General features: G+C 25.5%; 75 protein-coding genes, 9 tRNA genes and 2 rRNA genes. 51 read left to right on the top strand and 35 right to left on the bottom strand.

The annotated features are described in order from the left end of the window. Positions 1-361: 361 nt before the first annotated feature. The 11 genes from JXZ93_RS03460 to JXZ93_RS03410 all read left to right on the top strand — a co-directional run bounded on the left by JXZ93_RS03460 (position 362) and on the right by JXZ93_RS03410 (position 12460). On the top strand, positions 362-2095 hold the full coding sequence (locus JXZ93_RS03460; protein WP_205852737.1) for an ABC transporter permease: 1734 nt from the start codon (positions 362-364) through the stop codon (positions 2093-2095). Then, entirely contained in the window at positions 2095-2811 is a 717-nt protein-coding gene (locus JXZ93_RS03455; RefSeq protein ID WP_205852197.1) for an ABC transporter ATP-binding protein, read from the top strand. Before JXZ93_RS03460 ends, JXZ93_RS03455 begins: the two co-directional genes overlap by 1 nt. Beyond that, positions 2789-3802, top strand: a complete 1014-nt coding sequence (locus JXZ93_RS03450; RefSeq protein ID WP_205852736.1) for an aromatic motif membrane protein — start codon at positions 2789-2791, stop codon at positions 3800-3802. The genes JXZ93_RS03455 and JXZ93_RS03450 overlap by 23 nt, the downstream gene beginning before the upstream one ends. Next, positions 3789-4655, top strand: a complete 867-nt coding sequence (locus tag JXZ93_RS03445; RefSeq protein WP_205852199.1) for an aromatic motif membrane protein — start codon at positions 3789-3791, stop codon at positions 4653-4655. The genes JXZ93_RS03450 and JXZ93_RS03445 overlap by 14 nt, the downstream gene beginning before the upstream one ends. Continuing rightward, entirely contained in the window at positions 4642-5637 is a 996-nt protein-coding gene (locus JXZ93_RS03440) for an aromatic motif membrane protein (RefSeq protein ID WP_205852200.1), read from the top strand. The genes JXZ93_RS03445 and JXZ93_RS03440 overlap by 14 nt, the downstream gene beginning before the upstream one ends. Positions 5638-5785: 148 nt before the next feature. Continuing rightward, a complete protein-coding gene (locus tag JXZ93_RS03435; RefSeq protein WP_205852735.1) occupies positions 5786-6820 on the top strand; it encodes a hypothetical protein in 1035 nt (344 codons plus the stop codon). A 92-nt stretch (positions 6821-6912) separates the two neighbouring features. Beyond that, complete coding sequence (gene trpS / locus JXZ93_RS03430) at positions 6913-7929, top strand: tryptophan--tRNA ligase (protein ID WP_205852734.1); 1017 nt, start codon at positions 6913-6915, stop codon at positions 7927-7929. After that, positions 7916-9661 carry a threonine--tRNA ligase gene (thrS, locus tag JXZ93_RS03425; protein ID WP_205852733.1) on the top strand — a complete coding sequence of 582 codons (1746 nt, stop codon included), beginning with the start codon at positions 7916-7918 and terminating at the stop codon, positions 9659-9661. Before trpS ends, thrS begins: the two co-directional genes overlap by 14 nt. Continuing rightward, the gene (locus JXZ93_RS03420; RefSeq protein WP_205852732.1) at positions 9654-10091 is read left to right on the top strand and encodes a hypothetical protein; all 438 of its coding nucleotides are present in this window, start codon (positions 9654-9656) and stop codon (positions 10089-10091) included. The genes thrS and JXZ93_RS03420 overlap by 8 nt, the downstream gene beginning before the upstream one ends. Before the next feature lie 114 nt (positions 10092-10205). Further along, positions 10206-12026 carry a tRNA uridine-5-carboxymethylaminomethyl(34) synthesis enzyme MnmG gene (mnmG, locus tag JXZ93_RS03415; protein WP_374962898.1) on the top strand — a complete coding sequence of 607 codons (1821 nt, stop codon included), beginning with the start codon at positions 10206-10208 and terminating at the stop codon, positions 12024-12026. Beyond that, entirely contained in the window at positions 12026-12460 is a 435-nt protein-coding gene (locus JXZ93_RS03410) for a 23S rRNA (pseudouridine(1915)-N(3))-methyltransferase RlmH (RefSeq protein ID WP_205852731.1), read from the top strand. Before mnmG ends, JXZ93_RS03410 begins: the two co-directional genes overlap by 1 nt. Positions 12461-12637: 177 nt before the next feature. On the opposite strand, the gene JXZ93_RS03405 is transcribed toward JXZ93_RS03410, so the two are convergent. From JXZ93_RS03405 to JXZ93_RS03395, 3 genes are all read right to left on the bottom strand, one after another. After that, positions 12638-13411: an MAG0110 family membrane protein gene (locus JXZ93_RS03405; RefSeq protein ID WP_205852208.1), complete on the bottom strand. Its 774-nt coding sequence runs from the start codon at positions 13409-13411 to the stop codon at positions 12638-12640. A gap of 64 nt (positions 13412-13475) precedes the next feature. Next, complete coding sequence (locus tag JXZ93_RS03400; RefSeq protein WP_205852730.1) at positions 13476-15545, bottom strand: leucine-rich repeat protein; 2070 nt, start codon at positions 15543-15545, stop codon at positions 13476-13478. A 134-nt stretch (positions 15546-15679) separates the two neighbouring features. Continuing rightward, positions 15680-16783: a hypothetical protein gene (locus tag JXZ93_RS03395; protein WP_205852729.1), complete on the bottom strand. Its 1104-nt coding sequence runs from the start codon at positions 16781-16783 to the stop codon at positions 15680-15682. 413 nt (positions 16784-17196) lie between these two features. Here JXZ93_RS03395 and rpsD point away from each other — a divergent pair, with 413 nt between their 5' ends. From rpsD to asnS, 5 genes are all read left to right on the top strand, one after another. Beyond that, positions 17197-17796: a 30S ribosomal protein S4 gene (rpsD, locus tag JXZ93_RS03390; protein WP_205852211.1), complete on the top strand. Its 600-nt coding sequence runs from the start codon at positions 17197-17199 to the stop codon at positions 17794-17796. Positions 17797-17814: 18 nt separating this feature from the next. After that, on the top strand, positions 17815-18030 hold the full coding sequence (gene rpmE, locus JXZ93_RS03385) for a 50S ribosomal protein L31 (protein ID WP_205852212.1): 216 nt from the start codon (positions 17815-17817) through the stop codon (positions 18028-18030). A gap of 177 nt (positions 18031-18207) precedes the next feature. Next, positions 18208-18555, top strand: coding sequence for a 30S ribosome-binding factor RbfA (rbfA, locus tag JXZ93_RS03380; protein WP_205852213.1), 348 nt, complete (start codon positions 18208-18210; stop codon positions 18553-18555). Beyond that, entirely contained in the window at positions 18555-19022 is a 468-nt protein-coding gene (locus JXZ93_RS03375) for a YhcH/YjgK/YiaL family protein (RefSeq protein ID WP_205852728.1), read from the top strand. The genes rbfA and JXZ93_RS03375 overlap by 1 nt, the downstream gene beginning before the upstream one ends. 1 nt (position 19023) lies before the next feature. Next, complete coding sequence (asnS, locus tag JXZ93_RS03370) at positions 19024-20382, top strand: asparagine--tRNA ligase (RefSeq protein ID WP_205852727.1); 1359 nt, start codon at positions 19024-19026, stop codon at positions 20380-20382. A 705-nt stretch (positions 20383-21087) separates the two neighbouring features. Here the strand turns inward: asnS and JXZ93_RS03365 are convergent. The 17 genes from JXZ93_RS03365 to JXZ93_RS03285 all read right to left on the bottom strand — a co-directional run bounded on the left by JXZ93_RS03365 (position 21088) and on the right by JXZ93_RS03285 (position 49009). Continuing rightward, on the bottom strand, positions 21088-21948 hold the full coding sequence (locus JXZ93_RS03365) for an ABC transporter permease (protein ID WP_205852726.1): 861 nt from the start codon (positions 21946-21948) through the stop codon (positions 21088-21090). Further along, positions 21941-22891 carry an ABC transporter ATP-binding protein gene (locus JXZ93_RS04305; protein WP_205852217.1) on the bottom strand — a complete coding sequence of 317 codons (951 nt, stop codon included), beginning with the start codon at positions 22889-22891 and terminating at the stop codon, positions 21941-21943. The genes JXZ93_RS03365 and JXZ93_RS04305 overlap by 8 nt, the downstream gene beginning before the upstream one ends. 102 nt (positions 22892-22993) lie before the next feature. Further along, entirely contained in the window at positions 22994-24343 is a 1350-nt protein-coding gene (gene tig, locus JXZ93_RS03355) for a trigger factor (RefSeq protein ID WP_205852725.1), read from the bottom strand. A gap of 49 nt (positions 24344-24392) precedes the next feature. Next, positions 24393-25394 (bottom strand): NAD(P)H-dependent glycerol-3-phosphate dehydrogenase, encoded by a 1002-nt coding sequence (locus JXZ93_RS03350; protein ID WP_205852724.1) that lies wholly within the window; start codon positions 25392-25394, stop codon positions 24393-24395. Between the two features lie 44 nt (positions 25395-25438). Next, a tRNA-Trp gene (locus JXZ93_RS03345) sits at positions 25439-25513 on the bottom strand. Positions 25514-25653: 140 nt separating this feature from the next. Further along, the gene (locus tag JXZ93_RS03980; RefSeq protein ID WP_205852220.1) at positions 25654-26736 is read right to left on the bottom strand and encodes an LLM class flavin-dependent oxidoreductase; all 1083 of its coding nucleotides are present in this window, start codon (positions 26734-26736) and stop codon (positions 25654-25656) included. A gap of 21 nt (positions 26737-26757) precedes the next feature. Next, complete coding sequence (locus tag JXZ93_RS03335; RefSeq protein WP_205852723.1) at positions 26758-27885, bottom strand: trigger factor-related chaperone; 1128 nt, start codon at positions 27883-27885, stop codon at positions 26758-26760. 232 nt (positions 27886-28117) lie between these two features. Beyond that, entirely contained in the window at positions 28118-29185 is a 1068-nt protein-coding gene (locus JXZ93_RS03330; RefSeq protein WP_205852722.1) for a hypothetical protein, read from the bottom strand. A gap of 72 nt (positions 29186-29257) precedes the next feature. Beyond that, complete coding sequence (gene rplS, locus JXZ93_RS03325) at positions 29258-29611, bottom strand: 50S ribosomal protein L19 (RefSeq protein WP_205852223.1); 354 nt, start codon at positions 29609-29611, stop codon at positions 29258-29260. Continuing rightward, on the bottom strand, positions 29601-30287 hold the full coding sequence (trmD, locus tag JXZ93_RS03320; RefSeq protein WP_205852224.1) for a tRNA (guanosine(37)-N1)-methyltransferase TrmD: 687 nt from the start codon (positions 30285-30287) through the stop codon (positions 29601-29603). Before trmD ends, rplS begins: the two co-directional genes overlap by 11 nt. A 6-nt stretch (positions 30288-30293) precedes the next feature. Next, positions 30294-30521, bottom strand: a complete 228-nt coding sequence (rpsP, locus tag JXZ93_RS03315; RefSeq protein ID WP_205852225.1) for a 30S ribosomal protein S16 — start codon at positions 30519-30521, stop codon at positions 30294-30296. A 136-nt stretch (positions 30522-30657) separates the two neighbouring features. Then, the gene (locus tag JXZ93_RS03310; RefSeq protein ID WP_205852721.1) at positions 30658-33636 is read right to left on the bottom strand and encodes a hypothetical protein; all 2979 of its coding nucleotides are present in this window, start codon (positions 33634-33636) and stop codon (positions 30658-30660) included. Positions 33637-33829: 193 nt separating this feature from the next. After that, on the bottom strand, positions 33830-34594 hold the full coding sequence (locus JXZ93_RS03305) for a variable surface lipoprotein (protein WP_205852720.1): 765 nt from the start codon (positions 34592-34594) through the stop codon (positions 33830-33832). Positions 34595-34695: 101 nt separating this feature from the next. Continuing rightward, complete coding sequence (locus tag JXZ93_RS03300) at positions 34696-38874, bottom strand: hypothetical protein (RefSeq protein ID WP_205852719.1); 4179 nt, start codon at positions 38872-38874, stop codon at positions 34696-34698. A 171-nt stretch (positions 38875-39045) separates the two neighbouring features. Continuing rightward, positions 39046-40233: an elongation factor Tu gene (gene tuf, locus JXZ93_RS03295; protein ID WP_205852228.1), complete on the bottom strand. Its 1188-nt coding sequence runs from the start codon at positions 40231-40233 to the stop codon at positions 39046-39048. Positions 40234-40526: 293 nt separating this feature from the next. Next, positions 40527-46328, bottom strand: a complete 5802-nt coding sequence (locus tag JXZ93_RS04300) for a ZmpA/ZmpB/ZmpC family metallo-endopeptidase (protein WP_205852718.1) — start codon at positions 46326-46328, stop codon at positions 40527-40529. Between the two features lie 116 nt (positions 46329-46444). Further along, positions 46445-49009 (bottom strand): DNA topoisomerase (ATP-hydrolyzing), encoded by a 2565-nt coding sequence (locus JXZ93_RS03285; RefSeq protein WP_205852717.1) that lies wholly within the window; start codon positions 49007-49009, stop codon positions 46445-46447. 175 nt (positions 49010-49184) lie between these two features. On the opposite strand from JXZ93_RS03285, the gene JXZ93_RS03280 reads away from it, so the two are divergent. The 7 genes from JXZ93_RS03280 (at position 49185) to rsmI (ending at position 58363) form a co-directional block, all read left to right on the top strand. Then, positions 49185-52733, top strand: coding sequence for a hypothetical protein (locus JXZ93_RS03280; protein WP_205852716.1), 3549 nt, complete (start codon positions 49185-49187; stop codon positions 52731-52733). 542 nt (positions 52734-53275) lie between these two features. Then, on the top strand, positions 53276-55168 hold the full coding sequence (gene dnaX, locus JXZ93_RS03275; protein WP_205852715.1) for a DNA polymerase III subunit gamma/tau: 1893 nt from the start codon (positions 53276-53278) through the stop codon (positions 55166-55168). Positions 55169-55198: 30 nt separating this feature from the next. Continuing rightward, positions 55199-55474, top strand: coding sequence for a YbaB/EbfC family nucleoid-associated protein (locus JXZ93_RS03270; protein WP_308699390.1), 276 nt, complete (start codon positions 55199-55201; stop codon positions 55472-55474). After that, entirely contained in the window at positions 55474-56055 is a 582-nt protein-coding gene (locus JXZ93_RS03265; RefSeq protein WP_205852714.1) for a recombination protein RecR, read from the top strand. The genes JXZ93_RS03270 and JXZ93_RS03265 overlap by 1 nt, the downstream gene beginning before the upstream one ends. A gap of 23 nt (positions 56056-56078) precedes the next feature. Next, positions 56079-56729 carry a dTMP kinase gene (gene tmk, locus JXZ93_RS03260; protein ID WP_205852713.1) on the top strand — a complete coding sequence of 217 codons (651 nt, stop codon included), beginning with the start codon at positions 56079-56081 and terminating at the stop codon, positions 56727-56729. 1 nt (position 56730) lies between these two features. Further along, positions 56731-57666: a hypothetical protein gene (locus JXZ93_RS03255; protein ID WP_205852712.1), complete on the top strand. Its 936-nt coding sequence runs from the start codon at positions 56731-56733 to the stop codon at positions 57664-57666. Beyond that, on the top strand, positions 57659-58363 hold the full coding sequence (gene rsmI, locus JXZ93_RS03250) for a 16S rRNA (cytidine(1402)-2'-O)-methyltransferase (protein ID WP_205852711.1): 705 nt from the start codon (positions 57659-57661) through the stop codon (positions 58361-58363). The genes JXZ93_RS03255 and rsmI overlap by 8 nt, the downstream gene beginning before the upstream one ends. A gap of 4 nt (positions 58364-58367) precedes the next feature. Here rsmI and JXZ93_RS04295 read toward each other — a convergent pair whose 3' ends face one another. The 5 genes from JXZ93_RS04295 to JXZ93_RS03225 all read right to left on the bottom strand — a co-directional run bounded on the left by JXZ93_RS04295 (position 58368) and on the right by JXZ93_RS03225 (position 65344). Beyond that, a complete protein-coding gene (locus tag JXZ93_RS04295) occupies positions 58368-60242 on the bottom strand; it encodes a S41 family peptidase (RefSeq protein WP_205852710.1) in 1875 nt (624 codons plus the stop codon). 1 nt (position 60243) lies between these two features. Continuing rightward, complete coding sequence (locus JXZ93_RS04290; protein ID WP_205852709.1) at positions 60244-62025, bottom strand: S41 family peptidase; 1782 nt, start codon at positions 62023-62025, stop codon at positions 60244-60246. Further along, positions 62018-62935, bottom strand: coding sequence for an alpha/beta fold hydrolase (locus JXZ93_RS03235; protein ID WP_205852708.1), 918 nt, complete (start codon positions 62933-62935; stop codon positions 62018-62020). The genes JXZ93_RS04290 and JXZ93_RS03235 overlap by 8 nt, the downstream gene beginning before the upstream one ends. Before the next feature lie 2 nt (positions 62936-62937). Beyond that, the gene (gene lysS / locus JXZ93_RS03230) at positions 62938-64404 is read right to left on the bottom strand and encodes a lysine--tRNA ligase (protein WP_205852707.1); all 1467 of its coding nucleotides are present in this window, start codon (positions 64402-64404) and stop codon (positions 62938-62940) included. Positions 64405-64615: 211 nt separating this feature from the next. After that, positions 64616-65344, bottom strand: a complete 729-nt coding sequence (locus tag JXZ93_RS03225; RefSeq protein WP_205852706.1) for a hypothetical protein — start codon at positions 65342-65344, stop codon at positions 64616-64618. 62 nt (positions 65345-65406) lie between these two features. Between JXZ93_RS03225 and ftsY the strand changes: the two genes are divergently transcribed. Both ftsY and JXZ93_RS03215 read left to right on the top strand, forming a co-directional pair. Further along, entirely contained in the window at positions 65407-66462 is a 1056-nt protein-coding gene (ftsY, locus tag JXZ93_RS03220; protein ID WP_205852705.1) for a signal recognition particle-docking protein FtsY, read from the top strand. Beyond that, a complete protein-coding gene (locus tag JXZ93_RS03215; protein WP_205852244.1) occupies positions 66455-66670 on the top strand; it encodes a sigma factor-like helix-turn-helix DNA-binding protein in 216 nt (71 codons plus the stop codon). The genes ftsY and JXZ93_RS03215 overlap by 8 nt, the downstream gene beginning before the upstream one ends. A gap of 26 nt (positions 66671-66696) precedes the next feature. Here JXZ93_RS03215 and serS read toward each other — a convergent pair whose 3' ends face one another. From serS to JXZ93_RS03185, 6 genes are all read right to left on the bottom strand, one after another. After that, positions 66697-67962 carry a serine--tRNA ligase gene (serS, locus tag JXZ93_RS03210; RefSeq protein ID WP_205852704.1) on the bottom strand — a complete coding sequence of 422 codons (1266 nt, stop codon included), beginning with the start codon at positions 67960-67962 and terminating at the stop codon, positions 66697-66699. 99 nt (positions 67963-68061) lie between these two features. Then, positions 68062-68997 (bottom strand): energy-coupling factor transporter transmembrane protein EcfT, encoded by a 936-nt coding sequence (locus tag JXZ93_RS03205; protein WP_205852246.1) that lies wholly within the window; start codon positions 68995-68997, stop codon positions 68062-68064. Continuing rightward, the gene (locus tag JXZ93_RS03200; RefSeq protein ID WP_205852703.1) at positions 68997-69947 is read right to left on the bottom strand and encodes an energy-coupling factor transporter ATPase; all 951 of its coding nucleotides are present in this window, start codon (positions 69945-69947) and stop codon (positions 68997-68999) included. The genes JXZ93_RS03205 and JXZ93_RS03200 overlap by 1 nt, the downstream gene beginning before the upstream one ends. Beyond that, positions 69923-70738 carry an energy-coupling factor transporter ATPase gene (locus JXZ93_RS03195; RefSeq protein WP_205852702.1) on the bottom strand — a complete coding sequence of 272 codons (816 nt, stop codon included), beginning with the start codon at positions 70736-70738 and terminating at the stop codon, positions 69923-69925. The genes JXZ93_RS03200 and JXZ93_RS03195 overlap by 25 nt, the downstream gene beginning before the upstream one ends. 119 nt (positions 70739-70857) lie before the next feature. Continuing rightward, positions 70858-72963, bottom strand: coding sequence for a C1 family peptidase (locus JXZ93_RS03190; protein ID WP_205852701.1), 2106 nt, complete (start codon positions 72961-72963; stop codon positions 70858-70860). Between the two features lie 11 nt (positions 72964-72974). Further along, positions 72975-73574 carry a ribonuclease HII gene (locus tag JXZ93_RS03185; protein ID WP_205852700.1) on the bottom strand — a complete coding sequence of 200 codons (600 nt, stop codon included), beginning with the start codon at positions 73572-73574 and terminating at the stop codon, positions 72975-72977. A gap of 90 nt (positions 73575-73664) precedes the next feature. Between JXZ93_RS03185 and JXZ93_RS03180 the strand changes: the two genes are divergently transcribed. The 4 genes from JXZ93_RS03180 to JXZ93_RS03165 all read left to right on the top strand — a co-directional run bounded on the left by JXZ93_RS03180 (position 73665) and on the right by JXZ93_RS03165 (position 77103). Continuing rightward, positions 73665-74006, top strand: coding sequence for an HNH endonuclease domain-containing protein (locus JXZ93_RS03180; RefSeq protein WP_205852699.1), 342 nt, complete (start codon positions 73665-73667; stop codon positions 74004-74006). A gap of 446 nt (positions 74007-74452) precedes the next feature. Next, positions 74453-74785 carry a hypothetical protein gene (locus JXZ93_RS03175; RefSeq protein ID WP_205852698.1) on the top strand — a complete coding sequence of 111 codons (333 nt, stop codon included), beginning with the start codon at positions 74453-74455 and terminating at the stop codon, positions 74783-74785. Positions 74786-75970: 1185 nt separating this feature from the next. Continuing rightward, positions 75971-76471, top strand: coding sequence for a hypothetical protein (locus tag JXZ93_RS03170; protein ID WP_205852254.1), 501 nt, complete (start codon positions 75971-75973; stop codon positions 76469-76471). A 101-nt stretch (positions 76472-76572) separates the two neighbouring features. Further along, positions 76573-77103, top strand: coding sequence for a hypothetical protein (locus JXZ93_RS03165; protein ID WP_205852255.1), 531 nt, complete (start codon positions 76573-76575; stop codon positions 77101-77103). Positions 77104-77124: 21 nt separating this feature from the next. On the opposite strand, the gene JXZ93_RS03160 is transcribed toward JXZ93_RS03165, so the two are convergent. Continuing rightward, entirely contained in the window at positions 77125-77598 is a 474-nt protein-coding gene (locus JXZ93_RS03160) for a hypothetical protein (RefSeq protein WP_205852697.1), read from the bottom strand. 223 nt (positions 77599-77821) lie between these two features. On the opposite strand from JXZ93_RS03160, the gene JXZ93_RS03155 reads away from it, so the two are divergent. The 6 genes from JXZ93_RS03155 to JXZ93_RS03130 all read left to right on the top strand — a co-directional run bounded on the left by JXZ93_RS03155 (position 77822) and on the right by JXZ93_RS03130 (position 78526). Further along, a tRNA-Asn gene (locus JXZ93_RS03155) sits at positions 77822-77896 on the top strand. Positions 77897-77904: 8 nt separating this feature from the next. Further along, positions 77905-77980 (top strand) — tRNA-Glu (locus JXZ93_RS03150). A 4-nt stretch (positions 77981-77984) separates the two neighbouring features. Further along, positions 77985-78060, top strand: a tRNA-Val gene (locus JXZ93_RS03145). A 7-nt stretch (positions 78061-78067) separates the two neighbouring features. Then, positions 78068-78143 (top strand) — tRNA-Thr (locus JXZ93_RS03140). 44 nt (positions 78144-78187) lie between these two features. Further along, positions 78188-78272 (top strand) — tRNA-Leu (locus tag JXZ93_RS03135). 178 nt (positions 78273-78450) lie between these two features. Further along, positions 78451-78526 (top strand) — tRNA-Thr (locus JXZ93_RS03130). An 81-nt stretch (positions 78527-78607) separates the two neighbouring features. On the opposite strand, the gene JXZ93_RS03125 is transcribed toward JXZ93_RS03130, so the two are convergent. From JXZ93_RS03125 to rrf, 3 genes are all read right to left on the bottom strand, one after another. Beyond that, positions 78608-79189, bottom strand: coding sequence for a hypothetical protein (locus JXZ93_RS03125; protein WP_205852696.1), 582 nt, complete (start codon positions 79187-79189; stop codon positions 78608-78610). Positions 79190-79338: 149 nt separating this feature from the next. After that, complete coding sequence (locus JXZ93_RS03120; RefSeq protein WP_205852258.1) at positions 79339-79650, bottom strand: co-chaperone YbbN; 312 nt, start codon at positions 79648-79650, stop codon at positions 79339-79341. Between the two features lie 127 nt (positions 79651-79777). Continuing rightward, positions 79778-79883, bottom strand: a 5S ribosomal RNA gene (gene rrf / locus JXZ93_RS03115). 135 nt (positions 79884-80018) lie between these two features. Between rrf and JXZ93_RS03110 the strand changes: the two genes are divergently transcribed. The 16 genes from JXZ93_RS03110 to JXZ93_RS03035 form a co-directional block, all read left to right on the top strand. Further along, entirely contained in the window at positions 80019-81641 is a 1623-nt protein-coding gene (locus JXZ93_RS03110; protein ID WP_205852259.1) for an ABC-F family ATP-binding cassette domain-containing protein, read from the top strand. Beyond that, entirely contained in the window at positions 81641-82330 is a 690-nt protein-coding gene (locus JXZ93_RS03105) for a 16S rRNA (uracil(1498)-N(3))-methyltransferase (RefSeq protein WP_205852260.1), read from the top strand. Before JXZ93_RS03110 ends, JXZ93_RS03105 begins: the two co-directional genes overlap by 1 nt. Before the next feature lie 136 nt (positions 82331-82466). Beyond that, the gene (pyk, locus tag JXZ93_RS03100) at positions 82467-83900 is read left to right on the top strand and encodes a pyruvate kinase (protein ID WP_205852261.1); all 1434 of its coding nucleotides are present in this window, start codon (positions 82467-82469) and stop codon (positions 83898-83900) included. Positions 83901-84028: 128 nt separating this feature from the next. Beyond that, positions 84029-84112 (top strand) — tRNA-Tyr (locus tag JXZ93_RS03095). A gap of 5 nt (positions 84113-84117) precedes the next feature. After that, positions 84118-84192 (top strand) — tRNA-Gln (locus tag JXZ93_RS03090). A 97-nt stretch (positions 84193-84289) separates the two neighbouring features. Further along, positions 84290-85738 (top strand): proline--tRNA ligase, encoded by a 1449-nt coding sequence (proS, locus tag JXZ93_RS03085; RefSeq protein ID WP_205852262.1) that lies wholly within the window; start codon positions 84290-84292, stop codon positions 85736-85738. A 120-nt stretch (positions 85739-85858) separates the two neighbouring features. After that, positions 85859-86317 (top strand): MG284/MPN403 family protein, encoded by a 459-nt coding sequence (locus tag JXZ93_RS03080; protein ID WP_205852695.1) that lies wholly within the window; start codon positions 85859-85861, stop codon positions 86315-86317. 85 nt (positions 86318-86402) lie between these two features. After that, complete coding sequence (locus JXZ93_RS03075; RefSeq protein ID WP_205852694.1) at positions 86403-87386, top strand: hypothetical protein; 984 nt, start codon at positions 86403-86405, stop codon at positions 87384-87386. Continuing rightward, on the top strand, positions 87361-87771 hold the full coding sequence (locus JXZ93_RS03070; protein ID WP_205852265.1) for an MHO_1590 family protein: 411 nt from the start codon (positions 87361-87363) through the stop codon (positions 87769-87771). Before JXZ93_RS03075 ends, JXZ93_RS03070 begins: the two co-directional genes overlap by 26 nt. Positions 87772-87787: 16 nt before the next feature. Then, positions 87788-88021, top strand: coding sequence for a phosphopantetheine-binding protein (locus JXZ93_RS03065; RefSeq protein WP_308699364.1), 234 nt, complete (start codon positions 87788-87790; stop codon positions 88019-88021). Positions 88022-88096: 75 nt separating this feature from the next. Further along, positions 88097-88909, top strand: coding sequence for a tRNA pseudouridine(55) synthase TruB (locus JXZ93_RS03060; protein WP_205852693.1), 813 nt, complete (start codon positions 88097-88099; stop codon positions 88907-88909). Continuing rightward, positions 88900-89724 (top strand): YcsE-related riboflavin metabolism phosphatase, encoded by an 825-nt coding sequence (locus tag JXZ93_RS03055; RefSeq protein ID WP_241006976.1) that lies wholly within the window; start codon positions 88900-88902, stop codon positions 89722-89724. Before JXZ93_RS03060 ends, JXZ93_RS03055 begins: the two co-directional genes overlap by 10 nt. 2 nt (positions 89725-89726) lie before the next feature. Continuing rightward, on the top strand, positions 89727-90596 hold the full coding sequence (locus tag JXZ93_RS03050) for an FAD synthase (protein WP_205852268.1): 870 nt from the start codon (positions 89727-89729) through the stop codon (positions 90594-90596). A 122-nt stretch (positions 90597-90718) separates the two neighbouring features. After that, positions 90719-90985 carry a 30S ribosomal protein S15 gene (rpsO, locus tag JXZ93_RS03045; RefSeq protein ID WP_205852269.1) on the top strand — a complete coding sequence of 89 codons (267 nt, stop codon included), beginning with the start codon at positions 90719-90721 and terminating at the stop codon, positions 90983-90985. Positions 90986-91036: 51 nt separating this feature from the next. Beyond that, entirely contained in the window at positions 91037-91228 is a 192-nt protein-coding gene (gene rpmB, locus JXZ93_RS03040) for a 50S ribosomal protein L28 (protein WP_205852270.1), read from the top strand. A 224-nt stretch (positions 91229-91452) separates the two neighbouring features. Then, a 16S ribosomal RNA gene (locus tag JXZ93_RS03035) occupies positions 91453-91529 on the top strand; the annotation flags it as partial.

Genomic DNA, 91529 nt, shown 5'->3' with positions numbered 1-91529 from the left:
AGGATGGATGTGTAAGTGTAGTAATACATTTAGCTGACCATTACTAATAAATTGATAGGTTTAGAAGTTAAGATGTATTTAAGACATTTTAATGAATTATTAATTACTATTCAGTTTTCAAAGAATATGCCCAGAAGGGCATTTTTTTATTTCTTTTTTGTCAGAGATGTTAATTAATAAAAAAATATAAAAATATTTTGTTATTTAGTGCTTAATATATAATATTATTATATATTACTAACTAGTAATATGATAAACGAAAGGAAATATGAAAAATACAAGAAATTATATTCAATTTTTGCATAAGGTTATTCTAAAAAAGAAAAACTCAATCATAATACCGATTATTATAATTTTATTAATGCTGATTATTACAATAGTTTTTTCTCAAATTAATTTAGATAATAACAAAATTAACATTATTTTTTATATAACTATTGCTATACAATTGATTTTTACAATATTTTTTTCTTCACTTAAATCTATAAATATTTTTAAAGATTTAAGTGAAGATGGACTAGAATTATTAACTTTTTCAAAACCATTATCAAGAAAAAATATCATTTTTGGAAAAACAATAGTAAATATTATTATTGGGTTATACTGAACAACAATGATAACTCTTTTAAATATTTTATTAGCAAGTGTTTTAAATCATATGTGAATTATAAAGACATTATATACAACTTTTTTAACTATTTATTTAAGTTATATTCTTTTCGGAAATGTAAGTTTATTAATAGCGTATTGATTCAATTCTAAAATAGCCTTAACGTTACCTGTTGTTTTATTTAGCCCCTTAGCTTTTGGCGGAACTCTTATATCAGGTAATACAACCTCGGTGAGTGATAATTTTGCTTTTTACTTAAATACTGAGCATAAAAAAAATCCTTCCGGAAACTTAGTTAATGCCGAAATATTTTATTTAAATAACTACTCTGATAATTTTTATATTGTTCCAAATGGTATGAATAATAAAGAATTTAGAAATGATCAAAAAGTTTTCTTAAACGAAGCATACAAAATTGCTAAAAATGCTCCAAAAAGCTGACAAATATACTCATTGTTAGCAACCCCGTATCAAATGTTAGATACATTTAATTATGATGATGTAAATGTATTTAATCTTTTTAGTGGAACAAAAATCAATAATTTAGAAAAATATTTCAATTATAATAATAATGAAAGTTTTATATATAACTACTCTTTAAAACAAAATTCTGATTTAGAAAAATATAAAGTGGAAGAATTTAATGAAGACGGAACTCTTAAAGGAGTTTCTAATAGTGTTTATTTAGTGCCTGGATTATTAAAAAATCAATCTAATATACCAGGATTAGAAAATAGAAACATAATTTACGCAAGAGAAAAAGCAGATTCGTTTAAATTTTTATTCCCTGAAGATCAATATGTTTACTCTTCGGCTGATAATTTAGTAGGTGAAATTCAATGGAATTATTTAAGAGAATTATTAAGTGATAAGGTTTTTATTGATTACGTAACTAAATTTTATGATGAATTTATAAACACAAATAGTAATTTAGTTGATCAAAGAGATATTAAAGTAACTTTACTTTCAAAAATCGAACAAATTATTAATGATGAATTAAGTGATTTAAATAGATTAGAAACTAATTCAATAGTTTTAAATCCGAAATCTCTTCAAACTAAAGAAATCAAGAATATCACAGAAAAGAAAATTTATTTAGGTATAGCTATTTTATATTATGCTTATTTTAATTTTATGAACACTGAAAATCAACAAATAGTAGATTCAATTTTAATTAATCCAGTAGATGAGTTAGAATATACTCCAACACAATTAACATTACAAGTTGGTGATTTTAAATATAATATTGGTGGTTATAGTCAATACACACCTAAACAAGAAATAGGGGATAATAATAAAATTATTATTAGATACGAATTAACTAAATCAGATAACTATTTATTTCAAACAAGTAATGAAGTTTTTGAATTATCAAGGACTAATAAAGTAGTTGATAAAAATATATATTGATTAATATGAATAGCAATTATTAGTGTACTTATTACAATTAATAGTGTTTTATATTATAAAAAGGATTATAAATAATGAATGATAATATTTTAGAGGTTAAGAATTTAACGAAAATTTATAAGAGTGCGAATAAAGAAAAAACTGGAGTTTTTTCACTAAATTTTGTTGTTAAAAAAGGGTCATTTCACGCTTTTATAGGAGAAAATGGTTCTGGTAAAACAACAACTATTAAGTCAATAATAAGTTCATATGTAAATTATACTGGTGAAATATTAATAGATAATTCTAATGTTAAAAATAATCCAACTATTAAATCTAAAATCGGTTATGTGCCAGAAAGTGCTATTTTTCCAAAAGAATTAAACACTAACGAATATTTACTTTACTTAGGTTGTTTAGGTTCTTTGTCTAAAAAAGTAGTTCAACAAAAAATAGATTATTTATTAGAAAAATTTGAGATTAAAAGTTTACAATACAAGAAACCATATGATTTCTCTTCAGGACAAAAGAAAAAAGTTTTATTAATCCAAATGCTACTTAATAATCCTGAATTAATAATCTTGGATGAACCAGCGGCAAATTTAGATCCAACGGCTAGATATCAATTATTTAATCTTTTAAAAGAGTTGCATTCAAAAGGGACGACAATTTTCATTAGTTCACATATATTAAGTGAAATTGATAAATATGTTGATTCGTTTACTCTTATTCACAAAGGAAAAATATTATTTAACGGGCCTAAAACTACAAATTTAGAAAAAGTATTTTATGAAAAAGTTATTAAAAATTAAAAAAATTTTATTAGGGACTATTTCTTCAACAGTTGCTATTTCTATATTAACCGCCGCACTTATTATTTCATCTAAAACAAATAATGAAGATAAGAATAATTACAAAAATTATTTATATAATAAAAAAGATGAAAATATATACCTTAAAAATTTAGCTAATACTTTCTTTTTTAGCAAAGACTTGGGCGAAACTTTTAAAAATGAATATTTTTTAAATCAAAATAATATTAGTAATGATTATTTTGACGAACTAAATGTTTCTTTGACTTATTCACCTTTTTCTATTGTTAACATTTTAGATAAAGCAAAAGAAATTAAAATAAAGTATGCTAGACAATCAATAGAAATATTAAATAATTTATTAACAAATAATTGATTCTGATATTTAAATAATTTAGATTCGATGTTATTTCAATTCAATCCTTTTGACAATAAATATAAAGATAATGTTAATGATAAAGGAAAAACTGATAAAACAAATGTCAATGAATTTAAGTCATTATTAAAACAAAATAAATTATTTTATAAAATTCATTCTAAGGATATTAAAGGTTTTAAATTTTTTGACTTACCAAACTTACAAGAAGATATATATACTAATAAGAAAATAGGCTTTGTACAAATTTCAAATAATGCTTTAATTCCCTTTTTTGCATATAATAAAAATGATGAAAATATTTTACAAATAACACCAGATTTATTTGTTTTTGATAGTGATTTGAGCGATAAAAATATTGCGCAAATGTTTGATTTGTTTATTAAACTTAGAAATCAAAGAATAGAAGAGGATATTAAATATTTTAAAAAAATTAAATCCAACAACTATGATGAGAATATTAGTTATAAAAAATATAATGATGTATCTTTATTCCAAATTTTTAATAGCGAAAATTATTCTGAATTATTTTTTAAAGAAATATTTGAATTTAATAGATTAAATAAGAGTATCAAAGTTAAAAGATATACATGAGGTTTTAATGAAAATAAATAAATATTTAACTGGTTTTTTAATATCAATATTAATGCCTTTAAGTTCTGTATCATGTGCCGATTTTTCTCAATCTTCCAGAAATAAACTAAGTCAAAAAATATTATTATTAGACGAAGTTAGCGAAAAAACGATAGATAAAAATAAAACTAAAACTGAAGATATTTTAAATAGAATACTGAATCAACTTTTTAAAGGCAATAAAATTAAAATATTAGATTTTTTGAATTCACAAAAAATAAACGAAAAAATAATTTTGGAAAAATTTATCCAGAACCAAAAGGAATTTAGTAATTTAGATGATAACAATTCAAGGATTGAGTTTGCAAAAAAACAAAGAGAATTCTTTTCTAAAAACTGATATTTTTTCTTAACTCATATTAATCAATTTGAATTTAATTTTCTAGAATATGTATTTGATGGATTGCAAAACGGAAATACCGCAAGCGAAGAATATAAAAAAATTATTCAAAATAAAAAAAATGTTGATACTTTTTCGTTTCAAAATATTTTTTTAGAAAAGATAAGAGTAGGGGATGAATCCATCGAGATATCAAACACTAACATTTATTATATTTTAAAAGAAAAAATGGTATTTAGATTAAGTGTAAACGATCTAGATCAAGATCAACCGACAATAAATATTTTGCCTATGATTTGATATTTTCCTGAATCAAAAGCTAAGTCTATTTCATTGGCATTAGTTTCTTCTATTGTTCATACATTGTTTATACATAACTATCCGTCTGCATTTTCTGAATTTGAAGAAGTAATGGTTAAAGAACAAAGATACGGAAGCCCTATTTTTGTATTTCCAACCATTTTATTTAAAGGAGCCGAAAATGAAAAAAAGTAAAATTTTAAAAATAGTTTTTAGTTCTTTTATTTTTAGCCTACCCTTACTAATGTCCCTTTCGTGTTCAAATACATCTACTAATGTGGAGAAATTGCAATCCGCTCAAAGTTTTATTAAAAAAAATGATGAAAATAAAGAATGAGAAAATTTTATTAATCAAAAATATATAAAATTAATTTTAGAAAGATCTTTTAATTCTAAAGATGAAATTCGAAAATATATTCAAAATCAACAAAGTATTGAGGAAAAATATTTTGATGATATTAAAATTGCTTCAAGATTTGGCAATAATATAATCTCTGATTTCGATGATGAAACCAGTTTTTTTAGCAACGGAAAAAATTTTATTACTGAAAAGTCCGCCGATATAAAAGAACAATTATATTCAAAAAATTGATTATTCTTTCTTTTTAATATAAATCGCTTTAATTTCTTTCACTTTTCAGATATTGAACCCGATAAAGCTTTTAAAGAAGATTTTATAGAAGATTTAGAAACTAATAAAAAAATATTTAATGATTTCTACAATCCAAAAAAATTACAAATTATTGACGCAGCGATACAAGAATATGATTTAAGAGAATTTTCAGTTAAAAACTTTGAAAAAAATCCAAATTCTTCAACTTACAAAATAAAAGAGACGATTTATAAATATGAAGATAGAATATACTTTTTATCAGAAGAAGGATATATATATTTTATAAGAGTTTTTGGAACAAAAAAAGTAACAAAATACAATAATAACGAAGTAATTGAAAGGAAAAATGTTGATAGAGTTTATTTAAACCAATATCTTTATTCATTTCCTAAATTGATTTTAAGTAATGATAAATTAAATGATTTTGATCTAAAAAAATACATTGATACTGTCGCGCCTTGAGAAAGTTCTAAAATAAAACCTAGTGATGCAAAACGTACATTATTTGTTGAAGAATACGGAGGTGAAACTTTTAGATACACATTGATCGATGTAATTAAATAAAAATATTCAACACAAAAAACTATATTATTTTTATAGTTTTTTGTGTTTTTTACTTTTCATCTTTTCCTTTAACGCTATATCATAGTATTAAAATTTTGTAATTTAAAATCTATGGTAAAATAGTTATCAAAAATAGAGAGAGGTAAATATGAATAAATATACAAAATCATTATTATTTTTAGGTTTTATGAGTTCTTTTGCAACACTTGCAAGTTGTACATCAAATATCACAAAAAAAGAAGAACTAAAAAGTGACATGCCAGACAAAAACTTAAATGACAAAAATGAAATGAAAAATAACAAGCCTTCTAAAGATAAAATAGAAAATGATAAGTCGCAAACTAAAGAAAACGAAATTGAATCAATAAACGAAGATAGACATATGCAAAATGATGCGTCGCAAACTAAAGAAAACGAAATTGAATCAATAAACGAAGATAGACATATGCAAAATGATGCGTCGCAAACCAAAGAAAATGAAATTGAGTCAATAAACGAAGATAGACATATGCAAAATGATGGTTCAAAAGATAACGAAAAAAACAACGATCGATTGATAAGTTCAATTTTGTTTTTAAATTTGAGAACAATCACTTCATCTGTTTTTACTTCTTATTCTAATGAAAATGATTTTTTAAAATATAAATACGTTAGAGAGGCTGAGAGTATTTTAAGTAAAATAGTTGCACTTAATCTAGATACACATAAAAATGAAATAGAACAAGGATTTTCTTTATTAAAGAAATATAAAGAGATTATAGAAAATAATAAAATTGACATGAATTTTGTTGATCAAATTTTGGAAAGTTCAAATGTTGGTCATGGACATGCTGATTATTCTAATTTTTTCAAATTACTTGATAATGAATTGAATAATTTGCTTAAAAATTTTGATTACAATCAAAAGGAATTTAGAGCAATTATAATAATGATAATTTTCAAAATATTAGAGCAAATAATTGAAAGTAATATAGATTATACTTACTTATTCGAAATCGAATATCAATTAAATCACTATGGAAAAGATGAAAAAAACAAAAAATATAGTGAAGAAATGAAAAAAATTTATAGCATTGTTTCTAAAACAATAGAATTAAAAGGAAAGTTAACAAAAGAAGAATTTGAAAAAATAAATGATATTTTATCTGATATTAATTCAAAAATGAAAAATCAAAGAGTATAGGTCTTTGGTTTTTTTAAATTTAATGTTAAATACAATATATAATTTCAAATTGTATTATAATTTAATTAATAATTAAATTATTGGAGAAAAATATGAAAAAAACATTACTAAGTGGTATAAAACCCACAGGTAGCTTGACATTAGGTAATTATATTGGTGCTATTAAAAATTTTGTTTTAATGCAAAAGGAATATGATTCATACGTTTTTGTCGCTGATTTACACGCATTGAGTACAGGCGTAGTTGATCCTGTTGAATTTAATAAAGCACGTAAAAGCATTATAGCAATGTACATTGCATGTGGACTAGATTATGAAAAAACGACTTTATTTTATCAATCTGATATTATGGCAACTGGTGTTTTACAATGACTTTGTACATCTTTAACAACTATTGGTGAATTATCAAGAATGACTCAATTTAAAGATAAATCTAGTAAAATGAAACAAGGTAACGGAACTGAGAAAATACCAACCGGTCTTTTGATGTATCCTCCTTTAATGGCTGCAGACATTTTGCTTTATAATACAGATGTTGTACCAATTGGAGAAGATCAAATTCAACATTTAGAATTGACTAGAAATATAGCTGAGAGATTCAATTCAAAATATAATTTAGATTTAAAAATACCAACCGGTTACGTTCCAAAAGTTGGAGCAAGAATTAGATCTTTAACAGATCCAAATTTTAAAATGTCTAAGTCAGATTCTAAAAGTGAAAAATCTATAATATATTTACTTGATGATCCTGATAAGGCGTATTCTAAAATTATGAAAGCAGTTACTGACTCAGAAAATAAAGTTTATGTTTCAGAACAAAAACCTGGCGTGTTGAATTTATTAAATATTTATGCTTCAATTAAAGAAATTAGTTTAGAAGAAGCAGAAAAAATATTTGCTGACTATAATTATAAAGACTTTAAATTAGCAGTCGGAAATGCTGTTAAAGATTTATTAATTGATATTCAATCTAAATATTATAAAGCTCTTGAAATTGTTGACCAAATAGCAAAAAATGGTGCAAAAAAAGCTAATATTATAGCAAACAAAACTTTATCAAAAATAATGAAAAATATTGGTTTTGAAGGAGAAATAAATGAAAGCAAATAAGCAATTGAATCATACTACAAGCCACCTCTTAGGTGCTGCGGTTGAGAAACTTTTTCCTAATGTGAAACTAGGATTTGGTCCTGCAACTGATGAAGGTTTTTATTATGATTTTGAGTTTTTAGATCCATTGTCTGATTCAGAATTAAATAAAATAGAACGTTTAATGAAAAAACTTGCTTCTAGAAATTTAGTAATGAAACAAGTATCAGAAGAAGAATATGATTTAACAAATAAACCTTATAAACAAGAATTGTATAATGAGTTAAAAGCAGCGGGAAAAACAATAACATTTTATTCGTTAGTTGACCCACTAAATAAGGAAGTTATTTTTACTGATTTATGTGCAGGAAACCATGTTGAAGATACTAAAAACATCAAACATTTTAAACTTTTAAGTCTTGCTGGTGCATATTGAAGAGGTAATTCTGATAATATTCAATTAACAAGAATATACGGTACTTCTTGAGAAACAAAACAAGAATTAGATGAGTATTTAGCAATTTTAAAAGACAGAAAAGAAAGAGATCATCGTAAAATAGGTAAAGAAATGAAACTTTTTACTTTTAATAAATTGGGTGGGCAAGGTTTACCTTTTTGATTAGAAGATGGTATGGCTATTCATAATGAAATTCGTAATTTAGTTTTAAAAAATGACCGTAAATATGGGTTTACCGAGGTTTTAACACCACATTTTGGTGAAGAGGAATTATATAAAATTTCAGGTCACTTATCTCACTATAAAGATGATATGTTTAAACCAATTGTTGTAGAAAATGAAAGATTAATTGCACGTCCAATGACGTGTCCGCATCACATAATTTGTTATAACACAGAAAAACGTTCATATAGAGACTTACCGATTAGATATAGCGAACAATCACAATTATATCGTTATGAGAAATCTGGAGCTCTTACAGGTCTTGAACGTGTTCGTGGAATGCTATTAACAGAGGGTCATTTATTTGTGCGTAAAGATCAAATAGCACAAGAATTCAAATCAATGTATCAATTAATTAAAGAAACACTTGAAGCATTTAAAATAAAGATTGATTATGTTTCGTTATCGTTGAGAGATCAAAATAACAAAGAAAAATATTTTGATGATGATAATATGTGAAATGAAGCAGAAAATGAATTACGCAATGTTCTAAATGATCTAGGTGTTAAATACGAAGAAAAAGTTGGAGAAGCTGCCTTTTATGGTCCGAAAATGGACATTCAAATTTTCACCGCTTTAGGTCATGAAATAACCGTTTCAACATTACAGTTAGACTTTTTATTACCAAGAAAATTTGGAATAACATTTACAAATTCGCAAGGTCAAGATGAAACTCCGGTTATGATTCACCGTGGATTAATCGGTACATACGAAAGATTTGTTGCAATATTAATTGAACAAACTAAAGGTGTTTTACCGTTTTGACTTGCCCCAAAACAAATAACTGTTATTCCTGCAACAAATTCAGAAGAAGATTTTAATTATTCAAAATTAGTTAATGATAAACTTTTTTCACTAGGATTTAGATCAAAACTAAATTCTTCTGAAGAAAGATTAGGAAAAAAAGTGCGTGAAGCACAAATATCAAAATCTAAATTCCAAGTTATTTTGGGAGAACAAGAAAGAACTTCGAACACTATTTCGTATCGTAAATATGGCGAAACCGAAACAACTACGGTTTCACTTGATGACTTTATTAATTTATTAGAAAGACTTAAAGAAACACGTGAATAAGAAAATATCATGAATTTTTAATATTTTATTTACTTTAAGTGTAATTGCATTAGTTTTAATTTCTGGAAGAATAATACCTTGGCATTTAATCGAACAAACAAAAAGTTTGAATTTAAACTATTGAGTAAGAATTATTCTTTCGACATTATTTAGCATTATTTTTATTATTGGCGGATTTTTATTAGCAACATATTATTATTACAAATTTAAAAATTTGTCATGAGTTATTTTGGTTGTAGGAATTACTAATACACTTATGTGAATTCCATTTGTTAATGATGATAAAAGTTTTCAATGAGTTTGATATACAGGTGATGTTATACCTGTTGTAATTGTATTTGTGATAATTTACTTTTTATCTATTAAATTTATAACGAACCAAAATATAACTAAAATAAGAAAATTCTTAAAAGTTAAGTCCCCTTTCTAAGATTTAAAAATATAAAAGTTAAAAACAACGTCCTTTTTTACGTTATTTTTAACTTTTTTTACCTCTTTTTACAATAAAATATTAAATTTGGTAAAATATTAAATTATGTTTAAGATAGAAAAAAAATATGACGCAATTGTAGTTGGTGGTGGTCACGCAGGTGTCGAAGCCACATTTGCTTTAGCGAACAAAGGTCATAAAGTAGCGTTAATTTCTTTCGATTTAAATCGATTAGCTATGATGCCATGTAATCCTTCTATTGGAGGACCGGCTAAAGGTATAATTACAAGAGAAATAGATGCTTTAGGTGGAGTTCAAGGTTATTTTTCTGATTTAGCAATGATTCAAATAAAAATGCTAAATGAATCAAAAGGACCTGCAGTTAGAGCACTAAGAGCACAAATTGATAAAGATAAATATTCAAAGATTATTTACGAAGCACTCGAAAAACATCCTAATATTACCTTAATTGAAGCTGTTGTCGAAGAAGTTATAACAGATCAAAACAATACATTTAAGGGTTTTCAAGTTGAAGGGATTGGTCTAATAGAAGCAGGAGTTGCCGTTATTACAACAGGTACTTATATGAATTCTAGAATTTTACGTGGAGATGAAATTACGATAAGTGGACCCGACAACCAAAAAACTACACCTAAATTAAGTAAATCACTCGAAAAACTAGGTTTAGAACTACAAAGATTAAAAACAGGTACTCCCGCAAGAGTTTACGCTGACTCCATTGATTTTTCAGAGGTTGAGAAAGAAGTTTTAAACGATACTGCACTAACATTCTCTTCACGTTCAGGTGTTAAATTAGCAGAACAAATTTCATGTTACTTAACATATACAAACGAAGAAACACATAAAATAATTGAAGATAATATTTCTAAATCTGCAATGTATTCAGGTTTAATTAAAGGAATTGGACCTAGATATTGCCCAAGTGTCGAAGACAAAGTAATGCGTTTTAGGGATAAAGAACGCCATCAAATTTTCTTTGAACCAGAAACAGCTGACGGAAGTATTATTTATGTTAATGGTATGTCTACATCTATGCCAATAGATGTTCAAGATAAAATGTTAAGAACTATACCAGGACTTAAAAATGCAAGAATTCAAAAATGAGGGTATGCAATTGAATATGATGCATTAAACCCTTTACAAATTTCAAGTTCATTAGAGTCAAAGGTTATTGGTAATTTGTTTACTGCAGGTCAAATTAATGGAACAAGTGGATATGAGGAAGCTGCCGCCCAAGGTTTAATAGCGGGTATAAATGCGGGTCAAAAATTAGAAAATAAAGAACCTCTTATTTTAAGAAGAAGTGATGCTTACATTGGCGTTTTAATTGATGATTTAGTAACAAAAGGGACTAAAGAACCTTATAGAATGCTTACAAGTAGAGCAGAATATCGTTTATTACTTAGAAATGATAATCCTGATATTAGATTATCAAAACACGGTCATAATGTTGGTTTAGTTAATGATAATGATTATAAAAAAGTTATTGATAAATATGATTTAATCAATAAAAAAATAGATGAATTATCAAAACAATTTGTTTCATCTAAGAGCGAAATTGGAATTAAATATAAAATTGAAAATGGTGTTTCAATGTTAAAAGCTTTAGCTAGACCAGACGTTGATGCTAAAGATATTTTAGGTGATTTTGAATTTAAAAATGAATTAACAACAATGGTTCGTTTAGATGGTTATATTAGAAAACAAGAATCATTGGCAAATCGTATGTCTAAATTAGATAACTTTAAAATACCTGATAATATTAATTATCGTCAAGTAGCTAATTTAGCTACAGAAGCAATGCAAAAACTTGAACAAATTAGACCTAAGACTGTCGGTCAGGCTTCGCGTATCTCGGGAATTAACCCTGCAGATATTCAAATGTTAATGTTTCATATAGCTTCTCAAAAATAATGAAATTAAATATTGTTGCAGTAGGCAGTTTATCTAAAGAATATCAAGTCCTTTTTAATGATTATTTAAAAAAAGTTAACTTTTTTGCTAAAGTTAACTTAATAGAAATTAAAGAACAAAAAATACAAAATATAGAATTGAAGAAACAAAAAGAAACAGAATTAATATTAGAAAAAATACCAAAAAATTCACAAGTCATTTACTTATCTACCCAAGCTAAGCAAGTTACATCAAAAGAATTTAGTGAACGTATTACTAATACAGATAATATAACTTTTGTAATCGGAGGATCAAATGGAGTTATAGAAACATATTTTAGTAATAAGTTAAATTTTTCTAAAATGACTTTTCCACATCAACTTTTTAGAGTGATGCTCATTGAGCAAATATACAGAGCATTTACAATTAAAAATGGAATTACATATCATAAATAAAGTAAGTGATTACTTACTTTTTTATATAAATAGTAGTGTTTTTAAGAGCAAAAAATATTTATGTCTAATAAAAAAGCAACAAGCATTAATAAGTGTTGGTGCTTGTTGCTTTGTTTTTGCTAATATTAAATGTTTTAATATTATTTTTAAGTACTTTTTATAAAAGTAATATATCTCTTAATTATCTCTTGAAAAAGATAAAAGTCTTAAAATATGTATTAACATTGATGACGTGTTAACAAATAATCTAGTTGCCAAATTAATTGCGTAGCTATATATTTGAGAATTTGAAGATACATAAGCAAAGTTTTGAATTTCTTTTTTTACATAGTAAAACTCAAATATTGTTGCTCCTGATATAAAAATGACACTTAATAATGAATAATATCATTGAACTTTTAAGACAAAGAAAGAAACAAAAAATAATATCATTAAGGCAATTCCGAGTAATGTCATTGTTATTTTAAGTATATGCTTATTAATTAGTTCGAAATAACCTATCGTAGCACAAACCATTAAAATTAATAATGGTAAACAGGATATTAAAAGAAAGTTTGTATAACTAAAAGTGTTATTGGTTGCATTTATTGATGAAACTCTTTCGTTTGTTTTGAAAATAAATAAAAATCCAGTTATTATCGATGTTCATATTATTAAATTAAAAATAGCGAGTAACGATGATTTTAGTAAACTCATATTATTGTTTCTAATAAAAAACGAAATTATAAAATTAGAAACAACACCAAATAATATTAAACCTAATGCTATAAAAAATACTCGTCCACTATATTTAGAGCTATATAACATTTTTTCTAATATAGAACTTCCTAAAATGGATAATAATATTGTTAAAATAAATAAAAATGCATAAATAAAAGTTGTTATAAAAATAACTTTTCTAGCACCGGTGTATGTTTTGCTTTCAGTAAAGATTTTTTTAATGTTTTCCATATTTTAAATTATATTATTTTTTTAAATTAAACAAAAACTTCCTTTATATAAAAGGAAGTAATTTTTAATTATTTTCAATAACTTCATATTTAAATGAATGTTTTTTTGCGAAGTCCTCTACGTATTTGTTATGTTTGTAAGTCTTAAGAGTTATATTTTTAACTTGTCAAAAGGCATATTCACTAATATTTTCAATTGTAGATGGTAAAATAACATATTCTAATTTTTTAAGTGTGTTAAATGTATAATCTACAATATTTGTGATTCCCTCGTTTAATTTAACTGTTTTAATATTATCTTTGAAAGATATTTCTTGTCCTTGGAATTTAACATTTGGATGCACAACTAAATTTGTCAGTCCATTTGGTATTGATATTATTTGTGAAAAGTCGTTGTTGTATAAAACTCCTTTAAATGAAGCGAAAGAATAATTACCCGCCTCAACTTCAATGCTTTCAACAACGCTTGACTCAAATAATTCTTTTCCATCATTTAATGTTGATGTTTCTTTTGGTATTACGACATTTTTAACATTTAAATTATTAGGAGTCATCAATATTTTTTCAAAGTTTTTACTATATAGAATACCATCTTGTGAAGCAAAAAATTTATTATCCTTTGAAACATCAAAAGCGTATGTGCCTTTAGTTCCGGGGTATTCAATGTGTTTTACAAATTGTGGTATATGTAATGTTCTTACTTTGTCATTATTTAAAATAGTGTCCGAAATATTTTCTACAACAATTTCATCTAATTTATCTAGTATATTAGGGTTATCTACTAGTGCATTTTTAACTGATAATCCGTTTCAGTATTCATATATTACATTTTCATTACTAAAATCTAAATCTAAAACACGTTCCACCATATGATCATTTGAAATTTCTTTAGGTGATAGTCTAAAATATCTTTGGTCAATAACCCCTCAAGTTGTGTCCGAAAAGAATCATTCATTAGTTTCAGGATCTTGTATTGCATTTCATTGGTGAGCTCCAGCAGAAGATCAACCAATAACCATAACTGTTTTAATGCCTAACAAATCTAAAAATGCTTTATATAATATACTATACCCACCACAAACGGCATATAAATATTGTTTAACTTCATATGGGTTTAATTTGGCTTGATTAGCTTGTCTGGCATATTGTACGTTTTTTGTAATTCAATTAAACACAAGTCTTATTTGATTTTTTTTGTTTGTTTCACCTTTTATAATAGTTTCATTAAGAAATTGTCTCAATTCTTCCTTTTGATGTAAGGTATAGTTATTTTGATTGAAATCAGTTATATTTCCTTTTGCAAGATCGATGAATTCTAAAGCTTTTTTATTTACTAAAGATCTAACAGGATCTACATTTGTATTTCCATCTTTGGTAGATTTTTTTATAGCTTCAAGTTCAGGGTAGTTACTGTAATCATTTTTAGGTGAAGATTCCTCTTTTTTAATATTATTTTTGTCAAAATTTCCTGCATAGTATTCAGGCCTAGTGTCCTGGTGAGTACTTAAAGTATTTTTTAATTTAGTAATTTCATCGAACTTATCTTTTAAATCGTTTAGAGTTTTATTGTATTTTTCTAATTCTTGTTTATCAAATTTAAGCGGAGTTTCTAATCGATCAAAATCTTCAGTAATTTTATCTATTGAATCAAATAACATTTCGTATTTATACATTATGTTTTTTTCTAATTTAGCTTCATTATACAAATTTATAAAGTTTTTTTGTTCATTAATTATATTTTCGTATGCTTCTAGTACGCTTTTTTTAACGTTTTGATCATCTTCTTTAGATTCATTATTAGTAGTTTCATCATCTGAGTTTGAATAACCTTCACTTGAATTACCACGATTATTTTTCTGGCTGTTATTATTTTGAGTGTCACTAGAGCTTGCTTTGTTACTATTTTTTTCTTCTGCTCCTCTAGAATTATTGTTTATTATCTTATCGTTATTTAAATTTGAAATATCTTGATTTTCTGAATTATTTTGTTTTTCTTCAGAATGATTTTTATTTGAAGAATCATTAGTTATAACTTTGCTTTGTTGTTCCTTTGTTGGAGAACATGAAATTAAAGTCACAAAACTTGTTCCTAATATAGGGATAAGTAGACTTTTAAGTATTTTATTTTTTTTCATTTTACTTCCTTATACAAACTTTAAGTTTAAAAACTTACTTTAATTATAATATACAATCGAATAATTATGTTTTTTTAAAATAAATGGTTTTTTCTTGCAAAATAAAATAGATCGCTAGGATCTATTATTAATAATTATTCTTGTGTTGTTGATGTTGTAGAAGTTTCTTCATCCGGTTGCGCTTCTTCGCTTGTTTCTGTTTCATCAGAGTCTTTTGATGTAGTTTCTCCGTTTGTATTTTCGTTATCAATAGCTTCTTTTTTAACTTTTATATCATCTACAATTTTTCTTATTTCAACCTTAAAATTATTAGCATTGTCTTCTGAAAGTGTTTCTTTAGCTTCTTTAAGTTTTTGCTTAAAATTCTCAAGATTTTCCATTAATTCAGTTGAAAGTGATTTATATTTTTCATCAGTTAGTTCATCTGTATCATAATCATAAGCTTCTAAAATTATGTCTTCTATTTCGCTATATATTTTTTTTATTTTTTCATCTTCAGGATTTTCTTGTTTTTCTTCTTTTGCAGTGTTAGAATTTGATTCTTCACCTTCTTTTTGTTGTTTTTCGGTTTCTTTAGTTGTGTCATCATTGCTTGAATTTTCAGAATCAATAGCTTCTTTTTTAGCTTTTGTATCTTCTAAAAGTTCATTAATGCGATTAATGAAATTTTGAGCTTTTTCATTTGTTAAATTTCCTTTAAAATAACCGGTTTCCTTTTGTATATTATTTATTCCTAAATTTAACTTATCTGATAGATCTGAATATTTTCCATCTTCATCCTCTGTAAGGAAATCGTAGTATTCTCAAGCTTCGTTTAATTTTTTGCTTGCTTGTTGTTTTAAAGAATTTTCGTCTTCATCTGAGCCGCTTGAGCCACCTGATCATACTGAATCTGAACTGTTAGAATCACCTTTAAGTAATCCAACTAAATTTGATAATTTTGAAGAACCGAAAATTCCGTTTTCTTCATCATCGTCACCTTCTTCATCGTCAGAATCTGAATTTACTTCGTCGATTGTTTTAGTTTCTTTTGATTCACCTTTTTCGGAATTATCATCCGAATTTGTAATTAAATTAAGTGTTTCTGTTTCTTTTTCATTATCTTCTTTTGTAGTTTCTTTACTTTCTTTTTCTTTTGAAATATTAGATTCTGCTTGATTTGAACATGACGCAACAACAATAACACTTGATCCCAATAGTGGGAGAAGTATTTTTTTTAATAATTTTATTTTTTTCATTATTTCCTCGTTTATCTATTTTTTATTATGTAATTGTCATTTAAATTAATATGACTTAGTATATGAAATTAAATTTTTAATTTTATATTACCGACCAGTAATATAAACAAATTATACAACATATAATTTAATGCTTAAAATATTTTTTAAATAATTAGATATTTTTGCAATGTGTTTTTAGCATATTGAAAAATGTGACTTAATTTAAGGTAAATAAACTTGTAAATATTATTTATAAAAATGCATAAAAATGATAAAATAATAAAGCATAAATTGAGCACAGCAGTTTATTATAGCTAAGAAAAATTTAACATGTCAAACTTTGTTAGTAGATTAAGCTGTTTAGTTGAAAACATTAAGTTAAACTTTAATAGTTAGAAATAAACCCTCATCCTATGCAGAAAGAGGAAAAAATGTCAAGATACACAGGACCAGTTTTCAAAAAAGCTCGTCGTTTAGGTTTTTCTATCTTAGAAACAGGTAAAGAATTTTCAAAAGGTAGAAAAAGAACTTATGCACCAGGGCAACACGGAAACAAAAGAGTTAAATTATCAGATTACGGTTTACACTTATACGAAAAACAAAAAGTTAAACACTTATTTGGTGTAAACGAAAAACAATTACGTAAAGCTTTTGAAAAAGCTGTTAAAGCTAAAGGTGTTACAGGTACAAATTTATTACAATTACTTGAAACACGTTTAGATAACGTAGTTTATAGAGCTGGATTTGCTACAACAAGAAGACAAGCTCGTCAACTTGTTAATCACGGACACTTTACATTAAACGGTAAAAAAGCAAATATTCCTTCAATGGTAGTTTCATTAGGGGACGTTGTTGAATTAAAAGAAAAATCAAGAACAAATAAACAAATTTTAGAAGCATTAGAAGTAAAACAAGCTTCAGCTTGAATGACAAGAAAAGACTTTACAGCTAAATTAGATAGATTGCCAGAAAGAACAGAAATTCATTCAGAAATCAAAGATGCTTTAGTTGTTGAGTTCTACTCAAAATAGTCGAAAGGATCGAAAAAAATGAAAAAAGATTTACATCCTGCTTATTACGAAGTTCAAGTTGCTTGTTCAACATGTCAAAAAGAATTTACTTTTAAATCAACAAGAAAAAACTTTACAGTTGACGTATGTTCAAACTGTCACGCAGTCTTCACAGGAAACAAAACTCAAATCAAAGCTACAGGTAGAATTGATAGATTTAACAAACGTTTACAAAAATCAAACGCAAACAAATAATTATTACAAAAAAACATCAAGTATAATTTTTATATTCTTGATGTTTTTTAATATTTTTTGTTTAATATATCTAACGAATATAAAACGATAATTTTATTAAAAAAATTCAAAACTTAATATATACTAGGCTTATTTTTGTATAAATTTTGGATAAAATAATATATAATTTAAATACTTATGAACAATATAAATTTAAAAAGAAAAGAAGCATTAATTAGAAATATGATAGCAGATATTTTGTTTAATGAAATAACAAATAAAAATATCATAGATCCAGTTGTTATGGATGTGGAGTTATCATCAGATTTGAGTTATCTAAAGGTTTATGTAAACTTATTTTCTAATAAAGAAAAAGGTTTAATTGCACTTAATAATTCTGCGGGCATGGTGAAAAGAATTTTATCTAAGAGATTAAATTGAAGAAAAGTTCCTTCGATTAAATTTTACTTTGATGATGTATCTACAATTGGTAGCAGAATTGACCAAGTTTTATTGAAAATAAAAAACGAGGAAAATAATAAATAATGATATACGATAAAATTATTAATGCTGATGTTTATCAAACCAAATATTCGTCACTAAATCGTGCTTTAAAATTACTTAAAGAATTTGATTTTAGCACTCTAGATTTTGGTATCACACAAATTGATGACAAAATTAAAATTGTCAAAATGAAGTATAAAGAATTATTTCCGAGGGAAACTTTCGGCGAAATTCATGCTAAAAATGTGGATATACATATTTACGCAGGTGAATGTGATGAAATATTTGGATATGATTTAAATCCTGAATATAACGAACAAAATGTTTTATTACATAAACCCGAAAACGATGTTGTTTTTGTGAATTACAATAATAAAAATAATTATTTGCGTTTGACTAAAGGATATTTTGCTTTATTTTTACCCGGTGAATTGCATTGTCCGCTAATCACTGATAAAACAAAGCGGGAAATAACTAAAATAATAATAAAAATTAATATAGAGGAATAATATGCATACTATTAAAAAAATGATTTTAAAACCAAACTTTTACGATGGCTGAACTGATGTTACAGTTAAAGGTTGAATTGTTTCTAATAGGGGTAGCAAGAAAATTCGTTTCATTGAAATGAATGATGGTTCAACTGTTAAAAACTTACAAGTAGTTTTTAAGGGTGAACAATTTGATTTTGATTTATTAGATCAATTAAGAAACGGTGCAGCTATCGAAATTAAAGGTTCATTAAATGCGACACCTAATTCTCCACAACCAATTGAAATGAAGGCGATAGAATTAATTGGTTATAAAAACGTTGATGAAGATTTTCCTATTCAAAAACAAGAAATGAAAATTGAAACATTGAGAGAAATACCACATCAAAGACATAGAACTAATTTATTTAGATCTGTTATGTTAATACGTTCAACTCTTGCGAAAGAAGTACATAAATACTTTGATAATAAAGGATTTTATTATATGAATAGCCCTATTATTACAAGCAATGATGGAGAAGGGGCAGGTGAAACATTTTTAGTTGATGATTCATCAAAAGAAGGAAACTTTTTTGGTAAAGGCAATAAGGCAAGTTTGGGTGTTACAGGTCAATTACATGGAGAAAGTTATGCCCTAGGTATGAACAAGATTTATACCTTTGCACCAACTTTTAGAGCAGAAAACTCAAATACCAAAAGACATTTAGCTGAGTTTTGAATGATAGAACCAGAAATGGCTTTTTATGACTTAAATAAAACTATTTTATTAGCAGATGATATGCTTAAAGTCGTTATTAGAAACACTTTATCAATTAATAAATTAGAGATAGAATATTTAAACGAACATATTGACAACAATTTAATTTCACGTTTAGAAAATTATATTAATACACCTCTTAAAATCGTTGATTACAAAGATGCAATTGAAGAATTATCGAAAGTTAAAGATAGATTCGAAAACCAAGATATTAAATTTGGTTTAGACTTAGGAAGTGAACACGAGAAATATTTAACAGATGAACTTTACAAAGCTCCTGTTGCTGTAATCAATTTCCCTAAAGACTTTAAAGCTTTCTACATGTATCAAAATGAAGATGGTAAAACAGTCGCCGCCTTCGACCTTTTAGTACCGGGTGTTGGTGAATTAATTGGTGGTAGCCAAAGAGAAACAAATTACGAAAAATTAGTACAACGTGTAAACGAATTAGGTATTGACCAAGAAGATCTACAATGATACCTTGATTTAAGACGTTTTGGACACATGCAATCATCTGGTTTTGGAGTAGGGTTTGAAAGGCTTGTAATGTACGTTGCAGGTATGGAAAATATTAGAGATACTATTCCTTACCCAAGAACACCAGGAAACATTAAAATGTAATAAAATATCACATAAATATGTGAAAAAAATATATAAATCTAATATTATTAATTAACATTTTACGTAAATGTTAATTTTTATTTTGAAAACCTAAAGTATTAAAATAATTATTAAATATTTAATTTATAACTTGTATATGTGTAGTATAACAGAGCACAAAAGAAATTAAAACATCCTAAAATTATGAAATCTAACAACGTAATAATATCGAAATAGCTATTTAAAATAATATCCATTCATGATATTTAATAAAAATGTTTAAAAAGGTGACTTCGAAAGATTCGAGTGAGTTTACATTAGTTTTAATTATTATAATTATGATGAAACTATTTTTTCAACAACAAATAATGCAATTATTTTTTTCTTATCAAACAGCACTTTATTTTTATGATTTAACAAACAAAATATCGTTTATAAATGAGGTAATAATCGAACAAGATTTTAATACTTAAAGAATTAAAGATAAAATAATCGTTCATCAAGATGAAAAAGTCTAGGTATAAAAATGGAAATGGGAAATATTGTAAATTTTGACGATATGGATAGAAACACTTTTCAACCTAACTAGAGATAGAAAAAATCAAGATGCAGAAATTTTTCTAAAGTATAAAATAATTATCTTAAAAAAATAATAAAGATAGTATTGTAAAAAATTAAAACTCCAAATCTAAATTAAATTTGGAGTTTTAATTAAATGTTATTTTTTTACTTAATTTTAGGTACTTTAATCACAAAATTAAGTGTAAACATTAATGTAATTCAACTTGTTGCATATAGGAATGATCCTCATCATTTTATATCTTGTCCTAATAGAATATAGAATTCAAAACTTGCGTTACTTTGATTCACAAACGACAAGTCTTTTAGAGCAAAGTATTTAATTAAATTACTAATTTGTGTAGCAGGAATTAAACTTGATATCTCAGCAAGTGCTCTTGGAAATGTGATTAGTGGAACAAATGCACCAATAAGAAAACCGGCGATTCCGCTTAAAGAAGCGCTTAAGGCACTAAATGCAGCACTATTTGAAACATAGCTAAAAATGAACACAAATATAGCACTATTTAAGATGCATCCAACAATAACGCTAAATCAAATATACATTCCTTTTGCAAACGGAATAGTAGTTTGGTTGTTCACAATAAAAGTTTTGTTTCCCAACATTCAAAAAATACTTATTAGATACATTATTGTCGTAATTAAAATATTTAAAAATATATTGAATAGTAGGTAGCTCAAACGTATGACACTAGTTTTAACGGGTGTCATATACAAATCATTTAATATTTTTCTCTCTGAGTCAGTTACCATAACACTTGATAAACTAATTGCATTTGTAAATGTGGTTACCGATAAAAGCCCAATCATTAAACTTATATCGGCATATTGGTTTTTAATAATTTCAGGCGTTTGTTTTGGCATTTGGCCAATGTAAATATTTCTTGCAAATAACGCGAAACATAAAAGTACAATCATAGGACTCATAAAGGTAAAGAAAATTCTTTTTTTATCTTTTGCAAAGATTAAGAAATGTCTTTTAAATAAATTGCTTAACTGACTAAACATTTTTACCTCCAAATTGTTCGGTTACATTTAAAAAGACTTCGTCCATTGAACCTTTGAAAAATTCGTAATCTTCAATATCCTTAATGTGTTCTTTAATTCATTTTGAACCTTCATTAAAATCCTTAAATTTAATTGTATAAACATTATTGTCAATTTTAAAATTTAAATTTGACTTTGAAATAGAGTCACTTAATGTGTTTGACATCTTATATATTTTAATGTTAGAACTTGAATATTTTGATTTCAGTTCTGAAGGGGACCCTTCAACTAATTTTTCACCTTTTTGAATTATTATTGCTCTATTACAATTGTTTGCTTCTTCCATATAATGAGTTGTGAGTAAAATAGTTAGATTTCTATCTTTTTGTATTTTACCAAGTATTTCTCAAACAAGTTTTCTAGAATTTGGATCTAGACCGGTTGTAGGTTCATCTAAAAATAAAATCGACGGCTTATGAACAAGTGCTCTAGCTATGTCCACTCTTCTTTTTTGTCCTCCACTAAGTTGAGAGTAATTTCTATTAGCAAAATCATTTAGTTGAAATTCATCAATAATTTCGTCAACGATTTCTTTTGGAGTTTTATCTTTAAAAAAAGACTTATAAAGACTAGCTCTAACTAGTAAATTTTGATATACATTTAATCCGGGGTCTAAAATAGATTCTTGAAACACAATACCTATTTGATTTCTAATTGAAACTATGTCTTCATCAATATTTTGACCATTTATCAAAACTTCTCCCGCATCACGTTTTAATAAGCCTAAAATAATATTCAATGTGGTTGTTTTACCAGCTCCGTTTAGTCCTAAAAAACCAAACAATTCACCCTTATTCACGCTAAAAGAAATCCCTTTTAAAGCTTTATATTTTTTGAAACTTTTTTCTAAGTTATTTATTACAATAACTTCACTATTTGTTTTGTTTTCTTCATTTGAATTCACATTCCCTCCTATATATTTCTTATTATATAACTTTCAAAAAATATTTTCAAAATGAAAGAATGTTTCAAAAAATCAGGATATTCTCCTGATTTTTAAATATTATTAGAATGTGAATTTTAATTTTAATGCTAATTTTTTATATTCTTCTGCATCTTTATCTTTTTTTAATAATACAAGCAATTTGTAGTTAAATGTAATTGTCTTAACAAGTTCTGATTTAGTTTTTTCAATCTCTTGAGCCGAGTTACCAGGTATACCTTTTTCTCCGCTTAATTGTAGTTTTTCTTTAAATTCTTTGAAGTCTTTATCTTCTTCATTTATTTTAAGTTCACCAAATAAATATTCGTGAACTAATGATTTTTTAAGTTCGGAACTTGCTATTTTGTTGAATTCTTCGTTTAATTCTTCTTCTGTTGTTTTAACAAATGAAAGATATTCTTTTCTCTTTAATCCGTATTGTTTTAATGAATTGTTAAAATCATCTTCCAATTTTTTTATTCTATCTTGTAATAATTGACGATTAATTTCTAGTTTTGACTTGCTAATAATTTCTTCAATAGTTTCTAATTCAAATTGTCTAATTGATTCTAAAAAGAACTCAACTTCTTTTTTATTTTTTAATAATTTTTCAAATTCTTTTAAAGTTTCAACTCCTTCAATTTTGAATCCTTTTACAAAATCATCGTTAAAGTCAAATTTTGAAGGTCTTTTAATTGCGTTTATTGTAACTTGGAATGTTGCTTCTTTGTCTCTATATTCTTTAACAAAATAATCTGCTGGGAATTTAACAACTACATCACCTTTATATCCTGTTTTTTTATCAACTAATTGATCTTCAAATCCAGGAATAAAAGTTTTAGAACCTAATAATAAATCATGTCCTTGAGCTTCACCACCTTCGAAAGCAACGTCATCAATAAATCCTTTAAAGTCGATGTTAACTGTGTCACCTAAAACTGTTTTTTCATTTTTGTCATTAATTTCTTCAAGACCATTGAATTTTTCTGAAATTTCTAATTTTGCATCTTCAACTTCTTTTTTACCTACTTTTTTAAAGTTAAATTTAGTATCGATTCCTTTTAAAGTAAGTTTTTTTAGATCAGGCATCATAGGGAAATTGTAATTAATTACTAAGTCACCGTTTTCTTCGTTTTTAATATCTAATTCATGAAATTGTAAAACTACTGCTAATTTATTTTCTGAGATATATCTAGCAATTTCAGAGAATTTATTTCTAGCTAAGTTATTAATAAGTGTTGTAAAAACATCTTCTTTGTTAACGTATGATCTTAGTTTCTCAATTGGAGCTTTACCAGGTCTATAACCAGGAACTTTAACTTTTTGTGCTTTTTTATCTATTGATTCATTAAATAATTTTTGAAATTCATCTGATTTAATTGTGTATGAAACAACAACTTGAGAATTTTTAACATCTTGTGTATGTTTAATCATTTTACTCCTTATTTTATATTATAAATATAATATAATTTTACATTATTTTTTAACTATTTTTAGTTATAAAATCACATATTTTCATGTGTTCTTTTTTGTTAGAAAGTATTTCTATAATATTTTCAAAAAACGGAACATTTATTTGATTGTTTTTAATAATCTTTTCTAATGATTTAGCAGTCGTAAAACCCTCTACAGTTCCATTTGTTTTTTTTAAAGCTTCGTTTATCCCAAATTCACCAATCATTGTACCGAATGTATAATTTCTACTTTTAACCGATGTGCAAGTTAAAAAAGTATCACCTATACCCGCAAATTGGTAAACAAAATTATTGTCTGAATCATTTGTGAGTTTACGATATATTGTTATCATTTCTTGAATACCAATTGTAATTAAAGCTGCATTTGTATTTTTACTTTCTGTTGTGATGGAAGCTATACCTAGACCTATTGCTAAAACATTTTTTAGAGAAGCAAATAATTCTAAACCTATTTCGTTATTATTTTCAACTAATTTAAAATAATTATTATTAAAATTTTGAATTAATTCTTCGTTGTATTCTTTGTTTTCACCAACAATATTTATAACTGTTAATTCTTTATTAAAAATTTCGATAGCAAAAGAAGGCCCTAAAAGTGTAGCTAAATTTTTTAAGTTTTTATTAAATTTTCTTTTAATAAATTGACTAAAAAAAAGCTCAGTAGAAGGTTCAATACCTTTTGATAAATTAATTAAATTTATCTTCTTAAATTTAATTAATTTGCTTATTTGTTTTAAAACAGATTTTATAGCATTTGAAGGAATTGCAAGAACCACAAAATTGGAATTTAAAACAACTTCAGATAAATCATTTGTAGCAAAAATATTATCTTTATTAAAGAAATTATTTGATCCAAAGTACTTTTGATTATGTCCGTTATTTATGTCCTGAATTTCTTTTTCATCAATGCCATACATAGATATTTTTTTATTATTATAAGATAAAACATTAGCTAGCGCACTACCGTAAGCTCCTGTTCCTATAAAGCCAAAGTCATATTTGTATTTCATAATATATATTATATTCTAATAATCTAAAAAAAGGTATAAAAAAATGGCAGGGGTAGCAGGATTCGAACCCACAACACACAGGGTTGAAGCCTGTTGTTCTACCGTTGAACTATACCCCTAACAATATAAGTGTTAATATTATACATTATTTTTTTATATATAGTAAATTTTATGTTAAAAACTTATGGACAAAGACTTTTTTATAACCTAAAAAAATTTAATAAAAAACGAACATCTTTAAAAAATGTTCGTTTAAAAATTATTTCATGTATTTAGTTGCAAAGTCTTCTTTATCTTCAAAATATTTTCTAACAATAGGTGCAACTTTTTCGCCAAATAATCTAATTGAGTTCATAATATCTTTGTGGTCCATTGAACCAACTGGTAGGTGAATTAAGAATCTATTTAATTCAACTGTTTCAATTACGCTAATAATTTTTTTGGCTACAGTTTCAGGACTTCCAACAAATACAGCTCCATCAGGGCCGATCATTCTTTCGTATCTTTCTTTTGTAAGTTCAGTTCAATGTGGTCTTTCGCTTGCTATACGGTCAACGAATAATTTAACTGGATGTCAATATTTTTGTGCTGCTATTTCATCAGTTTCATCAATATAACCTCATGAGTGAGAACCAACTTTCATGTTTTCGAATGATGGATTTTTATCAGCCTTTGATGCTTCCTTGTAGATTGCACGATATGCTTGTACAAGTGGTTTGAAATCATGTGGGTTTCCGCCAATAATTGCATATACAATTGGTAATTTACGTGTTGCAATATCAATTGTTGAGTTAGGGTTTCCACCTGTCGCAACTCAAATTGGCATATTTAATGCTCTTGGATAAACAGGTTTATTTTCAACAGTTTGAGTATATGTTCCTTTTCAATTTAAGTTAATATCACGTTTTATTTCAAGTAGCATATCTAATTTTTCATCAAATAATCCGTCGTAGTCTCTTAATTGGTAACCAAATAGTGGGAATGATTCTGTAAATGAACCTCTACCAACCATAATTTCAGCTCTACCATCTGACATTAAATCTACATGTGCAAAGTTTTGGTATACCCTAATAGGATCGTTTGAAGAAAGAACAGTAACAGCACTTGTTAAAATAATATTTTTTGTTTTAACTGCTCCAGCAGCTAAAATCATCTCAGGGCTAGAAATTGCGAAATCATCTCTATGGTGTTCCCCTACAGCAAAAACATCAAGACCAACTTCGTCAGCTAGTACCATTTCTTCGATTAAATCTTTGATTCTTTTGTGGTGAGATTCGATTTTTCCTGTTGATTCTAATTTAGTTGTCTCACCAAATGTAGAAATACCTAATTCAATTTTCATAATTACTCCTCTAAAAATGTTTTATTTAGTTTCAAAATTTTGCTTATAAGCATTAGGTTGATATTTTTGTAAATATACTAAACCTATTTTTTTAATTAAGATTATATCTATTACCTTTCTGATACTAATTCGACTTGCTTCAGCTGGCGTCATAGAAGCATTTATCTTATTTATTTCTTCATTCATATCAGATTGTGATGCATTTAGTTTAAATTTTTTAATTAAAATTCATTGTGTTACAAATCTATCAAAAATAGTGTTTGCTATTTCTTCAGGTTTTAAATTAGCAATTTTTTGCGGGTCGATTTCCAATATTTTATCTTCGAGAAGCTCAGTTGGAAAATTAAATTTGTTTAGGTTCAATTTGCTTATCTTATCAACAATTTGAAATCCGTATGTTACTAAGCTTTCATCAACCATTCCGCTTTTAATAGTTTGATATACATATTTTTTTGCATCATCTAAATTTTTTATTTCTGGTATTTGAAGTTGATTTACATTATCATCACTCAAAGGAGTTTTAACAACTTCTTTTGCGTTTAATATTTGTATTTCATATGTTTCATCATCGGTAAATTTATATGTAAACTTATCGCCTACTTTTTTACCAATTAAAGCATATTCAAGACTTTTTTGATCATTATTATTTGCTATTAATACTATTTTATCTTTTCTATTTATGTTGGCTTTAAAAATCTCTAAACCTACTTCGTTGTTGATTTTTATTTCACCCTTAATATCATTTTTAAAACTGAAGTTTTTTATATAATTTTCAACAAAAGTATTAATTTGTGCATCATAATTGTCCGGTAATTTAAAATCTGGTCTGTCGGTTAAGTCTGAAGTAAAGTCTTTATATTCATCTTCTGTTATATAAAAAACTTTAAATTCAAGTTCAGCTTTTTCAATAGTAATGTTTTTATTAACTAAAATTGGTTGTAAATAGACATTTGCATCTTCGTATTTAGATAATAATTCTTCGTGTAATTTCATTTTTTCAAAAAACACTATTGTTTTAGTTGATTCATCTAAAATTTTTGTTTGGTTTATATCTTTTTGATTTTTTGATTGTAAATAACGTAAAGCTTGGTTTTGAACGTTAATTCAAAATTCTTTTTCTAAAGTTACTTTTCTTGTTAGTGATTTCATTTTTCTCCTTAATATTAAATTAATTTAAGTAATTTGAAGCTCAAATAATAAAATGTGTCGCATTTTAGTTTTTGTTTACTATAAATTGAACGTTAATTAAAAAAGTAACTTTTGCGCTCAAAAAAAGATTACCAAAACCTATTACTCTTAACTTAACGTATTAATTATATCACTTTTTAGCAAAAGAGTTATTTTTTTGCTAAAAAAAGGGTTTTTTTAATGTTTTTTATTTTTAACCATAAAAAATGGTGTCTGCAATAGAAGGTAATATATCTTCTTTTATTATTTTAATTTGTTCTTTTACTTCTTTTATTTTACGACGATTTAATTTTATATTTCTTAAAACGAAGCTATTATCTTTGTTGTATTCTTTAAATGTTGGTAAAAAATCATAGAATTTTATTGTGACCTTTGTATTAATTTGATTTTTTTGTTCAAATATTTTTATAATTTTATCTATTGCATCACCAATTTTTGTTTCCTTATTCAAATTAATATTCTTATCTAATAACTTAAATATGTCATTCATCTTATTTAGTTTTACTTCTTGGTTTCTTAAACTATTTATTATTTTAATATATTTATGTATTTGTTTTTCTATTATTTCTTTCTTTTCGATATTCTTGTGTATAAAAGCTATTTTGTTTACATCATCTTTATTATATTTAGCAATACAATTCATTATTATTGATCTTTCATTTTTTGTTAATATAACTTTGTAATTTTTGTGTTGATGTGAATTTTTAAAATTATTTAATATTAAAATAGCGCCTAAAACCGAACATAATGCTCCGTTTGAAAATTCGGGTTTTATTTTAATGATTGACCCTTTATATAATGCGTCTTGATTTTTTATGCTAGTCATTTTTTCAAAATATTTTTCATTAAATAGTTTTGACGGAACGACTCTATCTATCGATACTCCGTTGCCTTTTTGTATATTTTTAGTCTTGAAACCAAACATAGGTTCAATAATATTATCTTCAAGTGAATTTCCTCAAACTAAGAATTCTATATTGTTTGAGGAAATTTCTAAATTTTTAATTCCTGTTATTCTTCTGATAGAATTAGTTAATTTTTTCTTTATTATTGTTTTTGTTTGATAAATTAAATTTTCTAAATTTCAAATTTTATTTAGCTCAATATGGTCAGTTTCTAAAACTAGATTCCCGTCTTTATAAAAACCCACAGTGTATATGTAAGGAAAATCCATATTATGTGGTGTATCTTTGAAGAATCTTTTTAGGAAATTGGAGGTAATAGCTTCAAAATCGATATAAATTTCTAATTTTTTATTCATTTTTCCTTCTTTAATCTAATTATATTATTTTATTTAAAAACACCATCGAAATGGTGTTTAAGATGATATTTATTATTTTCTTTTAATTTCTTTAAGACGTGCACTTTTACCTTTACGATCTCTCATAAAGAATAATCTTTTTCTACGAACTTTATTTGAACGAACAACTTCAATGTGGGCAATTAGCGGTGAGTGAACTGGAAAAGTTCTTTCAACCCCAACACCGTAAGAAATTTTTCTTACTGTAAATGTTTCTCTTGTTCCTGATTCTTTTTTAGAAATTACTAATCCTTCAAAAATTTGAATACGTTCTTTTTCACCTTCACGAATACGTACAGAAACTTTAACGTTATCTCCTGTTGTAAATGCAGGAATATCTGTACGTAATTGTGTTTTCTCAACAGCTTCAATTAATTTATTTCTCATTTTTAATCCTTTCAATAATATCTGGTCTATTTTTTAATGTCTTTTTAAATTGAAATTCTTTTTTTCAAGCTTCTATTTCTTTGTGGTTTCCGCTAAATAATACTTCAGGAACTTTTAATCCCTTGTATTCTCTTGGTCTAGTGTATTGGGGGTAGTCTAATAATCCGTCCCCTTGAAAAGAATCATAAATATGTGACTCCGCTTTGATTACGTTTGGAACCAAACGTGCTACAGAATCTGCCATAACCATAGAAGGAAGTTCTCCTCCTGTTAAAACATAATCACCTATAGATAATTCAATATCAACTAAATCAACAATTCTTTCGTCAAAACCTTCGTATCTGCCTGAAATAAATGTAATTTGATCATATTTTTTAGCTAAGTCATTCGCTATTTCTTGAGTAAATTTTTTACCTTGGGGCGAAACTAATATTTTATAACCACCTCTATTTGGTAGTGAATCAAGCGCTAAATCAATTGGTTCTATTTGTAATAATAGTCCGTGTCCGCCACCATAAATTTCATCATCAACTTTGCGATGTTTGTTAGTACTAAAAGTTCTAAAATCTACTACATTTATTTCTAGTAATTTGTTTTGAATAGCTTTATTAATAATACTCTCATTAATAAAAGGTTCAAAGTATTTTGGAAATAGAGTTAAAAAATTAAATTTCATATTATATTATTTAGAAGATTTTAATAAGTTAGCAACTGTTAAAGTAGGTTTTGCACCTTGTTTAATTCATTTATCTGTAGCTTCTTTATTTAGAACTAATTCTTTTGTTGAAGGGTTGTAGTGTCCAAGTGCTTCAATAAATTTACCATCACGTGGAGCTCTAGCGTCAGCAGCAACTATTTTGTATACTGGTCTAAATTTGCTCCCCATTCTTTTTAATCTTAATTTTACCATATCACCTCCTAATAAGTGTCAAGCAAAAGTGCTTGACAGTAAATAGTAAATTTATTATATATTATATTTTCATAAAACAAAATATTTTATAAAAATAAAGTTTTAAAATCACAGATTCATTTCTGTGATTTTAATCTTATTCATCATTTAATTTTTCTCAGTTTGGTAAAGTTTTAAATTCTGAATTATCGTATTTATCCGGGTATAAATAACTCAACAACCTCATTCTTTCATAGAATGAACCGGGATTTTGAGTTGTATAACCATCACCTAAAAAGGCATTAGCGTTTGTATCTATTATCATAATATTGGAGTGTGCAAATGATGCTTCGGTTACTAAACCGGTAGCGTTACCGTCTAAATCAAAAACCATACTACCCGATGAACCTGATTGTAAATCAAAGATTAAGGAATTTAAAGGTATAACTGGAAGTTTTGATTTGGCGCCACCATATCCTAATCTTAAAATATCATCGTTACTTATATTTCCTATAATGTATTCTCTATATCTTTTTCTATTTATTGTGTCTGCATTTATTTTTTGTTCAGAAATAGGAAATGCAGCAAGCGATCAATTAAAGTTTACAAGTCTTGATATATGCAAGTTGTGTTTACTTGGTTTTATATTCTTTAATTTCTTTAGTTTTTTAAAGAATTTGAAGGTGTTGTAAGTTTTTTTATCAGTTTTATCGAATCTATTAGAAGTATAAAATAGTTTTTCATTTTTTTCACTGAAATTTAAGTAAAAATCTTTAAAATCTGCAATACCAACGATTAAATCAGCGTTTGAAAGAGAATTATTTGTGTTGTACGCATAAATGTTTCAAGTACTATTAAAATTTATATTTCCATAATTATTTTTAAATTCATGCTCACTATTCGGAAATGCTTTATCATTATGAAAATTAGCAATAATATCTACTTTAATAGTTTCGTTTAATCATTTTTTATCATCAAAAACAGATCCTCTTTTATCAGTGCTTTTAATGTTTCAACCTCCATCAGGTTCGAAAACCTCTATTGGTAAGTTCAAAACATTATTTTTAAATTCTTTGCTTAAAGATTCGCCTCAAACATGTTGATTTGTTGTTATAAAAAATTTATAATCATGCGGGTCGTTGGGGTTAACTTTACCTATAATATCTCATGTTCCTTGTCCAGATTGAGCCCAAGGAGCAAAATTAAAAACTCTATCTCTTGCATTCAAAATATTAGTTTCTGCGTTATTAAAATATGTCCGTTTTGATGATTTGGTCGCATCATTATTAAGGTGAATATAATTATCTTTGAAATTTAATTGCTCGAGATTTACAGATAATATATTGCTTTTGCCTTTTGGAACGTATTTTATTTCACTTTTATTGTTTATATCCAAATCTGCTCAGTGAACAAAAAATAGTGAACTACCTATAAAAGAAGAATTATAACTTGATAAATAATGATCACCTAATCTGTCAAATATTTTCGTTGAAGGATCTTTAGATTCTATATTATATGTTAATTTATTATTTTCTTTATTGAATTCAACGCTAAATTTATATTTATCATTTATCAATTGTTTTAACTTGAATTCTTCTTCCTTGCTATTTCTTATGGCTAAATATTCAAAGCTTAGATTTGAAATTAATGGCTTCTTGAGTATTTCTTTATATGGCACCGAAATATAAACAAATGATTTGGACATATTTCTTTGTGAAGTATTATAACTTTCTGCTTGGTCTAAATACCTAACGTAAGGTTCTGGTTCGATTAAATCAATTATTTGTCTTTGTTTTGGATCAAATTCAAACCCTATTTCTAAAAAAGAGTCTTCAATATGCTTATCTAAATTATGAAATTGTGATAAATCTTTTGTTATTGATGCTTTAGTAAATTCATCATTAATTTTTCAATCTAGATCATTAATTATTTCTCTTGGTGATATAAAGTGTGTTTCTACTTTTTGACCATTTTTAACTAAATTAAAAGAATTTGTTTTTTGTGAAAGTTTTTCTTTTAGTTCTTTTGAAATTGAATTTTCATAAAGTGAAGCTTGGCGCTTGTATCATTTTTCTTTATTATAATTAACTATAGCATAATGATTTTGTATTTTGTACTCGATATTTTTATCGTTTGAAGACTCTTTTTTAAATAAATTATTTTTTGTTTCTCCCTCTATTTCTCCGTAAATAAAATTATTATCCGTATTATCATATTCAAAATTAAACAAAAATGATTTATTTTTTAATTTTGATAAAGAATTTTTAAAATTTTCACTTCCTAAAAATTCATTTAAGGTATATTTGCCGACTATTTTAATTTCTTTTAATTCATATTCTGTATTTTCATAAAATCCGTTTAAAGTGAATTTTTTAAGTTTTGTAAACGGGACGATAACTTTATTCTTATCTAGAAATAAATTATGATATATGCTTTGATTATTTGTTTCATTCATTATTTTTGTTTTACGTTCAAATATTAGTTCTAAATTTTTGTTTTTAAATAATTCTAATTCTTCTTTTTTAAAATCAAACATAATTGAACCATATATATTTTTGTTAGATAAAAATATATCAAATTTACTAATTTCAAAATTCTTAATATTTTTTAAATTATTAAAAACATTATTTTCATCGATTTCATAATTTCATAATTGGTCTTTATATCCGATTTTGGTTATTATAAATTTAGTTATATCTTCGGGTAATGAAATATCTTGAATCTCTAGTCAGTTATTATTATTTATATCTAATTTATAAATATTAGAAAAATTCGTAAATGGATCTAAACTTTTAACTTCTATTTCTATGTTTTTTATATTTGTGTCACTAAAATTAATTTCTAATTTACTATTATTGTAATTAATTTTATTAATAATGGGTTTGTTATTAATAAAATTCACCTTACCTTTAATGTTAATTTTTGGTATTTTATCTAGTCTCGACCAAACATTTTCATTATTCTTTATTTCTATGCCAAGAATTCTATCTATATTTCTTGGATCAAATTCTTCAGTGTTAGCTTTAATCTTTGTTATTTTTATATTGCTATTTTCCGGATTACTATAGATTTTTTCGTCAAAATTAAAATTAAAATATTTAATTTCTCCGTTGTTTTTTAAAGCAACTAATCTCATTTCTTTCCTAAACTCTGGTTTTTGTCCGTTTTTAGTTGAAAAAAATAAGGAAAATGTGTGTAAGTTTTGAGATAATTCTCATGTTTCTCAACGTGTGTTATTTGTGATTATTATATCATCAGATAACTCGCTAGATTTATTAAATAATATAATTTCATTTTCTGAAATAAAATTAAATGATTTGTTTCCGTTTTTAATATCAATTAACTTTACATATTTGTTTTTTTTCTAAGTTGGATATTTTTACTGAAAATATTTTATTTTTAATTTTAATATTGTCTAAATTTATTTCTTCTCTAATGTTATTTTCTCCATAAGTATATATTAGTTTAAATCTATTTAAATTATCTACTTGGTAATTTATTTTAAAAATTAATTCTAATGAATTGTTGCTAAATTTACTATCTTTTAACTCGAATCTAAGATATTTTCTTTTATCAATTGTTGAGTTTTTATAATTAGTTTTTGATTTAGATATCAATCAATTATTATATGTTTTAAATAATTCGTTATTTTCGTCAAACTCACTTAAATTTTTAATATTTATTGGAGTTTTATAAATATAGGGTTCAGTTAGATCATAATTGTATGAAAGCATAATTTCTTTTTGAGTATTGTTAGAAATAGTTTTATTGTTTTGTAATTTATTTGGTTTATTTCTCTCTAAATCTGTATTGTTTGTAGAATTATTCTTATCAATTTTGTCTTTAACTTCTTTTTCGTTTTTCTCTAAATCTGTATTTTTATTTAAAGTAATATTAGAATCTTTATCTAAAATTTTATTCTTGTTTTTTTCTTTATCTAGTTTATCATTATTTATCTTATTATTATCTTTAACACCATCATTAGAATTATTTCTTTGATGCAATGTTGAATATGTTTTTGAACAAGATATTGCAATTAAGGGAACGCTTGTCAAAAATAATGATATTCCTAAAATAATTTTTCTCTTTCTCATTTTTTCTCCTTAAAATATGAACAATTATATACCTTTTAAATTTATATTAAAAATATCAGAATTATAAAAATCGCAAGTTGTATGTTTGCGATTTTTATAAATTATTCATTATTTATTTTTTCTCAATTCGGTTTTTCGTTAAATTGATTGTGGTTATATTTGTTTGGGAATAAATAACTCAAAAGTCTCATGCGTTCATAGAAAGAAGCAGGGTTTTGCGTTGTTTTACCATCACCTAAAAAGGCGTTACCGTTTGTGTCGATTAACATTACATTTGAACGAGAAAATGTTGATTCTGTTAAAAGTCCTGTTGCATTTCCTTCGGAATCAAATGCCATACTTCCTGATGAACCACCTTGTAAGTCAAAAATTGTTGAATCAAGTGGTATAGCAGGTAATTTTGATCTAGCGCCACCGTATGCTAGTCCTTCTATGAAGTAGTCTCCCATACTTCCTATTATGTATTCACGGTATCTTTTATTATTTAAAGAATCTTTATTATATGTTTGTTCTTTTATTGGAAATGAAGCTATACTTCAATTTAAATTAACCAATTTAGATAAATGTAAATTATGTTTACTTGGCTTTATTGTTTTTAGTGTTGGTAATTTTTTAAAGAACATATATGTTCTGTAAATTGCTTCATTATTTTCATTAAATTCTTGTCCGTTATAAAACATTTTTCCATCTTTTTCATTAAAAATAGAATAAAAATCTTTAAAATCAGCAATACCAACAACTAAGTCGGCATTAGAAAGTGAATGTTCAGTTTTATTTTCTCCAAATATATGTCAAGTACTATTTTCATTTATATCAGCATAGTTATTTTTAAATTCTGTGGCAGTATTAGGGAATGTAATATCATTATGAAAATTAGCTATTAATTCAACTTTTACTGTTGCTTCCGATCATTCTTTTTCGTTTTCGATGCGACCTCTAGTATCTCTTGAATCGGGTGTTCAACCTCCCTTTGGTTCGAATAATTTAATTGGTAAATTAAAATTATTATTTTTAAATTCTCTACTATATGCAGAACCTCAAACATGTTGATTAGTAGTTACAAAAAATCTATAATCATTTGGATCATTTGGATTTACTTTACCGATTACATCTCAAGTACCTTCGGCACCTTTTGGTCTTGGAGCGAAATTAAACACTCTATCTCTTGCGTTTAAGACATTTTCTTCTGTATTATTGAAATAAACACGTTTTGAGGAACCTCAAATAGTTGTTGATACATAATCATAACTATCTTCAAAATTTAATTGATCTAACCCAATTGAAAGAATACCTTTTTTACTTTTTGGTATGTAAGTAATATTTGTTATATTATTTTCATCTAGATCGGCTCAATGGACAAAGAAAAGAGAGTTTCCTAAAAAAGCGGAATTGTGTAATGAGAAATAGTGATCACCTAATCTATCAACTATTTTATTTGATTTATCTCTTGATTCTATTATATAAGTTAATTCTTTTGTGTTCTTATTATATTTAACATTAAATTTATATCTATTTGCTATTAGCTGTTTTAATTTTAGTTCTTCTTCTTTTGAATTTCTTATTGCTAAATATTCAAAACCTAAATCGGAAATTTCATTATTTTCTAAAATTTGACTATATGGAACAGAAATATAAACAAATGATTTAGACATATTTTTTGTTGAATGAGAGGAATTGTAAGTTCAACTTCCGTATCTAACAAATGGCTCTGGTTCAATTAAATCTATAAGTTGTCTTTGCTTTGGATCAAATTCAAATCCTATTTCAAAGTATGCATCTTTTTGATGGTTATCAATTCCATCAAAATTAGATAAATCTTTTGTTATTGATGCTAGGGTAAAATTGTCATTTATTTTTCAAGATAAATCATTTATAACTTCACGCGGTGAAATAAAATGAGTTTTAATTTCTTTATTGTGTTGTGTTAAATGAATTTTAGAAGCATGATTTTTTAAATATTCTTTTTTTGTACTTAATTCAGGAGAAATTTCATCTTCAAACAATGATGCTCTCTGTTTGTATCATAATTCTCTATTATAATTATTTAGCGAGTAGTGATTTTGTATTGAGTAATCAATATTCAAATCTGTGTTGCTAACTTTTTTCATAAGACTATTTTTAGTTTCACCTGAATTAGAACCAGCTATATAATTATTATCAAAATTACTATATTCAAAATTATATAAAAATGATTTATTATTTTCTAAATCTAAACTAAAAGCGAAGTGTTGATTACCTACAAATTCTATTAAAGAATACTTATCTACTATTCCAATTTTTTCAAGTTCATATTTAGTGTTTTCGTAAAATCCATTCAAATTAAATTTTTGTAATTTATCAAAAGGAACTACAATTTTTTCTTCCTTTAAAAATAAGTTATAGTAAATTCCTCCATACGAATCTTCTCCGGGAACTCTATCTTTTCTTTGGAAAGTTAGTTCTAAATTCTTATTTTTAAACAACTCTAAATCTTCTTTTGAAAAATTAATTCCAATTGAACCATATATATTTTTAGTCTCGTTATCAGTATAAAAATTTAATCTTTCTACTTTAAAATTTTTTGTAATGGGATGATTTTTAATGATAGATTCTCGACTATTTATGTTGTAATCATATAATTGATTTCCAAAATTAACTCTTGTAATCATGAATTGCGAAATATCTTTAGGGAGATTAACATCTTGAATTGTGTATTGATTATCGTTACTTTTATAACCTAAAAAAACGTTTGAAAATTTATTAAAAGGATCCATACTTTTTACTTCAAATTGAACTTTTGAAGTATCGACTAATGATTGGTCTAAATGTCTAAAGTCAATAATTACACTATTATTTTGTAAAGTAGTAGAATTGATGATTGGCGCATTAGAAATTTGTGAGGAGTTTTCATCTTCTTTACCTGTAATTTTTATTTCGGGTATTCCATTAATTTTCAACCATTTATCTTGGTTTCCAGTTTTGGGGTTTATTTCTATTCCTAAAATCTTATCAATATTAGAAATATCGAATGTCTCAGACTCTGCAATTAATTTAGTATACCCACTTGTTTTTATATTATTTCAATCGTCAACCTTTTTATATGAAAATCTAGCGTATTCTATTCTTTTATCTTTTGTTAATCAAATAAATCTTAAATTATTAGGAACATACGGTGTGGCTCCATTATACTTAGATCTAAAAACAATTTTAAAGCTGTGTCTATTTCCGACTGCAGGTCATGTTTTTCACTCATTATCATTTGAAATTATAAAGTTTCTAGACTCCTCTCATGATTCGTTACCTAACATAATTTCACCTTTTGATAAAAAGTTTAAAGATTCATTATTTTTCTTAATATCCACTAGTTTTATTTTATAATTTTGAGTTATATTAGAAATATTAGCAAGTAATGTTCTTTTTGAGTTTTCAAAAGGAGATAATGATACTTCAATATTTTCATTAGCAACATCAGATCTATAAATTAACTTGTAATTATTAATTTCATCTAAGTCAAAATTTGATTTTATCTTAATTGTCAATGAATTATTTGCGTAAACATAAGATAGTAACGAAAATTCTATAAAATGTGAGTCGTCAAAAACTATATTGGTATTATTATTGCTTGTCTTTGTTTTTAATCAATTATTGTAAACGTCGAAATATTGATCATTTTCATGGTAATTCGATATATCTTTTACATTTACTTTCTCTTTTAATATATATTCTTCTCTTAAACTAAAATTATTGTTAAAGATATGCGTGTTATTTGTTGAATCTATATTTTCGTTTGCAGGTTTTGCATTAGAACTAACATTTTGTTCTTGATTTTTATGTTCTGATGTTTCAGCTTGATTATCAATATTTTCGTCATTATCAATTGTAATTGTATTATTTTTATTAATTGAAGAGTTATCTTTTTCTTTATTGTTTTGACTTTCGTTTTCTTTATTTTCATTATCTTGTTTTTTGTTTGAGTCAACATTATCTATTTTTTTATTTTTTTCAATATCGTTCTCGTTTTTGACGTCGGTTTGGTCGTTGTTTTCAACATTATTCGGTTTATTTATAATGTTAGATTCTTTGTTTTTGTTGTTTTGTGTTTGGCTAACTACAATATTATCTTTTTTTGCTTTTTCGTTGGTTTTATTATTGTTTGATATGTTTTGTTCATCAATTTTAGAATTATTTTTCGGTATTGGTTTTCTAGTTTTTACATTATTTGAGCAAGCTATCAAAACCGGTAACGAACCGAAAGAAATTGTAAGTGATCCCAAAATCAACCATTTATTACGCTTTTTCATTCTATCTCCTTGTAATCTTTAATATAATTATTAATTATATAACTTTATAGACAATGTTGAAATGTGGTCATAAATTATGAAAATAAAACAAGTTTATTTCAAAATATATAAAAATAAAAGACAGAATGAAATACCATTTTGCCTTTTATTTTTATATATTTTTCAAAAAAATTATTTAACGATTTTTGTTACTGAACCAGCACCAACTGTACGTCCACCTTCACGGATTGAGAATTTTGTTCCTTCTTCAACAGCGATTGGAGCGATTAATTCTACAGTTAAGTTAACGTTTTCCCCTGGCATAACCATTTCACGTCCAGCTTCAAACACAACACCACCTGTTACGTCTGTTGTACGGAAGTAGAATTGTGGTTTGTAGTTTTTGAAGAATGGAGTGTGACGTCCACCTTCTTCTTTTTTAAGTACGTAAATTGCAGCTTCAAATTTTGTGTGAGGAACGATTGAACCTGGTTTAGCTAAAACTTGTCCACGTTCGATGTCTTCACGGTTAACTCCACGAAGTAATAATCCAGCGTTATCTCCTGCAAGTGCTTGTTTTAAGTTTTTACGGAACATTTCGATTCCTGTAACAACAGTTTTTTTAGTAGCGTGTAATCCAACGATTTCAACTTCTTCGTTTAAGTTAAGTGTTCCACGTTCTACACGTCCTGTTGCAACTGTTCCACGTCCTGTAATTGTGAAAACGTCTTCAACAGCCATTAAGAAAGGTTTATCGAATTCTTTAACTGGTGTTTCGATGTATGAATCAACAGCATCCATTAATTCCATAATTTTACCTTCGTAGTGTTCATCACCTTCTAATGCTTTTAAAGCTGATCCACGGATGATTGGAGCGTTATCTCCGTCGAATCCGTATTCTGAAAGAAGACCACGAATTTCCATTTCAACTAATTCGATCATTTCTTCTTCACCTTCTAACATATCACATTTGTTTAAGAAAACAACGATACGAGGAACACCAACTTGTTTAGATAAAAGAATGTGTTCACGTGTTTGAGGCATAGGTCCATCTGTTGCAGCAACAACTAAGATAGCACCGTCCATTTGTGCAGCTCCTGTAATCATGTTTTTAACGTAGTCAGCGTGACCAGGACAGTCAACGTGTGCGTAGTGACGTGTCATTGTTTGATATTCGATATGTGATGTATTAATTGTAATACCACGAGCTCTTTCTTCAGGTGCATTATCGATTGAAGCGTAATCACGAGCTTCTGATAATCCTTTTTTAGCTAATACTGTAGCAATAGCAGCTGTTAATGTTGTTTTACCGTGGTCAACGTGACCGATTGTTCCAACGTTAACGTGTTCTTTACTACGATCAAAATCTAATTTTGCCATATTTTTAAATCCTTTCTAAAATTTAATTTGTAATTTAATTATTTTTATTTGTAAAATTTGTTTTAGCGCTAAAACCACCAAAGTCTAGCCTTGCAACTAGAACCTGTCCTTAAATTATTATGTTGTTAGCAAAAATATTTTACCAAAAATAAGTAAATTAAATTTATTTTTAATTATCTTTTATTTATTTTTATATTTTAACATATTTTATTAAATATTATTTTTATTATTTGAATATGAAAGTTAAAAAAATAATGCTTGCATTTACGTTGTTTGCAACCATTATTTTAAAATTATTTAAAAATACTTGTTCTAAAATTCTTTGTTAATGTATTAAATTTTCTTAATATTTCTGTTTTAACTGCATCTCTATTAAAGAATCCTTTACGAGGATGAAGTTGCATCTCTTTTAAATCATCATTTATAGCTTTAGTTAATAAGTTTTTAATATCTGTTGAATTATTTAGAGTATAACTTTCGTTTTTATATTTTACTGTGATTTGTTTGAAGTTGTCTTTTTTAGCTAATCTTTCTTTGTACATCGCTTTTCTAAAGTCGGCATATGTTTTATATTTATTGCCAAAAATTTGACTATATACATATGTGTCTGATAGAATTTGATTTTCGGGTGCATTTTTTTCTAATGCATTTGATGTGTATTTAACTAAACCGTCATCCCATCCATATTCTGCTAGTAATTCGAATGCATTTCTTCTGAAAATTAAACCACCAGCAACACCGGTATCGTTTTGATATCCTGCAAAAATAGGATCAAACATTGAGATTCAGTAATAATTGTAGTCGTTATTACGTTGTCCGCTAAAATCATTTGCTCTTTGTAAATTAAATTTATTTCCTCTGAATATTATGTTCTTATCAACTAAGTCATCTAATGTGTGAAGAGAAGATATTTCATCTGATGTTAACTCTCTATATTTATCAATTCCATGAATGTAACCTTTTTCAACATCACTTTTTACTTTTTTATGTTCATCGGCTGGTCTATAGAAGTTTCTATCATTTCTTTCGTTTTCTTTATCTTTTGTTAGTTCTAATTTAGCATAGAATTTAGATTTTTCATTATTACTTCTATTCAACATAATTTCTGATTCTAATGCATCAACTAAGTAGGTTACATCAAAAAGATTGTGCATATATGTTTTGAAATCATCTTTACTTGAGAATCTACTAATACTGTTGTTTGTTGTTACATCTCCACTTAATTCTTCAGTTAAGTTAAAACCGTAAAAATATGCATTAGCTGTAGAAACTGATTGGAATAATCCGAGAGCATACCCTTCAGGTCCTTGTCCTGGTCTATATTCGTTTCCTTGTAGTCAAGTCTTTCTATCGTAAATATGTGTTAATTCATGAGTTATTGTTGAAGCACCTTCCGGATCTAATAAGTTAACACTATCGAATCTAACAACTTTTGTGTTTTGATTAGCGTATGCTGATTCTTTACGTGCGGACTGACTGTAATATTTACCAATCGGACCAAAAAAGTCGTTTATTGCTGTGTAAGTTTGATCATGAGCGGTTGCTCATCTACGTTTTTCATCCGCATCTTTGTAAATCGGCTCTCCACTCTGGCTTGATAATAATCAGTAACCTTCAAATATTTCGGTTACATTATTTTTCATTTCTTCTTTTCCTTGCTCGTTTGCTATTGTATACATAAGTTCAAGGAAGTGCATGAATTTTTCTGCGCTTACTCTAACTTTATTTTTAGCCTTTTCTAATTCGGATGAATATGCTTCTTTATTATTTCAAATTGCTTCATCAATAGTTCTGCCATATCCACCAAAATACATTGTAGCTATTGTTGAAATAACATAAACATTATCTTCAGTTAGATTTAGTAAAGGAAGAATGTATTTATTTGCATTTGTTTTATTTTTAAGTTTTGTATATAGCGAAACATCGATATCAGGATATTTTGTTGATTTCAATTCATATATGTAAGCTTTTGATGATTCTTTCAATCAAATATCCATCACTTGGTTGTTGTTAAAAATTTTATTATTCATTTCAAGGAAATCAAAAATACTATTTTTATCATTTTCTAAAATTAATTTGCTCAAGTGTTCTTTGAAAACCTTATCGTTATTTTGTAATAATAAATCTTCAAATTTTAGTGAACCAATTTCTTTTAGTAAATCGATGTTTTTAATTTTTGAATTATAAAAATCAGGTCTAAATAATACTATGTTTTTAATATTATATTTTCCAAATTGAACTTTATATAATCTTTCTAGATAGGTTAAAGCCAACATTATTTTGAATTTGTTATCTAAAATTTCATTTTTAATTAAATTTTTAATTGTGTCGTTTGAATAATCCGCGATATTATAATTAGCAATAATAGATTCCAAATAATCCTTAATATGCTCTTTAACGTAGTCAAAAGTTTTATTTAGATATAATGCATCCATTGTTTCACCAGGTCAATTTTCTCTCATTTTTTGATCACGAATATTTGATCTAAATTTATCATTATATTCATTCAAACCTACTAATTTTTGGAATTCGGTTGAATTAAGTGTTAGCGAATCAAATTCATGGGCTAATTCATCAATCAATTGTTGATTTTTATTTAAAAATTGTCTTGGTGTAAATTTAAGGTCACCATTAAATGTGTACTCATAGATATTTGTGTTTTCGAATTGAACAGGATAACTCAAGTTATAAACTTGTATTGTGTTATCGTTAAATTTAACTAATACTTTTTTTATTAAATCTTTATTATATAAATTTGTTGCGAAAGTATCATTTTCGGTCAATGGAATTATAGAGTTGATTTCTTTTGTGTAAAGAATATCGGAAGTACTAACTAAATTACCTAATTCTACTATTGTGTTTCTATCGTATAGTGGAACTAATTTAGACATGTTCTTATACGCGATAATTCTTGTCGAATCATAATTGTTAATACTTGCATAATTAACTTTGTCAAAAACGTTTAATTTGGCTTCGTTTTTAATTATTTCAAGGTTTAATAATTTTTGATTTAATTCACTTTTTGAAATGTGTGTTTCGTCAGTTGTTGATTCGGTAAGTATTCAATTATTTTCGATTGTTTCTGAGTTTTCGTTCCCCATAATATGTGAAGTTAAATTGTTATTAACGTTTATAATGTTTTGATTCATTACGGTTCCAGAATTAATATTATTACCTAAAACTAAACCTACTTTGTTTTGTAAGTTTTGATCGCTAGTTATATTTCCTAAAATATAATTTTTTGTTAAATCAATATTATATGATCTAGAAGCAACAATACCATAATATTGACTATTTGCAGAACCGTTAAATATATTTAAGTTAACATTAAATATGTTTTTTTCGATTTTTTTGTCGTTTATATCATTGCCACCCGATAAAGAACCAAAAATACCTCCGACATAAGTGGTATCGGTTTGTGAACGTCTATAATTTACTGTTGCTTCAATTTCTAAATGTCTTATATTAGAACTAGTTGCAGATATAGATATTACACCACCATTTTTAGTTATTTCTAAAGTAGAATTTTTTACTTTAAAATTTTCAAGAGTAGCATTTATTAATTTATTGAACAAAGGTTTATTCAATCCATAAATAGTATAACCTTTATTTGCGGAACTTGTTAATGTACCTGTAAAATCACTCATTATATATGCATCTGCATTTGTATTTGATGCATATAAGTCGGACCCTATTTTAAATGTACCGTTAGGATTTTTTGTTATTTCAGAAACTAGTTGATTGAACGAAGTTATAGCGCCTTGTTCGGTTGATATTTCATCAACATAAAAACTAAAATGATCTATTGCATCGTTTGAAGAATTAAAGTATACTAATTTATCATTACTGATTGTAACTTCATATTTATTATTCATTTTCTTAATATTTCTAATTGGGAGTTCGAAAATTTCCTCACCATTAGTAATTTTTGCAAAATATTTACTATAATCAAAATTTTCTCCGCTTAAACCTGCTACTTTTTGAGTTCCGTTATCAATATTAAATAATTCGACATTTTTAATGTCTTTAAAATCAAATGATTTTTTATTATATTGACCGTTTAAATTATCCATTGAATCTATTAATTTTTCAGTTGAAATGTTTATCTCTTCTTCGGTTACATTTTCTTTGTCTTTTATGTTAATAGAATCTTTAAGACTGTCATCAAATACTTTCTTAATTTCTTCATCTTTTTCAAAAATGTATGTAGAAGATTTCTTTTTTTCCTCTGCTAATCTAATTGCTTCTAGTAATTTTGATTTATCAACAATTTTTTTAGGCTTTTCTTTAAATGTTGCATTTACGTCGATAAAAGAACCGGCCGATACAACAGCATAAGCTAGATCTCCTCATATATTTTTAGTTAATAATATTTCCTGACCTTTATAATCATTCATTTTTAGTTCACTAACTTCAAAACTATTGTTCTCAGTTTTTATTTTAAATAATACTATATCTCCTAACTTGATATTAGTTAGTGGACTGTTATTGTTATTATCTTTTAAAATTTGACCAGATTTGTAAATGTATACACCAAAATTATCATAACCTCTATTATTTGTTGTTATATATATAGTTCCATTTGCATTAGCTCTATTTTTAAAAGTAACTTGAACATTTTTCGCTTCGTTCATTGTTAAATCAATAAAAGCTCCCGATGAATCCATACTTGATAATTTATCTTGATTATTAACAGTTAAGGTTGAAACCTCTTGCCCAGAAGGTATGTCAAAGAAAACTCTAATAGTTGAATTTTCGGGTACACTTTTAAGATTTATATCGCTTGATGTTACTAAATTGTTTCCTAAAGTAAGTGTATAATTTTTAATTTCATGAACCGAATCTTTAAATTTAACATTAACTGTTGTATTGTTTTTAATATTAAATCTAAATTTATTATTAGAATCTACTTCTCTTCTTTTATTAGAACCATTTACCATTAATTCTTGAATTTTTTTACCATTAGGAACATTTATACTTACAACAACTTCGCTATTATAATCTATATTTGCTTTATCGATGTTATCTTGTATAGATAATTCTGAGCTACCTAACGTTAAAGAATATTTATTTAAAGAGTAAGATGCATTTATTTGATATGTATCTTTTTCAGGTGTGAAACTAAATTGTCCATTAATAACTTGATCTTTTTTATTAACTCCATCTACAGTTAGTGAAACTAAATGATTATTTGCTGGAATTTTAAGATTTAGTGTTACGACTTTACCTTGTTCTACTATTTTGTTTTCTTCTAAAAAACCTTGTAAATTCAAGGTAGAGTTTTTTTCTTTTTCTTCAGGTATTTCTTTTACAATTTCATTTTTTTCATTACTATTTTCTGGGTTTCTTGGTTCTCCGGAACCGGTTTGATCATTGTTCGAATTTTCTGGAACCTCATTCGAAACTCCCTGATCATTATTATCTGATTCTCCGTCTTTATTGTTATTATCTTGTTCATCCGATACGTTTGAATCTACACTAGATTCCTTATCTTTGAACATAAGGTTTATTGTTGTATTTGAATTTATTTTATAAGTAAATGAATTGTTAGAAATGGTCTCTTTATATTCTTCATTATTAATTATTAATGAATTAATTTCTTTATCTTTTGGTATTTTAAATGAAAATTGCAGTGAAGTCCCTTCTTTAACGCTGTTTAAGTTAACGTTTGGTGTTATTAATGTAATATTATTAGAAAACGACACTTTAAAGTTTTGTATATCTTCATAAATAACTTCTATATTCGTATTTTGTTGATTTATAACTCAATTAAATGTATTTTGTTCAGATAATTGAATTGTTTGTTTTTTATTATTTATTCTTATCTCTGAAACTTTTTTTCCATTTGGGATATCTAGTTTTAGTTCAATCAAATCACCAATTTTTAACTGTTTATTTGCATTATTTTTTAAGTAAGAAACTCCTTCTAAACTTATAATTGCATTTTGATTTTCTCTTTGAGGTATTTGTTTGCGAGTAGAATTGCTTTTTTTGTTTAAAACAGGAACGGTAACCCCGACTACTGTTCCTACCGAAATTACTGATGCGATCACGCTACCGATAATTATATTTTTTTTCTTTTTATTTAACGACATAAATCTCCTTATTTAATATAAATATTATAGCATACACCAAAAATGCATTTTTTTAAAAGACATATAAAAAAGAATAAAAAGTAAAATATTCATTCTTTTAACTTTTTATTCTTTTCTTATTTATCATTTTTGAGTAGTTTTTCAACTCTCGAAAGGAGATCGTCAAGATTTTTTTCGCTTTGTTTTATTGTTTTTTCTATTTTTTGCACTTTATTATCAACTGCCTTAATTGTTTCTGCACTAAAGTCAGAATAGTTTTTAAAATTGTAATCTTGCATATTTCTTTTATATATTGCAATATCAAAATTTTCAATATTTATATTTTGAGGTTTACTATTTGTTTTATAAGATATTAAATCATCAAAGTATGTTCTATTGTCATTTGTTTTAACTATTAAACATTTATCATTATTTAAAATGTTTAAATCAATTATTTCCCCAAATGTTTTTACATCAACTATTTTTTTACCTTTGTTTGTCTTCGAAATTTGTGGAATTTGATTAGCGTTAATTTTTAAAATTTTTCCATCTTTAGAAATTAAAATCAAAATATCATGATCGTTATTTATTGTGAAATTTGCCACCTTATCATTCAATGATAAATAAACACCTTTAACACCTTTTGCTTTTATACCTTGAATACTAATATCTAGTTCTGAATAAGAAGACACAAGCCCTTTTTCAGTGATGATAGAAATGGTATTTTGGTCATTACTTAAATAGGCATTTAATAAAACATCGCTGTTTAAAAGATTAATTGCTGTATACATTTTATTTAGTTTTTTTACTTCAAAATCTATTAATTTAGTGCGTTTGAAATATCCATTTTTTGTACCTAAAACAACATTTAATTTACTATTTCAATTCTTAATTTCAAAAATACTAATAACCTCTTCGGTAGGACCTAAATTAACTAAATCTCTCAAGGAGGTTCCATAATCTTTTCATTTATTCTCGTTTATTTTATAAATAGGGACAATTGCATAATTTCCGTAATTTGTAAAAATTAAAAAATTATGCATTGTATTAGCTTTTTCGAAGTAAATTAAATTATCATCTTCTTTTAAGTAGTATGTGCTAATGTTATTGGATTCGTAAGTTTTATCAGAAAATCTCTTAATATATCCTAATTTAGAAATTCCGAAGTAAACTTCTTCTTCTTTTATTAAATCAGTTTGTTTATAAGAAACATCAAATTCATCTTTTTCAATTTTAGTTTTTCTTTTTGTACCAAACTCGTTTTTAATTTCTTGAAGTTTATCAATAATGTATTCATCAAAAATGTCAGAATTGTTTAAAAGTGATCGAATTCTTTTGATTGTTTTTTCTAATTCTTCTTTTTCGTTTAAGTACGCAATCTTGTCGGTTTTACTTAGACGATAAAGTTTAAGCTCTGCAATTGCAGTAGCTTGTAAATTTGTAAATTTAAAATGCTTAATTAAGTTTTCAATTACTCCTGCTTTTGACCCTTCGGAATTTCTAATTACTTTAATTACCTCATCCGGAATTTCGGCAACCTTAATAAAACCTAAAACTATTTCGTGTCTTAATTTACTTTTTTCTAAATCATATGTTAATGTTTTTGTTTTTATATCTTTAACATGTGTAACATATGAATTTAGAAGTTGTTTTAAATTTAGTGTTTTAGGTTGGTCATTGTCTATAGCAGTGTTGTTGTATGAATAACTAACCCTTAAATCCGTTTTACTAAATAAATATGATAATACACTATCTATATTAATATCTTTATCTAAAGTTATCAAAATATTAATACCATTACGATCAGATCTATCTTTAATATCTAAAACGCCATCAATGTCTCCGTTAGATATTATTAAGTCAATTTTATAAACTAATTCTGACTTATTAATTCCGAATGGAATTTCAGTAATTTCTATAAATTGATTATTTTTTTCGCTATAAGTTTTGTAGTTACAATATAAGTAAATTCTTTCGTTTTTGTTTTGTCCATATTCAAAAGCCTCAACAATTCCGCTATTACCTTTAATTATTCCTCCAGTAGGAAAATCCGGTCCTTTAACATAAGCCATAAGTATTTTTGTTGTAATTTGTGGGTTTTTTATTAATGCAATTGTGCCGTCTATTATTTCAGATAAATTATGTGGTGGCATTTCTGTTGCCATACCTATAGCAATACCTTTTGTTCCATTTACAAGAAGTGTCGGAAAAATAGAAGGTAGAATACTTGGTTCTATCTCACTATCATCAAAATTAGGAACAAAAGCAACCGTATTCTTTTTTAAATCGTTTAAAATATAACGACCAACTTTAGATAATCTAACTTCAGTATAACGCATAGCAGCAGCGGGATCATTATCGATCGAACCAATGTTACCATGCATATCTAAAAGTGGTACATTTGATTTTCATCATTGACTTAAATTTACCATTGCTTCATAGACAGAACTATCACCGTGAGGGTGATATTTACCAATTACATCTCCGACAATTCTGGCTGATTTTTTATATGGTTTGTCTGCATCTAAACCTAAAACAAACATAGAATATAGAATTCTTCTTTGTACAGGTTTTAATCCGTCTTTTACATCCGGTATAGCTCTGTCTTGAATTACATATTTAGAATATTTTTTAAATCTATCAGACATTATCTTATCTAATGATTCTTCAATTATATTTTCAACAATCTGCTTATTTTTCATAAATACCTCAACTATATTATAATAGTTTATTTAATTTTGTCTAAATAAGTGTTTTCAAAGTCTTGTATTAGTTTACTATTTTTAAATAGTTATTTAGTTTTTATTTTATAAAAAAATATTTATAATTCCTTCAAACAAAAACTAAGAGAAAAATAATAATTCTAGAAAGGAAAATATGAAAAAAACAAAAAAATGATTTATTTTAGGAACACTAATGTTATCTGTTGGTGTATCACCTACTTTAGTATCTTGTTCTGAAAATAAATATGTTAAACATTCGAATTCTAAAATTAAAGAAAAAGACAAAAATAATGAAATCAAGATTAATAATAAAAATAATGTATTAGTTCCGCAAGACAACAAATTAGAAAAAAATAAAATTAATGATTCTATAAACGATTCAAAAAATTCGAATCAAAGTAATTCTATTTCTAAATCGAAAGATAAAAATATAGATAATTCAAATAAAAATGATACTAACAACACTTTATTAAAAATCCAAGACACTAATAAAACACAAACAATTAACGATAACTTAATTATTGAAAATGAAGAGAGCGTCAAGGAAACTCCCAAAGTAATTGATGATGGTAAATCTATTCCTAATATTTATGATGTTGACGTTCAGAATTTAAATTCAAATATTATTAAATTTTCTAACTCAAACAATGATATAAATATAGAACAAACAAACCCTAATTTTTACTCTGGAGAACTAAGAAATATTATAAATTTTTATAAATCTTATGCAGTTACTAAAGATGTTGAATTTGATAACTTAAAATCACACGAAAAACAATTAAAAGGGCAATTTACACAACAAGAAAAAACAATAAAAAATATTGGTGAATTTTCGATGGAATTTAATGATTCTAATAAACAATTGACTTTAAATTTTGAAAACGAAATATCAGTGGATGAAATTGATATTATGATTAAATCTACAAATTATTTAATGCCATTTGCTAAAGTTTTTAAATCTGAAAAATCAGATTCTAAAAAAGTTTTTAAATTTAATTTAAAAACATTACCTAAACACATTAATAATTTTATAGTAACTTCATATTCTACATCAACAGACTCATATTCATTAAATTTTTATCCAAAATATATATTTACAAATAACAATAAAGTAGACAATATAAAAGTGGAAGACTTTAAAGTCTTTAAAGAAAATAATAAACTTTATGGTTCATTAAAAATAAATTTAAATGAATCAAATAAAGAATACTTTGCTCAAAAGACTTTTGCCTTAAGTTTTTCACCAATTTTAAAAAATAGTAATGAAACATTCAAAAGAAAAAAACTATTTCCGTCGAGAACTATTTATATAAGAATTTCTGAATTAGATAAGTTTGAGTTGAATAAGTTGTTTAAAAACGTTGAATATAAACTAGACAACATTAAAATATTAGAAGGTGATTCTAAAGTAGAAAGTTTTATAAAGATAAATATCGATAAAATAAAGGACAATAGTTTTTCGGATAATTCTAAAATAGCTAATTATAATGATAATTATTTTGTAGAAAGAATTAATTTAATTAGTAAAAATAAAGTTGATTATACATATAAAAATGATGAAGAATTGTCTAAATTGGTAGATTCTCAATTAGATACATATTTTAATTTTACATTCGAAAATAGTTTTGATAGATACGATTATAACTACGAAAGGCAAAATTTAAATATTATAAAAAATAATGAAATTTATAAACTGGTTCCTTTTTTAGGCAAAGATTATATAAGAAATAATTATTTTAAAATAAGTGAAAATAATACAAAAGCAATTTTGGAAAAAGATTTATCCTTATATGAATTTAAAGAATTGGATCCTAGTAAAATTATTGTTACCTTTGCATTTGAATTTGATCCTTATCAAACTAATCCGAGACATTTTTCAGAAGTTCAAAAGGCAAGGTCGATCATTAAAATGTCATATCCTTTGTCTAAATTGACTAATTATACAAAAATAACAAATCCACACTTAGATATAACTTATATTAATGAAAATAAAGATGTATCTAAAAGTGTTTTAAATTATATTCATAAAAACTTTAATTTTACGCTTGATATTAATAGAAAAATAAATACAAGCAATACCACTAACAACCTAAATTTAAAATTAACAATATCTTCAAAAAATAATTTTAACTATCAAGCAAAGATATATGAAATAGCTTCGCAACATAATGACGATCCAAAAGAGTCGGCTTTTATTGGTAATAATTATTTTTTTATACACCGTTTTCAAAGACAAAATGATAATATAAGCAATTACATAAGTTATGCTCCTAAAAAAATTGATAAATTATCAAACAACACTATAACAAAAGCAAATTTAAATAATAGTTATTATCCGAATATTGATTTTAAAATCAAAAATACAAATCCAGAAAAATTCGCCACTAGATTAACTAAAGAAGATAATTCTATTGGAGCAAATAATATTCGTTCGCGAGCCTTTGCGTTAGGGAGTGACGGAGGTGGTAGTTGAAGTGTTATCGGAAAGACTAATAACAAGGATCATCGTTATTATGTGATGACTAATTCGCATGTTACGGCACCTATTATAGCCGATGAAATGAATAATTTTATTAATAATTTATTTAAATTCTCTTATTATAGAAATCGAGGATTTGATAGTATATTAGTACCGACTATTTTATCGAAAAGTGAAATTGAACAAAATCCGCAAAAACCTTATTTTACTCAAGAAGCAATTTATGGATTGGACGAAAAAAACGGATTAAATAGACTGTGGTTTAGCAATCAAAAGTTTAAAAGAGATGATTATTTAGGTGCTTCTAATATTGAAAATTTATATGTTTTTGACAAGAATAAAGAGCAAGCAAGATTTTATGATGAAATTTTAGGCAGGGTTAAAATTCCTGCAGATGAACAAATTTCTTTTAAAATGATAAAGGATTATAGAATAAAAGATGAAAAAGGACGTAATGGTAAAAAAATAAATGAGAAATTATACTATTTACACGGCGAGCAACTTGATGATGAAGGAAACATTTTACTAAATAACGATGAAAATAATAATATGGATTTTAGTATTGCAGAAATAGACTTTAGTTTCTTTTTCAACCATTTTGAAAATCAAAAAGGAAAAGAAAATTATATATTTGATGGTTATACACTCAAAAAAAATGAAAAAGCAGTAGTTGATTTTATTTTAAATTTAGATAACTTAAAACCTTTAAAAATAAGTAATGAAGTATATCATTATAACGATTATTCATCATTAAATTGATATTTAGGATCATTTCCAATGGAGAATTCAGCCAATAGCGCATCGTATGGTAGAACACGTCGTTATAGAGAGTACTTAATTACAAATATACCAGAAGCTACTCATTATAGTTCTCCTGTTACTTGAGGAAATTATTTTGCACGTGTATTTAATTTAAAACAAAACTCTGTTGACTTAGAAGCCGGTTCATCCGGAACTGGAGTTTTTGATGTAAAAGGTGATTTGGTTGGTGTAATAAATTCTGGTTCTAGTTTGGAACCAGGATTAAGTGTTAACGATAGATTTATAACATTTTTAATGTTTGATACTCAAAAAATTTCCTTTTTTGGCGATGTTAGAAATTTAAATAATCCTAATTCCTTTGTTGCGGAAACTAAGAAATTAGCATATCTATATCCAGACTTATATGATGATATTTATGAAGATATTAGTTATTTGGACGAAAATAAAAATACTAAATCTTAATTTCGTAAAATATTTAGTGAAGATTTTGTAATTTAATCTCAGATATTAAAATGCTTTCAGTTGTTATCTTTGTGATTTCTAGTTTTAAAATAATTAATCTTTAATACTTTTATTAATACTTTTTTGGTAATTTCTTAAAACATGTTCTATCAGATTCTTCAAAGGTGACAGTCGACTTACTTAGATTAGAAACGATAGTAAAGGCACCTATTAATTTTTGTTTTAAAAAAATAATTTTTAATGTAAAATTTTTATATTACACAAAAAGTAAAATAAAACCCGATGAAAGGATTGAATTATGAGAAAAGTTGTTAGATTAAAAAACAAACTTCGTGCTGAAAAAAGAGCTAAAAAATTATCAAAAGAGCGTGCAAGAGATTTAAGAAGACAAGAAAAATCACAAGCTGCATAGTCCTTTAAATCATTTTAATAATATTATAGATAAGGTGATTACCTTATTTTTATATTCAATTTTTATTTAATAAAACATATTATTATATAATTAATATTATTAAAATATTAATTTTAATTAATGGAGGTATATGAGTTACAAAGCACTTTATAGAAAATATAGACCAACAAAATTTGATGAAGTTGTTGGACAAGATTTTGTGGTTGAAACATTAAAAAATATTTTACAGAGTCGTAAAGTAAGTCATGCCTATTTGTTTTCAGGACCCAAAGGCACAGGTAAGACATCTGTTGCAAAAATATTTGCGTCTATTCTAAATTGTTCTCATAGTAATGATTTAACTAAAGCTTGTGAAATATGTCTAGAAAATTCTCAAAACAACTTAGATATAATTGAAATGGATGCTGCTTCTAATAATGGTGTTGATTCGATTAGAGAGTTAAAACAAAAAGTTGAGCAAAGCCCTATTAATAGCCCTTTTAAAGTATATATAATAGACGAGGTTCATATGTTATCTAATACTGCATTTAATGCATTATTAAAAACTCTTGAAGAGCCTCCTAAGCACGTTATTTTTATTTTAGCTACAACAGACCCGCAAAAAATACCTTTAACAATACTTTCTAGAGTTCAGAGATTTAATTTTAGAAGAATGACAGAAAATGATATCGTAAAACATTTACAATTAATTTTGGATAAAGAACTGGTTACATATGAAATGAGTGCTTTAAGAACAATTGCTTCTTTAGCTACAGGCGGCATGAGAGATGCTCTTTCTATTGCGGATCAATGTAGTTCATTTAATAATAAAACAATTTATGAAAAAGATATTTTTAATAATTACGGAATTATTTCAAATAAAACAGGTATTAAAATAATTAATTTAATTAGTTCTAAAAGTATCCACGAATTGATTAGTTTTTTAAATGAACTTAATAAATCCGGGGTTAATATTAATCAATTAGTTATTAGACTTTTAAATATAACTAAAGAATGACTTTTAATTTCTCAAACAAATAATGCTTCATTATTATCTTATTTGAGCATTGAAGAAGTTCATGAATTAAATCTAAATGTACGTTCAGCTTTACGATTGACTAAAGCTTTTTATGATATTTTTACCAAAGTTGCTAAAAGTGAAATTCCATTTGAAATATTGCAACTTGGATTGATAAATGCGATCGATTTAAATGAAAATGCAAATGTTGCAATAAATCCAATTAATGTGGCTAAAATAAAAACCGAAGAAAAAGAAGAACAAAAGAAACATATTGCTCCAAAAGAAGTTTTTAAGAAAAATAGTCAAACTATATTTGCAAACGATAATTCAGATTATTATAATCCTAATATTTTCAAATCTAAAGCAAATAAAAACATAATTAAGTCAGAAGAAATCGAATCAGTAGTTTCAGATTTAGAGCAAAAAACAAGGGAAATTATGTTGAATACCGAGAGGTCTATAAATAAATTAGATGATAATATTACGAATTATAATGACATGCAAAATAATTTGTTAAATAATAATTTATCAAATACTTCTGAGAATATGTTTATTGATACTCATCAAATTAATTTAGACAAAGAAAATAACGATGAAGATGATTTAATAAAAATAACAAAATTAGTACTTTTAGTTAAAAAACAAAAAATACATTTAAATAAAACTAAAGAATACCAATATAAAATAAAAGACTACATTGAAAATCAAAATTATAAAGATGATTTTTTCGATGTAGTAAAGCAATTAGAAAATCTTAAAATTATTTTAGGTACACCTAATGCAATTGTTTTTTCAGCACCTTCAAATAAAGTTGTTGGTTTAAATAAGCAAAAACTTAGTTATTCTTTTCAAACGTTTATAGATTTTGTTTTTAAAGAGGGATATAAACATTTATTTTTCATAGATTCAGAAGGTATGGAGAAAGTTAAGGAAATGTTTATGAAAGAATATAAATTTAAAATTAATGAATTAAAAAACAATGACGATTTACCAAAAGTAACTTTAATAGAACCAAAAAAATAAAAATAAGAGGTATATAAAATGAATCCAGAAATGATCAAAAGACTAAAAAAAATACAAAAAGATTTCGAAGATACTCAAAAGAAATTTAAAGAAAAAGAATTTACACTTGAAAAACAAGGTATTGAATTAGTAGCAACAGGTGATTATGAACTAAAAAAAATAAATATTAATGAAGCACTAATCGATCCAGATGACAAAGAATTATTAGAAGACTTATTACTTGTAGCAATTAATGAATTGTTCGAAAATATTCAAACAGAAGAAGAAAAAAACGCTCCTTCACTACCTGGTGGGCTTCCATTTTAATGTTTGATTCCGAAATTATCGAAGAATTTATTAAGAAAATTACAAAATTACCAAATATAAGTAAAAAAACTGCAGAAAAAATAGTATATTGAATTTTTGAACAAGATTATCAAACTGTAGGTTTACTTGCAAATTCTTTTAAGATAATAAAAGAAAAAATTATTTTATGCGAATTTTGTTCTAGACCAAAAGAGGGAGCAGAATGTATCATTTGTAATGATCCAAATAGAGAAAATACTCTTTTGGTTATTGAAAATTTGCAAATATTGGACAAAATTGAAAAAGGTGAATTTTACAAAGGAAAATATTTTGTTTTCAATAAAAAATTAAATACTCAAAATGAAATAAATGAAAATAGCGATCTTATAGCTAAATTAATTAATCATTCTAAAAACTTTAACGAAGTGATTTTAGGTATTTCCCCAAATTTAGAAGGAGAAATAGTTAGCACTGTCTTAAAGGGTTTTTTAGAATCCAACAACATCAATGTTACACAAATAGCAATAGGAATACCAATTGGTGCATCGGTTGATTATATTGATCAAGGCACTCTTAATTTTTCACTTAAAAATCGTAAATAATAAAATAGAAAAGAGAATTAAATATGTTTATAACTTTTGAAGGACTTGACGGTAGCGGAAAAACTACAATTTTATCAAAACTAATCACATTAATAAAGGATAGATTTCCAAGTATTGATTTTTTAGTAACAAGAGAACCGGGGGGGAAGGATTTAAAAGAAGCAGAAAGAATTAGAGAAATAATATTAGATAGTTCAAGTGATTTATCACCTGTAGCGGAAGCTATGTTATATTCTACAAGTAGAAGAATACATTTAGAAAAAGTTATTTGACCTGCATTAAAAAATAAAAGACTTGTTTTTTGTGATAGATACATAGATAGTTTTTACGCATATCAAGGTTTTGCAAGAGAATTAGGTTATAAATTTGTTAAAGATCTTACAAATTTAATTATTGATAATGCTATTCCAGATTTAACAATTTTTTTAGATATTACTCCTGAAAAAAGTAAAGAAAGAAGATCTAAAACAAGACTTGTAGAAGACCGTTTAGAATTAGAAAATATAGATTTTCATAAAAAAGTATATCTAGGTTATAAACAAATTATTAATGAAGACCCTAAACGTTTTATAGTTGTTGACGCTTCCGGAACATTAGAAGATGTTACTAATGAAATATTTAATCTCTTAATTAAAAATGAAAAATTTATTAATTATTTAAAGAAAGGCAATTAAAATGAATGATAAAAATTTTGATTACCTTAAAGAAGCTGTAAAAAATAATCAAACATCACATTTATATTTATTAAATTTGCAAAATCAATTTAATGATGATTTTGTTATTTTTAATATTATCAATATTTTGAGTGAAAATAATAATGAATTTACAAATGATATTGATTTTAATAATTTATATTCTAACGTTTTTTATTTGGACGGAAGTTCAAAAAGCATAACTAAAGAAGAATATCAAAATACTTTTTATAATATGACTTTTGCAAGTGTAGAAAAGAAAAAAATACTTGTAGTTAAAAATGTTGATAATAGTTCAATTAATGCACTAAATTCAATATTAAAATTTATAGAAGAACCTGTAGATGATATTTTTATTATTTTAACAACAAAAAATTTAAACTTAGTTTTACCAACAATAAAGTCTAGATCTCAAATATTAAATTTTCATACATCCGACATCATTACTTTAGATTGAATTAATAAAATATATGGTAATAACGATTTTAATCCTATTTTTATTACTTTATTCAAAAATAATTATCATATGCTTACTAAAGTAATGGAATCAAAGGAAAAGTATATAAAAATTTATAACGATATTGTTACGTTGTTTATTAAGAGTTTAACGACAAATATGAGCTATTTCTATAAATTATTTATATTACTAGATGAGTTGCTAATAAAAACGGAATCAGAACAAAATATTTTTGTTATTAATTTATTATTAAATTTAATTATGTCAACTTCTTCTTTTATCGAATCAGATAATAAATATATGAAAAAGATTAAAGATTCAAATATTCTTGTTCTTGAAAAAAATAGAAATTTATTGAAATTTATAGAAGAAATATCTAGTTTTTTAGAAAATTTACCAATTTCAGATTTTAATTTGCAAAAAACGATATTTTTAATTAAATTAGAAGGGTTGTATGAGTAAAATATACATTGTAGGAACACCAATAGGAAATCTTAAAGATATAACTTTAAGAGCAATAGAAACGTTACAAAATGTTGATATTATTGCTTGCGAAGATACCAGGGTTACATTTAAACTATTAAGCAAGTTAAATATATTAGGAAAAAAATTAATAACTTATAATGCACATACAGAATCTAATTCAGCTAAAGGTATTATTAAATTAGTTGAAGGCGGACAAAATGTTGCGTTAGTATCTGATGCAGGTATGCCTGTCGTTTCAGACCCTGGTTTCGACTTAATAAAATTAGCTAGAGAAAAGAATATAGATTTGGAAATTATTCCCGGAGTTAGCGCTGTAATAACTGCCTTTGCAGGTTCATCTTTTTCAAATAATTTTACTTTTTATGGCTTTATAAAAGATAAAACTATTCAAAGAGTTCATGAATTAGAAAAATTGACTGTGGGTACTTATATTTATTTTGTATCTCCTCATAAATTATTAAAAACACTTGAAGATATTGATAGTGTTTTTAAAGGCTTAGAGCAATTATGCTTAACTAAAGAATTAACAAAAATATATGAGACTTGAGATTTCGGAACAGCAAGTGAATTATTATCTAAATATCAAGAACTAGATAGCATAAAGGGTGAATTTACTTTAGTTTTAAATATCCCTAAAGTCAAGAGGGAAAAAGTTAATAAGTATAAAAAATAGCAACTTAATTGCTATTTTTTTCTGTTTCTTTGGATAAAATTTCTTGAATTTTAGTTTCATTATAGAAATCATCATAAGATATTTCTATATCAGGAGTAACTCCATCTTCTATTGACAAACCATTTTTATCAACGCTTCCGTCTGGAGAACTTATTGTTAATGTTGTACCATCAGGTAAAACAAACGGCATAATTGAATATGTACCACCGCTGCTCTTTTGACCAATTATTGTTGCTAATTTATGATCTTTAGCATATTGTGCTAAGTAGTTTGCCGCACTAAATGTAACGGGACTTGTCATTACATATCATTTATAACTAGTTTCTGCATCTTGGTCATCGAAATTACCGTTTGTATTTGCATCAACTTTTATTTTTTGGACATATTGTTTCCCGGTCTGGCTGTTTTCTTTTCTGTGTTTTATATCTTCATTTGTCATTAGTCCAAGAATTTTTTCTGCTTGAATTATTTCTCCACCTCTATTTGAAGAAAGGTCTAAAACTATTTTTTTAATTTCTCCGTTTTTCTTAATTGTATTGTTAATAATATATTTAATACGCGCGAAAGTATCTATAATTCTGCTATAGCTTGTTTGTGGTATTGCTTGTGGATTTTCATCGCCAATAACAAAATCATTTATTTTAATTATGGCTAAGTCCTTGTGTGTTAATGCATAAGGAACACTAAACGAATCTAATTGATCTAATGTTGGATTTTGGCCTTCTTGTGGATGGTTTTTAAGTAATATCGCTCTTAATTTTTGCATATTTGTATTAATATCATTTATTTTAGTTCCTTCTGTGCTTGTACGATTTAACTCAGGGGTATTTTGTGTTATATAATATGAAAAATCTACAAATTGTGAGTGAGGATCATTTAATACATTTGAAAAAATATTAATATATTCTTCTAAATATTGGTTGGGCGCCAAACTTAATAATTTTTCTTTATTTATTGTGGATAGGTTTTTAAAACCGCCTTTAACTTTATTTTTAAATCCATAAAAATTATCCATTACAAATGCAAAAAAGTTTAAGTTATATTCTCTATCTTTTTTTGTTTCTCCAGATCTTCTTGTTTCTTGAAATAATTTTCTGCTTTCAGGAGTATATACAGGAAGAAAAGGTGTTGATGCGAAGATTTTAGTACCTGTAATATAGAAAAGAATTCTATTTTTAGAACCAAATAATAAGTTTAAAACATCAAAAGGAATATAAAGTTTATCATTATCGTAATGTAATTTCATTCCGTAATTTGATAAATTAAGTTTTATTATTGGATTGCCTTGTTTAATTATTTCGTCTTCTAGGTTTTTAAAGTGTTTACTGTATGTTGAATCTTGAGATTCTGTTGTTTCTTTAAAAGCGTTAAAAACTCATTCTGAATTATATTCGATTGTATTGTCTTTGTAATTAAACTTTAAATAAGGATTTACACCATCTTTTGTTTCTTCATTGTATGGCTTAAAAGTTCATTCAAAACTTTCGGGATTTTTAGTTGCTATATATTTGGTTTTATCAACCAAACCGTCAATCATATTAATAAATTCATTAATTTCTAAATAGTCAACAGCCTGACTTGTTAAAACTTTTAAAGATATATTTTCTTTGAAAGATAATGATTGTTTTGGTATTAAACTCTCGAATGTAACTTGACGTTCATTATATTGTTCAGGTTCTTTTATTGTTGGTTTAGTTACTATAGCTTCACTACTGCTTGTACTATCATTTGAATTTACAACACTAGAGTTATTATTTTTACTTTGATCGTTTATTTTATCAGTGTTTTTATTTTCGTTACTACTACATGCTATAGAAAGTGGAACTAAAGCAGTTAAACTTCCTAATCCTAAAAATATTTTTTTTAAATTTGTTTTCATTTTACCTTCTTTTTTGATTATGTATTATTTTATCAATTTTTTCTGGATTATAATAATCTTCATAATTTATTCTTAAATCAACTTCTGCGCCGTCTTCAACAAAAGTTTGGTCTTTAAATGTAAATCCATCATTTGAGCTAATTCCTAACGTTGTACCATCAGGTAAAACAAATGGAAATACTGAGAATGTGCCTCCAGAACTTCTATTTCCAATTATTTTAGCGATATTATTATCTTTTGCGTAGGTAGCCATAAAATTAGCGGCACTAAATGTAATTGGACTAGTCATTATATATCAATTATATTCTGTGAATGCATCATCATCATTATAATCACCATCATCATCGGCATCAATTTTAAATTCACTATACGAAAAATTATTGGTAATTGTATCAAATTGATATTGTCTAATATTTTCGTTAGTCATCATACCTAAAAGCTTTTCGGCTTGGACAACATGTCCTCCGGTATTAGTAGATAAATCTAACACGATATTTTTAACGTCTTTATAATCTTTTTGTATTTTTTTAATGCTATTTAAAACTCTATAAAAAGTATCATATTCATATGCTTTTTCTTTATTATTCTTAATCATCTCTTCACTTGCGACAACAAAATTATTAACTTTAATTATAGCTAAGTCATTACTATGAATTATATTAATTTCATTTCTCTTGTCTTTTTGATAAATTTCATTATCTATATTTTGGAGTGTTCGATCTAATATCTTGTAATATTTATAAATATTGTAGGTTTTATTATTGTTTTTTTCTTCTTCGCTTAAATCGGTAAAATTAATAGAAGGCTTTAAGTCCTTAATAGTTGAAAAGATTTGTGCATGTGGATCATTTAAGTCAATAGTAAACAATTTAGCATATTCGCTTAAGTAATCATTAGGGTTTGTGCTAGTTAAATTATTTAAGTTATTTTTTGTGTATGTTTTAAATCCATTTGGCATTTTTAAATCTTTAAATCCGTAAAAATAGTCAAAAACTAAGGCCATAAAATTGTAATTAATTGTTCTAGTTTTTTTGGTCTCTTCTAAATATCTATTCTCATTATTTAATAAAGTATTAGGAGTTTGGTTATCATTTAAGCTATTAGGTAAAAAGTTTCCTACCAATAATTCTTTCCCAAGATATAAATTATAGTAGTTGTTAGATCCAAAAAGTAAATTTAAAATATCAAAAGGAACCAATAAATCGTTTTTATATTTAAATAAGTTGAAACCATAATCCCTTAATTTAATTTTCATTATTTTATTGCCTTTTTTAACGATTTCAGACTTAACAAATTTTATATTTTTATTATATTTAGTTCCACTGTCTACGCCGTTAATTGAAGCGGTAAAAACGGAGTTATCATTAAATTCAATAAAACCATCTTTGAAATTAAATTTAACGAAAGGATAATCTTTTTCCGATTTTCCGTACGGAGTAAAAAGTCAGTAATCGTCCGTTTTTTCCAAATTTGATAAATATACATCAGTATAAATTAAGCCATTAATTAATTTTAAAAAATCTTCTATGTTAGCATATTCTATATCTTCAATATTAATAATACTTATTTTAGTGTTATCAATTATTTTAAATTGACCTTCTTTAAAATTTTTAAATTTAACTTGATGAGCAAAATATGTATCGTTGTTTATTTCTATTTTTTCGTAAACGTTAAAATTATATTTTTTGTCAATAGGAGAAACATAAAAAGAACAGCTTGTTACCGCTGTTATTGAAGTTGTTGTAAAAATCGATGATAATATTCTTTTTATAATTTTAGTCATGTCTATTTATTTCTTTAATTATTTTATATATGTCATTAAAAACAATTTCTTTTTCAACATCATGAATAATATTGTGTCTTGAATTTTTATAAATTTTATAATTTAAATTTTGTAAACCTAGTTTAACAAGGTTTAAATATAGTTTTTTAGGAGCTTTACCGAATAATCCAATTGAATCATTTTTACCAGCTAAAATTGAAACAGGAATACTTTTATTAATATTTTTTAATATTTTCAAATCATACGCATTTTTTGAAAATTGAATTAGTGCATATGTTAAATGCAAAGAAGGAAAATTCATTTTTTTAAACTTACTATTCAAAATATAGCTTTCATAGTATGTTTTATCACTTGAAAGTCATTCAAATTCATTTGATGGATTTTTTATTTTTCTATTTAATCTTTTTTCTATAAATTTTTTAAATCCTGTGTATTTAAAATCTTTTCCATATTTTTTTTCAAGATATTTAATTATTCTTATTCCTACTAAACCTTGTATGTTGCTATAATACGGAAAACCAATTAAAAATAATCCATTGATATTCTCACTGTTTTTTGTGGCAAACAATAGTGAGATTAAGGAACCCATTGAGTGTCCAAAAAGATAAATTGGCAGTTCTGGATATTTCTTTTTAATTAATATATTTAGTGTTTTTACACTATTTATTAATTCGTTAATATCTTCGGGTATAATACCTAATTGAGCATCAACGTCTATAGTATTTCCGTGTCCGTAATTATCGTTTCCAACTACTATATAGCCTTTTGAATTAAAAAACTCTGCAAAATCTTCATATCTATCAATTTGATCTCCCAATCCATGTACAAATTGAATTATTCCTTTCGGATTCTCTACTTTTCATTCAGATACATATATATTATTTTCACCATAAAATGATTTACTTCTCATTTTTATTTTCTACTTTTCATTGTTGGGAATAATAAAACATCTCTAATAGATTCTTTTTCGGTTAATAACATGGTTAAACGGTCAATCCCAATTCCGCAACCACCAGCAGGTGGCATACCATATAGCAATGAATCAACAAAATCTCAATCTATGTCACTAGCTTCGTCATTACCATTATTTTTTTCGTCTAATTGATCTTTGAAACGTTGGAGTTGATCAATTGGGTCAGAAAGTTCGGTGTACATATTTGCATACTCTTTAGTGTTAATAAAAAGTTCAGCACGTTCAGTAAATCTTGGATCTTTGCTCTTTGCAGTAAGTGGAGAAATTTCAATTGGGTGACCAAAAACAAAAGTAGGTTGTATTAAAGTTTTTTCAATTAGTTCTTCGAATAATTCGTTAATAATATGACCTAATTTAAAGTATTTTTGAACTTTTATTCCGTGTTTTTTAGCCACTTCAATTGCTTCGTCAATAGTAATTTCTCTAAAGTTTACATTTGTTGCATTTGAAACTGCATCTACCATGTTGATTCTATTAAAAGGTTTTGTTAAATCTATTTCTACACCTTTGTTATTTACTTTTTGTATATCCAATTTAGTTGCTAATCTCTTGATTAACGTTTCAGTTCTGTCCATCATTCCTTCTAAATTAGAATATGCTTCATAAAATTCAATAGAAGTAAATTCAGGATTGTGTGTTGTATCTATTCCTTCGTTTCTAAAAATTCTACCAATTTCATAAACTCTGTCAATCCCGCCAACTAATAATTTTTTTAATGGAATTTCAGTGGCAATTCTTAAGACAAACTCTTGGTCTAAAGCGTTATGGTGAGTCTTAAATGGTTTGGCTGATGCACCAGAAAGATAATCATGTAAAAATGGAGTTTCAACTTCCATGTATTCTAACTCATCAAAAAACTTTCTAATTTCTGAAATTATTTTAGTTCTTTTTCAAAATACATCTTTAACTTCATCGTTAACTATTAAATCAACATATCTTTTTCTATATCTTTCTTCAATATCGGTTAGACCGTGATATTTATCTGGTAATTGTTTTAATGATTTTGTTAGTAATTTAATTGTTTTAACTTTAATTGAAACTGCACCAGTGTTGGTTTTAATAACTGTACCATTTGCATACATTATGTCACCTAAATCTGCTAGTTCAACTACTTTTTTATACTCTTCTTCTGCTGTCTTAGAATTAAAGTATAGTTGAATTTTTGAGTGATAATCCTTCAAGACTATAAAAGGTCCTCTCATAGCGACTATTCTACCTGCGACATTTACTTCATTATTTTGTTCTTCTAGTTCTACTTTCGAAAATGAGTTAAATTTATTTTCTATTTCATCTGAATAAGTTATTTTTTCTAATTTATCAGCATTTTCGAATGCGTTAACATTTATTTTTTTGTATTCATCCAGTTTATTTCTTCTAATTTGTTCTTGTTCTGTTAATTTTTCCATTTTAAGACTCCTTAAATATATGACTACATTATGCTTTAAGCATTATTTTTTTATAGTAGTTTTTAGTTATTTTTTAACTGTACTCTTTAAATAATTAAATTATATAATATTATAATTATTTATTTAACAAATAATATTAACGTTCTTTAGTGTTTATTAAATTAAAAAAATAAGTATTATTTTTTTATAAATACTTATTCCTAATTTTGTTTTATGCAACTTTTTCAATAGTTTTTTCTATATCTTTTTTATTTATTAATTTTGGGTAAATATTATTCACAATATCTATTGCGCTTAACATCAAAGCTATCGATAGTTGGTTTATGTCATCATCATTTTGGGGATTTGTTTTAATTTTTTTAGGTCCCCTAAGTGCAAAGTTAATTGATTTTTTTATCAAACTTTTAATTAACATATGTTTACTTATTCTTCTCCAAATGAAAGTTTGATATATCACGTCTTTAAATCTAATTTCTTGGTCTGAAATTTTTTTTCTTCTTGATTTTATCAATATATATGATCTATCAACACTATAATCTTGAAGTTTTTTTATGTCAAAATTTTCAACTTCATCTTTAGTTATATTAGTATTTACTTTTGTTATTATCACATAATACAAATTTAATAAAGAAGTAGGCAAATATAACACTATAAACGTAATTAAAGCAAGATTATATGGTTCTCAAATCAATAAAGTATTTTTTTGATTATTGTCATTTTTAATTATAGATAAATTTCCGGTCATGACGAAAGAAAACATAATTATCGCAAATGATGTTACAGTAGCTAAAATTAAAAAGTTATTTAAAAATCATTTTTTTACAAATTTGTAAATTATGCCATTATCATAATATTTCTTAATTTTAAAGACATCAAATAAAAATTTAATTGATATTATTACGGTAAGTGCTATTAACACTAAAAAAGTATTTTGTGTCATTATTAACTCCTTAAATAATTAAATTATATATTATTATATTAATAATTTAGTAAAATACTATTATGGGATTTTTTAAAAATATAGTTAATAAAATTTTCAAAAAAGAAGATAAAAAAGATGCTAGTTTAATTGAAAAGGAACTAGAAGATAAAAAAGAAAAAGAAATAATAAATAGTAGTAAATTTCAAAAATATGAAACTGGTTTAAATAATAGTTCAACTTTTGGTAAAAAGCTGTTAGAAATACAAAATAGATATGTAAAAGTCGATGAAGATTTTTTAGAGGAATTAGAAGAACTTTTAATTATGTCTGATATTAGTTTACCTTTGGTCGATATTATGATTCAAAAAATAAAACAAGAAATTAAGATTAATCAAATTACTGACCCAAAATTAATTGGCGAAATTGTGGCTGATCAAATGTTTGTTATTTATACAAATAACTCCGTTACAAATACAAACTTAAATTTTGAAGATGATAGATTAAATGTTTTTATTTTTGTAGGTGTTAATGGTTCAGGTAAAACTACGTCGATTGCTAAACTTGCGAATAAATATAAAAATGAAGGTAAAAAAGTTCTAATAGCTGCTGGTGATACATTTAGGGCAGGCGCTGTTAATCAATTAGGAATTTGAGCCGAAAAAATTGGTATTGATATTGTTAAGCCTGATAAAGAAGGTGCTGATCCTACTTCTGTTGTTTATAAAGCCTTAGAAAAAGCTAAAGAAGGTAGTTATGATTTATTGATCATCGATACCGCAGGAAGATTACAAAACAAAGTTAATTTGATGAATGAATTAGGTAAAATGGTAAATATTATTCAACGTTTTGAGCCTAGTGCGCCGCACGAATCATTATTAGTTTTAGATGCTACAACGGGTCAAAATGCCTTATCACAAGCAAAAAACTTTAAAGATATCGCCAATTTAACGGGTATTATTTTAACCAAAATGGACGGCACTTCAAAAGGTGGTATTGTGCTATCAATTAAGGATGAATTCAATCTTGATGTTAAGTACGTTGGTTTAGGTGAAAAGCTAGATGATTTACAAGAATTTGATTTAGAATTATTTATTTATCAAATGACAAAAGATTTAATTGTTGAGAAAAATGAGTAAGAAATCTATAGAAAATTTACAAAAATATACTATTTTATATGAAAAATATAAAGGTGCATTAACACAAAATCAACAACAAGCTTTTGAATTGTATTTTTATAATGATTTATCTTATGCGGAAGTTGCTCAAATATTAGCGACAACGCGTTCCGCCGCTTATGATTCGGTAACTAAAGCGATAAAAAAACTTGAAAAATTTGAAGAATAAAAAACTAGAACTGTTTTCTAGTTTTTTTATTTAATTAAATCTATACCCATAAATGGAACTAAAACTTTTGGAACAGTAACTGTACCATCATTGTTTTGATATATTTCTAAAATTGCAGCAACAACTCTATCAATTGCTAAGCCAGACCCATTCATTGTATGAGCATACTCTGTTTTACCTTCTTTATTTCTGAATCTAATCATTGCTCTACGTGCTTGAAAATCACCCATATAACTTACGCTCGAAACTTCTCTAAATTTTTCTTCAGAAGGTAATCATAATTCTAGGTCAATTGTTGTTCTTGCTGAAAATCCCATATCACCTGTACATAATTGTAAAACTCTATATGGGATTTCTAGTTTTTCAAGTACGTCTTTAGCATCTTCAACCATATTTAAATATTCATCATATGCAGTTTTTGAATTAGTAACTTTTACTAATTCCACTTTTTTAAATTGATGCTGTCTTAAAATACCTTTTGTATCTTTTCCGGAACTACCAGCTTCCGATCTGAAACATTCTGTATATGCTGTTGCTTTAAAAGGGTTTTCTAAGTCTATAACTTCGTTATTATAAATGTTTGTTAATGTTACTTCAGCAGTAGGAATTAAATAATCGTTTGAACCTTCTAATTTATATAAATCTTCTTTAAATTTTGGTAATTGTCCTGTACCAAATAAAATATTGTCTTTAACTATTACCGGGGTACTAAATTCATTGTATCCTTTTGTTGCATGTAAATTTAACATAAATGAGATAAGAGCTCTAGTTAATCTTGAACCTGCGTTTTTATAAATAACATATCTTGAACCGGATAATTTGACTGCTCTTTCAATATCTATAATATCAAGATTTTTAGCAATTTCATAGTGAGGTAAAACACCTTTAACCAATCCTCTCCCAATTTTGTCTTTAACTTCTAATACAACATTGTCATTTTCATCTAAACCGACAGGAACCGATTCTAAAGGTAAATTAGGAATTTTTGATAATAAGTCATTAATTTCAGTATTTAATTGATCAGCAATTTTACTTAACTCTTCTTCTTCTTTTTTAACTTGTGAAATTTTTTCTTTTAACTGTCTTATTGCTTCAGGATTATTTTTAAGTGTGCCAAATTCTTTAGATAATTTAGCTAGCTCTGCTTTTTTATTTTGTGCAATAAACATTTTTGAACCACGATCTTCTGATATGGAAATTAACTTGTCAAAAATTTCAATATCAAAACCTCTATTTTTAAGTCCTTTGCGAACCATTTCTATATTTTTTTGAATAAACTTTAAGTCTAACATATAACCTCAATTTCTTTATAAATTATACTATAATGTTATTTAAAATTATTTCGTTTTTTATTAAAATAATAAAAAAATATGCATTTTAGAACGCATATTTTAACCCACTATTCTTATATATTTATATATATTAACATTTCTTAAATCATAGATATTTATGTCAATACCTTTGCTTAGGTTTAAGTAATTAAGAATTAAAAAGGAGAAAACTAGCAATATTACTATAAATAGTATAATATCAATAACTCTGGGTTTTATTTGTCTATATTTTGTTCTTTTTTCGTATGGATCATAACCTCTTGTTTCCATTGAATTGGATAAATCATCTGCCTTTTGGAATGAAGAAACAAATAAAGGGATTATTAAAGTTGTAAAGGCAATTATTTTTTCTTTAAATTTACCTCTTTTGAAGTCTACTCCACGAGAAGATTGTGCCTTTATGATTCTTCCTGCTTCATCTACAAGTGTAGGAATGAATCTAAGGGCAATAGAAATTATTGTGGCTATAATGTGAGTTGGAACGAATAAGAACTTTAATGGTCACATTAAATCTTCAATTGATTTATTTAACAAAATAGGTCTAGTGGTATTTGTTAAAAGTGTGGTAATTAAAATCATTGTATAAATTCTTAAAAATAGTGCAAAAACACGATTTAAATTATTTAATGACAATCCATATTTTACTATTGTATCAACACCATTGATAGTCTTATTGGTCTGAACTAAAACTTTAAAATATTCTTTAAAATAATCATCTTTAATTACTATTTCAGAATTAATAGTATAAATGTTTACAAAGAAAATTATTATACATATGAAAAAAGGTAATTTCATTAGTTTAATTAATGGTCTTATTTTTTTTGTTGAATAAATATAAGCTATAATTGCAGGTGCCAAAATGATAAACATATCTATAAAATTACTTATTAAGAATGCTAGTATAATGTACAAAAGAGCTATTAATAATTTAATTCTCGGGTCCAACTTATATAAAAATGAATTGCCAGGTATGTATCTTCCAAAAACACTTTTCATTATCTACCTCCGTTATTAATAAAATCAACTAATTCGTTAACGGATTTTACTTCAGGTACATCAATACCTCTTTCTTTTAATTTAAAAATAAAATTTAAAAGTTTTGGAGGTCTTAAATTATTTTCTTCTAGTAATTTTATATCGCTTAATATTTTATATGGTTCGCCATCTTTAATTAATTTACCCTTATTTAATAAAAAAACTCTTTTTGCATATTGTAATACATGATCAAGATCGTGAGTTACATTTATAATTGTTTGCCCCTTTTTATTAATTTCTTCAATTATTTCTAAAATATCTTTTACTCCTACAGGGTCCAAACCTGCAGTTGGTTCATCAAAAATCATAAAATCGGGATTAATTGCTAAAATTCCGGCAATCGCAACACGTCTTTTTTGACCTCCAGATAATTCAAACGGACTTCTTTTAAGGTATTCTTTGGGTAACCCAACAATTTCTAAACATTTTGCAGCTCTCTTGAGCGCTTCTTCCTTAGGAACTCCAAACGCAATAGGTCCAAAGGCAATATCTTCTTCAATTGTATTTTTAAAAAGTTGATATTCAGCAAATTGAAAAACTATTCCAATTTTCTTTCTCAAATTGTTAATATTTTTTATTTTATTTTCGCGTTTTAATCTACGAATTATTTTTTTAAATTTACTTTCATTCCTTTTATTTTTTGGAAATTTTATTGTAGACAAAGTTTTATTAATTTCTTTTGTTTTTTTGTCTAGAACATCATCTTCAAATAATCATTCTATTTCGCCTTCTGTAGGTTCTAAAAGTAAATTTAAATGTTCTATTAAAGTGGTTTTTCCTGAGCCGGTAGAGCCAATTATACCCACATATTCACCTTGCTCTATTTTTGCGCTTATATCATCTAATGCTTGAAATTCTCATGGAGTTTTTTTAGCAAATATATGACTTATTTTTTTGATTTCAATTTTCATATTTCTTCTATTAACTCCTCTTCATTATATGTAGGTTCTATTCCTTTGATTTGTTCACTAACTTGATAAATAAATGGAGATTCAATTTTTGCTATATCCATTATTTTTTTATCTTTTAAAATTGATTTTGGATCACCATTAGCAATTAATTTTCCATTCGCAAAAACTAAGCAACGATCTGCTAAAATAGCTTCGTCCATATTATGTGTTATTGAAATAAGAGTTTTATCTTTTTTATCTCTTATTTCTTTAATTATTTCTAAAACCTGATCTTTCCCTTTTGGATCTAACATAGATGTAACTTCATCAAAAATAATAACATCCGGATTGAGTGCTAAAATTGAAGCTATAGCCACTCTTTGTTTTTGCCCACCAGACAAATTTTCTGGTTCACGTTCCAAATGTTCTATCATACCAACTTTTTCGGCATAATGATGAATTATTTCTTTCATATTTTTATTAGGGATTTGTCTATTTTCCAAACCAAATGCAATATCATCTTCCACAGAAGAACCAATAAATTGATTATCTGGGTTCTGAAAAATAATTCCAATTTTTTTTCTAATTTCATTTAAGTTTTTTCTGTGATATTTTATTCCGTCAATATAAATTGAACCTTCTTGTGGTTTCAATAATGCCACTAGCACTTTTGAAAGTGTACTCTTACCACTACCGTTGTGTCCTAAAATAGCTATATATTCACCTTTTTTAATACTAAATGAAACATTATTTAATGCGGGTTTTAAAATACCTGGCTTATAACTAAAAACTATATTTTTTACATCTATCATAATATATATTTTATTAAAAAACCTTATTTTTTGTAATTTTATTTAGTTTATTTTATACTTAAAATATATAAAAAAGATATTTAATTTATTTTTACTTATGTAATCTTTTTCAAAAATATCTATTTTTTTATTTTGAATTTTTTTATAAATATTCTCAATGCGCAAAAAACAAAAAGTACAAATATTAATATTGGGATAAAAATAATTAAAATCATTTTTGTATTAGTTTTATCATCTTTTTTATCATAGTGACTATTATTTTTTATATTATCTATTTTTTGTTTTACATTACTTTTGTTAATAGATTTATCTTTAATTATTTTTTTATTTTCTTCATTATTTGTAATCGATTTATTTTCTTTTGTGTTAATATTTTTTCTTACTGTGACAATTGCGTTATTTTTTCTATAAAATTTCGCGTCTTTAGCAATATAGACTAAATTAACCAAATTATTTCCGTTAGATAATTTAAAATCACTTTCTACTTCTCACCCTTGCCCATAATTTATCTCAGAAGCTTTTTGTATTTTGTTGTTTGCTTCTATAATAAATTCGTTTGGATTATTTTGGTAATCTTTATTTTGAATTTTAGGATATAGTCCTACTAGGGGCGTGTAGAAAACTTTTGTTCTACTACCTAAAAATTCATTTAAACCAGTTATTTTAATTTTTCCGTACCCAATTTTTGAATAGTCTTTATAATAGTGATCGTTATCGTTTGGCACAAACTCATAGTTAACTTTATAATCATGATTTTCTTTTAGAATTTTAGAACCCATTTTAACATTTATATTTATTTTATTTTTCGGATCATTTAGACCATATTTATAAAAATCATTGTCTAAGGTTACATCTGCATACTTTAAGTCTTTGTCATTTATTCTATTACTATTTTTATCATACAATTCTGATGTAAAAGCCTTTATTCTTGCTACTCCATTAAAAATATTTTGGCTATTTATTCACTTGTTTTGTTTTTTAATATATGTAAAATCTAAACTCGAAAATTCTTCATCAGAAAATAAAATTTCTGCAGTATTATCATTATTTTTAACTGTTGCTACTATTGAAAAATATTGTCCTTTGTCAAGCTCTATAGGTTTATCTAATTCTATAATTCTAAGTCCGCCATCCTCGAAATGTTTTGTTTTGGATGCTATTAGTTTTGATTTATTTAAATTAAGAGTATTCGGATTTATTTCAGAATCATTATTATTTAAAAATACTTTTACGTTAACATCGACATTTTTTCCTTCAAAACCAACATTTATTGATTTTAATTGTTCGATATTTTCGTTAGATCTTTTTTTTGCTTTAAATGTAACTGCTGCACTTTTTTGGCCCGGCTTGTAAATATTTTTTAAGTATCCATCGAAATAATAGTTATTTTTATATTTATCAGGTGATGCAAAGTTTAATGTAAATGTATTGTTAATTTTTGAATCATAAGATAAATACATATATCCATTATCCATATAGTTTGTGCCTCAACTATTTTTAACAATTCAAGCCCCGTTTTGTTTGGTTTTTGGACCGAATTTTTCTCTTGGTATAGTATCATCTCAACCAATTATTGTAGCGGCGTGTCAATATCTCTTGACGTTATTATACGTTTCGTTAGCGTTATAATATTTTGTTGCATCACCAGCAATAAAACTAAAACCTACTGCACCATTTTTAACCACATATTTTTTTATTGAATTACTATCATTATTATTTATTTGTATAAACTCCTCAGGAAAAAAAGGCAAATTAAAATTATTTTTTTGAAATTCATTTGTTTCTTTTGCGAGTCCGCGTCATTGCATTAAAGTATAAGCTGCATCTTTTGTGGAACCGCCACTATTTCAAAAATTAGTACTATAGTTGTCAAATTTTGTATTATTTAAAGGATCTGAAAATTTATCTCTATTTTTTGTTATATATGCTAAATTATTTTCAGATAAATCTAAAGTATTTGGTGAAGCGTACAATCCATTTTTTAAAATATTAGTTTCTGCTACCCCTATTACAGAATATGCTCAACAAATATTTCAAATTTGGTATCTAACAGGAGATAAAATAAAATTATTTTTATTTTTTCTTCAATCAAAGATTGGTTGTTTAACTATTTCTTCTTCTTGATCTTTTTTCACTTCCGTAGCGAAATTAGTAGAAGCGTTTAAACTAATACATGCTATTGGTAAAAAAATTGTTTTTATTCATATTTTATTTTTTATTTTCATATTTTTTCTTTCTAAATATTTTTAATTAATTTAGCTATAGGTTTATATTTAATTCTATGAATTTTTGGTTCTACTCCATTTATTATTAAAGCTTTTGAGTGTGATTTAGTTCCATAACCTTTATTATTTTTTAAATCATATTGAGGATATTCACTATCAAGTTTTATCATATAGTTATCCCTGAAAACTTTAGCAAGTATAGATGCTGCTGCTACATTAAAAGAAACAGAATCTCCTTTAACCAAGTTTTCTTGTGGAATATCAATGTTTATTTTTTCAAAATCTGTTAATACTACGTCAGGCTTTGTTTTCATATTTTTAATAGCTAACTCCATTGCAATTTGTGATTCTTTTTTTGGGTTAGTATTGTTTATATTTTCAACTGATCTAATTATTATTTGATATTCTATTGAATTTTCGATTATTTCTTGATACAACCTATTTCTTTTTTTGTCGCTCAATTTTTTAGAATCATTTATTTCTGAATTCTTATAATTTCTTTTCATTATTACACAAGCGGCAACTAATGGTCCTGCCCATGAACCTCTACCAGCCTCGTCACACCCAGCAATTAAAATATTTTTATCGTATTTTTTTTCGTAATCTAACATAACAATATTTTACCACCTTATATTTTTTATCTTTTTGCTTTGAATATATATATATATATATATATAATTTAAAAAAAGAAAGGAGGTAACATGACTTCTCAAGAACAAAGAAATAAAATATGAAGAAATTATTTTGGTACAAAAAATGAAGGAGTTGATTTTGCCGGAAGAAAAATTACAAAAGATGGCGATTGAACTGAAGAACATATTATGCCTTCATCCATAAAACGTGATAATAGTTATGAAAACGTAATTCCTAGTCATAGAAAATCAAACGAAAACAAAGCTGACTATAATACATGATCAGACGGAGACTATACTTATCAAGTAAAGAACGGTTCAAAACAGGAAGGATATTATCATTATATAATTTTTAGAAAATCTAATAATAGTAATGAATGAACTCAAGTGACACCTTCAAAATTAAAATAAAACTTGCTAATTTTGAGAACGCAAGTTTTTTCTTCAACTTTTTTATAATTTATTTCTAATTTTTTAAAAAGGTAAATAAATGTTTACTAAATATGAAAAACTAAAAAACACTACTTTTTAGTAGTTTGATAATTATAAAAATATATTAAGCGGTTTAAAAGAGAGATGTAGAGAGAGTTAAATTGTTTTAAATATATTAAAATATCATTATCATGTTTTGTAATAAAATTTATTACAAAACTTATTTATGTATAAATTTTTCTTTTGACTTTTAGCTTTTTAAGGAGAGAGAATGTTTAAAAGCAAAAAGAGGATTTTTTTATTTATTGTATCGAGTATATAACAACACTGTCTATTACGAGTTCCGTAGCTATAATGTTAAATTGAAATTACAATAATTTGATTTATGAAAATAGTTATAAAAAAGTTAAAAAAATAATAAATAAATGAAATGATGTACCAAGAATATTTTGGTTGAATTCAATAAAATAAAACTAATTTACAAAAATAAAAATCAAATATTAGATCTTAAAAATATGGAGGATAAAATATTTAATTCTTTAATTTTATCTATTTTAGAAAAAGAATCAATATTAAAAAACGTAAATATTGAAGTAGATGACAGTGATAATTTTTCAAGAAAAAATGAGATTTTGAATGCAAAAAATGGGTTAGATTTATTAAATTATAAAAATTCCTTAGATACAATTTTATTAATTGATAAAAGGATTGAAGAAATTAAAGAGTTAAATAGCAAGAATCATTTTAAAATGAATTAAAGAATATCATTATAAGTGATTTTGATATGGTAGATAAAAAAGTAAAATAATAAAACAGAGAACAAAGAAAAACAAATCAAGTTACAATTGATTCACTAGTTGATTTGTTAAAAGATAAATTTATTAAAAACAAGACAAAATATTAAATAATTTTGATAAATTAAAAGATTTAGAAAGTGAATTAATAAAATATAAAAAAGAATCCGATGAATTTAAAATAATTAAAAATTCTAATACTAAAAGTGAAATTATTGAAAAAATAGTTTCGAGCGAAATTAGCGATATACCAAAAATTATTGAAGATATTTTTAAAATATTAGATGATGAAAAACATTTTGAATTTAATAACGAATTAAGGCGCGAGAAAAAATTAGAATCAATTGTTAAAGAAAAAAATAAGTTTCTTTTAAAATGAATGAATTAGAAAAAGAATTAGAGAATTATTTAATAGAAAATGATGATATTAGTAAGTTAATAGAGACTAAAAAAAGAAAAATTAAGACAAAAAATTTTAGATTCTGATTTATATGTTGATGTTAAAGATAATTCAAATAAAAAGGTAGACATAGAAAATAATATAAAAAAATTATACGAAATTGATAAGGAAATTAATAATTTAGAAAATGACCAAATTCAAGAAAAGAAAGTGTTAAAAATAAAGTTAATGGTTTAAACAATAAAAAAGAAATTATTGAACCAAAAAAGAATTAGAAAAATTTATAGATTTGCAAGGTATAACAATTCAAATTAGTTAAAACGATTTGCAAGTTGGATATAATTAGCAAATTAGTGAAATATCCTTTAATTTCATAGATATAAATAAATATATTGTTAAATTTACTTATTTTTCTAAAGATGATAATTATGTAAAAAATAATCATATTGTAAGTAGTTATCTTTTTAATTCTTCAAAAAACACGAATTAATAAAAATAAATTTAAATGAATCTATTTTTCTAAAATGGAGTTATAAATCAAAGTCTAGAATAATACAATCCCTAAACGCTAATGCTTCGTTTTTGTTGGTTTATAAAGAAAAAGATCCTGCAGTTTTTTCTTTTACAAGTGGTTTTAATAATATTTCTATTTTTTCTGAATTATTCTATTATTTAAGTTTTAAAGTTTCTAAAACAAATGAAATATATATAATACAAATTTTAAAGAAAATAATCTTCATATAACAGAAATGAATGATTGGCAGTTTAAAGATAAATTTTTAACCTTAAGAGAAAAGTGGTTAGATTTTTTAACAGATAGAATTATAGAAGGTTCAATACAAAAAGGAAATTCTGAAAATTTAAATCAAAAACAAAATGTTGGTGTTTCGAAGCTTCTTAAATTTAAATTCAATAAATGATTGTTAAATAACACTAATTCCACATATACTACAAATAATTCGAAAAATAGAATTTATGTTTCGGGTATTTTATTAGGAAGTAAATTAAATAATAGTTTTGAAATTAATTCATTTGAGAGAGTGTCTATTTTAGGAGGAAATAATATTTACGAAAAAACTAATAAACCTATAAAAGAGTTTATATATGAAGTTGATACTAGTAGTTCAAATTATTGGGTATTAAGCGATAATACCCACTCTAATGAAAAAGATTACGAAAAAATATATAATATCATTTATAAAAGCATTCTATTTGCATTAGAAAATAATTTTAAAACCAAAAATAATTAATAATATGAACACAATTGTTATATTTGTGTTTTTATTTAGCTGTTTATATGATTTTTTATCTAAAATGATATAATAATTTATATTATAGAAAAGAGGTAAAAATGGCTTCAAAAGTTACTGCACATTGTGCTAAATGTAATATTAATTACACATATTTATTTGGAGAAAGTGATGAACTCATATTATTTAATATTTTTTTAGATGAATACAAAAAATCACAAATCGAATTATTTGATAGAGAAAAATTTATCAATCACTTTAAACCTATTTTTCTTAATAACATTCAAGAATTTAAAAATTTTTCTGAAGAAAATCAATTAGAACTTCTAAATAATAATTATGAAAAAGTAATAAATTTCTTCTTCCCGGAAGAAATAGAAATAATTAAAAAAAATATTGTTATGGGTCATACCATAGAAGTTTTTCCTATTATTAATACTAATTTAACCGAAACAGAGAGATCTATAGTTTCGGTTCCGATAATGAAAATTAAATTTTTATCAGGAGAAGAATATGTTCGCCAATATAGTAATAACGTGGCTTATGTTCAATTTACCCCTGACCAACAATTTTTAACTTGCCCTGTTCATTTAGATCTAACCGCACAATTTATTAGTGAAGAAAAAGTTTAACACACAAAATGTTAAACTTTTTTAAATTTCAAAACTTCCGTTGTAATTCAATTTGTATTCTTGTTTTGTTGATATTTCTATTTTGTTTAAGTAATCTTTCAATGTTTTAATATCAGAAAAATAAACGTTATAAAATTCCAAATATTTTTCGCTAAAAAATATTTTAATATCATTTTGACTTATGAATGTCGCATAAACATCAATCATTGTTTGAATTAGTTCAATTAACTGTTCTTTGCTATAAATTCTAAATTCATCTTCGTTTCAAGGTGCGACGACATTTTGGTATAAATATCAAGCTCCAATCGCTAATTTATTAAAATTAAAGCGAGCTTCTTTTGAATTTGTATTATTTTGATATTCTGAAAATAATATTACATTCAGTAAAAAGAAATGTTCCATTTGCTTTTTACTGAATAAAGGTTGATTTAATGTTTTGTATATTAATTCTATATTTTGTTTTGTTAAACCTTTTCTAAGTTCTAATAATTCCATAATATAATTAAAACATTTTTTAGTATATTTTTTATATTTAAATTTCATTAGAGCAATCTTTATCTATTAAACACTTTTAAAATTTAAAAAATTTTTTTTATTTTTTAAAAAAGTATGTATAATAATTTTACCTAAAAACAAATTAGGAAACTAAATCAAAAAAATATATTATTTTTATTGTTAAAAATATTTATATGCTATAATATATTACGCAAATACAAATGCCGATTTAGCTCAGCGGTAGAGCAGCTGGCTGTTAACCAGTTGGTCGCAGGTTCGATCCCCGCAATCGGCGCCATTTTATAAGGTCTGTTGGTGAAGCGGTTAACACACATGGTTTTCATCCATGCATACACGGGTTCGATCCCCGTACAGACTGCCATTTTGGAAGATTAGCTCAGCTGGGAGAGCGTCGCCCTTACAAGGCGAATGTCATGGGTTCGAGTCCCTTATCTTCCACCATTATTGCGCCGTCTTAGCTCAGTTGGTAGAGCAACTGACTTGTAATCAGTAGGTCGTAGGTTCGAGTCCTATAGACGGCACCATAGTGTGCTTTTTTATTTATTATTTGTGTATTTTAAGTCACAATGCGCGGATGGTGAAATTGGCAGACACGCTAGATTTAGGCTCTAGTGCCTTACGGCATGAGGGTTCAAGTCCCTCTTCGCGCACCATTAGAACATTAATACTTAAAAAAAGTATTATTTTTTAAACATTTTTATTAACCTTTATAACAAACAAGACAAACAAGAAAGAAAAACTAAGGTATAGAATGACCTTAGTTTTTAGTTCATTAAAATAAAAGTATGAACATCAAAAATCTTGTTTTTATGTTAAAATATATTTAGATGTGCCGTCGTAGCTCAGCAGGTAGAGCACTTCCATGGTAAGGAAGGGGTCGCTGGTTCGAGTCCAGTTGTCGGCACCATTTTTTTATGCACTTTTTGATGGAAAAATATACTTATTTTATTATGTATGACATGGTTTAAATAAGTAAAAAGCAGAAAATTTAAGTTTTCTGCTTTTTATTATTCTCTTTTTCGTAATCAGAAACTGAAATAACTTTTTCATTTTCTAAATCATAGATTTGATATCCGCCAAAATCTTTTGCTTTATTTATTGCTTCATCTACGTTAGATACAACCATAAGATTATCTAAGATCAGTTCTTCTTCGTCTGCATCATATCTATAACCTCAGTTTATATCATATTTTTGTTTAGCATCGTTAAAGAAATGGATTAATTCATTTTTTTGTGCTATAGTAAGATCGTCTAATTTTTTTATTCAATTTAAGCTAATTTTTAATGTTCCCAAATTTTCGTTTTTAAAAGCTACAATATAACCTTTTTTATCAGTAAAAACATTTCATCCGACTATGGGGATATTATCTTTTTGATTTAAAAGTTTTATATCACATAATTCTTTTTTAGCTTTAATATCTCATGCATTTTCATTAAAAAAACTAGCAATTTCAATGAACAAATTATCAAGATGATATCTAAGGGACTTACCTTTTAAAAAATTTACAAACCCTCTTATATACTCGTTGAATTCTTCTGTTTTTTTATTCTTTGCTTCTTCTTTATCCATTTTATCCTTAAATATTTATTTTATATTGATCAATAGTAAAAATTATATTACTTTTAATTTTTTTGAATTAATATTTTTTAAATAAATTAAAAATGATTACTAAGCAAAAAACATTAAAAAATTAACATTTTCAATGTTAATTTAATGTGTTATTTAATGTAAGGTGCTACTTGTTCTTTTAAAATTTCGTAAGGTACATAACCAGAGAAATCCTTCACTTCTTTGTCGCCTTTAAATACTTTAGTATATGGGATTCCTTGTACTCCGTTTTCGAGTGCAAATTCTCTATTGTGATCAATATTAACTCTTAAAACTTCAACATTATCATTAGAATCTAATTGTTCTAAAGAACCTTTATACATTCTACATGGACCGCATCAATCGGCGTAAAAAACAACTAATTTTGTTTTTTCGCTTTTTAATGCTTCAGAAATTATTTCTTTATTCGCTTCTTTTAGCATATCGCCTCCTTAATTTTTAAATATTAATAATTATATCATTTAATAAATAAAGTTAAAAAGTTTATTTTTATATTAAAAAATGACGAAAAAAGGTTTTTTATATTTTTTTATTCAAAAAAAGATATAAAAAAAGCAGCTCCCTATTTTCACCAAGTGGCTATCGTCGGCGTAAAGAGGCTTAACTACTGAGTTCGGAATGGTATCAGGTGGACCCTCTTGCTATTGCTACTGATAATAGTATACACTATAAATTTAAAAACAAAAAATTTTTTTTATTTTTTTTAAAATATTTTTTAGTTTGTAAAAGAACAAAAATAAAATTGCTATATAATTTATATTATTAGATCAAGAACAAATAAGGAGAAAACATGATTGAAGTACAAAATATTAGTAAAATTTTTAGTGATAAAAAATTATTTGAGAATGTTAATTTAAAATTTACAGAGGGTAATACATATGGAATTATAGGAGCAAATGGTGCTGGTAAGTCAACATTTTTAAAAATATTATCAGGTCAAATTGAAGCTACAAGTGGACAGATATTAGTTGAAAAAAATAAACGTATTTCTGTTCTTTCTCAAGACCATAATGCGTATGATCACATGAATGTTACCGATGTAGTTATTATGGGTAACACTGATTTATATGATGTTTTACAAGAAAAAAATGCTATTTACGCAAATCCAGACGCAACAATGGAAGATTACACAAGAGCCGGAGAATTGGAAGATAAATATGGTGAGTTGGGCGGATGAACTGCTGAAAACGATGCGCAAGAATTGCTAAGTAATTTATCTATACCTAAAGATAAGTGAAATGTTAATATGAGCGAATTAACCGCTAATCAAAAAATTAAAGTTTTATTAGCAAAAGCGTTATTTGGAAATCCTGATATTTTGATCATGGATGAACCAACTAACCATCTTGATTTACGTTCAATTAAATGATTAGAAAACTTCTTGATCGATTATCCTAATGTTGTTATTGTTGTTAGTCACGATAGCGATTTTCTAGATTCAATTTGTACACATATAGTTGATATTGATTATAACGAAGCAAAAATTTATACAGGTAATTACAGTTTTTGAAAACAATCATCAGAACTAGCGCGTGAGATGATGAAGCAAAGTAATCTTAAAAAAGAAGCTCAAATAGAAAAACTTAAAGATTTCATTGCTCGTTTTAGTGCAAATGCTTCAAAATCAAAACAAGCAACCTCAAGAAAAAAAGCTTTAGAAAAAATTTCTTTAGATGAGATTAAACCTTCCAATCGTAAATATCCATATATTCGTTGAGATATGAATCGTGATCACGGAAAACAAATTTTAAATGTTGAAAATTTAACATATAAAAATGATTTGGGACAAACACTTTTTGAAAATGTTTCGTTTACATTAAGACCAGGTGAAAAAATGGTAATTGTTGGTGATGATGATATCGCAAAAACAAGATTACTTGAAATAATTTTTGGTGAGCGTGAAGCTACTTCAGGCACCGTTGAGTGAGGACAAACAATTACACCTAGTTATTTTCCTAATGATAATGCAAAATATTTTAATACTGAAGAAAATATTTTAGAGTGAATCTCGAAATGACCATTATTAAATAAAATAAAAGAAAATCAAGAAAATGATGATGCTAGAATGCGTGGTTTTTTAGGTAGAATGTTATTTAGCGCAGATTCAGTATTCAAAAAAGTTAATGTAACTAGTGGTGGAGAAAAAGCGCGCTTGATGTTTTCTAGAATGATGCTTTTGGAATCAAATTTTATTATACTAGATCAACCTCTTGATCACTTAGATACCGAAAGTATTGATTCAGTAATTGAAGGTGTTCAAAATTACAAAGGTGGCGCAATTTTTACTACCTATAATAGAGCTTTCGTTAATCAATGTGCTGATGTTATATTAGAGTTACAATCTGCAACAAAAAGTTTTTTATTTAGAGGTACTCTAGAAGAATATGAAGAAATTATGATGCAGGATAATTAATGAATCGTTTTTTTGTTAATAAAAAAGAAGATAATTACTTTATTTTAGATAAAGAAGCTCAAAAACATATTAAAGTTTTAAGACTAGATGGCAAAAAAATTATTTGCGTTTATGAAAATAATTTTTTTGAATGCTTAGTTGATTTTGATAAAGCTCATATTATAAAAGAGATTAATGAAAATCATGAATTACAAAATGATATTATTTTATTAATGAGTTTAATAAAATACGATCGTTTCGAATGGCTTTTACAAAAAAGTACAGAATTGGGAGTTAAAAAAATAATCCCTTTAATAACAGAACATACTAATGGTGAATTATATTCATTCAATAAGTTTGAAAAAAAACGCCAACGCTTTGAGGAAATCTTAAAAAATGCAGCTGAACAGTCTTTTAGAAATCAAATTCCAACATTGGGGGAGTTGACAAAGCTATCTAATATTGATTTTAAAAAAGATTATAAAATATATATAGCTCACGAAAAAATTAACTCAGAAAATAACCAAATTCCAAGCGAAATCGAAAAAAATGTTTATTTTGTTGTAGGTCCTGAAGGTGGATTTTCAAATTTAGAATTAGATAAATTAGTTTTAGATAATAAAAATGTTAATTTAGTATCTTTAGGTAAAAGGATATTAAGAGCAGAAACAGCAGCAATATATATGCTCTCAAAAATAAAAAATTCTTAATATAGTTAAGTTATTGTGTATAAACTTAACATATCAAGAATTTTTTTAAATATGACTTAAAAACATTATCATAAAAACATTTTTTTGGTAAAATAATGAATATAAAATAATCAAATCATAATTAGGAGAAAATTAAATGAAAATTACAGATAAAAGAACTAAATTAGTTGCTACTATCGGACCTTCAAGTGATAATATTGACACATTACGTACATTGATTGAAAATGGTGTAACAACAATTAGAGCTAACTTTAGTCATGGTTCTCACGAAGAACAAGCTAATAAATTTAAAATAGCTAAAGAACTTTCAAAAGAACTTAGAATTCCGGTTTCATTAATGTTAGATACAAAGGGACCTGAAATTCGTGTAGGAAAAATGAAAGATGGTGCTCAAGTTATTGTTGCTGGATCTACAGTTTTAATTCATACAACACAAGATAAATACCTTAACTTTGAAGGAACACCAACAGAAATTACAGTCGCATATGACATGGCTAGAGATTTAGTTGTTGGTAACCAAGTTTTAATTGATGATGGTAAATTATCAACAGTAGTTACAGAAGTTGGTGAAGGGTATGTGAAAGTTAAAGCAGAAAACACACATAAAGTAAAAACAAATAAACGTGTTAACTTACCAGGTGTAGATTTCTCACTTCCTTTCTTAGCAGAAAAAGACATTAATGATATTAAATTTGGTATTACTCAAGGTATTAATTATGTTGCAGCTTCTTTTGTTAACTCAGCTAGAAATGTAAATGAATTAAGACAATTATTAAAAGAAAATGGTGGATCACATATTCAAATTATTTCTAAAATTGAATCACATTTAGGATGTGTAAATATCGATGAAATTATTGAAGCATCAGATGGGATTATGGTAGCTCGTGGTGATTTAGGTTTAGAAATTCCTTACTACGATGTTCCTTACCACCAAAAAAATATGATTAGAAAAGCTCGTGAAGCTGGTAAACCAGTTATTGTCGCTACACAAATGTTAGATTCAATGGAAAATACACCACATCCAACACGTGCAGAAGTAACTGACGTTTATTATGCAGTTGAATTAGGTGCTGATTCTACAATGTTATCAGGTGAAAGTGCAAACGGTTCATTCCCTCTTGAAGCGGTTAAAACAATGACAGCTATTTCAAAACGTGCTGAAAAAGAATTTTACTCAAGAAATTACTATGAAAGACAACTTGAAAAAGTTTGAGCAAATTCAAATCAATCAGACAAAAGAACAAAAATAGCTTATGAAATTGCTAAAAAAGCAAAAGATGGTGATTATAAATTTGCGGTTGTTTTATCAAGAACAGGTGAATTATTAAAACATGTTTCTAAATTTAGACCTAATACAATTACAATTGGTGTTTTAAATAACGATAAATTAATTAATGGATTCGGAGCATACTCTGGTGTATTTGTTTCAGTTGATTCGTTAGATCTATTCGATAAAGTTAAAGCTGATAATTCATTAGCTGAAGAGGCCTTAAGACCATACGGAATTCAAAAAGGTGATAAATACTTAGTTGTTGAAAATGAAAGATTTACAGAACACGAAGTTAAATAATATATAATATAATAAATTAAAGTGCTTAGGCACTTTTTTGTTTAATTTTGCAAGTTAAAAATTTAAAAAATAAATAATTTTTTTGATTTAAAGATTTTATATGCTATAATATATAAGCAAAATTAAATGGGGGGATAGCAAAGCGGCCAAATGCGGGTGGCTGTAACCCACTTTCTTAGGATTCGGGGGTTCGAATCCCTCTCCCCCCACCATTTATTGTCCCATAGCCAAGCGGTAAGGCATCGGGTTTTGGTTCCGACATGCGTTAGTTCGAATCTAACTGGGACAGCCATATCACTCTAAAAAGAGTGTTTTTTTATACTTTTTTGCCCTAAAAATTACTTATTTGCATTTTTCTAAATATTTTTTTGTTATATAATTAAGTTAATATGAATAAAGAAAAACAAATAGATAAAATTACTCCAATGGAGTTGGATTTTGCAAAATGATATACAGATGTTGTGAAAAACGGAGATCTTATAGCGTATGGACCAACTAAAGGTTCTATTATTTATAAACCAAATTCTTATGGTATTTGAGAATTAATACAAAAAGAATTAAACGACATATTTAAATCAAAAGGAATTCAAAATGTTTATTTGCCTCTTTTGATTCCAGAAAATTTATTTCAACTTGAAAAAGAACATATTGAAGGTTTTAACCCTGAGTTAGCTACAGTTACAAAAGTAGGAGACAAAGAGTTAAGCGAAAAATTATTTATTAGACCTACTTCGGAAGTTTTATTTGCTGATTTGTTTAAAAAAACAATTAATTCTTATAACGATTTACCTATTGTTTACAATCAATGAGCAAATGTTTTGAGATGAGAAAAAACCACAAATCCTTTTTTACGTACAAGAGAATTTTTATGACAAGAAGGTCATACATGCCATGATAACGCATGAGAAGCACGTAAATTAACAAGAGAAATGATTTCTACATACGCAAAATTTTTGAAAAATTATTTAGCTATCCCAACAATAGTAGGTAAAAAAACCCCAAGGGAAAAATTTGCTGGTGCGTGTTCTACTTATACTATAGAGGCTATGATGAAGGATGGTAAAGCTTTACAATCTGGTACAAGTCATTACTTAAACCAAAACTTTTCTAAGCCATACGGGATTAAATTTAAAAATAAAGACAACAAAGAAGAATATGTTTATCAGACTTCATGAGGAGTGACTACGCGTTTATTAGGTGCCATAATTATGACACATGGTGATAATAGAGGTGTAATAATACCTCCTAAAGTTGCACCTATTCAAGTTGATATTCTTGAATTATTTGCGAAAAAAGATCCTAAAGTTCATCAAATTGCTAAAGAAATTAAGAGTAAAATCGGAAGAAAATTTAGAGTACGTTTAGATTCATCAGATAAAAACCCTGGATTTAAAGCTTCGAATAGTGAAATACAAGGTGTTCCGATACGGATTGAGGTAGGTCCTAGAGACTTAGCAGAAAATAAAGTCCTAGTAGTACGTAGAGATACTTTAGAAAAACAATTAGTTGAAATAGAAAAACTAAAAGAGTTAATACCAATATTACTTGATAATATCCATAATAATTTGTATGATTCAGCACAAAAAAGATTAGAAGAAAATACTGAATATGTATATAACTATGACGACTTTAAAGAGAAAATTAAAGAAAATAAATTTTTAGTTGCTCCATTTTGTTGTGACGACTATGTTGAGGGTAAGATTAAAGAAGAGACGGGTGCAACAGCGAGATGTATACCTATTAAGTCGTTCAAAAAACCTAACAAAGATAGTAAGTGTTTTTTTGATGGTTGCGATAAGTCTACTAATAGGTATGTTGTATTTGCAAAAGCATACTAAAACTGAAAAAAATTTCATATTTTATAAAAATAAAAGGGGAAAGAGGTGACTTTTTTCCTTTTTTAGTTCATTTTTGACAAATTTCTAAAAAAATTTATATAAATAAAGTGGGAGGGGTATTTGAAAATGAACGAATTAAATGCAGATGTAGAAACAAAAGCTTTAGAAGAATTGAGGTTACAAGATTTAATTAAGGAAGTCGAAAACGACAAAGAACTTTATGTTTATGAGCATAAACTTGTCGAAATGATCTTTAAAACCCATTGAAAATTTAGAGAAATATTTAAAAGAAAGTTAATGGGAGAAACTTTTAAAGAAAGGTTTTATCATAAAAAAATAAATGAAAAACAAAAAGAATGATTGCTTAAGATGGCTGAAGGGAAAAATAGCATTGTAAGAATGATTTTAGATAATATGACACATAAGCATTCGTGAATACTTGAAAAATGTTATTTAGATAAAAACACAATGGATAATACGTTGTGATATGAACAACATTTTTCCAAAACTACTTTTTATAAAGTTAAACGTGAGGCGGTAAAGGAATTTGTTTCATACTATACAGGAATATTCAACTAATGACATTAATTCAATTAATAAACAATTAGTATATGAATACAATAACTTTAGAATTGATAGACGTGTTTATAAATAATCAATTAATTTGGATTATCAAATTGAAATTTTTAATTATAAAAATAACAATGATTTATATTTATTTTGTGATTTCTTCAGCAATAAAGTTTATAAAGAATGAGTTATCGAGTTATGATATAAAGGAACAAAAAAATTAAGTTCGAATAATTCAAATTTTATTGCAAACATTTCATCTCTTAATAAGTCGAAAGCAGAAGAAGTTAATAATTTTAAAATTATAATTAAATCTAAAAAAACAAGCAAGATTGTTGAAAGTGTCGAGTTTAATAGATATTTAAATGATAATGTTGAAATTTTTAAAATGGAGAATAAAACTAATTTATTAAAAATACATTATTCTTCTATTTTTAGAATAAAAAATAACCAAGTGTTAAATTATAAAAAATATTGAAATTTAATCTTTAATCTTGAGAATTTAAAGTGTGCTATACCAATTTTTAATGTTTTAAACTTATTTATAACTTTCGATGCAAATTCAATAAATTTAAAATCATATAAAATAACTTCCTTGGATTTTAATGTTAGGAAAATTAACTTAAATATTAACGGTTTAGGATTAGAAAATGAAAAAATAAAATTAAAAGGTATACGTAAAATATTACAAAATAATGAAAATAAATTTGATTTAATTGATTTTTATATAGATGAATATATTAAATATTTACCCGATGAAAAAAGATATATTAAATCTTTAGGCGAAAATAGTAATAAAAAAATAGTTATACCTAAAAATTACAGTGGTAAATTGATTTTTATATTTGAATTAGAAACGACTTTTGGTAATTTTAAAATTTTGAAAGAAATTAATTTTGATAATAATCTAGAAGAAAGAAAAGCAAAAAAATTTGAAATAAATGACATAACAGATCAAAGAGTTTTTTTGAATAAAATAAAGTATACTGTTTCATTTAGAGATTTTTATAATTTAAAAAATGAAAATGACATTAGTTATTTTTTAAAGAAAAATGAAGAATATCAAATCGATTTATAAATTATTAGCTTTTGCTATAATTGCTAGTTTTGTAGCAGGATTATCATATTATGGTTATTTAAAAATAATAGAACAAAAAAACAATTTAAAAAATAATATTCCAAAAGGAGAAAACGATAATTTTAGCGTAAAAAATTCATTTATTTTCCCGGATATCGATAAAAAATCATTAGTTAATTTTATTAAAAAAAATGAATTTGGAGAAGATTACATAGATCAAGAAATAGTCAGAAATTTAATATATAATTTAATACTAAATTCAAATATTAGCGATGCACAGTTGGATTTTGATTTTGTACAAAGAAGTGATAAAGAAATAGAAGTTTATATTGAAGTTAATTATAAAAAAGAAAAATATCACAAAGTATACGAAATTAAAATTTAATTGATATAATTAAAATATGAGTTTAGATTATGAAAAATGAATTATGAGTCAAATAGAACGCTTGTCTAAGAAAAAAGTTAATTATGATGCGTATATAAAAGATATTAATATTGATTCTTTGGACTTAGCAGAAGTAATTATTAATCTAGAGGAAAAATATGGAATTGTAATTTCTGATGAGGAAATTTTAAATATTGAAAAAGTAAAAGATGTACTAGAATTAGTTTCAAAAAAGGTTGGTGAAAAGTAAGCTATTTTAATTTTATGATTAGAATAGCTCACTTTTTATTCTATGTTTTATAAATACCATAAATCAACTGGCACTATGACAAATAAAAGTGTTAGAGGTTTATCTAAAGTTCTCTTAACAAAAAAAATAGGACATACCGGAATTTTAGATCCTTTAGCTTCTGGATTAGTAATAGTTGCGACTGATTATGATACTAAATTGTTAGAATACATCAATCATAAAAATAAAATTTATATTGCAAATTCCAAGTTTAATTTAGGTTCTGATACTTTAGATATTGACGGAGAACTTAGAAGCTATAATTTTCCAAAGATAAAATTAGAAGAACTTAAAAAAGCTATTGAGACAGTATCAAAAAGACAATCCCAAATTCCACCTAAATTTAGTTCTAAAAAAATAAATGGACAACATGCTTACAAGCTAGCAAGAGAAGGAAAAGAGTTTGAATTAAAACCCCAAAAAATTAAAGTACTAGAATATGAATTAATTAGTTTTGATTATGATAAACAAGAATACGAAATTATGTTTAATGTTTCTGAAGGAACTTATATAAGAACTTTGTTATATGATATATCTTTAGAGTTAAATAACTCTAGTGTTATGACTTCGTTAAAAAGAATTGGAGTTGGTAAAATATTATTAGATAATTTAGAAATTCAAAAGTATGAAAAAATAAGTTTTGATTTGCTTTTTGATATAAATTCTATTTCTTTAACAGAAGAAATTTATATAAAAGTATTTAATGGTCAAAGTTTTAGAATTTCAAAAAAAGATGAAAATGTTTTCTTTATTAAAAATATTAATAATGATGTTTGTTGTGTAGGTAAAATTAAAGATAATTTTTTTTACCCTAAAAAAGTTTTTAAGGAAAGGTTATTATGGAAATAAAAAAATTAGAAGAAATAATTAAATTAGCTGCTTTTGATGTTGATGAAACACTTTTACCAAATGGATATACAAAGTTTTCGGAAAATACAAAATCTATTTTTAGCAACTTAAATAAGAAAGGTATTAAAACCGTCATTTCTACTGCTAGAGAGTTTGCTACAATAGGCGATTTTTTAGAACAATTATACCCAGTAGATTATTTTATGGGTGCTAACGGTGCGTTCATATGGGATGTTCAAAATAAAAAATTTATTTTTAAAAATACATTAAAACGTGACCAAGTTATTAAGTTATATAATGAGTTTGGGGAAAAGGTTAGAGGTTTTGCGGTTAGTGATTTTGATAAAATTTATAATTCGAAAGATATGAATTTAAATACTTGATTTATTAAACCGTTCGTTCAAAATTATCACGCCTTCGATCCTGATTTAATAGGAGATGAAGATTTATACTTAATTACAATAACTTCAACAGAAAATTTAAGAGAATTATATGAAGAATTTAAGGAATTTATAACTAAAAATAATTTAGATATGGAAATATCATCGCGTTGATCTAAAGGTTTTTTTATAAATCCTTTATCAGTTAATAAAAGTACTACTTTAAATTTTTTACTTAATAAATTAGAATTAAGTTATGATAATTTAATTAGTTTTGGTGATAGTTCAAATGATTTTGAAATGATTAGAGATGCATATTATGGGGTGGCAATGCAAAGAGCCGGAGAAAAAATTAAAGCCGTTGCTAATGATATTGCGTTAGATTCCGTTTATGATGGTGTTTATTTAAAATTAAAAGAATTGAAATTGATTTAAAATTGAAAAATAGTGATTTGCTTGTTTATAACTTAAATAATTTTGAAACAAAAGATAATGACACTTTTCTAATCGGGGCCTTTGAATCTTTTCATTTAGGACATTATCAACTTTATAAAGAATTAATAAAATACGAAGGAAGAAAAATATTAATTAATTTTAGTAACTTAGACACAAAAAATTTATTTCATAGTGATATTTTTTACACAAATAAATCTAAATATTTTTCTATTTCGGAATTAGATTTCGATTCAATCATTGAATTAAATTTTTCAGAGATAAAAAATTTGGACGGAATTGAATTTATAAAAAAAATAGTTCAAAATAAAAAGGTAACTTTTATTGCTGGTAGCGACTTTAAATTTGGTCAAAACGCACAATATAAATTATCTGATATACCTTTTTATTTAAAAAATGTTGAAATAAAAAATGTTGAAATTTTTAAATTATTAAATACTAAAATTAGTTCAAGTATGATAAAAGAGTCATTAAAATTTGGAGATATTGATTTGGTTAATGAATTATTAGTTTCTAATTATGTTTTCAATGCTACGTTAAAAGAAGATTTAGTGCTAGATTTACCATTGCATTTGATGAAGATGGAATCGGGGATATACTCGTCTTTTATGCACATAAATGATTTAGTTTTTTTCACTTGTCTATACGTAGATTATAAAAAAGAATATAAATTATTTATTTTAGACTTTAAAGAAAACTTAGAATTGAATTTATTTTATAATAAAGAGGTTTTTGTTGAGGTTTTAAGTAAGATTAGAAAAATATCAGATAAAAATATGGACAAAGTTTTTGAAGATGATCTTTTAGAAACTAAAAATTATTTTCTAAATAAATATTCTAATTATAAAAAATAATTTTTATGTTATAATTCGTAAGCATTTCAAAAGTATGCAAAACACAAATTTTAACTAGGTTTAATTTAAATTTTAAAAATTATGCTTGGTTAAAACATAATTTTATTTATTTAAGGAGAATTATGGTTTCAAAAACAAGAAAAGCTGAATTAGTCTCACAATTCGGTAAAAATGCAAAAGATACAGGTAATGTATCTGTCCAAATCGCTATTTTAACAGAAGATATTGAAAAATTAAAACCACATTTTTCAAATAATCCAAAAGATAACCACTCACGTAGAGGTTTCTTAGCAAAAATTTCTCAACGTAAAGTTTTATTAAAACATTTAAAAGCATCTGATTTAAACGAATACAACAAAGTAACTGATTTATTAAAAATTCGTAAATAATTTTTATTATTTATATTTTAAGTTTATAAAATAACTAAGAGGTTTAATAATATGGCAAGAAAATGTCAAATATCAGGTGTTGGTCCACAATCAGGAAACAAACGTTCACATGCTTTGAATGCATCAAAGAGAAAATTTAATGTTAATTTACAAAAGGTGAGAGTTACTATCGATGGACAGAGAATGTCATTGAGAGTTTCAGCAAAAACTTTAAAAACTTTAAAATCAAAAGGTTTATTATAAAAAAATAAAAAAATGCAAAAAAGCATTTTTTTATTTTTTTATATAGTTTATAATTATATTAACGCATTTAATTTTGAGATGTTTAAAAAAATAAATCAAAAAAAATAAAAAATAACTTTTTGTTATTAATAAAATGTGTTATAATAATTTGGCTATCAATTATTAAGATAGTTAAATAGAAGTTCTTTGAAAACTAGATATATACAATAAACATGACAGTCAATTTTTTCGAGAGTTTGATCCTGGCTCAGGATGAACGCTGGCTGTGTGCCTAATACATGCATGTCGAGCGGAGTTCTTC

The organism is Mycoplasma sp. CSL10166 (assembly GCF_017116885.1).
Taxonomy (GTDB): domain Bacteria; phylum Bacillota_I; class Bacilli_A; order Mycoplasmatales; family Metamycoplasmataceae; genus Mycoplasmopsis.
Note: the sequence above shows the minus strand (reverse complement) of the source record. Positions and strands in the feature narration are given on the sequence as shown.